Origin of the sequence: Ruminococcus sp. YE71, from assembly GCF_900119155.1 — a bacterium.
Lineage (GTDB): Bacteria > Bacillota > Clostridia > Oscillospirales > Ruminococcaceae > YE71.
The window spans coordinates 1-81,512 of record NZ_FPIR01000020.1; the positions used below are offsets into that span (position 1 = coordinate 1).

The 81,512-nt window shown below is 50.8% G+C and carries 60 protein-coding genes, 1 tRNA gene and 1 pseudogene; 36 read left to right on the top strand and 26 right to left on the bottom strand.

What is annotated here, in order from left to right:
- The 3 genes and pseudogenes from BT142_RS19245 to BT142_RS15435 form a co-directional block, all read left to right on the top strand.
- A pseudogene (locus BT142_RS19245) lies at window positions 1-2,061 on the top strand (hypothetical protein); the annotation flags it as partial.
- An 83-nt stretch (window positions 2,062-2,144) separates the two neighbouring features.
- Window positions 2,145-3,446 (top strand): hypothetical protein, encoded by a 1,302-nt coding sequence (locus BT142_RS15430; protein WP_072419080.1) that lies wholly within the window; start codon window positions 2,145-2,147, stop codon window positions 3,444-3,446.
- Window positions 3,447-3,688: 242 nt separating this feature from the next.
- Window positions 3,689-4,366 carry a TIGR00266 family protein gene (locus BT142_RS15435; RefSeq protein WP_072419081.1) on the top strand — a complete coding sequence of 226 codons (678 nt, stop codon included), beginning with the start codon at window positions 3,689-3,691 and terminating at the stop codon, window positions 4,364-4,366.
- A gap of 470 nt (window positions 4,367-4,836) precedes the next feature.
- Here BT142_RS15435 and BT142_RS15440 read toward each other — a convergent pair whose 3' ends face one another.
- Window positions 4,837-5,433, bottom strand: a complete 597-nt coding sequence (locus tag BT142_RS15440; RefSeq protein ID WP_072419082.1) for an ANTAR domain-containing response regulator — start codon at window positions 5,431-5,433, stop codon at window positions 4,837-4,839.
- 15 nt (window positions 5,434-5,448) lie between these two features.
- Window positions 5,449-6,654, bottom strand: a complete 1,206-nt coding sequence (locus BT142_RS15445; RefSeq protein ID WP_072419083.1) for a glutamine synthetase family protein — start codon at window positions 6,652-6,654, stop codon at window positions 5,449-5,451.
- A gap of 613 nt (window positions 6,655-7,267) precedes the next feature.
- On the opposite strand from BT142_RS15445, the gene BT142_RS15450 reads away from it, so the two are divergent.
- Together BT142_RS15450 and BT142_RS15455 are read left to right on the top strand one after the other, a co-directional pair.
- Window positions 7,268-8,881, top strand: coding sequence for a CTP synthase (locus BT142_RS15450; protein WP_072419084.1), 1,614 nt, complete (start codon window positions 7,268-7,270; stop codon window positions 8,879-8,881).
- On the top strand, window positions 8,868-10,055 hold the full coding sequence (locus BT142_RS15455) for an LL-diaminopimelate aminotransferase (RefSeq protein ID WP_072419085.1): 1,188 nt from the start codon (window positions 8,868-8,870) through the stop codon (window positions 10,053-10,055). Before BT142_RS15450 ends, BT142_RS15455 begins: the two co-directional genes overlap by 14 nt.
- Window positions 10,056-10,532: 477 nt before the next feature.
- On the opposite strand, the gene BT142_RS15460 is transcribed toward BT142_RS15455, so the two are convergent.
- From BT142_RS15460 to purF, 3 genes are all read right to left on the bottom strand, one after another.
- Window positions 10,533-12,014, bottom strand: coding sequence for a glutamate synthase subunit beta (locus BT142_RS15460; protein WP_072419086.1), 1,482 nt, complete (start codon window positions 12,012-12,014; stop codon window positions 10,533-10,535).
- Window positions 12,015-12,027: 13 nt separating this feature from the next.
- A complete protein-coding gene (gene gltB, locus BT142_RS15465) occupies window positions 12,028-16,548 on the bottom strand; it encodes a glutamate synthase large subunit (protein WP_092983353.1) in 4,521 nt (1,506 codons plus the stop codon).
- A 195-nt stretch (window positions 16,549-16,743) separates the two neighbouring features.
- Window positions 16,744-18,162, bottom strand: a complete 1,419-nt coding sequence (gene purF / locus BT142_RS15470) for an amidophosphoribosyltransferase (RefSeq protein WP_072419088.1) — start codon at window positions 18,160-18,162, stop codon at window positions 16,744-16,746.
- A gap of 679 nt (window positions 18,163-18,841) precedes the next feature.
- Here purF and BT142_RS15475 point away from each other — a divergent pair.
- Together BT142_RS15475 and BT142_RS15480 are read left to right on the top strand one after the other, a co-directional pair.
- Window positions 18,842-19,633, top strand: coding sequence for an alpha/beta hydrolase (locus BT142_RS15475; protein ID WP_072419089.1), 792 nt, complete (start codon window positions 18,842-18,844; stop codon window positions 19,631-19,633).
- An 85-nt stretch (window positions 19,634-19,718) separates the two neighbouring features.
- Window positions 19,719-20,747: a S66 family peptidase gene (locus BT142_RS15480; RefSeq protein WP_072419090.1), complete on the top strand. Its 1,029-nt coding sequence runs from the start codon at window positions 19,719-19,721 to the stop codon at window positions 20,745-20,747.
- A gap of 108 nt (window positions 20,748-20,855) precedes the next feature.
- Here the strand turns inward: BT142_RS15480 and BT142_RS15485 are convergent, their stop codons facing one another.
- The 4 genes from BT142_RS15485 to BT142_RS15500 all read right to left on the bottom strand — a co-directional run bounded on the left by BT142_RS15485 (window position 20,856) and on the right by BT142_RS15500 (window position 24,127).
- The gene (locus BT142_RS15485) at window positions 20,856-21,560 is read right to left on the bottom strand and encodes an MBL fold metallo-hydrolase (RefSeq protein WP_072419091.1); all 705 of its coding nucleotides are present in this window, start codon (window positions 21,558-21,560) and stop codon (window positions 20,856-20,858) included.
- Between the two features lie 20 nt (window positions 21,561-21,580).
- On the bottom strand, window positions 21,581-22,588 hold the full coding sequence (locus BT142_RS15490) for a sensor domain-containing diguanylate cyclase (protein ID WP_072419092.1): 1,008 nt from the start codon (window positions 22,586-22,588) through the stop codon (window positions 21,581-21,583).
- 131 nt (window positions 22,589-22,719) lie between these two features.
- Window positions 22,720-23,157, bottom strand: coding sequence for a GNAT family N-acetyltransferase (locus BT142_RS15495; RefSeq protein WP_072419093.1), 438 nt, complete (start codon window positions 23,155-23,157; stop codon window positions 22,720-22,722).
- Window position 23,158: 1 nt separating this feature from the next.
- A complete protein-coding gene (locus BT142_RS15500; protein WP_072419094.1) occupies window positions 23,159-24,127 on the bottom strand; it encodes a P1 family peptidase in 969 nt (322 codons plus the stop codon).
- Window positions 24,128-24,494: 367 nt separating this feature from the next.
- Here BT142_RS15500 and BT142_RS15505 point away from each other — a divergent pair, with 367 nt between their 5' ends.
- The 13 genes from BT142_RS15505 to BT142_RS15565 all read left to right on the top strand — a co-directional run bounded on the left by BT142_RS15505 (window position 24,495) and on the right by BT142_RS15565 (window position 45,747).
- On the top strand, window positions 24,495-25,883 hold the full coding sequence (locus BT142_RS15505; protein WP_072419095.1) for a condensation domain-containing protein: 1,389 nt from the start codon (window positions 24,495-24,497) through the stop codon (window positions 25,881-25,883).
- Between the two features lie 83 nt (window positions 25,884-25,966).
- A complete protein-coding gene (locus BT142_RS15510; protein WP_072419096.1) occupies window positions 25,967-26,209 on the top strand; it encodes a hypothetical protein in 243 nt (80 codons plus the stop codon).
- Window positions 26,210-26,347: 138 nt separating this feature from the next.
- Window positions 26,348-26,587, top strand: coding sequence for an acyl carrier protein (locus BT142_RS15515; protein WP_072419097.1), 240 nt, complete (start codon window positions 26,348-26,350; stop codon window positions 26,585-26,587).
- Between the two features lie 23 nt (window positions 26,588-26,610).
- Window positions 26,611-28,143, top strand: a complete 1,533-nt coding sequence (locus BT142_RS15520; protein ID WP_072419098.1) for an AMP-binding protein — start codon at window positions 26,611-26,613, stop codon at window positions 28,141-28,143.
- Between the two features lie 4 nt (window positions 28,144-28,147).
- Window positions 28,148-29,101 carry an alpha/beta fold hydrolase gene (locus tag BT142_RS15525; protein ID WP_072419099.1) on the top strand — a complete coding sequence of 318 codons (954 nt, stop codon included), beginning with the start codon at window positions 28,148-28,150 and terminating at the stop codon, window positions 29,099-29,101.
- Between the two features lie 248 nt (window positions 29,102-29,349).
- Entirely contained in the window at window positions 29,350-30,483 is a 1,134-nt protein-coding gene (locus tag BT142_RS19250; protein ID WP_175444975.1) for a tocopherol cyclase family protein, read from the top strand.
- A gap of 122 nt (window positions 30,484-30,605) precedes the next feature.
- The gene (locus BT142_RS15535; RefSeq protein WP_072419100.1) at window positions 30,606-32,027 is read left to right on the top strand and encodes a sensor domain-containing diguanylate cyclase; all 1,422 of its coding nucleotides are present in this window, start codon (window positions 30,606-30,608) and stop codon (window positions 32,025-32,027) included.
- 297 nt (window positions 32,028-32,324) lie between these two features.
- Window positions 32,325-34,007 (top strand): SulP family inorganic anion transporter, encoded by a 1,683-nt coding sequence (locus BT142_RS15540; protein WP_072419101.1) that lies wholly within the window; start codon window positions 32,325-32,327, stop codon window positions 34,005-34,007.
- Window positions 34,008-34,213: 206 nt separating this feature from the next.
- On the top strand, window positions 34,214-34,720 hold the full coding sequence (locus tag BT142_RS15545) for an RNA polymerase sigma factor (protein WP_072419102.1): 507 nt from the start codon (window positions 34,214-34,216) through the stop codon (window positions 34,718-34,720).
- Window positions 34,704-36,383, top strand: a complete 1,680-nt coding sequence (locus BT142_RS15550; RefSeq protein WP_072419103.1) for a PASTA domain-containing protein — start codon at window positions 34,704-34,706, stop codon at window positions 36,381-36,383. The genes BT142_RS15545 and BT142_RS15550 overlap by 17 nt, the downstream gene beginning before the upstream one ends.
- A 919-nt stretch (window positions 36,384-37,302) precedes the next feature.
- Entirely contained in the window at window positions 37,303-40,020 is a 2,718-nt protein-coding gene (locus BT142_RS15555; RefSeq protein ID WP_072419104.1) for a glycoside hydrolase family 9 protein, read from the top strand.
- Between the two features lie 441 nt (window positions 40,021-40,461).
- On the top strand, window positions 40,462-43,455 hold the full coding sequence (locus tag BT142_RS15560) for a glycoside hydrolase family 9 protein (protein WP_072419105.1): 2,994 nt from the start codon (window positions 40,462-40,464) through the stop codon (window positions 43,453-43,455).
- Between the two features lie 414 nt (window positions 43,456-43,869).
- Window positions 43,870-45,747 (top strand): glycosyl hydrolase, encoded by a 1,878-nt coding sequence (locus BT142_RS15565; RefSeq protein ID WP_072419106.1) that lies wholly within the window; start codon window positions 43,870-43,872, stop codon window positions 45,745-45,747.
- 134 nt (window positions 45,748-45,881) lie between these two features.
- Here the strand turns inward: BT142_RS15565 and BT142_RS15570 are convergent, their stop codons facing one another.
- Window positions 45,882-47,519: a leucine-rich repeat domain-containing protein gene (locus BT142_RS15570; RefSeq protein WP_072419107.1), complete on the bottom strand. Its 1,638-nt coding sequence runs from the start codon at window positions 47,517-47,519 to the stop codon at window positions 45,882-45,884.
- A gap of 417 nt (window positions 47,520-47,936) precedes the next feature.
- On the opposite strand from BT142_RS15570, the gene BT142_RS15575 reads away from it, so the two are divergent.
- Window positions 47,937-50,165, top strand: coding sequence for an ATP-binding protein (locus BT142_RS15575; RefSeq protein WP_072419108.1), 2,229 nt, complete (start codon window positions 47,937-47,939; stop codon window positions 50,163-50,165).
- Window positions 50,152-51,117, top strand: coding sequence for a hypothetical protein (locus BT142_RS15580; RefSeq protein ID WP_175444976.1), 966 nt, complete (start codon window positions 50,152-50,154; stop codon window positions 51,115-51,117). Before BT142_RS15575 ends, BT142_RS15580 begins: the two co-directional genes overlap by 14 nt.
- A gap of 401 nt (window positions 51,118-51,518) precedes the next feature.
- Here BT142_RS15580 and BT142_RS15585 read toward each other — a convergent pair whose 3' ends face one another.
- The 9 genes from BT142_RS15585 to BT142_RS15625 form a co-directional block, all read right to left on the bottom strand.
- Window positions 51,519-51,839, bottom strand: coding sequence for a hypothetical protein (locus BT142_RS15585; RefSeq protein ID WP_072419110.1), 321 nt, complete (start codon window positions 51,837-51,839; stop codon window positions 51,519-51,521).
- The gene (locus BT142_RS15590; RefSeq protein WP_072419111.1) at window positions 51,836-52,225 is read right to left on the bottom strand and encodes a hypothetical protein; all 390 of its coding nucleotides are present in this window, start codon (window positions 52,223-52,225) and stop codon (window positions 51,836-51,838) included. The genes BT142_RS15585 and BT142_RS15590 overlap by 4 nt, the downstream gene beginning before the upstream one ends.
- A gap of 16 nt (window positions 52,226-52,241) precedes the next feature.
- Entirely contained in the window at window positions 52,242-54,368 is a 2,127-nt protein-coding gene (cooS, locus tag BT142_RS15595; protein WP_072419112.1) for an anaerobic carbon-monoxide dehydrogenase catalytic subunit, read from the bottom strand.
- A 304-nt stretch (window positions 54,369-54,672) separates the two neighbouring features.
- Window positions 54,673-55,443, bottom strand: a complete 771-nt coding sequence (locus BT142_RS15600) for an ABC transporter ATP-binding protein (RefSeq protein WP_072419113.1) — start codon at window positions 55,441-55,443, stop codon at window positions 54,673-54,675.
- Entirely contained in the window at window positions 55,443-56,204 is a 762-nt protein-coding gene (locus BT142_RS15605; RefSeq protein ID WP_072419114.1) for an ABC transporter permease, read from the bottom strand. Before BT142_RS15605 ends, BT142_RS15600 begins: the two co-directional genes overlap by 1 nt.
- A 15-nt stretch (window positions 56,205-56,219) precedes the next feature.
- On the bottom strand, window positions 56,220-57,143 hold the full coding sequence (locus BT142_RS15610; RefSeq protein WP_072419115.1) for an ABC transporter substrate-binding protein: 924 nt from the start codon (window positions 57,141-57,143) through the stop codon (window positions 56,220-56,222).
- A gap of 568 nt (window positions 57,144-57,711) precedes the next feature.
- Window positions 57,712-58,860 (bottom strand): helix-turn-helix domain-containing protein, encoded by a 1,149-nt coding sequence (locus BT142_RS15615; protein ID WP_072419116.1) that lies wholly within the window; start codon window positions 58,858-58,860, stop codon window positions 57,712-57,714.
- Window positions 58,861-59,006: 146 nt separating this feature from the next.
- Window positions 59,007-60,629 carry an RNA polymerase sigma factor gene (locus BT142_RS15620; RefSeq protein ID WP_072419117.1) on the bottom strand — a complete coding sequence of 541 codons (1,623 nt, stop codon included), beginning with the start codon at window positions 60,627-60,629 and terminating at the stop codon, window positions 59,007-59,009.
- 304 nt (window positions 60,630-60,933) lie between these two features.
- Window positions 60,934-61,278: an ASCH domain-containing protein gene (locus tag BT142_RS15625; RefSeq protein ID WP_072419118.1), complete on the bottom strand. Its 345-nt coding sequence runs from the start codon at window positions 61,276-61,278 to the stop codon at window positions 60,934-60,936.
- Window positions 61,279-62,017: 739 nt separating this feature from the next.
- Between BT142_RS15625 and BT142_RS15630 the strand changes: the two genes are divergently transcribed.
- The 7 genes from BT142_RS15630 (at window position 62,018) to mcrC (ending at window position 69,878) form a co-directional block, all read left to right on the top strand.
- Window positions 62,018-63,031: a hypothetical protein gene (locus BT142_RS15630; protein ID WP_072419119.1), complete on the top strand. Its 1,014-nt coding sequence runs from the start codon at window positions 62,018-62,020 to the stop codon at window positions 63,029-63,031.
- A 361-nt stretch (window positions 63,032-63,392) separates the two neighbouring features.
- On the top strand, window positions 63,393-63,860 hold the full coding sequence (locus BT142_RS15635; protein ID WP_084659522.1) for a hypothetical protein: 468 nt from the start codon (window positions 63,393-63,395) through the stop codon (window positions 63,858-63,860).
- On the top strand, window positions 63,802-64,224 hold the full coding sequence (locus tag BT142_RS15640; protein WP_072419120.1) for a hypothetical protein: 423 nt from the start codon (window positions 63,802-63,804) through the stop codon (window positions 64,222-64,224). The genes BT142_RS15635 and BT142_RS15640 overlap by 59 nt, the downstream gene beginning before the upstream one ends.
- Before the next feature lie 335 nt (window positions 64,225-64,559).
- Window positions 64,560-64,742 carry a hypothetical protein gene (locus tag BT142_RS15645; protein WP_072419121.1) on the top strand — a complete coding sequence of 61 codons (183 nt, stop codon included), beginning with the start codon at window positions 64,560-64,562 and terminating at the stop codon, window positions 64,740-64,742.
- Between the two features lie 88 nt (window positions 64,743-64,830).
- A complete protein-coding gene (locus BT142_RS15650; RefSeq protein ID WP_072419122.1) occupies window positions 64,831-66,408 on the top strand; it encodes a recombinase family protein in 1,578 nt (525 codons plus the stop codon).
- 259 nt (window positions 66,409-66,667) lie between these two features.
- On the top strand, window positions 66,668-68,827 hold the full coding sequence (locus BT142_RS15655) for an AAA family ATPase (RefSeq protein ID WP_084659524.1): 2,160 nt from the start codon (window positions 66,668-66,670) through the stop codon (window positions 68,825-68,827).
- A complete protein-coding gene (mcrC, locus tag BT142_RS15660; RefSeq protein ID WP_072419123.1) occupies window positions 68,817-69,878 on the top strand; it encodes a 5-methylcytosine-specific restriction endonuclease system specificity protein McrC in 1,062 nt (353 codons plus the stop codon). Before BT142_RS15655 ends, mcrC begins: the two co-directional genes overlap by 11 nt.
- A 291-nt stretch (window positions 69,879-70,169) precedes the next feature.
- Here mcrC and BT142_RS15665 read toward each other — a convergent pair.
- The 7 genes from BT142_RS15665 to BT142_RS18855 all read right to left on the bottom strand — a co-directional run bounded on the left by BT142_RS15665 (window position 70,170) and on the right by BT142_RS18855 (window position 76,678).
- Window positions 70,170-70,253: transfer RNA gene (locus BT142_RS15665), tRNA-Leu, on the bottom strand.
- 283 nt (window positions 70,254-70,536) lie between these two features.
- Window positions 70,537-71,748, bottom strand: coding sequence for a 6-phosphofructokinase (locus tag BT142_RS15670; RefSeq protein ID WP_072419124.1), 1,212 nt, complete (start codon window positions 71,746-71,748; stop codon window positions 70,537-70,539).
- Between the two features lie 113 nt (window positions 71,749-71,861).
- Window positions 71,862-72,146, bottom strand: coding sequence for a DUF2325 domain-containing protein (locus BT142_RS15675; RefSeq protein ID WP_072419125.1), 285 nt, complete (start codon window positions 72,144-72,146; stop codon window positions 71,862-71,864).
- Window positions 72,147-72,291: 145 nt separating this feature from the next.
- Entirely contained in the window at window positions 72,292-73,098 is an 807-nt protein-coding gene (locus BT142_RS15680; RefSeq protein ID WP_139182265.1) for an AAC(3) family N-acetyltransferase, read from the bottom strand.
- Entirely contained in the window at window positions 73,020-75,134 is a 2,115-nt protein-coding gene (locus tag BT142_RS15685) for a glycoside hydrolase family 36 protein (RefSeq protein WP_072419127.1), read from the bottom strand. The genes BT142_RS15680 and BT142_RS15685 overlap by 79 nt, the downstream gene beginning before the upstream one ends.
- 224 nt (window positions 75,135-75,358) lie before the next feature.
- Window positions 75,359-76,183 carry a PP2C family protein-serine/threonine phosphatase gene (locus tag BT142_RS15690; protein WP_175545511.1) on the bottom strand — a complete coding sequence of 275 codons (825 nt, stop codon included), beginning with the start codon at window positions 76,181-76,183 and terminating at the stop codon, window positions 75,359-75,361.
- Between the two features lie 90 nt (window positions 76,184-76,273).
- Window positions 76,274-76,678 (bottom strand): hypothetical protein, encoded by a 405-nt coding sequence (locus tag BT142_RS18855; protein WP_139182266.1) that lies wholly within the window; start codon window positions 76,676-76,678, stop codon window positions 76,274-76,276.
- A gap of 83 nt (window positions 76,679-76,761) precedes the next feature.
- Here BT142_RS18855 and BT142_RS15700 point away from each other — a divergent pair, with 83 nt between their 5' ends.
- The 7 genes from BT142_RS15700 to BT142_RS18540 form a co-directional block, all read left to right on the top strand.
- The gene (locus tag BT142_RS15700; RefSeq protein WP_072419130.1) at window positions 76,762-76,974 is read left to right on the top strand and encodes a hypothetical protein; all 213 of its coding nucleotides are present in this window, start codon (window positions 76,762-76,764) and stop codon (window positions 76,972-76,974) included.
- Between the two features lie 5 nt (window positions 76,975-76,979).
- Window positions 76,980-77,243, top strand: coding sequence for a hypothetical protein (locus BT142_RS15705; protein WP_072419131.1), 264 nt, complete (start codon window positions 76,980-76,982; stop codon window positions 77,241-77,243).
- An 11-nt stretch (window positions 77,244-77,254) separates the two neighbouring features.
- The gene (locus BT142_RS15710) at window positions 77,255-78,589 is read left to right on the top strand and encodes a replication initiator protein A (protein WP_072419132.1); all 1,335 of its coding nucleotides are present in this window, start codon (window positions 77,255-77,257) and stop codon (window positions 78,587-78,589) included.
- A 3-nt stretch (window positions 78,590-78,592) separates the two neighbouring features.
- The gene (locus BT142_RS15715; protein WP_072419133.1) at window positions 78,593-79,285 is read left to right on the top strand and encodes a hypothetical protein; all 693 of its coding nucleotides are present in this window, start codon (window positions 78,593-78,595) and stop codon (window positions 79,283-79,285) included.
- A gap of 196 nt (window positions 79,286-79,481) precedes the next feature.
- The gene (locus tag BT142_RS15720) at window positions 79,482-80,264 is read left to right on the top strand and encodes a ParA family protein (protein WP_072419134.1); all 783 of its coding nucleotides are present in this window, start codon (window positions 79,482-79,484) and stop codon (window positions 80,262-80,264) included.
- Window positions 80,265-80,268: 4 nt separating this feature from the next.
- Window positions 80,269-81,204 (top strand): ParB/RepB/Spo0J family partition protein, encoded by a 936-nt coding sequence (locus BT142_RS15725; RefSeq protein ID WP_072419135.1) that lies wholly within the window; start codon window positions 80,269-80,271, stop codon window positions 81,202-81,204.
- A 63-nt stretch (window positions 81,205-81,267) separates the two neighbouring features.
- A partial coding sequence (locus BT142_RS18540) for a type II toxin-antitoxin system RelB/DinJ family antitoxin (protein ID WP_139182267.1) occupies window positions 81,268-81,512 on the top strand: 245 nt, incomplete at its 3' end.

Genomic DNA, 81,512 nt, shown 5'->3' on the forward strand with positions numbered 1-81,512 from the left:
TGGACGTTCAGCGAGTGGGACAAGTCGTTTACATCCATTAAGGCTGATACGACCGTGACCGCGGTTTATAAGCAGAAACCGCAGTATACCGTAATATTTAAGGACTACGATGGCACACAGCTCTCGAAGCAGACCATTGAAGAGGGCAAAAACGCGACCGCACCCAAGAACTACAAGGGTTCGTACACCGATGAGGATGGCTGGACATGGACATTCAGCGAGTGGGACAAGCCGTTCACAGGCATCGAAGCCGACACGACCGTGAACGCGGTCTATAAGCAGAAACCGCAGTATACCGTAATATTTAAGGACTACGATGGCACACAGCTCTCGAAGCAGACCATTGAAGAGGGCAAGGACGCGACCGCGCCCAAAAATTACAAGGGCACGTACATCGACGACGACGGTTGGACGTGGACGTTCAGCGAGTGGGACAAGTCGTTTACATCCATTAAGGCTGATACGACCGTGACCGCGGTCTACACGCAAAAACCACACTATACCGTAATTTTCAAGGATTACGATGGCACGCAGCTCTCGAAGCAGACGATCGAAGAGGGCAAGGACGCGACCGCACCCAAGAACTACAAGGGTTCGTACATCGACGAAGACGGTTGGACATGGACATTCAGCGAGTGGGACAAGCCGTTCGTTGGAATCGAATCCGACACGACCGTGACCGCAGTCTACACACAGAAACCTCAGTATACCGTCATCTTCAAGGACTACGACGGCACAAAGCTGTCAGAGCAGACGATCGAAGAGGGCAAAAACGCGACCGCGCCCAAGAACTACAAGGGTTCGTACACCGACGATGATGGCTGGACATGGACATTCAGCGAGTGGGACAAGCCGTTCACAGGCATCGAAGCTGACACGACCGTGAACGCGGTCTATAAGCAGAAACCGCAGTATACCGTAATATTTAAGGACTACGATGGCACACAGCTCTCGAAGCAGACCATTGAAGAGGGCAAGGACGCGACCGCGCCCAAAAATTACAAGGGCACGTACATCGACGACGACGGTTGGACGTGGACGTTCAGCGAGTGGGACAAGTCGTTCACCAAAATCAAGTCCGATACTACCGTGACCGCAGTTTACGTTCAGAAACCACACTATACCGTGATTTTTAAGGACTACGATGGCACAAAGCTGTCAGAGCAGACAATCGAAGACGGCGAGAGCGCCGAAGCGCCCGCTGTCGCTGATACGTTCGAGCTCGACGGTGCTAACTACATCTTCGACGGCTGGGACAAGGATTACGAAGTCATCCACGGCGACCTCACCGTTAACGCAGTCTACAGGAAAGCCTACGAAGTTAAGTTCCTCGACGCCGAGGAGAATCAGATAGGTGAGACGCAGATCGTGGCGGAGGGCGAGGATGCTGTTCCGCCGACCGACGGCTTTGCCAAGACGATCCCGACAGCCGACGGTGAGCTGGAATTCATCGGCTGGGACGGCGATTACACCAATATCACTTCCGAAACGATACTCGTCGCGATGTACGCTAAGCGCTCGCCGCTCCATCTTATCAATACGCTCGGCGACAGCGCGAAGGATATTTCGCCCGAAGAGGGTCAGCCTGTGGACTCCGATTACGAGCTGGATGTCGATACCTCGGAGTATCTCGACTACGGCTATAACTACGGCTGGTTCCACGCGACTTCGGGATTGATGGTCGAGTCGGCTGAGACCGTCACGACGGCTTACGTCAGCGAGACCGACGAAAACAACTTCTACGTGCTGACAAGGTATTCGCATCTGAATATCTCCGACGGCAACGGGTCGGCACCTGCTACCCTGATCTGTATGAACAAAAATGAATACTATCTCATCATAGAAAGCAGCGGAGAATCCGTTCCGCTTCACTTCAGCTCGTACCTGACCAATCCGCCGAAGGTGCTGGATCACCCGCTCTCGGAATATATCTTCAAGACGAGTGACGGAAAGGAACTGAAATTCAGTGATCTCGGAGCGTATCTGTCAGACCTCACCGAACCTGTACTGCTGACGGATATCTATCTGCCGATGATGGTAGTTGACCCCGAAACTCAATAGCAGTTGAGGAAGCGACCGACCAAAAAAGAAAGAGCAGGCACACGCTTGCTCTTTCTCTTGCTTTATGAAAAGGAGAACACGATATGAAAAAAACGCTATTGTGCGTACCGTTATGTCTGTTATGCCACGTTGCCGTGCTGGCGGTATGCTTCGGGCTGCTGTGTGCGGCGGCGGCTGTCCCCGACGGGAAGCTGACCGACTCGCTGCGTGAGAGCTCGGAAAAGCTCGCCGTCCATGACCCTCACGAATTCACCGTGAGCGGTCTGTACAGCAGTGCTGGCGACAACTACGCCGACGCGATACTTCTCGGGCTGGCGGCGAACATGACTTCTGAGGACATCCCCCGCTCGGTGCTTGACACAAAGTACTACGACGATGACTTCGGACCTGCGGTGGGCATCCGTGCGACCCTCGACGGCAAGCCCGCAAACGTTGACTACACGCGCTACTGGCACGGTTCGCTCGTTGCGGTGAGACCGCTGCTTGCAGTCACGGACATCAGTGGCATCCGTATCATCGGCGCGGCGGTCATACTGCTGATGCTCGCCGCCGACTGCGCGTGGCTGATATACAAGCGCCACACAGCCGCCTGCGTGATACTCGGCGTGTCGGCGGTGCTGACCCAGTTCTGGTTCGCCCTCACGACCCTCGAGTATATGCCCGTCTACATCATCATGCTCGGGGCGGTGCCGTTGTACGTGCGTTTCGCCGACAACACCCGTGCGCTGGCGGTCATCTCGGCAGGCGTCGGGACGCTCACGGCTTTCGCCGACTTCCTGACCGCCGAAACGCTGACCCTGCTCGTTCCGCTGACGGCGGCATTCTTCGTCATCGCGGAGAAAGGCGAGCGCCCCGACGGAAAGAAGAGCCTTGCGATGCTGGCGTGCTGCGCGGTGCCGTGGGGAGCGTCGTACCTGCTGACCTTCGCCGTGAAGTGGGCGGCAGCGTCGGCGGTCGTCGGGCAGGACAAATCGTCCGCGGCGTTTTCGGCGGCAGGGGAGAGGTTCGCGGGCTCGGTGGACGGATTCGATTCGCCGATAGAGCTGATGTTCTCGGCATTGGGTGCGAACCTTTCGCGGCTGACCTACACATCCGAAAAGATAAGCATCACGGGCGTGATAGTGTGGGCGGTGCTGTTTGCGTTTGTCGTCACGGTGCTGTGGCGCATCGACAGGAAGCGGCATAATCTGCCGACAGCGGCGATGACGGTCATCGCGCTGCTGCCGCTGATACGTTTCTGTGTGCTGATGAACCATTCGTACCTGCACAATTTCTTCACTTACAGAGCTCTGATGCCGAGTATAATGGCGGTCATCGGCATGGCATGGTACAGAGTAGGCGGCACAGCCAATAAGCTGAAGAAAAAGCAAAAATCCAAAAACTAACAATCCCCCCGTCCCCGACAGGTCGCTATGAACCCAAATCGCGTCAGCGATTCAAAAACACCCACCCCCAAAAAATCAAAAAAGAACATTTTTTCAAAAAAAGACTTCCAATTCTGAAATAAATGTGCTATAATGATTACAGGTCACAGTAAAAAACAGACCGACTGTGACAAAGAAAACGGACACAAACGGGCACACACGCTCCGCCCGACCTGTCCACGACCTATAAGGAGGTATACAAAATGCGTTATGAGATCACAGGAACGCCGCTCCCCGTTGCGACCTGCTACCTCGCAAACGGCGAGTCTATCAAGACTCAGCAGGGCGCTATGAGCTGGATGAGCCCGAATATGGAAATGAGCACCAACGCAGGCGGCGGCCTCGGAAAGATGTTCTCCAGAGCACTTTCGGGTGAGTCGATGTTCCAGAATGTTTATACAGCCCGCGGCGGCGAGGGCATGATCGCAATGGCTTCCGCTTTCCCGGGAGATATCAAGGCTATCAATGTTTCCGCGATGCCTATCGTGGCTCAGAAGTCCGCGTTCATGGCTTCGGAAGCAGGCGTTAATATGGAGATCTTCTTCCAGAAGAAGATAGGCGCAGGTTTCTTCGGCGGTGAGGGCTTCATTATGCAGAAGTTCACGGGTCAGGGTATCGTGTTCCTTGAATTCGACGGCTCTATCGTTGAAAAACAGCTCGCCCCCGGTGAAGTGATGCTTATCGACACGGGCTGCCTTGCAGCTATGGAAGCCACCTGCTCTATCGATATTCAGATGGTGTCTGGCGTCAAGAACGTGCTTTTCGGCGGCGAAGGCTTCTTCAATACAAGGGTAACAGGCCCAGGCAAGGTGTGGCTCCAGAGTATGCCCGTCAGCAGCCTCGCAACCGCTATCAGACCTTACATCCCCACAGGCAGCTGATAAAACCCTCACAAATAACACGGCAGGAGAATGGGTGTTCTCCTGCCGCTTTTTTCTTTCTTGGGGGTGTGAGTGCGGGGCGTGCTTGGGGGAGACCCTTTTGAAAAAGGGTCTTCCCCCAAACCCCCTCACTAAAACTTTTAATGCTTTTTGGCTTGTGGGTGGTTCTTCTTTAGGTTGGTTTGGTCGGGATGTTTGTGGTTTTTCTCTTATATTGTGTGTACCTTGCCAAAAAGACGGACAAGGGTGGTCTGCGTTTCAGTTGGCGGTTTCGGTCATGTTTGCATATGGGGTGGCGAAAAAAAGAGGCGGGAGCAAGCCCCCGCCCTACAATTGTTCGTCTTTTAAAATTGAGAGAGCCAAACGTCCCCTTCACATCCAACTACTAACATATTAAAAGTCTTTGGAATGGGGGTCGCCGGTTAATACCCGTAGAAGTTGTTTTTCCCACGGGTAAATCTGCACTCCGTTCATCGGTTGTCGCCTGTGTCGTTCATGGCGATAATCTCTTCGGCTATCACGCATTTTTTGACGCCTCTGTCCATCGCCATTTTTTCGATGCGGTGGTGGGCTTCTTCTTCGCTCAGGCCGTGGTAAGATATCAGCAGCAGTTTAGCGCGGTTAACGAGTTTTATCTCATTCATGCGGTTCTCAAGGGAAGTAGATTTCTGTTCGATAGAGCCGAGCCGTTCGCAGGTGACTTCGAGCCAGTCGAGGGACTGACGCAGCATCTGAGCCGAAAGAGGTTTCGGCAGCATATAGACCCCGTGAGAACAGACACGCTCGAAAACATCGCCGTAATAGTCATTCGGCACCAGCAGCAGTACTGCGCAGTAACCCGAAGCGCGGTCAACTGCGAGTCTTACGCCGTCCTCATCGGGCAGCGGAGCGTTTATGATGATGATATCGAAATCGCGGTCGAGAAGTCTGCGCCGTGCGGCGTTTACGCCTGTCAGTACCTCATGCTCGAAGTGCTGACGTTCTGCGATGAGTGCCTCAAGAGACTCGTTGAACCTTGGCTGCGACGAAACGACAAGTACCTTGTATTGCCGTTGTTTCAGTTTCACGTTCCTCACTCCTTATCAGCAGTAGATATCTATCATTCGTGCGGGAAGGTGCGATTTGATGAACTCGCTGCGTTTCGCAGCCTTTTTCGCTTCATCGAGCGAGGTGGGGAGGGTGTCGTAGCTCTCGGTCACCGAAGCCTCGGCAGAGAACAGGTCGATATCCGAAACGGGCGGCAGATACAGCCCGTTCTTGTAGCCGTAAAGTCCTGCGTAAATCAGCAGCGTGAACGCGAGGTAGGGGTTCGCGGAGGGGTCGGGGGAGCGCAGCTCGGCGCGGCGGTACTGACCCGAAGCGGCAGGTATGCGCACCAGCTGCGAGCGGTTCTCGCACGACCACGAAATGAACTTCGGCGCCTTGTTCCTGCCGAAGCGTTTGAAGCTTTCTTCCTTCGGGTTGAGGAACAGTGTCATGTCTTTGATATGCGCGAGTATGCCTGCGATGACCGACGGCAGGATGATGTGGTTGGTGTCGTTCTTGACGGAGATGTTGATGTGGTAGCCGTTTCCCGGAGCGTCTGCGAGCGGTTTCGGCGAAAAGTCGGCGTACAGTCCGTTGGCGTGCGCGACCGTCTTGACCACGTTCTTGAACACCATCGCGTCGTCGGCAGCCTTGAGCGCGTCTGCGTAGTGGAAGTCTATCTCGTTCTGCCCGGGGCCCTCCTCGTGGTGGGAGCTCTCGGGGATGATGCCCATCTGTTCGAGGGTCAGGCATATCTGCCTGCGGACGTTCTCACCGCGGTCATCGGGTGCGAGATCCATGTAGCCTGCGTTGTCGTAAGGAATGCCCGAGGGCAGACCGTCGTCACCCAGTTTGAACAGGTAGAACTCCAGCTCCGAACCGAAGGAGAACTCCAGCCCCTCGGCTTTCGCGTCGGCAACGGCTTTCCTGAGCAGACTTCTCGTGTCGCACTCGAACTCCGCACCGCTCGGACGCTTAATGGAACAGAGCATACGGACTACTCTGCCGTGCTCGGGTCTCCACGGGAGTACCGAGAGCGTGTTCGGGTCGGGGAAGAGCAGCAGGTCGGACTTGACTTCGTTCCCGAAGCCCCTGACCGCCGAAGCGTCAAATGCTATGCCCTGCTCAAACGCACGTTCAAGCTCGTTCGGCATGATGGAGATGTTCTTCTGCGTGCCGAATACGTCACAGAATTGCAGACGTATGAACTTGACATCCTCCTCCTGAACATACTGGATTATTTCTTCTGCCGAATAGTCCATGATAAAACCTCCGTTTTTCTTGAATATCCCCGCTTTTAACGTGCATCATCAAATCGGTACTTATCGTAGTGCCTGCGGATACTATTGGGGGAAACCCTTTTGAAAAAGGGTTCTCCCCCAAACCCCTTTCCTAAAACTTCTGATGATTTTTTGGCAAGGGGTATACATTCTATCGAAAACAGCACGAATCGGTAAGTTTGCAGTTCTGTCCAAAAAGGCGATACCCCTTGCCAAAAAAATATTAAAAGTCTTTGGAAGGGGGTCCGGGGGAGAACCTTTCTTCAGAAAGGTTGCCCCCGGTAATACCCGCAGACAGCACAATAAATGCTGATATGGCGGCGCACGTTGAAAATGGGTGGGGAATTTAAAAAAGGGCACATTTGACCCTTTGATTAAAAGTCAAATGAACGCCCTTGCTCATTCATGACTATTATACTATATATCAGGGTAGGTGTCAACGGGGTATGTATAAACATTTTGTAAAAAACTGCGTGCTTACTTGACAAAGCCGACTTTTGGGAGTATAATAATACCATGATTTTGAGACAATGGCGTCTCGGAGTATTACTCCGACGGGGTCGTTGTCTCTTTTTTTATGCTTGGAGGTATAAAAATGAGAAAGTATATTTTCGTGACGGGAGGAGTTGTATCGGGTCTTGGCAAGGGCATCACGGCCGCTTCGCTCGGCAGACTTCTGAAAGAGCGCGGCGTACACGTTGCGGCGCAGAAGCTCGACCCGTACATCAACGTCGATCCCGGCACAATGAGTCCCTATCAGCACGGCGAGGTGTTCGTAACGGAGGACGGTGCCGAGACCGACCTCGACCTCGGTCACTACGAGCGTTTTATCGATGAGGATCTGAACAAGTACTCAAACCTCACCACAGGCAAGGTATACTGGAACGTACTGAACAAGGAGCGCCGCGGCGAATACCTCGGCTCGACCGTCCAGGTCATCCCGCACATCACCAACGAGATAAAGGAATTCGTCTACAGCGTCGGCAAAAAGACCGATGCGGACGTCATCATCACCGAGATCGGCGGCACCATCGGCGACATCGAGTCGCAGCCGTTCCTTGAAGCGGTGAGACAGATCTCCCTTGAAGTCGGCAGGGAGAACAGCCTGTTCATCCATGTGACCCTCGTGCCCTTCCTCAGCGGTTCGGACGAGCACAAGTCGAAGCCGACCCAGCACTCGGTCAAGGAGTTGCAGGGCATGGGCATCAATCCCGACATCATCGTGCTCAGGTGCGACCGTCCCCTTGAAGAGCAGATATTCCACAAGATAGCGCTTTTCTGCAACGTGAAGCCCGAGTGCGTCATCGAGAACATCACCCTGCCGCACCTGTACGAAGCGCCGCTCATGCTTGAAAAATCGCACTTCTCGGACGTTGTGTGCGAACGTCTCGGCATCACGGCGCCCCCCTCAGAGTTCTCCGAGTGGAAGAGTCTTATCGAGCGCATCAAGAGCATCGAAAAGTCGGTGACCATCGGACTTGTGGGCAAGTACACCGAGCTTCACGACGCTTACCTGTCGGTAGCCGAGGCTCTGCATCATGCAGGCTATTCCTGCGGAGTGAACGTTGACATCCGCTGGATTGACTCGGAGAAGATAACTGCCGACAATGTTGCCGAGACCCTTTCGGGAGTCGGCGGCATCATCGTTCCCGGCGGCTTCGGCGTCAGGGGCATCAGCGGCATGATAGAAGCCGTGAAGTACGCAAGAGAGCATGAAATGCCCTTCTTCGGCATCTGTCTCGGTATGCAGATAGCCGTTATCGAGTATGCGAGGAACGTCTGCGGCATCGCCGACGCGGACTCGGGCGAGTTCGACGAGAAGTGTAAGAACAAGGTCATCGACCTCATGCCCGACCAGAGCGGCGTCCAGATGGGCGGCACTCTCAGGCTCGGCGCGTATCCCTGCGTCATCGGCGAGGGAACGGCTATGGAGCGCTGCTACGGCAAGCGCGAGATAAGCGAGCGCCACCGCCACCGCTACGAGGTCAACAACAGCTACCGCGACACCCTCGCAAAGGCGGGTCTGACCCTCAGCGGCATCTCTCCCGACGGCGAGCTTGTGGAGACAGTCGAGCTCACCGACCGCGATTTCTATATTGGAGTGCAGTTCCATCCCGAGTTCAAGAGCCGTCCCAACCGTCCGCATCCGCTGTTTGCGGGATTCGTTTCAGCAGTGAAAAATAAGGAGGAAAACAATGCTAAAGCCTAATATGTTCTATGCCGATCTGAAAGATTCGTACCTGTTCTACAACATCGCCCAGAAAACGAAGAAGTATCTGGAGGAGAACCCAGGCAAGCACCTCTACCGTATGGGCATCGGCGACGTTTCCCTGCCGCTCTGCGACGCGGTCATCAAGGCTCTGCATCAGGCAGCCGACGACCAGGCGAATGCGGCGAGTTTCAACGGCTATATGCCCGAATGCGGCGCACCCTTCCTGCGCTCGGCTATCAGGGACTACTACGGCGCACGCGGCATCGACCTTGCCGAGGACGAAGTGTTCGTGTCGAGCGGCGCGTCCGACGAGCTCGGCGACATCCTCGACCTGTTCGACCGCGGCAACCGCTCGCTCATCATCGAGCCTGCATATCCTGCCTACGTTGACGCGAACATCATGGGCGGACGTGAGATAGTTCACCTTGCTTCGGGCAGAGAGAACGGCTTCCTGCCGACTCCCGACGACAGCACTTCCGCCGAGCTTATCTACATCTGCTCCCCGAACAACCCGACAGGCGCAGTCTTTGACCGCGATCAGCTCAAGGCATGGGTAGATCACGCCAACAAGAACGGCTCAGTTATCCTGTTCGACGCGGCATACGAAGCGTTCATCGAGGACGACAGCCTGCCGCACTCTATTTTCGAGATCGAAGGCGCACGCACCTGCGCTATCGAGATATGCTCCCTGTCCAAGACCGCAGGCTTCACGGGTACCCGTCTCGGCTACACGGTCATCCCTCACGAGCTTGTCCGCGAGGGCATGGAGCTGAACAAGATGTGGGTACGCAACCGCACCACCAAGACCAACGGCGTCTCATACATCATCCAGCGCGGAGCTTCCGCAGTTTTCACCGAAGAGGGTCAGAAACAGATCCACGCGAATATCGCGGTCTACAAGAACAACGCAAGAGTCCTGATGAAGGCTCTCGACGAGCTTGGACTGTGGTACACGGGCGGTAAGAACGCGCCCTATATCTGGATGCAGTGCCCCGACGGAATGGGCAGCTGGGAGTTCTTCGACCTGCTGCTGCACGAAGCACAGATAGTCGGTACCCCCGGTGAGGGCTTCGGAAAGTGCGGCGAAGGCTACTTCCGCTTCTCCACCTTCGGCAGCCCCGAAGACACCGCGATAGCCGCCAGGAAGCTCGTCGAACTTCTTAAAAAGTAAGCACTCAAGTTATTTCCGCTGTCATACAAAGGAACACCGCTGCTGCCCGTCAGGACAGCGGCGGTGTTTTGTTTTTGCTTTCTACGGGGGAGAGTGCGAAGCTAAGGCGCCCCCCCATTCCAAAGACTTTTAATATGTCGTCTGTTGGATGTGGCGGGGAAGATAGGCTCTTGACATTTCGTGAGATACTGTCTGAACATCCTTTTTGGGTGTGGAAAATGAACGGCGGGGGACTTGCCCCCGCCGCTTTTTTGCTATTCTATTGCAGAGTCGAACGTCGCAAAATGATCGTAGCACCACTCATGACCGTCTTTTTGGCAAGGGGCGCACAATTGAAGAGAAGAACGCCGAACTTCCCCACCAACACTATCTATAGAAGAACAACTGCCCCTTGCCAAAAAGCATTAAAAGTTTTAGGAAAGGGGTCCGGGGGATAACCCTTTTTCAAAAGGGTTTCCCACGGTAAAAACAATCACTTCAAGAGATGTTAGTATAACCCATGAGGTATTTGTCCACGGCGGCGGCGCAGTCTCTGCCTTCGCGGATAGCGCGGACGACGAGGGACTGACCGATGTGCATATCGCCTGCGGTAAACACCTTGGGGACGTTGGTAGCGTATGCGCCGTTTTCGGTCGAGACGTTGTTTCGGGCGGTGAGTTCAACGCCGAACGCATCGGAAACGAAGTTCTGGCAGCCTGTGAAGCCTGCCGCGATGAGGCAGAGTTCGCAGGGGAGCACCTGTTCGCTGCCCTCGACCTCACGGAGAGTGCGTTTGCCGTCCTCGTTCACAAAGCCGACCTTGACCGTTCTGACGGCGCAGAGCGCACCGTTTTCGTCCTTGATGAACTCCTTGACGGTAGTCTCATAAATTCTCGGGTCGCTGCCGAAGACTGCCGCCGCCTCTTCCTGACCGTAGTCGGTCTTGCAGACGCGGGGGTATTCGGGGAAGGGGTTGTTTGCGGCTCTGATGTCGGGGAGCTTCGGCATCATTTCGAGCTGAGTCACCGAAGCGCAGCCGTGACGGACAGCCGTGCCGACGCAGTCGTTGCCCGTGTCGCCGCCGCCAATAACGATAACGTTCTTATCCTTGGCGGAGATGAAGGTTCCCTCTGCGAGACCCGTGTCGAGCAGGCTCTTGGTGGTCGAGGTCAGGAAATCCACCGCGAAGTAAATATTCTGAGCGTCGCGTCCTGGAGAGTTGATGTCTCTCGGCTGCGAAGAACCGCAGGCGAGTATCACCGCGTCGAAATCTTCGAGAAGAGTCTCGGCGGAGACGTCGCTGCCCACGTTGCAGCCAGTGCGGAACTCAACGCCTTCAAGCTCCATCAGAGCCGTCCTGCGGAGCACGATGTCCTTTTCGAGCTTCATGTTGGGGATGCCGTACATGAGCAGTCCGCCGGGGCGGTCGCTGCGCTCGAACACGGTCACGTTATGACCGCGTCTGTTGAGCGAATCGGCAGCCGCAAGTCCCGAGGGACCCGAGCCAATGACGGCTATCTTCTTTCCGCTGCGTGCGGCAGGTATCCTCGGCTTGATGTGACCCTTTGCGAAAGCGTTCTCGATTATAGCACGTTCGTTCTCGCGCACAGTGACGGGCGAGTCGTGAACGCCGCAGATGCACGCCTTTTCGCAAAGTGCGGGGCAGACGCGGGACGTGAACTCGGGGAAGTTGTTCGTTTCGAGCAGTCTTTCGAGTGCCTGATCCTTCTTGTCGCGGTAGAGCAGTTCGTTCCACTCGGGGATGAGGTTGTTGAGCGGACAGCCCGATATCATGCCGCCGAGCATCTTGCCGTTCTGGCAGAACGGAACGCCGCAGTCCATGCACCTTGCCGCCTGACAGCGGCGCTCTTCGTCGGAAAGCTCGGCATGGAACTCCTTAAAATGCTGTATTCTTTCGAGCGGTGCGGACGCTGCGGTCTCGCACCTTTCGTATTCCAAAAATCCTGTTGGTTTTCCCATTTTTCCATACTCCTCACTTTGCTGTTACGGCGCAGAACGCTTCTATTTCAGCCTGCTCACGGGTCATGCCCTTTTCCTCGAACGCGGAGATCGCCTTGTTTATCTTCGCGAAGTCATGCGGTACTATCTTCTTGAACAGGGGGATGTAGTCCTCAAAGGACTCAAGTATCTGCTTTGCTTTGAGCGAGCCTGTGGTCTCGGCGTGCTCGGTGATAAGCTCACGCAGCAGCTTGACATCGTACTTCTCGGAAACGGTCTCAAGGGACACCTGCGACTTGTTGAGTCTCATGTATAGGTCTCTCTGCTCGTCGAGGACGAATGCTATACCGCCCGACATACCTGCCGCGAAGTTTTTGCCCGTTCTGCCGAGGATAACAGCCACGCCGCCTGTCATGTACTCGCAGCCGTGGTCGCCCACGCCCTCGCAGACTGCGGACGCGCCCGAGTTTCTCACGCAGAATCTCTCGCCTGCGATACCGCCGATGAACGCCTTGCCCGAGGTAGCGCCGTAGAGCGCAACGTTTCCGACGATGATGTTGTCCGACGGGTCGAATGCCGCGTTTTTCGGTGCGGAGAGTATCAGTCTGCCGCCCGAAAGACCCTTGCCGAAGTAGTCGTTTGCATCGCCGCAGAGTTCGAGGGTCAGACCCTTCGGAATGAACGCGCCGAAGCTCTGTCCGCCGCTGCCCGTGCAGTGTACGGTGAAGGTGTTGTCGTCAAGGGAGTGGTCGCCCCACTTCTTGGTTATCTCCGAACCGAACAGTGTGCCGAATGCGCGGTCGGTGTTGCTGACGTTCACGGAAACAGCCTTCTTGGTCTTGTTTCTCAGCGCACTGCCGAGTTTTTTGAGCAGCTGCTTCTCGTCGGCGGTCTCTTCGAGCTTGAAGTCATACGCGCACTGCGGCTCGAAGTGTCTGCCGCTTTCGGGAGCGGAGTAAAGTATGTTCGTGAAGTCGATGTTCGACTCCTGCTTTTTGCTGAGCAGGTCGGTGCGTCCGATAAGCTCGTCCACCGTGCGGATACCGAGACGTGCCATATACTCTCTCAGCTCCTGCGCGATGAAGTGCATGAAGTTGATGACGTATTCGGGCTTGCCCGAGAAACGCTTTCTAAGCTCTGGGTTCTGTGTCGCGATGCCCATCGGGCAGGTGTCGAGGTCGCAGACTCTCATCATCACGCAGCCCATTGTTATCAGCGGAGCGGTGGCAAAACCGAACTCCTCGGCACCGAGCAGTGCCGCAACGAGCACGTCTCTGCCCGTCATCAGCTTGCCGTCCGTTTCGAGACGGACGCGTGAACGCAGACCGTTCATGATGAGCGTCTGATGAACTTCCGCAAGTCCCATCTCCCAGGGCAGACCTGCGCTGTAGATGGAGCTCTTCGGAGCCGCGCCCGTACCGCCGTCGAAGCCCGAGATGAGGATGACCTCAGCGCCCGCCTTCGCAACGCCTGCGGCTACGGTCCCGACGCCTGCTTCAGCCACCAGCTTCACGCTGATGCGTGCGCTCCTGTTGGCGTTCTTCAGGTCGTAGATGAGTTGTGCCAGGTCTTCGATGGAGTAGATGTCATGGTGAGGCGGCGGCGAGATAAGTCCCACGCCTGCCGTCGAGTGACGGGTCTTGGCTATCCAGGGGTAGACCTTCTTCGAGGGAAGATGTCCGCCCTCGCCGGGCTTTGCGCCCTGTGCCATCTTTATCTGTATCTCTTTTGCGGAAACGAGGTATTCGCTGGTAACGCCGAAACGTCCCGATGCTACCTGCTTTATTGCCGAGCAGCGTTCCGAGAGCAGTCTTTCGGGGCTCTCGCCGCCCTCGCCCGAGTTCGACCTGCCGCCGATGCGGTTCATAGCCTCTGCGAGACATTCGTGAGCCTCCTGCGAGATGGAACCGTAGGACATAGCGCCCGTCTTGAAGCGGTGGCAGATGCTCTCTACGCTCTCGACCTCATCTATGGAGATGGGCTCGCAGCTGTCAAAGTCGATGTCCAGCAGGCTTCTGAGGGTGAGACGCTTGTCCTCACGCTCGAAGCAGGCGGTGTACTTCTTGAAGGTCTCGTAGCTGTCGGTGCGGCAGGCCTGCTGGAGCAGGTGGATGGTCTCGGGAGTGTAGAGGTGTTCGCTCTTGCCCGAGCGCAGCTTGTGGCTGCCGATGCTGGAGATGCCGTTGTCGCTGTTGAGACCCAGCGGGTCGAAGGCGGCGTTGTGCAGCTTTTCGGTGCGGCGGCTGATGTCGGAAAGGGTGATGCCGCCTATCCTGCTGACAGTGCCGCGGAAGTATTTGCTGATGACCTCATCCGAGATGCCGACAGCCTCGAACAGCTTGCTGCCCTGATAGGACTGTATGGTCGAGATGCCCATCTTGGAAGCTATCTTAACGATGCCGTGCAGAACGGCGCTGTTGTAGTCGTCCTCGGCAGCGTAGAAATCCTTGTCCAGCATTCCGTCGTCGATAAGGCTGTGGATAGTCTCGTGTGCCAGATAGGGGTTGACGGCGCAGGCACCGTAGCCCAGCAGAGCCGCAAAGTGATGCACCTCACGGGGCTCCGCGCTCTCAAGGATGAGAGCTACAGCGGTGCGCTTCTTGGTGGAAACAAGGTGCTGCTGCAAAGCCGCCACCGCCAGCAGGGACGGGATAGCGCAGTGGAACTCGTCCACGCCGCGGTCGGAGAGGATGAGGATGTTCGCGCCGTTGCGGTAAGCGCGGTCGGCTTCGATGTAAAGGCGCTCTATCGCCTTTTCCAGCTTGGTGCCGATGTAGTATATCATCGGGATGACCGCCGAGCGCAGACCGTCGCTGTCCATGTTCTTTATTTTGAGCATATCCGTCTCGGTGAGTATCGGGTGCTCTATTTTGAGGACGTGGCAGTTCTCGGGCTTTTCTTCGAGGATATTGCCGTCCTCGCCGATGTAGACGCTGGTATCGGTGACTATCTCCTCTCGGATAGCGTCAAAGGGAGGGTTCGTTACCTGCGCGAAGTTCTGTCTGAAATAGTTGAACAGGGGAGGGCAGTTCTTGTCAAGGGGCGGCAGAGGGATGTCCGAACCCATCGAAGCGATAGGCTCTGCGCCGTTCTCCGCCATCGGGAGTATGCTGTTCTTGATGTCCTCATACGAGTAGCCGAACGCCTTCTGCATACGGAGCAGTTCGTCCTTGCTGTAGGTGCTGACGTTTTTGTTGGGGATGTGCAGGTCGTGCAGGTTCACGAGCTGCGTGTCGAGCCATTCGCCGTAGGGCTGACGGGTCGCGTACTGATTTTTCAGCTCCTCGTCCCCGATGAGTCTGCCCTGCTTTGTGTCCACGAGCAGCATCTTGCCGGGGCGCAGTCTGTCCTTGCTGACTATCTTCTCGGGCGGGATGTCGATACAGCCCGTCTCGGAGGACAGCACAAGGAACCCGTCGGAGGTCACGCAGTAGCGCGAGGGACGCAGACCGTTGCGGTCGAGCACCGCACCCATCATCTCGCCGTCCGAGAATATGATGGAAGCAGGGCCGTCCCATGGCTCCATCATGGTGGCGTAGTACTGGTAGAAGTCGTACTTCTCTTTCGAGATGCTGCGGTCGTTCTTCCAGGGCTCGGGAATGGTTATCATGACTGCAAGGGGCAGCGGCATTCCCGACATCACCATGAACTCCAGCGCGTTGTCGAGCCTTGCGGAGTCGGAGCCGTCGGCGTTTATCGCGGGGAGTATCTTGTACATATCGTCCTTGAAGGCTTCGCAGGACATGGTCTCCTCACGGGCGAGCATCTTGTCGGCGTTGCCTGTGATGGTGTTGATCTCACCGTTGTGGACTATCATTCTGTTGGGGTGAGCCTTCTGCCAGCTGGGGATGGTGTTGGTGGAGAAGCGCGAATGCACCATCGCGATAGCGGAGATGAAATCCTCGCTCTGCAAGTCGGTGTAGAAGCGCCTCAGCTCGTCCACAAGGAACATACCCTTGTAAACGACGGTGCGGCTCGACAGGGAGCAGACGTAGGTGTTCTCGGCCGACTGCTCGAAGATACGTCTTGTGACGTAAAGTCTGCGCTCGAATTCTATCCCCTTTGCGCAGTCATCGGGGCGTCTGACGAAGCACTGCATGATGCAGGGCATACTCTCGAAGGCCTTCTGACCGAGTATCTCGGGGGAGGACGGGACTTCGCGCCATCCGATGACCTCCATGCCGTTCTTGCCCGCGATTATCTCGAAGAGCTTTCTCGCCTGGTCGCGCTTGAGCACCTGCTGGGGCAGGAAGAACATACCCACCGCGAAATCGCCCTCGCCGCCGATGTCGAAACCGAGCTTTTCGCACTCGGAACGGAACAGCGCATAGGGTATCTGCGACAGCAGACCGACGCCGTCGCCGGTTTTGCCTTCGGCATCCTTTCCTGCGCGGTGTTCGAGTTTCTCAACGATAGTGAGCGCGTCGTCAACGACCTTCCGCGAACGTTCGCCCTTGATGTTGACTACCGCGCCTATACCGCAGTTATCATGTTCAAATTCGGGGCGGTAGAGTCCCTGGTTCTCAAATGCAGTCCCACATACATTTTCCTTCATTTTCATCTCACCTCAAGAAAATTAAAAAGGCGCTCATGCGGACGCAGAAAGTCCGTCATGAACGCCTTTGTTCGTTAATATTTTACCACATCAAAGCCCTGATGTCAAGGGGATTTCTGATTTTTATTGCAATACACAAAATACTATCCTGCAAAAATCAGACATTATACAGTTTTTACAAATGCGCCCCGCGGCTCATTTCTTCGACAGCTTCATCTCGTAGCGGTCTTTCACGGCATTTTTCTGAACGGCGGTGGGGTAGCTGCCGTTGAAGCACGCCTTGCAGCAGCCGAGTCCGAGGTTCAGCTCGTCCAGCCGCGATTCGGGCAGGTAGCCGAGGCTGTCCGCCCCCATCTCGGCGGCGATCTCCTCGGGGGTGTGCTTCGCCGCGATAAGGTTCTCTTCCGAGTCGATGTCCGTGCCGTAGTAGCAGGGGTGCAGGAAGGGCGGCGCTGACACGCGGAAATGTATCTCCTTCGCACCTGCCTCACGCAGGAGCGCGACTATCCTGCCGCCCGTCGTGCCGCGGACTATCGAGTCGTCCACCAGCACCACGCGCTTGTCCTTCACCGTCGCTTCGACCGCCGCGAGCTTGATGCGCACCTTGTCTGTGCGCGATTCCTGCGTCGGCGAGATAAAGGTGCGTCCGATGTACTTGTTCTTTATCATGCCGATGCCGTAGGGGATGCCCGACCTCAGCGAGAAACCGAGCGCCGCATCAAGTCCCGAGTCGGGAACGCCCACCACGATGTCCGCATCGACAGGGCATTCCTCGGCAAGTATCTTCCCCGCCTTTATCCGCGCTTCGTGTACCGAAACGCCGTCGATGACCGAGTCGGGACGGGCAAAGTAGATGTACTCGAAAATGCAGGTCTTGCGCGGTTTTGTGCCGCAGTTCACCCGCTCGGAACGCATACCCTCGGACGAGAACACTATCATCTCTCCCGGTTCAAGGTCGCGCTCGAACGCCGCTCCTATCGCCGTCAGCGCACAGCTCTCGGAAGCGACCGCATAGCCGCCGTCGGGCAGTCTGCCGTAGCACAGCGGACGGAACCCGAATGGGTCGCGGACAGCGATGAGCTTGGTGGGCGACATCACCACAAGGGAATATGCGCCCTCGATGATGTTCATCGTCCTCAGCACCGCTTCTTCGATGGACGCGGTCTGCAAACGCTGCTTCGTGATGATGTACGCGATGGTCTCGGTGTCGGATGTTGTGTGGAATATCGCCCCCGACAGCTCAAGCTCCGAACGGAGCGAGGCGGCGTTGGAAAGGTTGCCGTTGTGCGCAAGCGCCATCCTGCCTTTCTGGTGGTTGACGACTATCGGCTGGCAGTTGCGCCGCTCGTTTCCGCCCGTGGTCGAGTAGCGGACGTGCCCGACTGCCATGTTCCCGTGGGGTAGCTCACCCAGCGAACGGTGGTCGAATACCTCGCCCACAAGCCCGATGTCCTTGTGCGCAGTGATGACACCATCGTCACACACCGCGATGCCGCACCCCTCCTGACCTCTGTGCTGCAAAGCATAAAGCCCGTAGTAAACAGTCTCCGCAAGCGCCCTGTGCTCGGGCGAAAAGATCCCGAATACACCACATTCCTCATGTAAAGTGCTCATTTCCATACCTCCAACCCCATCCTTGCTGGTGCTTCATCATTATAGAGAGTGCGGGTCTTTCTTTTCGGAACCCCTTTCCTAAAACTTTTAATACTTTTTGGCAAGGGGTGTTGTTCTTCCTCGGGGAGTACTGGTCGTGAAGATAGAAGTTCTTCTGCTATGTAGTTTATCCCTTGCCAAAAAGACGTTCAATGGAGCGTAACGCATCATTTGCGGTATTCTTCAGATTGTATCTCTTGAAATGTAGAGAGCTAAATGTACTCTTTACATCCAACTGCCAACATATTAGAAGTCTTTGGAAGGGGGGCTGGGGGAGAACCTTTCTTCTAGCCGTGCGAAGCTAAGGCGGACGTGCGAAGCTAAGGCGGGTTGCCCCCGGATAAAGTCTGCACTCATGAAAAAAGCGCACCAACAGGGAGGGGAAAATAAAAAGCGTCCGCAGGGGACAGTTTGTCCCTGTGCGAACGCCGTTGTTCAGAGAATATTTTACCACGTTGAGAGGAAAATGTCAATATGCTGAGGGATATTTTTTTGAGGTTTGTCATAATAGTGATTTTTGAGGGTGAGAAATTATTGGTTTTGACTGTAAAACTGTATATTTTATAAAATCTTTATTGATTTTATCTGTCCGATAGTGTATAATCGGTTTGTACGAATCAGATACTGCGGAGGTCAGAGAATGGCTCAATTAAATGTAAAATACTACTCGGAATGTCTGAAACGGCCTGCTTCGTTCCAGATGTTCATACCGAACGACATGAGAAACGACGCGCCGTGGGAGAAGCCCCATAAGTTCTGCGCCGACCGTCCGATGAAGACGCTTTTCCTTCTGCACGGCTATGCAGGCTGTGCGTGGAACTGGGTCAGCGAGGGGCTGGCGAAGAAATACAACTTCGCGATAGTCGCGCCCGAGGGCGAGAACGGCTTCTGGCTGGACGGCATCTCCACGGGACACAGGTTCTGCACGATGCTCGGCGAGGAGCTTATCGGCTACATCCGAAAGACTTTCAGACTCGCGATGACGCCCGGGGACACGTTCATCCTCGGCTACTCGATGGGCGGATTCGGTGCGCTGCACACGGGCTTTGCCTACCCAGAAGTCTTCGGCAAAGTAGGCGCGATGTCCTCGGCGCTCATCGTTCATGAGGTCGCGGAGATGGAGGAGGGCAGAGGCAATAACGTGGCGAATTTCGAGTACTACCGCGAGTGCTTTGGCGACCCGACGAAACTGCTTGGCAGCGTGAACGACCCCGAGATGCTCGTGGACAGGCTGATAGCCGACGGCGCGAAAATGCCCGAAATATATATGTGCTGCGGAACACAGGATTTCCTCATCGGCAATAACCGCAGGTTCCATGAATTCCTCGAAAGCAGGGGAGTCCCCCACATTTACAAGGAGAGCGAAGGCGCTCACGATATGCCCTTCTGGAACGAATACACCGAAAAGATAATCGGCTGGATGTTTGAATGACAACAGCACCCTTACGCCGACAGGTCGGAGATGTCGTGATATAATTGTTACTAACATAAATCGGAATTTAACGGGGGTAAGCAAAATGGTAAAAAATATTGCTATTGTAAGTCTTTCAAGTGGTATAGCCGGCGAGCCGCTTGCTCGGTTCGAGTTGGAGATAGGACTTAAAAGACTGAATGAATACGGCTTGAATGTCAAGTTTATGCCTAATGCGCTCAAAGGTCTGGAATACATAAAGTCTCACCCTGAAAAGAGAGCAGAGGATCTTTTGCAGGCATTCCTTGATCCCGAAACGGATATGATACTTACTGCGATCGGCGGAGATGATACATACAGATTGCTTCCATATTTGTTTGATAATAATGAGCTGGCAAAGGCTGTAACAGAAAAGATCTTTCTGGGATTTTCCGATACAACTATCAATCATTTTATGTTACATAAAATGGGTATCCCTACTTTCTACGGACAGGCTTTTCTTCCCGATATATGTGAACTGAGCCGGGAAATGCTGCCATATACCCGCAAGTATTTTGAAGAACTGATATCGACAGGAACGATCAGGGAAATAACCCCTGCCGATGTCTGGTACGAGGAGAGAAAAGAGTTTTCTCCCGAACAGGCAGGCAAACCTCTGACAGCCCATTCAAACAATGGATTTGAGCTTTTGCAAGGTAGCCCTGTCTTTTCGGGAAAAATACTCGGTGGCTGTATCTGCACGATATTTGATATGTTTGACGGCGAACGTTATTCGGATATGCCTGAACTCTGCAAAAAGTATCAGCTATTCCCTGATAAGGAGAACTGGAGAGGCCGTATCCTGCTATTGGAAAGCAGTGAAGAAAAGCCCTCACCGCAAAAATATAAAAAAGCACTTGAATACTTGAAAGCAACAGGTATATTCGAGGTAATATCGGGTGTTCTGATCGGGAAACCTATGGATGAAGTATACGCAGAAGAATATAAGAAATTACTTGTTCAAGTGATCGACAACCTCGAAATACCGGTAGTATGTAATCTGAATATAGGTCATGCGATGCCTCGCTGCATTATTCCTTTTGGGAAAAAAGCAATAGTAGATTCAAATAAACAAAGCATACGTTTTATTGATTAAATGGTAAATTCTGATTTATCTTAGCGGTCAAATAAATACGATGCCCCAAAGCAGGTCAGCTGCTTTGGGGCAAAACTTCTTATATGACGTGAGGGTGCTGTTTCTTCATCAGAAAAGCGGCGCGAGGGATATGTCCGTGTCCCTGAAAGCGTTCTCTATGAACTGCTCGTCGTCGAGATGCATCAGAAATACTTTCACGCCCTTTTCTGACAGGGCTTTCAGCTGTTCCGCATTGTCCCCGAGGAACAGGTGTACCCCCGAATCCACCACTGATATCTCCGTGTAAAGCTCGGTATCGTCGCCGATGTACGGCAGGAATGGTACGAGCGTGTTGGTGTCGCCCGTGTATATCGCCTTTTTGCCGCGGATGTTCAGCAGATACCCGAAGCATCTGCCGTCGAGCGAAGGTACGTGCTTTGTGGGAATGACTTTCTCCACCCAGTCAAGGCTGTCGGCGGGAACTATACTGTAAGCCTGCTCATCGCACCCCTCGACATTGGCGAGACAGTAGCGAAGCTGTTCTCCCACCTCGTCCGAAGGCACGGCTATCGTCACGGGTATGTCCCACACGTAAAAAGCGTAGTGTACCAGCAGAGGTATGCCGCTGATGTGGTCGCTGTGGGTGTGGGTCACCAGTACGCAGATGCGGTCGGTCTTTCCGCTCTCGGTGAATCTGTCTGTCCCGAGCTTCCGCAGCTTGTTGAACGCGCTGATGGAATGGTCTATCAGCACCAGCGAGCCGCCGTCCGAAAAAAATGCGCTGTTGTGTTCATCGGTAAAAGCCGAACCCCGTCCGAAAAATCTTAGCAGCATTTTATCTCCCCCTTTTTTCGTCAGAAGACCACTCTGTTTCTGCCGCTTTCCTTTGCGGTATAGAGTTTCTCGTCTGCGGAGCTTATATTTTCTTCGATAGTCCTGTTGCTGTCGAATTCAGAAACGCCGAAGCTGAGGGTCAGCTTTATGTCGTTGCCCTCGGCGTGACATACCGACTCCATGATCTTGACGCGTATCTCTTCCGCCTTGTCGATGCAGGTCTGCTTGTCGGCGTCGGTCATTATCATGACGAATTCCTCGCCGCCCCAGCGGTAGATGCCGTCGTTCTCGCCGCAGCAGGTGCCGAGGAGCGCCGCCGTATGCTTCAGCACCTCGTCGCCTGCGTTGTGACCGTAGGTGTCGTTGATGCGTTTGAACTTGTCTATATCGCAGATGAACAGGCTGAGCTTCTTGCCCGTCTCCACGAGCTTGAGATACCGTTTGGAGAAATCGCTGTAGAAGCCCATGCGGTTCTTGAGCTGAGTGAGCTTGTCGTGGTGAGACTCATCGAGGAAGGTCTCCGACTCCAGCGCTATGCCGCAGATGACCGCCGCCAGGGACAGCCTGCGCACATCCTCGTCGCCGAACTTTCCGTCGCTGCCCAGCTTGTTTATCGCCTGATACGCGCCGATGAACTCGCCGTTCACGTCAGCGACGGGCATGACGAGTATCGACTTTGTGACGTAGCCCGTTTTCTTGTCCACCGCCGAGTTGAAGTCGGGGTCGCTGTAGGGGTCGTTGGTGATGATGACGCGCTTTTCGGCAAGCGCCTTCCCGACGAGACCCGTGTTGTCGGGTATGATTATCTTATCCGCGCCGACAGCGGCGGCAGTCCACAGGGTGTGGTTGCGCTTGTCCCACTTCCAGAAGCTCGTCCTGTCAGATTCGGAAAGCGTTTTGCCGAGACGGGTTATGTACTCGAAAACCTTTGTGTGGTCGGTATCGCTCACATCGTCGGACATATCCTTGTATATTTCCTCACTAACGGAGAATATCTCCGAAAGCATTCTTTCGTGGTCTGTAGGCATAGCGTGTTCCTCCTTAAATAGTGACAATACGTCTCAGTTTATTATACCACAATTGCTTACGGTTTTCAAGGTCAAAAAATAAATTTTTTGTGCATAACGCCCAGTGCGCCGACTGCAGAAAAATGCTGTCCTCACAGCTCCTTTTCCATGCGTATGCAGTCGAAGGTATCACCGTGTATCACGGTGCTGTCGGTCACGGTATAGCCGAGCTTTTCGTAGAATCCCACCGCAACGTCGCGGCTCTCGATGACCGCGGTCTTTGCCCCCAGTTCACCGAGCCACGCTTCGGCTTCGAGTATGACGCGCCGTCCGAGACCTTTGCCGCGGTATTCGGGCAGGACTACCACCCTGCCTATCATCGCGCTCCCTTCGCCGATGGGGAAGAAGCGGCAGGTCGCCACGGGAAAATCACTGTCGGTGAGGACTATGTATTTCGTGTCGGGGGCGTCATGCTCGTCGAACTCGCGCCGCAGGGTGATGCCATGCTGTTTCGCCATGCCCTGTATGCGCACGTAATATGCGCCTGCCTGCTGCCACGTTTCGGTGGCTCTTATTACCTGTATATCCATTTCATTCACCTCTTACCGAAGCTGCCGAGGGGATGCCGAAAGCGCTCTCGGCACTCTCCACGGCGCAGATTATCGCACGGCTGACCACCTCGGCGGCAAGGGTGCCCACCACGTCCATATCGGCTTTTACGTCGCCGACCGACAGCGCGTAAAGGCTGTCACCGTCCGCTGACGTGTGTACGGGGTCAACCGACCTTGCGAGACCGTCATGCGCCATGCCCGCTATCTTGCAGAGCTGCGTCTTGCCGAAATACGCGTTGGTGATGACAGCCCCGATCGTGGTGTTCCCGACGAACCTGTTCTCCACCGCCTGCGTCCTCAGCTTCATCAGCTCGGAAGTCCTGCGGAAGCCTGTTTTTTCTTCGTTCAGCAGGCCTGCTATCTGCCTGCCCGTCTCAAAGTCGAAAATGTCGCCGAGTGCGTTCAGCACCACAACCGCCCCCACCTGAAGCTCACCGACCTGCATGGCGAAGCTGCCGATGCCCGTCTTTGTGCAGTGATCCATACCGCAGAATTTCCCCACCGTCGCTCCGCAGCCTGCGCCGTAATTGCCGTCGCGGTAGTTCGGGGATTCGAGGGCGAGCTGTGCTGCACGCCGTCCCATGTTCCTGTCGGGGCGGATGTCCTTTCTGCCGACGGTGAGGTCGAAGATATCCGACTGCACCACCAGCGGGACTTTCGTCACTCCCACATCGTAGCCGATGTCCTGCTCTTCGAGATACTCCATCACGCCGTCCGCAGCCGCGAGCCCGAAGGCGCTGCCGCCGCCCAGCACTACAGCGTGTATTGCCTGCGCCGACATCAGCGGGTCGAGGAGCGTGGTCTCCCTCGAAGCGGGGCCGCCGCCGCGCACGTCAACTCCTGCCCTCATTCCGTCTCTGCCGACGATGACGGTGCAGCCAGTGCCTGCCTCGGCGTCTTCGAGCTGTCCTATGGCTATGCCTTGTATATCGGTTATCGGGATATTCATCGGATGCACCTCCTGTTATGGTTGTGTTTAGTATACCACATTTCGGGGAAATATTCAATAGCGGAAAGTCCTCAGATGAGCATGAGCGCGGCAGTCATCCGCCCCGAAGAACGGACGAAACACTCTTCGTGACAATGCACAAAGCGAGTGGGATTTTTGATCGCTCACCTGTATAATTTGGAAAGTGGAAAATTGAAAACGTTTTCAATTGACTGCAATATGCCCATTTATGAATGGATTTTGTGTTGTTTTCTGACATAATATGACGAAATATAGCAAAATATCTTGATTTTTTTACCAAACTATGCTAAAATATAATTTAGGTAAATTGATTTAGCGCTCAGCAACAAAATTATGGGGGAACTGTATGAAGAAATTATATTCGTTGACAGCGGCGCAGAATATGCATTATCAGTGGATAAAAGAGTACAAGACACAGCAGGTGTCGGGACTCAGCATAGTTGCGGCATTCAAGGCTGACATCGACGTGGATGTGCTGAAAAAGAGCATCGCACTGGAGATGGAAAGATACTCCTGCCTCAGGCTCCGCTTCACCGCACCCGATGAAAACGGCGAGATAAAACAGTACATCGCCGACTGTGGGGATGAGGACTTCGAGGAACGCGACCTGACGGGAATGACCATGCAGGAAGCCAACGATACCATGCAGCAGTGGGCTTACGAGACTTTCGACGGCGACGATATCCCGATGTGTGAGTTCCGCATCGTAAAGCTCCCCGAGGGCTACACGGGATTCTTCGTACATATGGATCACAGACTCAACGACTCGGTGGGCGTGGCGGTCATGGCTACCGACATCATGGGCGTTTACAAGCACCTGAAATACGGCACCGAGATGCCCGCACCCCTCGCGGATTTCGAGAAGGTGCTGGTCAGCGATCTTGAGAAGGCCGCGAATCAGAAGCGCCTTGCAAAGGCGAAGCGTTTCTGGGACGAACAGCTCGACGAACTGGGCGAGCCGCTCTATTCGGATATACAGGGTACTTCGGTGCTCGAAGAAGCACGAAGAAAGCACAACGACCCTGATCTCCGCGCAGGCGACATCGAACGCAAGGAGCTTTTCGTGGCGGTAAAGGACTACCAGCTTGAGGTAGACAGTATGCAGAGGGCTATAAACTTCTGCCTTTACAATCAGATATCACCTACGAACCTCATACTGCTCGTCATCAGGACTTATCTGTCGAAGATGAACGGCGGTCAGGAGGATATAACCATCGAGAATTTCATATCGCGCCGCTCCACGCAGGACGAGCTGACCTCGGGAGGGAGCCGCGTGCTCTGCTTCCCGTGCAGAACGGTCATCTCGGGCGATACGACATTCATCGACGCGGCAAGGATGATACAGAATCATCAGAACCGCATATATATGTACTCGGGATACGACCCCGAATTCATCCGTCAGGAGATGAAGAGGCGCTACAACACGCCCGACGACACTACATACGTCAGCGTGTACCTCACCTATCAGCCGCCGATGAATACCAGCGACCTCGACCCGAATTCGGAACAGCTCCCCATTTACGTCAAGTGGTTCGCAAACGGCGCGGCTACAAAGAAGATGTACCTCACCGTATCGCATCTGCCCGACAGAAAGCTCAATTTCTCCTATCACTACCAGACGGCACACCTCACCGAGAAGGACGCTGAGCTTATGTACTACTACATGATGCGCATACTGTTCAGAGGAATAGAAGATCCCGGAAGGACCATCTCCGAGATCATAGATATGGTCTGATCTTTTTTTAGTAACAAAAGAGCAAAACGGAAATACCGCACATTCGGTGCGATATCATATACTTTTTATTTGGAGGCAATATTATGAAGAAAACGAAGACTTGTCCGAAATGCGGCAGCCAGGATCTGACTCTGTTCAGATATGAGGGTTTCCCCAACGCTGAACACGAGAAGGATATCCACTACAACACCAGCATGATGATGGGCGTTATCAGCTTACAGCGCTACATCTGCCACAACTGCGATTACTCGGAGGGCTGGATAGTTGAAGAGGATATCAGAACAGTCCTGAAGACCAAGCCTGCGAACTTAGAGGAGATCGGCTGATCTGCACGAATGCAGGGGCTTTTCGGTAAATAAAACGACCATACAGTCGGCACCGTACAAATGTGTGACACTGATGTGCGGTGCCGATTTGTGGATATACGCAAAATTATTGCATTATATTTGGGAGGAGTAAAAATTATGGAAGCACAGTTCAAAGAGATCTTGTCAAACTACTGCTCGGTCGAGGCAGGGGACATCACCGATGAGATGAACCTCAGAAGCGACATCGGGCTCAGCTCGCTGGATCTGATGACCTTTCTCGGCGACCTTGAGGACGAGTTCGACATCGAGTTCGACTTCGGCGACAACGGTCAGAAGCTGACAGGCATCAACACCGTAGGCGACGCCATCGCACTGCTCAGAGAGTACATAGGCTGACCTTTGGGGAGGAAAAAGGAAATATGAAAAAGACGATCTTTACAATGTGGAAAAGATGCGGCGAACAGTACAAAGACCTTCCCGCAGTCCGCTGGCTGGTCAAGAAGGATGTTCACGAACTGAGCTACGGCGAGCTTGCCGCAAAGACCGCCGAGATCAGAAAGGGTCTTGCGGCGCTCAGTTTCGACCACAAGCATATCTCCATCATCGGAACGAGCTCTATCGAGTGGATCAAGGCTTATATGTCGGTCGTTTCGAGCAGCAACGCGGCTGTTCCCCTCGACCCCGCTCTGCCTGCCGAGGATCTTATCGACCTCGTGGCGCGTTCGGATTCCGAAGGCGTGTTCCTCGACAAGAAATTCGCGGCTCTTGCTGACGCTATTAAGGCAGGCTGCCCGAAGCTGAGACATCTCTGGATGCTCTCCGAGGAAAAGGAAGAGGGCGCCGAGACCATCGCTGACCTTATCGAAGCAGGCAAGGACACCCCCGAGGGCGAACCCCCTGCCGAGGACGACGTTTCGATGATCGTGTTCACATCGGGTACTACGGGCAAGAGCAAGGGCGTTATGCTGACACAGAGCAACCTCTACTGCAACGTGGAAGCCATAGTATACGACGAGCCGCCCGGAGTAGTGTTCCTGAGCGTGCTTCCCGTACATCACGCCTTCTGCCTGTCGATGGACTGGCTCAACGGTTTCTGGATGGGCGGCATAATCTGCATCAACGACTCGCTGATGCACATGGTAAGGAACATGACCATCTTCAATCCCCACGTAATGCTGATGGTGCCGCTGATGCTGGAGACCATCTACAAGCGCGTGAAGGCGCTGGGCGACGGCGTTCCTCCCGAGATACTCGCGAAGAAGGTGTTCGGTCCGAACCTCACCAGGATATTCACTGGCGGTGCGCATCTTGAACCCTACTATATCGACGAGTTCGCGAAGTTCGGCATCGAGGTATATGAGGGCTACGGCATGAGCGAGTGCGCCCCTGTTATCACTTCCAACAAGGCAGGCGCATGGAAGCCGGGTTCTATCGGCAAGCCGCTGCCGAACGTTGAGGTGAAGTTCGAGGACGGCGAGATATGCGTCCGCGGAACGAGCGTCATGAAGGGTTACTACAACATGGAGACCGAGACCGAACAGACCCTCCGGGACGGCTGGCTGCACACGGGCGACAAGGGCTACATGGACGAGGACGGCTTCCTGTTCATCAACGGCAGAGTCAAGAACCTCATCATCCTCTCCAACGGCGAGAACATCTCTCCCGAGGAGATAGAGGGCAAGCTGGCACTCAAGGAGTTTGTGGGCGAAGTCATCGTTACGGGCGAGGACAATCTGCTGACCGCACGCATCTATCCCGACCCTGACACGACTGAGGGCAAGACCGCCGAAGAGATACGCGCAGCTTTGCAGGCGATACTCGACGACTATAACAAGGATCAGCCTACCTACAAGCAGCTTTCGAGACTTGTCGTGAGGGAGAACCCCTTCTTCAAGAATTCCTCACGCAAGATAATCCGCACCGAGGTGCTGAGGGACGAACCTTTAGCATAAGCATATGTACAGGATAACAGAACTTTCCGAAACGAGATACATTCACATCTCGGGCTCGGACGGACTGCCGCTCAGTGTGCTCCGCATCGAGCCCGAAGACCCTGCACGCATCAGGGGCATAGTCCAGATAGTTCACGGCAAGAACGAGCACAAGGGACGCTACGCCGCGTTCATGCGGTATCTTGCCGCAAGGGGATACATCGCAGTCGCAAACGACCACCGCGGTCACGGCGAGAGCGTGCTGTCATCCGACGATCTGGGGTATTTCTACAAGGGCGGCGCTCACGCGCTGGTGGAAGATCTTCACGAGATAACTCTTGAAGTGAAGGACTACGCCGAAAAGAAGTGCGGGAAAAAGCTGCCCGTGACGATGCTGGGACACAGCATGGGTTCGCTGGCGGCGAGGTGCTATATCAGAAGGTTCGACGCGGATATCGACAAGCTGGTGATACTCGGCTGCCCGTCCAAGTCGAACATGGTGAGACAGGGCATAATGATGGTGAAGCTGTTGGAACTGGCAGAGGGCAAAAGAGCCCGTTCGCGGTTCGCAAAGCTGCTCATCATGGGCGTGTCCTACGAGTTCAGATTCAGAAAAGAGGGGCTGAGGAATTCGTGGACAAACACGGATTTCGATGCGGTCGTCGAACACAACAACGACCCCCTGTGCAGATATAACTTCACGCTGGCAGGCTACGAGGAGATGCTGAAACTCGCAAGGCTCACCTACACGGGCGGTTTCAGACCCGATAACCCCGATATGCCTATCCGATTCTTCTCGGGAGCGGACGACCCCTGCGCCCTCTCGCGCAAAAAAATCGTTCAGGCAATACACTTCCTGCAAAGGAACGGCTACCGCAACGTCCGCGGCAAGCTGTACGAAGGTATGCGCCACGACATCCTCCACGAGAAACAAAAGGTCCGCGTCTACCGCGACATCCTGAAATTCATCGGATCCTGACCATCCGCCGCACGACTCCAACGTCATGCGGCGGTTTTTGCTGGGGAAAACCCGCCTTAGCTTCGCACTTCCGCCTTTGCTTCGCACTTCCGCCTTAGCTTCGCACGGCCGCCTTAGCTTCGCACGTCCGCCTTTGCTTCGCACGGCTAGAAGAAAGGTTCTCCCCCAAGAAGTCCCGCACTCTTGAAATTTGAAAAAGAATATGATATAATAAATATATAAAGTATATGCATAAAGGAGGTGCGGCTATGGGTTATTTCAACAGGCACGACACGGCGCGTGATGCTTGTCAGCTTTTTGGCAGGCAGGCGAGGCAGGGATACGACTGGTGGTGGCATTCCTTCACTGCCTACAGTGTGCGAACGGGCAGAGCAAGGCCGTTTTTCATCGAGTTTTTCCTTTGTGACCCCGAGCTCGGGGGGAGCGGGCCTGTGTTCGGGCAGCTTCCCGAGAACAAGGCGAAGGGCAGGCGTCCCTCCTACCTCATGGTAAACGTGGGTGCGTGGGGAGAGGACGCTGTTCAGCTGCACCGATTCTACGGCTGGGACGGCATCCGTGTGGATATGAGCGAGGATTTCTCGGTCACGGCGGAGGGCTGTTATCTGGACGAGCACCGCACTTACGGCAGCGTGAAGGTCACGCCCGAGGAAGCGGCGGCGCATCCCGAGTATATGTGCGGTTCGGGGGAGATGTCGTGGGAGCTGACCATCGACAAGAAGATAGCGTTCAACGTGGGCTACGGTGCGGGCAGTCTTTTCCGCAGTATGCAGCTTTTCGAGATGTTCTGGCACGCCGAGGGTATGAAAACGGCTTTCAGCGGCGAGATAGTCTTCAACGGCGAGCGCTACACCGTCTCGCCCGAGAATTGTTACGGCTACGCGGACAAGAACTGGGGCAGGGATTTCACTTCGCCGTGGGTGTGGCTGTCCTCGAACGACCTTGTGAGCAGGAAAACGGGCAGACGGCTGAACGACAGCGTGTTCGACATCGGCGGCGGCTGTCCGAAGATCGGCAGGATAGCGCTGAAACGCAAGCTGCTGTCGGCATTCTGGTACGAGGGCAAATGTTTTGAGTTCAATTTCTCGAAGTTCTGGGAGCTGCCGATGACGCGATTCGACTGCCGCGAGACCGGGGACAGGATATACTGGCACGTTGTGCAGACTACCCTGTTCAACAGGCTGACCGCCGACATAGTGTGCGACAAAAAGGATATGCTGCTGATAAACTACGAAGCTCCCGACGGCAGCAAGCGGCATGACCGTCTGTGGAACGGCGGAAACGGCAGGGGAGTGGTGAAGCTCTACCGTCACGGCAGGCTGGTGGACGAGATAGTCTGCCGAAAAGTCGGGTGCGAGTACGGCGAATACGGGCAGAAAAAATAAAAAATGCACTGTTTTCGTTGACATCGGGAGTGAAATGTTGTATAATATATATAAGGGGGCCGCGGCGTCATGCGTCGGGCTGTAGAAAAATAAACAGCGTTCAAGCTGGAGAAGGGGTAAAAATGGATTTTCAGAAATTAGCCGATAGTTTTCTTTCGCCTACCTGCATCATCTCGGTCGAGAAGATAAGCGGCGGAGGATACGGCGAGATACGTATAGTTGCGGGCAACGAGGCATATCTTGCTCCTATCGAGCATCCCGCCTTTGCGGTATCGCCCGATATCCCTGCGAATACACACAACAAGTTCATCCCGAATTCCCTGTACGAAAAATACCTTCCGAAGGATCTGGGGTTTGAAGATCTCTGCTACCGTTCGGCGGTCATGAAGACGCCTGTCCACACCTACGTCCACCTGAACAAGCTCGATATGTGGTTCGACATCTTCGCGATGCCGATAAACTGCGAGATAGGGAACATCTGCTACTGCACCTACACCACGAAGCTCAGCAGTCCGTCGGACATCGGCATCAGCTCGGGAATGTCGGGCGGCACTTCCGAGGACGTGCTCAAGACCTGTATCAAGCTCCACGGCGCAAAGGACTTCAAGAAGACGATAGACGAGGTCATCACCGACATACGTATGCTCTGCCGCGCCGAGGTCTGCACCATCATGCTCATCGACAATGCCGAGGCGACCTGTTCGGTGCTGGCGACGAACGTTGCCGAGAACAGCAGGCTGAAACGCGTGACGCAGTTCAGCGACTTCTACGACATCGCCTTCTCGTGGCTGAGCATGATAGGCGAGAGCGACTGCCTCATCATCAAGAACGATAACGACATGAATTTCGTCAAGGAGGTCAACAGGAGATGGTATGACACCCTTGTTGAGGCGAATGTCAAGAGCGTGGTCATGTTCCCGCTGAGGTACACCGACGAGGTCATAGGCTTCATCTGGGCGACGAATTTCGATACCAACAACACCATGCGCATCAAGGAGATGCTGGAGCTGACGACCTTCTTCATCTCGTCGCAGATAACAAGCTACAAGATGATGGAGCGGCTCGAACATATCAGCTACACCGACCTGCTCACGGGCGTGAAAAACCGCAACGCCATGAACAGCAGGCTCAACAGCATCGCGGAGGGGAAGGAGTACCTTTCGTCGCCGCTGGGGATGATATTCACCGACATGAACGGGCTGAAATACGTCAACGACACTCACGGCCATGCCGCAGGCGACCTTATGCTGAAAAAGTTCGCGATACTGCTTCAGGAGACCGTTCCCGACGGGGACATCTACCGCACGGGCGGCGACGAGTTCCTGATACTGGTGAAGTGTGCCGACAGTGAAGAGCTCGCGTCGAAGGTCGCGGCGCTCGCGGAGCGTTCGTATGACCCCGAGGGCATATGCTTTGCCGTGGGCAGCAGCTTTATCGCGCAGGGAAGCGATATCCACGACGCCATGCACACCGCGGACGAGGCTATGTACAGGAACAAGGCACGTTTCTACGCAGAACATCCCGAACGCAAAACAAGGCTGTAAAAGCCGCAGGCATAACTCGGTCAGGCTGTTATATCATTACATATTGAGAGAGTCCGCCTTTTCGGGGCGGACTTTTTGCTGTATTCGGCTCTGTGACTTCCTACAAATAAGATGTCGGTTTTTTGTGTATCATACCGAGAATGGTCGCCGTAACGTGTGATTAAATATTCAAGTATACGAAAATATCTTTGTAACAAAAAGTACATTGAATCACAAATACAAAAGTAGTATAATCTTATTTGTCCGCCGACTTTTTTGGCTGTCGGCAAAGATTTTTTATAAACGGGGTCAGAGAATATGAAAGTTCAGCAGAACACCTCTGTAAAGGCTACGGAGGAAAAACTCAAACCGAAGCTGTTTTCGGTCATCAAAGGCTACACACCTCAGCAGTTCGTAAAAGACCTTATCGCAGGCGTTATCGTCGCGATAATCGCTCTGCCGCTGTCGATAGCGCTGGCACTCGCGTCGGGAGTCAATCCCGAGCAGGGTCTGTACACCTCCATCGTAGCAGGCTTCATCGTGTCGTTCCTCGGCGGAAGCCGCGTGCAGATAGCAGGCCCTACAGCCGCATTCGCGACCATAGTGGCAGGCATCGTCGCCTCGGAGGGCATGGACGGTCTGGTCATCTCGACGGTCATGGCAGGCATCATCATGATAATCATGGGCGTATGCAGGTTCGGAAAGCTTATAAAGTACATCCCGGGCACTATCACATCGGGCTTTACTTTCGGCATCGCGGTGACGATACTCATCGGACAGATAAAGGATTTCCTCGGTCTGACATTCAAGCACTCACCTATCGAGACGGCTGACAAGGTCATTGAGGTCTGCCGCTGCATCGGGACATTCAACCCGAACGCACTTCTTATCGGCGTCATCTCGCTGGCGATACTCATTCTCTGGCCGAAGAAGCTGGAGAAGATACCCGCTTCGCTCATCGCTGTCATCGTATGTTCGGCTATCGTGAAGCTGACGGGCATGAACGTGAACACCATCGGCGACCTTTACACCATTTCTTCCGCACCCCCGAAGTTCTCACTGCCTGCGGTGAGCTTCGCAAGGATACGTACCCTTGTTCCCTCGGCATTTACCATCGCGCTTCTGGCGGCGGTGGAGTCGCTGCTCTCCTGCGTTGTCGCTGACGGCATGATAGGCTCGAAGCACCGTTCCAATATGGAGCTTATCGCACAGGGCGCCGCAAACATCGGTTCGGCGCTGTTCGGCGGTATCCCCGCTACGGGCGCTATCGCAAGAACAGCCGCCAACGTCAAGAACGGCGGCAGAACACCTGTTTCGGGCATGGTACATTCGATAGTGGTGCTGCTGATACTCGTGCTGCTGATGCAGTTCGCAGCCATGATACCGATGCCTACCATCGCGGCGATACTCTTCATCGTGGCGTACAATATGTGCGGCTGGAGAAACATCCGCAACACCCTGAAGACCGCTCCCAAGAGCGACATCGCGGTGCTGCTGACCACTCTCGTGCTGACCGTCGTGTTCGACCTTGTGGTGGCTATCGGCGTTGGCATGGTAATGGCTTCGCTGCTCTTCATGAAGCGCATGGCTGACGTTACCGAGGCTCACACCTGGATCGACGACGACGATGAGGACACCGACCCCGACAATATTCTTCTCAAGCACATCCCCGAGCACACAAAGGTCTACGAGATCAACGGACCTATGTTCTTCGCGGCTTCCGAGAAGTTCCGCTATATGCTGCACGATAAGGACACGAACGTTCTCGTTATCCGCATGAGGAACGTTCCCGCCATCGACGAGTCGGGCGTTGCGGCGCTCAGGGATGTCGTGAGCAGCTGCGCAAAGCAGAACGTGAAGGTCGTGTTCTCACACGTAAACGAGCAACCGTTCCACGCGATGCAGAAGGCTGGTCTGACCGAAACGGTCGGCAGTGAGAATTTCTGCGATCACATCGATACAGCGCTGCTGCGTGCCGAGGAGATAGCTCTTTCGGCGTGATAATGACAGCTTGCCGTCCGGACAGTCCGGGCGGTATTTGCTTTTTATGGGAGATAGTGGTATAATGTCTTTACGGGCTGATACCGAAGTTGATTGTATATTATGACGAAAAGGCACTTTGATTTTTGTTCATTCCTACAAAGTTGCCGCTTTTCTGTCAGAAATGACCTTTACCAAACAATTAGTTAGCAGAGGAGGCGAGAGATATGGCACAAAATAATACCGACGATCTGACCCGGGTGATCGAACGGTACAGAGAGCTTATCTACGGTCTGGCGCTCGCGGAGACAAACTGCCGCGCCGACGCCGATGACGTCTATCAGGAAGTCTTTCTGCTGTACTATACGAAAGATCTGGTCTTTGAGGACGAAAAGGCGAGACGTTCATGGCTCATACGTGCCTGCATCAACATCTCGCGGACCTGCAACAAAAGCTCGTGGTACCGAAAACGCTCGGACGATGATCTTGACTCGATCCCCGACGAACGCTCCTGTCGGACGCCTGCACAGCAGGAACTGTGGGAAGCGGTGAAGTCGCTGAAGCCGAAATACCGTACCGCTGTGTATATGTACTACTTTGAGAACATACCGTCCGCAGAGATAGCCGAGACCCTCGGCATATCGGAGGACGCACTTAGAACAAGACTTTCGCGCGCGAGAAAGATCTTGAAAGAAAAAATGAGGGAGAGTGGTTATTTTGAAAAAGCTATGTGAAGAAATCCGCAGACAGAATACGCCCGATCTCTCGCTTGACAAGGAGATACTCGAAAGAGCGAAAACTTTAAGGGCAGGGAATAAGGTCATCCTGTCGGAACAGAGAAAGGAACGAAACGGAATGAACATAACAATGAACAAGTCGGAAAACGCCGCTCCGACGGCAGTAAAGAGAAGTTACGGCGGCATCGTGGCAGCGGCTGCGGCGATCGTGTTCGCGGCAGGCGGAGTATTCGCGGCGGTGAACCTCGGCAAAGAAAAGATCGTGCCTGCCGCAGGCTCGTCCTCGGGCAGTATCGAAGCACTGACGGGCGGGGAGAGCAAGGCGGAAAACGAAGCCGATACCCCGAAAAGAGAAGTGAAGGACTGGGCTAAGCCGTATCTCGAAGAAAATGCCGATACGGTGGGCTACATGAGTCTCGGAACATACGAGGATCAGAACGGCGAATACGGTGAACTCAGTTTTCCCATCGTGCAGAGCAGCACCAATGAGTACTACGAGACCAACGGCTTCGACAAGCAGCCGAACGACAGCGGCGCTGTTCAGGCGGACTGCAACGCCCCGATAGACGAAAATGGTCAGCCGCAGAATATCATCCTCTGGGCTAATGACCTTGAGTGGAGCGGCGGCGGATACGCGATAAGTCTCCTGTACGCTCAGTATGATCCCGAGGCTTCGGAGGATTCCTTCAAGTCGGGCATCATCAGATTCAAGTCGATCTATGATGACGAGTATTCGGAGTATCAGATCGTTTCGGACTTTTTCATGAATCTTGACGGTACCTGCGCAAATGATCTTGAGTTCTACGACAAGGAGCTGAGATACAACAGCTTTGACGAAGAACACAGCTTCGGGAGCTGGAGAGAAATGCAGAGGAGCTTCAGGGACAACAAGCATAATATCTTCGATGAGGACATTCCCTGCACCGAAAACGACGAGTATATCACTCTGTCGGTAGGCTATCACGATGCAATGAACGAGTACAGTGGTCATCCGTGGAGACAGAATATCATCGCAAAGAAGATCACCCCAGCCGATAAGCAGGAGCTTACCGACAGCACCGAGTCCGTAACTGAGGATACCTCGTCTGCGGAGGATACATCTTCGGCGGACAGCAAGGCGGATGAACAGGTATCGGATACAGACATGGTCAAAGTCCCGAACGTTATCGGCATGGTTCAGGAAAAGGCTGTGACCGTACTCAAGGACGCAGGCTTTGAATGCGAAGTCGAAGAGATACGTCACGACGGCGACAAGGGCAAGGTGGTCGAGCAGTCGCTTTCGGAAGGCATGAGCGCGGAGAAGGGTTCGACAGTCATCATCTATGTCTCCAACGGTGAGTCCGATCCTATCGAGATGACGCTGAAAATACCCATGCCCGAGGGTATCAAAGGCTCCTACACCATCGACGTTTACCGCGACGGTGTCGTAGCTTACACCAAGACGATCGAGAAAGGCGAGGTTGTTGCAGGCGGTACGGTTTCGCTGGAAGTAGTCGGCATCAAGACCGAGACGCTCGTGGTCTATGTCAGATCCAACGATCTCGGCGATGAGAATGAGGTCAAGTATGCGACATATGAGATAGATTATGACGCGAAGACCTTCACTCTTAACGGCGAGCTGAACACGGCAGAACTTCTGAAACTGATCCCGAATAACTGATACAAAACAGCATCGGACGTTCACACGGATGTCCGATGCTGCTGTTTTTGAGACCGAGTGTCCCTGTGAAGTCCTTTTCATACGATATTAGTGTAGAAAAGTCAAGCGTTCCGACGGGCTGAAATGGGAAGCGGGCTCTAACTATCGGCTTAATTAACAAACAGATAACGATTGTGTTTGTTAATATTCACGAAAAGGCTGTTAAATGAACAACTTTTTTCTGAAATCACTTGTAATTAAGAACCTTTTGTGTTATAATTGTAAATACAAGAGAGATAGGCATGAAAAATGTTAATATTTCTCGCATATTTCGGCGCTCCCAAGTGTGATTGGCAAAGAACTGATGACGGCTACACCGCGACCGCAGTCATAACGGTTTGACCTCCACCATAGACAAAGGTTCCCAACGGTTTTCCAAGATAGCAGTTATCGCCATTACAGGCGGTAAAGAGGGACACGGATGACCTCGGAAACGAGAGATCAAAGTGCCCATCCAATAAAGCGTGTTACATATCTTCCGATATGTAGAAATGAAAAGATCGGCAGCTTCTTCGGGGGCTGTCGGTTTTTTCTTTATTGCTGTAAACGATAATTTACCGTGCTGTCTGCGGGAATTACCGTGGAAAACCTTTCTGAAGAAAGGTTCTTCCCCAGACCCCTTTCCAAAGACTTTTAATTTTTTGGCAGGGGGGGCTTGGGGGAGAACCCTTTTTCAAAAGGGATTCCACCAATAGTCTCCGCAGTATAGCGCATTTTTACTGTTTTGGCAAACATAAATAATTTTTGGGGTAAAAATTAAATAATTTTCAAGTTGTTGACAAACCATAATTAATGTGATATAGTTGTATTATTCAGGTGTAATTATATTATACTGAAAACGATTACGTTCAACTAACTTTTTTCAGGGAGGGTAATAATTATGTTACTTAAAAAAGTTACCGCAGCAGTGTCGGCACTCGTGCTGACAGCAGGAATGGCTTCCGTTATGCCTCAGGGTTCGTCCGCAGTCATAACCGCAAGCGCTGATTCTGAGTACAACTACGCAGAAGCGCTCCAGAAGTCCATGTTCTTCTACGAGGTTCAGCAGTCGGGCGTTCTTCCCGATTGGAACAACGTTCAGTGGAGAGACAACTCCATGGTGGACGAGGACGGCAACGATACCGATTTCGTAAAGGGCGGCTGGTTCGACGCAGGCGACCACTTCAAGTTCACACTGACCAACGCTTACTCCGCTTCCATCATGGCATGGGGCTACATCGAGTATAAGGACGCCGTTGACAAGGCTGGTCTCGGCGAGCTTTACCGCAACAACCTCAAGTGGGGCCTTGACTACGTTCTGGGCTGCGACCAGGGCAACGGCAAGATGGTCGGCACCATCGGCGACTTCTCGGGCGGTTCCACCGACCACAACATCTGGTGCAGCGCTGAGGTTTATCTGCGCAAGCATAATCTCAACAGCAAGGACTGGGTTCGTCCCTATGACGTTGTAGAGAACTCGACCGTTTCGGCTCTCTCCGCAGCAGCACTCGCTCAGGGCTACCTGATCTTCAAGGATTCCGACCCTGCGACCGCTAACAATTACTTAAAGCACGCTAAGGATCTGTATGCAGGTGCAGACAGGATCAGAGATTCAGAGGAAGAAAGAGGCGGCATGGGTTCGATGTACCCGACCTCCACATGGGTAGACGACTGTATGTACGCTGCTCTGTGGCTCTACAAGGCAACGGGCGACAGCAGCTATCTGACTAAGGTTGAGACCGACTACATCCCGAAGTTCCCGACCGAGAGCCAGTCCACCACATGGAAGTACTCCTGGGGTCTCTGCTGGGACGACACCACTCAGGCAGCAGCACTGCTCTATGCTCAGATCACGGGCAAGCAGGAGTGGGTTAATCACATCGACAAGCACATCCGCTACTGGATGGGCGAGGGTTCTAACGGCGGAGATATCAAGCCTTTCGAGGGCAAGATCACCGCTGACGGACTTTCGCATCTGACTAACTGGGGCAGCCTGCGTCACGCTACCAACACTGCATGGGTAGCTAAGCTCGCAAGCGACACCCTCTTCAAGAACGACGCTGCAAAGGCTAAGAAGTACAACGACTGGGCTAAGACTCAGATGGATTACTGTCTCGGCGACAACGCTCTCGGCCTGACATATGTTCTCGGCATGGGCGAGAAGAACCCTATCGCTATCCACCACAGAACCGCTTCGGGTATCCACGACGACCACTGGAATGAGCTTGGTAAGGAAAGCAGCGATGAGGGTTGGCAGACTGAATATGCTCACACCCTTTACGGTGCCCTCATCGGCGGTCCTGACAGCACGGGCGCATATGACGTCGGCAAGATCGGCGTAGGTCAGTATGAGTACACCGAGGTAGCTATCGACTACAACGCAGGCTACACCGCTGCACTCTGCGCTATGATCGAAGACTTCGGCGGAAAGCCCCTCGCTAACTTCCCCGAGAAGGAAGAGCCCAAGTGGGCTGAGTGGGAAGTTGCCGCTGTCCTCAACGGCAAGGGCAACAGCTACACCGAGATCAAGGCTTGGGCTATGAACCACACCGCATGGCCTGCAAGAGTTGCCAAGGACATCGAGTACAGATATTACTTCGACGCTTCCGAGATCTTCGCAGCAGGTCTTACTATCGACGATATTACGGTAAAGAGCAACAGCCAGCAGTATCAGGAAGGTCAGCAGGGCTATGCTACCGTTACGGGCCCCTTCGTTTACGAGGGCGACAAGACAGGCAACACTCTGTACGCTTCGATCAAGTTCGAGGACGGCCGCGCTATCCAGCCGACAGGTCAGAGCGAGCACCGCGATGAGGTACAGTTCAGAGTTTCTATCCCTGACGCTGTAAACGGCAAGCCCACCACAGGCGCATGGGATCCTACCAATGACTGGTCCTACAAGGGCGGCATCGCGACCGCTTCCAATATCAAGTCGGATGATGCTCTCAACCAGAATATGCCTATGTACGTAAACGGCATCCAGGTATGGGGCGTTGAGCCTGACGGCACTAAGCCGACCAAGTCCGACTACACCTTCACCAGAGGCGGCGGCAACACCGATCCAGATCCTGTCGTTGACACTCCGAAGCTCTCCTTTGAGGCTCTCGAAAACGGCGTTAAGCTCGACTGGACTTCCGTAAGCGGCGCTACAAATTACGCTATATACTGCTATCAGAACAACAACTGGATCAAGCTGACCGAGAGCAAGGCAAACACCTACACCTTCAAGAACCTGAAGGAAGGCAACTACAAGGTAGCTGTCCTTGCATACGTAAACGACAAGTGGAACGTGGATTATTCCAACGCTATCGTCGTTTCGCCCAAGGCTTCTTCCGGCACCACCGTTCCGAATGTTACAGGCATCAGCTATGACCAGAAGAACCACACCGTAACTCTCAAGTGGGATGCTGTCAGCGGTGCTCAGGCTTACGGCGTTGCTTACTACTCCGCAGGCAAGTGGAGGATCTGCACTCAGAGCATCTCGCCCAAGACCCTCAGCTGGACTTCGCCCAAGCTGCCCGCAGGCAAGAGCTACAAGGTAACTGTTGCTGCTAAGGTCAACGGTTCATGGGATACCAACGGCGCTATCAAGAGTGCTCTTACCGTGACCATCAAGTGAGTACGGACAGGGTACGATCGTTATCTGTACAAAAAAACCGCCTGCTTTGACGGCGGTTCTGAAAACGTTTGAGAAAAACGTTTTCTTATCCCGAAAACGCAGCTTTTTAAATATTAATAAGCATTAATATGCTGTTAATATCACGTAATACCGCGTTAATAAGGCGTTCGTAAAGGGGAGCTCGGCTCCCCTTTGAATGCTTAAAAAGTTGTGAGGAATGCATAATTTCCCAATGGTACAATTGTTAATGTTAATGAATTTTACAAAGGGTCTTGACATTTTTTTGGGATATGTTATAATATTAATGGTTAGAAAAAAAGGATACGGTACAGGTCGAAAACGACTTCTTTTTTTCAGAGAGACCGATGCTTATAATAGCAGCAGTGTACCGATGCTGCATTATGAATCAACTGTTGTTTTACATCAGGGAGGGTTAAAACAATGCACAAATCCATGAAAAAAGTAGTCAGCGGAATCGCTGCACTGGCAATCACTGCTTCTATCACTCCGATGAGTGCTTTTGCAGGTCAGCAGCTCGGTCAGACTAACTTCAACGCAGGCGTTGGTCTTCCGTGGCACACCTGTGAGACAAACCCCGCTAAGCAGACATTCGATATCTCCGGCGGTACCTACAACGTAACTATCAAGAATAACGACGGTCCTGAGTCCAGATGGGATCTTCAGCTTCGTCACAGAGGCCTCCACATCGAGAAGGATCATAAGTACAAGATCACCTGGGAAGTAACTGCTTCCACTGCCGGTGAAATGTACACCAAGATCGGTAACTACGGCGGAACTGTTGAAGTATGGCACAACAACTGCACAGACAGCGACTTCGATCAGCACTGGACGTGCGTTCCGATCGCACAGGGCAAGAACACCTTTACTGCTGAGTTCACCGCTAAGGAGACCGTAGAGGTTGCTGAGTGGGCATTCCACTACGGCGGCAAGGGTAAGTATCAGGATGTTGACTGCTTCCCCAACAAGACCACTCTGAAGTTCGATAACCTCTCGCTCATCGATGAGACTTCCTCTGAATGGGACTGGAAGAAAGAGAACGAAATGGGCGTTGTAAGACCTGAGAGCAACGTTCGTCTTAATCAGCTCGGCTACTATCCGAACCTCAGCAAGAAGGCTTCCTATGTAACTGATGCTGCTTCGCCTCTCACATTCGAGATCCGCGATACTTCCGGCAACGTTAAGTACACCGGCAAGACCAAGGTATTCGGTAATGACCCCGATTCCGGTACAGGCACTACCACTACCGTAAAGGTCGGCGATGAGAACGTAACCAGATACAAGGATTCCGGTTCTAACGTTCACATCATCGACTTCTCTGACTTCAAGACTGAGGGTACTTACTACATCTTCGTTAAGGATACCGTTGGTGTTTCCGGCACTCAGGTTCTTCTTGATGAAGGCGTTAACGATACTACCCGCAGCGGCGATCAGCTGATCTGGACCAACCCCCAGACCGAGAAGAAGTACGTAATGAACAAGAGCCATGAGTTCGAGATCTCTAATGATATCTACAGCACTCAGCTCCTCAAGGATTCCATGAACTACTACTATCAGAACCGTTCCGGCATTCCGATAGAAGAGCAGTACATCACTTCCGGCGACAAGTCCAAACTTGCTCACTCGAAGTACGGTCACAACCCTGACACCGCTTACGTTCAGTCCAAGTGGGAAAATTCCCCCGACGAGAGTAAGCTTGACAAGGGCGAGACTATCGATGGTACAGGCGGTTGGTACGATGCAGGTGACCACGGTAAATACGTAGTTAACGGCGGTATCTCCGTATGGACTCTCCAGAACGCTTACGAGATCGACAAGAAGAACGGTAAGACTGAGAAGTGGACTAACGGCACTGTCGCTATCCCTGAGAACGGCGATAAGAATCCTGATATCCTCGACGAGGCAAGAGTTGAGCTCGAGTGGATGTTCAAGATGATCGATCAGGACGGCTTCGTATATCACAAGCTCCACGACCACAAGTGGACCGGTCTTGCTACCAAGCCCTGGGACTACTATAAGGAAACCATGGAGAACGGTGAGAAGGGCTGGGGTACTGTTCGTATCGTTAAGCCTGCAACCTACGCTGCTACCTTCAACATGATCGCTTGCGCTGCACAGGCTGCACGTCTGTGGAAGGGCATTGACGACCAGTTCGCTAACGAGTGCCTCCAGCACGCTCAGTCCAGCTGGACAGCTATCATGGCTAAGGAGTCCAAGTGGAACATCGCTAAGGGCGACTCTGACACCGATCCTTACTTCGCTCCTCTGGATCAGGCAATCGGCGGCGGTGCTTACGGCGATACCTATGTAGGCGACGATGCTTACTGGGCAGCTTGCGAGCTCTACTCTACCACCGGTAAGAGCGACTACTACACATTCCTCAAGAAGTACAAGAACCCGAACGACAATACTCAGAATGATAAGGCATTCAGCCTGACCACCAACCTCGGCGGCGGCGAGAACAACGGTTCGTTCAGCTCGTTCAACTGGGGATGCACTTCCGGTCTCGGAACCCTCTCTCTCTACCTGAGCGATAAGGTTACCACAGCTGAGAAGACTGCTATCAAGAATTCTATCACTACGGCAGCTAATACTTACCTCGAGCAGATGTCCAATGAAGGCATGGGCATTCCTTACAAGGAGGCTACCTTCGAGGACGCCGTTAACATCGGTGCAGGAATCAAGGTTACCGGTTATGAGTGGGGTTCCAACTCCTTCGTAATCAACAACGCTATGGTTCTCTCCTATGCTTATGATGCAAATAAGGATGATAAGAATCTCAGCGCTAAGTACCTCAACGGTGCTGCTGAAGCTCTTGACTACATCTACGGACGTAACGGCCTTGGATTCTCTTATGTATCCGGTTACGGCGACAAGACCATGGAGTGGCCTCACCACAGATACTGGGCCAACGGTATCGATCCTACCTTCCCGAAGGCTCCGAACGGTGTTCTTTCCGGCGGTCCTGGCGCTGGTATGCAGGATCCGTACATCGGCGGTCTCGGCTATAAGAGAGGTACTCTTGCTAACCAGAAGTGCTATGTTGACTCCGCTGAGTCCTGGTCTGTAAACGAAGTTACCATCAACTGGAATGCTCCGCTTGTATGGATGACTGACTTCATGCTCAATGAAGCTGCTTCTAAGCCCAATCCTAATCCGTATCCTGTAGCTAAGGCTACTACCTCCAAGAACGCATTCAAGCTTGAGTGGACCGCTGTTGAAGGCGCAGACAAGTACTGTGTTGCTTACTACACCGCTGGTAAGTGGAAGATCCTTGCTCAGGGCAACGTTCTTACTTACAGCAGAACCGGCGTTCCTGCTGGCACTTACAAGGTTGTTGTTGGCGCAAGAATCAACGGCAACTGGGATACTAGCAACATCAACAAGAGAGCTATCACCCTCACTATCCCGGGCTGATAAGGTCTCTGAACCGAATATCGGATCAACTTCGGCAGTTCCTTCGGGAACTGCCGATTTTTTTGCGGAAGTTTATTTTAGGGAAGACAGATCCATATTTTTTGATTTGGATTAACTCGTCATTTTGCTTAATTTTCACTAAAAATACCGAAAAAATTTAATTATTGTTCTTGCATATGTGTTGACAAACCCTTTATACAATCGTATAATATAATTAAATTTTATTTCATTCTTTTAATCGGATGAAAGAGTGAAATAAAGTGAGGCAATTTCAGGAAGTGCAAAATACGGTCGGTTTTTCTGCGTTCCTCCCAACAAAAACGTGGAAGATGTCCGCTTTTTGCATTTGCTGATTAAATTGCTTGTTTATGGTCGTTGGTTAATTTTGATTTACTTACAGGAGGACAATCTACAATGAAAATCAGTCTTAAAAGAGTTTTAGCAGCTCTTGCAGCTTCTGCTGTGTCGGCGACTTCTGTTTCGGGAATGATGCCTGTTGTGGCTGTTGAAGCAGGTTCCGCATCTGCCGATGCTTTCCCCTTCGTCATCGAGGGCGAGGACATGGAGGGCGCATCCCTCTGGACTCAGAACTACGGTCCCGCTCCGAAGGACAGCTCGGGTGACGGCTTCTTCTACCTCACGGGCAGCTCGGCATCCTTTACCGTGAACGTCCCCGAGGACGGAATGTACACCATCGTCGCAAGAGCGGCTCAGACCCTCGACAAGAACGGCAGACAGGAGTCGGTGTGCGTAAACGGCATCAAGCGTATGCTCAATATGCCCTACTCGGAGGAGTGGATGGATTTCAGCTTCGGCAGCTTCCGCCTGAACAAGGGCGTGAACACCATCGAGTTCATCAGCGAGTACGGCTACATGGCAATCGACAAGGTGACCGTCAGCGCGACCCCAAAGCATGACTACACCCTCGCCGACGGCGACCTCACCGACAAGAAGGCTACCCCCGAAGCAAAGTCTCTGATGGCTTATCTCAAGAGCGTTTACGGCAAGCACATCATCGCGGGTCAGCAGGAGATCTACGGCGGCGGTCACGGCGGCAACTATGAGTGGGAGAACGAGTTCCTCGAAAACCTCACAGGCAAGGTTCCCGCTATCAGGGGCGTTGACTTCATGAACTACAACCCCCTCTACGGCTGGGACGACGGCACCACCGAGCGCTGCATCGAGTGGGCGACCGAGAGAAACGGCATCATCACCGCTTCGTGGCATATCAACATCCCGAAGGACTTCGAGAACTACACGCTCGGCGAAAGGGTAGACTGGAAGGGCTGCACCTACAAGAACTACCAGAGCGGCGAGGGTTCGCAGAGCTTCGACACGAGAAACGTCGTTATCGAGGGCACCAAGGAATACGACTATTTCCAGCTCGCCATCAAGGATCTGGCTGAGCAGCTCACCAGATTGCAGGACGCAGGCGTGCCCGTTATCTGGAGACCTCTCCACGAGGCGCAGGGCAACGAGGGCAACTATTCCGACGGAACCGCGTGGTTTTGGTGGGGTGACAGAGGCGCCGAGACCTACAAGGAGATCTGGAAGCTCCTCTACAACACCCTCACCGAGGAGTACGGCCTGCACAACCTCATCTGGGAGTTCAACAGCTACGACTACTCCAACTCCGCCACATGGTACCCCGGCGATGATTATGTAGACATCGTTGCTTACGACAAGTACAACGTTGAGTACAACAGAGGCGACGGCAAGTCGAGCGGCCCGAACCTGCTGGCTATCCCCGCTAAATTCGACTCGCTCTACGCGCTCACCAACGGCAAGAAGATGATTGCGATGGCTGAGAACGACACCATCCCCGCTCTCGACAACCTCGTCGTTGAGGACGCAGGCTGGCTGTACTTCTGCCCGTGGTATGACGGCGGCGAGGACGGCGGCACAGCGTTCCTCGGCACGGCTTATCAGGATCACGACGAGCTGAAGAAGATCTATCAGAGCGAGTACTGCATCACTCTCGACGAGCTACCTGTTGACCTCTATAAGAACGGCGGCACGACTGTGGAAGACAACGCGTATCTCTACGGTGACGCGAACTGCGACGGTTATGTTGACATCGCCGATGCTGTCCTTGTCACGAAGTACGTTGCAGACCCTGCAAACACAACTATCTCCGCGCAGGGACTCAAGAATGCCGACTGCGTTGACAGCGGTAAGGGTGTTGACGAAAGGGACGCATACGCTATTCAGCTGGTGGTTTCGGAGATCCTTGACCCGAAGTCTCTGCCTGCTGCTAACAACAGTCTCCCTGTAATTAACGTCGCTGAATAAAGCTTTCAAATGACAAATAAAGAACTCTCCGATCATTTTCAGGTCGGAGAGTTTTTTTGATGTGATTAAAAAGAACAGGCTGCGCAGACATGATGCTGCACAGCCTGTTTATATGTACCGTTCGGAAGTGAGCTTTACTTGATCGTGATGGTCTTGACCGAGCTGTAATCGCCGTACTTTACTCCGTTCACGGTGATGTAGGGACGGTATGCCACATACCATACATCGCCCGATTTCATCTTCGCCGAGGCTGCGGTAGTGGTGTTGACGTTGGAGATGTTGTACTTGACAACGCCTGTCTTGAAATTCTTGTCCTTGCTGAGAACTATCTCATAGCCGCTTGCCGAGGTGTTCTTCGTCCACGAAGCCTTGATGGAGTTCTTCGACGGCGATGAAACGGTGATAGTTCCCGGATTGGGCTTGATAACGAATGTCTTTGTGCAGGTGCCCTTTACGTTAGCGGTCTTGCCCTTGACGGTGATGGTCGCTAAGCCGACCTTTGTGTTGTTTGCGTAGGTGACGGTGTACTGGTCAGAGGAGACAACGGTGCCGTCCTTGTAGCCCACCTTGATGGCGGGTCTGATAGCCGAACCCGTGTAGTTGTAGCTGGAAGCGGAGATGGCAGTCCTTGCGTCGCTGGTGCTAAGGTTGAGCGCCTTGATGGTGAAGGTCTTCTTGATGGAACCTGTGTATTTGCCCATGCCGCTGATGGTGACGGTGGCTGTGCCTGCATTGATGTTGCCCGAATAGCTTACGGTGAAGTCGATGTCCTGAACGAGGGTCTGACCTTCGGTGTTCTTGACGGTAACGGTCGGTTTCAGAGCCTTTCCGCAGTAAGCGTGGCTGGTGTAGCCGAGGGTTATCTTGCACTTGTACATTCTGAGGTCGATATACTTAACGCCGCATTCCGCTGCGGAATCCTGAGCAGCGTTGCTCGAACCATATATCGTGAGCTTGCTGCATCCCGAGAAGACCTTGCTGCCGATGGTCTTTACGCTGCTTGGGATAGTCACGCTTGTCAGGGCATAGCAGTTGCTGAAGGCTTCGTCCTTGATGTTTGTGACGCTTGAGGGGATGGTCAGGCTCTTCAGGCTCTTGCAGGAGGTGAAGGCGCGCCAGCCGATGGTGGTCACGGTGGAAGGGATGCTGATGTTGGTAAGGCTTGTACACCAGCTGAACATATCGTCGCTTATTGCGGTGATGCCTTCGCCGATGGTCACGGACTTGAGGCTCTCACAGTTCTCGAACAGATAGCCGCCGACGCTGGTAACGCTGTTCGGGATCTTGAACGAGGTGATGCTCTTGCAGCCGTAGAATGCGAAATCGCCGATAGACTTCACGTTACTCGAAAGGGTGATGCCTTTCAGGCTGCCGCATTTATAAAAAGCGTAGTTGCCGATCAGCTTGACGCTGCTTGGGATGGTGATGGAAGTCATGTTGGAACAGCCGTTGAAAGCGTCGTCGCCGATGTTTAAAAGACCGCTGGGGAGAGTCACCGTCGTGATCTTGGTGCAGTTCATGAACGCGCTCTTGCCGATATGAGCCACAGTCTTTCCTGCGATCTTAGCGGGCACGCTGACATTCGCTGCCGAGCCTGTGTACTTGGTGATCTCGACAGTGCCGTCGGAGCACTCTTTGTACTCAAAGCTGCCAGATGTTGCCGCGCTGACAACGATGTCGTTACCGAGGGTGAACGAGCCGTTCGGAAGTACCTCTGCCGCGCCGAAGAGAAGCGATACCGAGAGAACTCCTGCGATTATCTTTTTTCTCATGTGAAAAGCCTCCTTAATAATATATCTGTACCTACATTATAGCATATTCAACATAATATGTCAAATATATTTACTAATTTTAACATTTTGCAATAATACCTTATGATAATTAACGCCTCATTTGGACAGAACGCTGATGAACTGCCCGAATGAGGCGGAATTATCGCAGTATTTCGTTATATTTCATTATTTTTCTTGTTCAGAAGTAAAATGTTTTTTTCTGCTTTTTATACTATACATTTCTACATAGAACACAATAATAAACGATCTGCAAGCACAGAATATAGGCAAAAATCAGACATATATATTGACAAAAGATGAACTTTATGGTATAATGTAATAACAGATATCAGTCTGTCTTATGATATCATGTGAATAGAATTGTCGGATCGTATTATGACACGAAAGGAGATAATTATGTTTGATTCAGTGGCATATTCCCAAAAAAAGGTTTTGGAATTTTATAATAAAAAGTTTGGTCATGAGTACAATGAAATTAATGACGGCAACAAAAGTACAATTATCGGAAAGATAATCAATGAGTATTTCGGAAAGCTCAGCGACTGGGATTGGTCTGATTATTCCGATTCAATAAGAGTACTGAGCTGTTGCAGTTATCTTATGACTCTTGACGAACTTAATACAGAGGGGCTTGACATATCATTTTTTGATAGTATCTGTCATGGGTTAAGAATGGCAGGGGAGAGCGATGAGATCGGTTATGATTTTAAAGGAATAAGCACAATTGAAAAAAATGCAGAACTACTTCCGTTTGAATACTTAGTTAGGATCTTTAAACACGAAGAGTTTATAATTGACGGTAATGTTGATACTTATTTTCGCACAAAAGTTGTACAACGTCTGATAAAGTGCAGCTCTGTGACAGAAAAAGAAAAGATGCAATTAAAATTCAGATATTATTACTCATATCAGTTGTTAAAATTGCTTGTCCGCAAGTTCAGAAACTATTTTGCAACTAAAAACTCAGATTATAAATATAAACTGCTCGAAGAAGTTGAAAGAGAAAAAAATATCGAGATCAATAGGGATATCTTTTTATTTGCATTGCAAAATGATAATGATGATATCCTATATATCAAAAACGACAGAACGTTAAATGGTATCTTTCTGTCAATAACACCAAATACAGATATATATAATATGTCGGACTATGTGTTTGATATGAGGATATTATTAGATCTTGAAACTAATAAACCGTTTATAAAAATAGATTGTTCTCGGGGGTATAAAGAGGATGATCTATATATATATTTGAACGATAATTGGGATGAGATATCAGCCGATGATCTGTCAAAGATCGATGGTATATTGAAAAAAACATTGTTCCTTGGAATGAACGTTAAGACAGAAAATTTTGAGATCATATGTTTTCATTGCAAGGGAGTGAACGGTTTACCTGAGCGCACAGTATATTTTCAAAACGATTTTGTTATTAGTACTTCTGATGAAAATACTATCAATGTGTCTGTAAATGAAAGTGTCAGAAAAATGCCTGAGGGTTTCTTCGGGAAATCGATACGGAATATTTGTGCTGTCATTGGAAAGAACGGCAGCGGAAAAAGCACCGTATTCAAGTCGATACTTCATACCCCTATATTCGGCAACAATATCTCCGATATTGCGTTATCGGATGAAAAATATCTTATTATATATAAGATAGGTAAGAATTATTATTACAGTAAATCAGACGATATTGAAATAAAATATGACAATCAAATAAATATTAGCAAATATAGCGAGCCCTCTAATACAAATATATGTTATATATCTAATACTTTCGATCCTTTTGCACTTAAGTTTGATGATCGCACATATAAAATGACTGACGGTAATAAATTATCGGGATATATTGACCTGTCTACAGATCATATGATACAGTCAATGATAGATATATATGCCGATCAGAACTATGATACAAAAGATTCGGGTTCGGGATTGAAAGTATATCAGAACCGTGAAAAAGAAAGAATATATAATCTGAAAAAATATATTACTGAGAATGCAGACACAATAAATCTGGATGTTCTTAAACTCAAGGCACTGGATGATAATAACCTCGATATATGTCCGAGAATGTCATCGGGTGAATATGCACGGTGGTCGTTATTTGGCCGCATACTTTCGATATTTTACCGCGGTGATACGCTGAAAAGTTCACTCCCTGAAATACAAAAACGTGATAACTATATACTTATATTCGATGAAGCTGAATTATATATGCACCCTGAGTGGCAGAGAAGCCTGATAAATGATATAATCGAATTTCTCGAAGCTATAAATAAGGATGAAAGATTCTTTTCAAATATGACTCTGCTTTTCTCCTCGAATTCACCGTTTCTTATGTCGGATCTTCCTGCTGACAAGATACAGCTTTTTGAAGCCGACGATACCGAGCTCAAAAATACATTTGGCCAGAACATATACACGATACTTCAGGACCGATTCTTTATGTCCAGAGGAACACTGGGCGAATTTTCGAGGAAATGTATTGATAAAGCACTGGGAGACAGCAGTGATAAAGAATATCTCGGATATGTTTACGATATTACGGGGGACAAGCTTATCAAACATTATCTTAAACTAAAATTGCAGGAAAATAATAGTCAGGAGAATGATGATGTTTAGCGTGCCGTATAATGACAAAGCAGCAGAATGGTATTGTAAAAAACAAAGCCCGATCTGCAAGGATATAATCAAAGATGAGCTGAAAAAAACAACTAATGCTGATGAGATCAACTTCCTTAATGATGTTCAATCAAGTCTTGAGATATTACTTAAAGGGAAGCCGAAAGCGTTGCTTGATATACAAAATTATTTCAGTGAAAAATATGGTATGAACAGTGATGATCCTTACGGAGGATCTGAATATTTCTGTGATGTAACAAATAAGATATTTAATTATGCCAAGTTATCCGGTAATAAAGAGTTCGCATATGAATTAGCTAAAAAGATAGGTGTTACCATATGTCCTTACTGCAATCGTGAATTTATAAACACTATTGTTATAGAGGAGAGTGAAGAATCACGTTCAAAATGTGAAATATCACGTCCCGAATTCGATCATTTCTTTCCTAAAAGTAAATATCCGCTTCTCGCTCTTTCTTACTATAATCTTATACCGAGCGGACATATTTGTAATAGCAGTATCAAACATGATCGGGAATTGGATATCAATACACATATACATCCATATATCAAAGACAGCAATGATGTCTTTAATTTCAGATCAGAGCTGACGGGAATGAAGGATGGTTATTCACAGTATAAGATCGATATAGCTACAGAATCGGAAAAAGTCAGAAATACATTTGATTTCTTTTATCTGCGTGATATATATCAGTCTCATATCGATATCGTAGAAAGGATATATGAAATATATAATAAATATCCCGACGGAGAATTCCGGAGACTTGTCGAATATTTTAAAAAATTTGATATGCCTATCGTAGAAACCGAAGAGGATCTTCTCAATATCCTATATAGTGAGTTTATCATTAAAGACGCAGATAAAGAGATACTTGGTAAACTAAAGCAGGATATGTATCTTGAGATACTGCAATTATATGATCTTGATTAACGGTCGTACATATGGGTAAAATAAGACGGTATCCTTTCGGTTTGTGTCCGAAAAGGATACCGTTTTTGAGTTTATTCTACGCTGACAAGCACATCGTAGGTCACGCCTTACTTTTCATATGCTTACAGTTTCTTTAGCGGGATACCGATATAGCTGACGTTCTCGGCAGGATCATCTTCGGGAGGAAGATAAAACTCCGGCGAGTAATTTCCTGCTAAGGTATAGCCCTTCAAAGCCGGCAGCCATTCCGACCATATCTGTGTAATATCTTGTTAGTATTATAGCATAACAGTTCAATAATTTCAAGATATAAGAAATAAGCACATGAAAAACCAAAGATCCGCAGAAGAAGATCACCCCTGCGGATCCAAGTTTTTAGATAAGACAGATATCCTTTTTGATTATCGGTTATTTCTGTTTAATATATTGCTTTTAAGTGTGCCCGAGGGGTCCTTGATGAGCAGATATATCACCCATACGACCAGAGCAAGGGCGACAACAGATATCCCGAGGAAGGTGTCATTGAGCATATCCGAAGCCGACGGCGTGAAGAATTCCGCACCTGCTTCAAGATATTCGACTACTGCATCGACCAGCCACATCAGAGACGCGCCCCAGAACATATACAGCAGAACACCTGTTTTCAGCTCTCTTGCCTTAGAACTTGTATACCATATCACCGTTGAGATAACGGCTGCGATAACTGTGATAAGCAGCGTCATGACGATGCACCTGCCTTTCCGGTATCGGGTCTGGCGGTGAGTTTATCCGAAATTATCGTCAGGGCTGCCCACACGGCGGTGACCAGTATCGCCATAGCCGAGCCCGAAGTGGCGATCTCATGCAGCATCTCCGCAGTGTCCGCAGGGTCGCTTGCCGCAGTCAGGAAGGGGAAAAACGGTGTTATCTCGCCGTGCCATAAATGCTCGAACGCAAGAAGTCCTGAACCGCCCCAGAGCATTCCGTTCAGCCATCTGAGCTTTTCGGAAAGGGGGAGCTTATGATCGCAGTTTTCCTTGTGCTCACTGCTGTTCTCCTTTTTCTTTACTGCCTTCTGAACGACAGTAGTAACTATCGCTTCTGTCATTGGTGCTAAAAAACAAGCCATTTGATATCCCTCCGAATCATTTATCCCAGCCAAGCGCTTTTCTCTTGGCTTTCATATCAGCAACTATCTTTTCTCCCAGCTTCACGGGGTCGGTGTCAACGTTCATGGTCGAACCCAGCGTTTCGAGAGTTCCGTATTTGAGGAACTCGATGACATTCTTTGAGCCGAAGATCTGCGCTTCAACGCAGTGATAGGAGCTTATACCGTTAAGTCTGAATCCGAGGGCTGCGTCCACACCCTTTTCGTTGCCCCATTCAGGCGAGGAGAAAGCAAACGGCATCTCGAACATTTTGTGTCCCAGCGCACCTGCAACTCCTGCGAATATTCCCGAGGAACGGGTGTTGTCGATACATTCTCCGACGTGCCATACGGGCGGCAGGTCGGGTTCGAGGAATTCTCTGAGGCTGTCTCCTGCTTTTTCCTTGCCCGACACAGCGCAGTATCCGAGCTTCATAAGCGGGAACGAAGCACAGCCGTTTGAGATTATCAGAACGTTGTTTTTCAGAAGAACATCGGCGACGTCAACTATGCATTTTTCGTACAGCACCTTCGGATTGTTGCAGCCGACCATGTTGACGATGCCGAGTATCCTGCCGTCCTTTATGGCTTCGGCAAGGGGCTTCATGCTGCCGAAACGCTTGCAGATATATTCTACCGAGAAGCCCACCTCAGCTTCGACCTCGTAAGGCGGGATGTAGACGGGTATGCCCTTTCGCGCTTCAAAGCTCTCTATCGCACGGCGGACGATCTTTTCGGCAAGAGCCTTGGTCTCGCCGATGTTTGAATGGTGATGATCGTATTCATAGCGCTCTGCACCGGGAAGTCTTGCCGACTCGCTGGTGGTGACTACCGTTGTTTTGAAGCAGTGAGCGACCTCCATGATCGACGGGAAAACGTCCTGAACGTCTGCCACCCAGAGATCAAGAGCGCCTGTTCCGAGTACGAGCTCGGCGGAAACAGCGTTCGACAGGGGGATAACGCCTGCATATCTGTACATTGCCGACAGTCCCGAACAGCAGATGCCGTAAAAGCGTATTCCCTTAGCGCCCTTCGACTTTGCAAGCTCGATAAGGTCATCGCGCTTTCCTGCTTCAACTATCTGACTTACGAGCAGCGGAAGATGACCGTGTACCGCAATATTCACATAGCCCTTTTCAAGTGCTCCGATATTGACCTTTGAGGTGACTCTGTCACCGACGCCGAACAGGCTGTCCGTTGCGATGGAAGCGCCCACAACGCCCGAGAATGTAAATGCCAGACCGCATCTTAAAAACTGCTGCATCACCGATCTCCAGTCGCCGTCGGTAGCACAGCCTGACTTGTGATATGCCTCAAAGACCTCATGATATGCGCTGACGGGGAGAATGTCAAGCTCCTTCCAGATCTCCTGTCTTTCGGGGACAGCGCAGGCGGAGATGGTCTTGTACTCACCGGGGACAGTTCTCGACAGGTCTTCGAGCAGAGCGTCGGCAAGGTCTCTTGCGACGTTTTTCAGCTGACGTTTCTTCTGTTTGATGCCGAATGCCTCGGCAGTAGCGCGGATCTTCTGTTCGCCGAGTATGGGCACATCGAGTTTTCCCTCAGCCGCCCATTTGAGTGCGAGCATGACCTCTCTTGCGTGCATTCCGTGCTGGGCAGCGCCTGCCGCAGCAGAACGCAGAAGATTTCTCGCAACGATGAGGTCGGCATCGGCACCGCAGATACCCTTCGGGGATTTTGCGGTGATGCGGCAGGGCCCCATATTGCATATCTTGCAGCAGATACCTGCAAGTCCGAAATTGCACTGCGGCTTCTGCTTGTCGAAGCGGTCAAAAGCGGTATCTATTCCCAGCTGCTCCATTCTGAGCAGCATTTCCCTGACGGCAGGGTCGGGGGTCTGTTCGATAACATCCTGTTTGGACGGGAAGGTCTTTCTGTATTCCGACACAGCATTCATGTAGTCCCTGATGAATGCCTGCGGATCGTCACTTTCACCTTCGCCGTGGCTTGCCTTCAATATCACGGTAGGTATACCGTGTTCGTCAAAGCCGATTATATTTCTGTGTGAATGGATATGTGCCGGTGAATGATCGTGTTCATGGGTATGTTCATGTTCGTGTTCGTGTTTATGCTCATGAGAGTGTTCATGATCTTTATGGCTCATTTAAATCCCTCTCCTTTACTATGAGATATAATAATTATATCATAACAGCATTAAAAGGTCAATACTGCTATGATATAATTCAGTTTTTTAAGGCAATACCGCACGACCATTGTGCGTCAGATGCGCCGCACCAGCGAAGCTGGTGCCACAAATTTTTCGTCAGATTGTCTAAATTCGACGCAGGCTTGCTGACGCAAGTCAAGGAGAATTTGGGCAATATGACGGAATAATATGTGTATCAAGCTTATGCTTGATACGGCATATGACGTGCAAAGGCGCGAGCCGGTGGTTGTGCGGTGTTGCCTTAAATATAATACTCAATGTAGCTTTCCGATTTCATATTGAACAGCTCAAATATCTTATCGCGGACGTACAGAAAATCCTTGCTCGTCCTGTCGCGGTGTGAACCGAGAGGGACCGTGACGATGCTCTTTATCCTGCCGGGGTCAGCCATCATGACGACTATCCTGTCAGCGAGAAATACGGCTTCCTCGATATCGTGCGTGACGAAAATGATAGTCTTTTTTTCCTCTCTTGAAATTCTAAGGATGTCTTCCTGCAATTTCATTCTGGTGATAGCGTCAAGGGCACCGAAGGGTTCGTCCATGAAGATGATATCGGGATCAACCGCCAGTCCTCTTGCGATCGCGACTCTCTGCTGCTGACCGCCCGAAAGCTGCTTGGGATAGCGCTTCTCAAATCCCGACAGTCCCACAAGTTCGAGGTATTTCTGTGCGGTCTTTCTGCGTTCTTCCTTGCCTATCCTCTTTGATTCAAGACCCAGCTCAACGTTTTTCAGAACATTTCTCCAGGGCAGAAGTCCGTAATTCTGAAAGATGGTTATGTTGTTTATCGAAGGTGCTGTGACTTCCTTTCCGTCGATCTTAACGCTTCCGCTGCTGACCTTTTCAAAGCCTGCAAGAGCGTTCAGGAGCGTGCTTTTTCCGCAGCCCGAAGGCCCCAGCAGGCAGATGAATTCGCCCTTATCAATGTCGAGCGACACATGATCGAGAGCGGTAAATTCCTTTCCGTCCTGAACAAAGTTTTTGCAGGTGTCCTTTACTTCAATATACATCAGCCCTGACCTCCCCACGCTCTGAGAATCCTTTTTTCCGCAAGTCTGAGCAGACCGTCAAGAATTATCCCTATTATGCCGATCACAAGTATGGTCGCCAAGAGAATATCTGCACGGATATTGTTTCTTGCATCGATTATCTGATAGCCCAGTCCCGACTGCGCACCCACCATCTCGCCTGCGACAAGGAATATCCAGGCAGTTCCCAGTGCAAGATGTATGCCGTTTGCGATCTGAGGGAAAGCGGCAGGGAAGATGACCTTCCAGGTGAGTTCAGGCTGTTTTATCCCGAAATTCCTAGAGACCTTCAGATAGATAGGGTCGATATTGCCCACAGCCGAAACTGTCGAGAGCAGTACAGGGAAAAAGGTTGCGATAAAGATGATAACGATGGCAGGAACATCTCCGATACCGAACAGCAGCACGATAAACGGCATCCATGCTGTCGGTGAGATGGGTCTTAAAAGCTGTGCCATAGGGTTGACATACTGAAAGACCTTCGGAAGTCTTCCGAGGATCAGACCGAGGATGACCGCAACGATGACCGAGCTGAAATAGCCTGTGACAAAACGGTACATACTTGTTTTGATATTCTCGAACAGACTTCCGTTCCCGATCATCTCGACCAAAGCGTCAAAAGCCATTTTCGGCGACGGGAACAGTGCTTTGTCATAGCTGCTGAAACTGAATGCGATCTGCCATATCAATATCAGTATCGATACGGAAATGATAACATTTTTCAGAGAAATAAGCTTTTTCAAAATTATCACGCCTTATCAAAAATCATTTTTCACAAAATCCGCATAGGAAGGCGGATTGTCCGACAGTCCGTATTCCTTGACCTTCTCGGCAAGCTCGTTGTAGGCTTCCTCGGTGATGTCAAGATCGTTGTAGGATATCCATTGGAGAGAGGTGTCAAGTACCTCGTCCGACTGGTTGAGATACTTTTTCGCAGTCTGCTTGGCGGTTTCCTTATCGAGCGAGTTTCCTGCTGTCTTGTAGCTCGCGACAAAGGACTTCGCATCGTCATAGCGTTCGTCGATGAACTTGTCGGTAAGCACCAGACCGCAGCAGAGAGAATCCTCCCAGAGTTCCTCCGAAGTGAAAAGCACCTTGCCGACGCCGAGGTCAACACCCATCGCGCCGAAAGGCTCGGCGACGCAGTAACCGTCTATCTGACCGCTTGCAAGCGCCGACGGCATTTCGGTAGGCGCAAGCTCGGTTATATTCAGGTCGTCAACTTTAAGTCCTGCGGTCGCAAGCGCGTCGTTGAGCAGTATGTTGTGTGACGACTGTCTGTGAGGGATAGCAAAGGTCTTGCCTTTAAGGTCGGCAGCAGAGCTGATATCGTTCGAGACGATTATCACGTTTCCGTCATGGTGTCCCAGAGCGACCGCTTTAAGTCCGACACCTTCCTCCTTGGATTTCATCGCAAGCTCAATAAGCACCGAAGCGCCGTCAACTCTGTTTGAATTGAGTGCATCGAGCAGTTCTGCCCATGAACCGTACTTTACAAGCTCGACCTTCAGACCCGACTGCTTTTCAAGCTCCTCAGCCTCTTCCAGAACAGCGAGCGAATGTGTGATCGGTAAATATGCGATCTTTACCGTGTTTTCATCGCTTTTTTCGGTTTTTCCGCAGGATGAAGCCGATAATGCCAGTGTGAACGAGAGTGCCAGTGCCAATAATCTTTTTTTCATATAAATTCTTCCTTCCGTGATCAGAGAATACAATATAACATATCTAAATCATTGTTTTTAAATATATCATATCGACTTAATAGGATTTCATTATACACTAAAAATTCCTATATGTCAAGTAGGAAAAGCGGCGCTTTTATAAAATTGTATAAATTGCTTTAAATATCCAAGGAAATGCGTTTCTTTTATACAAAATATGCAAATGCTGAAAGAGGGGACAACTCGAACAGAAGATCGATGAGTGCTGTGAGTACGACCGTGTGAGCAAGTAACGCCGCAAAAGCCGCAGACGAAATCTGCGGCTCGATACATATGCGAGAATTTCAGCTTGTCGGAAGCATTAACATCATGGGTATCTGACTTCTAAGAGAAAAAACAGATTATCAAACAAAAAAACCTCGTAAACAACACGTTTACGAGGTTTGGGTCTGAACTTGTTCAGACGGTAGTGCAGGTGAAGGGACTTGAACCCATACGACCTTGCGATCACTAGCACCTGAGGGTGGTGTAACGACAGGGTGTTTATCACAAATGCGGCATACCCGACGAGGCAGGTATGCCGCAAGCATCAATATAGATTCCTAATTCTTTCCTTGACTTTTTCAAATCTCTCATTACCGTTAAGCGCCGAATAGCACTCCTTGCTCAGCATATTCTCAAGAATTATCTGCGCATGCGAACGTGAATCTGCGGTGTGCCATTTCGTATCTCCTACAGAACCCCTGACAAGCGGTGAGGTGTAGGTATACTTTTCGGGCAGAGCATAGAATTTTTCAAGATAATCGCAAGCCTTTTCGCTGTAAGCAAGAGCTTCATCAAGTCTGTCGAGCGAGATCAAGTCGGGGACTATCTGCGAAAAATACTCTATGGGAAGTGTGCGGTAAAAAAGCCCGTGGTCGTCCTCATTAAAGATCAGCGCCTCGATGTCCTCTATCACCTGCATGTACTTTATCCGTTCCTCAGCGGAAAAGTATGGCGCGCATTTTTCATCTTCACTTTCTATATCCCATTCATCGCCGTTTTTTATCATTCGCCAGATGTTCCACTGCAAAGACCCTGCTGAGGAACGAATTCGTCTGCCAAGATAATCGAGCCGCTCTTCGCCGCGCAATGCCCAGATCATATATTCCTCTTTGCAGAACATCTCGCTGGGGAGACTCTCAAATATCGCCTTGCCCTTTTCCAGGTCGTGCATATTGTCGCAGTAGTGAAAGCCAAGTCTCGCTTTAACTTCTATGCGGATATTATCGTCAGTACAGCCCTTTAGGATATGCTCTCCCAAATCAATTATTTCCTGCTTGTATTTCTCCTGATTTAACTGCCAGTCGGGGATATTTCCCGTATCATCACCCGATACGAACAGCGCATACATCAGATTATTCATCAGCTCATAGCTGTGGGGAAACTCCTTTAGTCCCGCTCGGGCGATCTCTATGCAGTCGTTCACTCTGCCGCTTTTTATTGCCGTTTCAAAGTCGTTCATATACTGCACGTGGAGAGCTTTGCGCTTCTCGCTGTCCACACCCAGCAGAGTTTCAATGCTCACACCGAAATACTCCGCAATTATCGGCAGAAGTGATATATCCGGGCTTGTCTGACCGTTCTCCCAGCGACTGACTGCCTGTGTCGATACCGAGAAAGCCTCGGCAGCCTGCTCCTGCATAAGCTCGCGCTCACGGCGCAGCTTCTTGAATACTTCGCTGAAATTTATGTTCATAAGTGTTACCTCCGTGTGTTTATTCCGACGTCGTTGATATTATTATAACACATTTTGGGCGAAGGTCAATCACTTATTTGATGATAAAAATTCAACTAAAGTGAAAATCGGCATACCCACACAAGGTAGGTATGCCGCATTCATTATTATTTATTTGCCGGAAACAGCACAGAAAATACGCTCTTTTTCTGAATGTCTGCAAGCGGCTCCAGCTGACCGCTTTCAAGCAGCTTTTCGATCACTCTGGGCAGCATGGTCATAGCGCCAAGGATATTGGTGTAAAACTCTCTGATAAGACCGTGCATATGCTTTGGGTGTTTTTTGAGATTGAATTCAATGAATTTCTTATCGACTTCGGTACACATAGCCCTTATCTCTTCGGGAACGACGATCTTATCATCACAATATGTGTACAAAATATCGGATAGTTTATCCGTATCTGTCCTTACAATCACGGGCTGGGGTCTGTCCTCAAAAACATAGCCCTTGTCAATGAGCCTTTTGTATTCATCGGGTGAGAGACTCTCCTTTCCCCGGTTGATGAATTTTGTCAGCGAGTCCCAGTCGGTATCAAGATTATCACGCCAGCGCCCCTGCCTGTCGGCATAGCAGCAGTCCACCTGAAGGCTTGCGTTTCTGGTCGGGAGGTCTCCGTCTATGCTCCCCCTTGTCATATCACCGCAGCTCCAGTATTTGTATTCCTTCGGCTTGAAGCTGCCGTCTGCAACGCCTGCATATGCCACGAAACAGCCGCCGTCGGGGCGTTCAACTGCATACCTGCTCACATCGCTACTGTTTATCCTCAGCTTTCTTATGGCTAACATCACAAGGCTGTACTTCATAAAGTTCAGATCATCACCGTCGCAGGTCATTCCCCAGCGGTCAGGTGATGTCTCGAAATTGGCAAAGATCTTCGGGATATACTTTTCTGCAAGCACGCTCGCCGCCTCATCAAATATCCTGTCACGCTCTTCGTCGCCATCTGTATCACGCAGATCGTCGATCAGCATATTGGTGCGGTACTTTGGGTTGCTTGAATTATCCAGCTTGTCGATAAACCCGAACCTGACCAGCGCCACAAGCTGATCGCATACATACACCTGCGGAACACCTATCTCACGGGATATTTCCTCCAAGGTTTTCGGCTCGTGATAGCAAGCCCATGCGATGTTCATCTTGATAGCTGAGTCAAAAATATCGGCGGTATCACCCTTGCTGCCTGTGTAACCGTTGTGCCCCATATCGGTAAAATATATCGGGTTGATCTCTAAGTTCTTTTCGATGTTCATTTCAATTCCCTCTTTCAGCTTTTCTCTTGCGTCAGACAAGTGCCATTTTACGGTACCGGCGGATATTTCAAGCCTTTTTGCGATTTCGGCAACAGTCAGCTTGTCATAATAGTGCATATAGATGACAGCCCTCTGCCGCCCCGAAAGATAGCCTATCTCGCGCCTTAAAAGCTGCTGCATTGCAAGCTCGTCCTCGCTGTTATCCTCGGGGGCGGCTATCTCCATATTGCTTATGTCCTCAAACTGTCTGCCCGTTTCGAGCTTATGTACGAACTTTGCCCATACGTTTCCGGCTATCCTGTAAACATAGCCGTCAAGGTTGGCGATATCTCCGCGCTTCAGAAAAGCGCTGTACACCTCACACATTATGTCAGATGCAAGCTCTTGTGCCTGATCTACATTCCTTGTCTTGTCAAGCGCAAAGCCGAATATCCTGTCTCGGTACTCAAATATTGTCTTGTCTGCTGTTTTCTTATCCATTCTGAAAGCCCTCCGGAAGCGTTTTCATATATATAGTGCGGAGAAATCCGAAAAGGTTGGGTGGGTTTTATTATATAATAATTTTTTTTCAAGAAAACGGCATACCCAAATAAGGCAGGTATGCCGAAATCACTTAATCTTTTCAGACCCAATATATCTCATAGCTTTCTGCCGTAGTTGACTTCGGCACATAACCGCTCTTGCCAAGCACATTCGCCTTATCAGCAGTATCTCACTGCTCATGTTGGTAATATCATCACGCTTCACCGATTCATAGGCGGGCAAAAGCAGCACCTCGTTATTTTCATAACCGTCCGATCTCTATTCCCACGACCCCATATTCCTGCTGACGTTCTCTGGAATAATATGCTTCCATATCCTTTGGCGCTGCGGTCTGAACAGTCTGCTCATTGTACCCGCATTTCAGCAGCGGCAATTTGTCATACAGCGCTTCAAACGAATCAAAAATGTGAAGCCCTACAACCTTGACTTCAAGCGTTTCATCGTTGCTGTTGTTATTGGTAAAAATGATCGTATCGCCAATTTTGATCTTTCTGCGCTTTTCATCGTACAGACGCAGCTCGATGGTCTTTGTGCCGTTTCTGATGTTTTCAAACGGGGACGGGTTCAGGTTCATTTTGTGTGTCATATCAGTTTCTCCAGTTCCTCAAGCAGCCTGCGTTTCATATCGGCAAGCTGTTCCTTGCTCGGTCTGTTGTCATCGGAATACATATTCTCCATAGGATACCACCAGACAGGACCTCTGCCATTGTTGCCATAGTTCTCAATATCTCCGCTTACAATTATTATAGCACACCGCGAACGTCAAATCAATAGATAGAGAAAAATGTCCTGCAAGATAAAAAATAAATGTCCGGCGATTTTATACCTTTTCTGAAAATCGGCACATATAAATAATGTAAAGCGATATTTCCCCGAACAAACCACAAGCGCTCGGGGCACTCTCTATTTCCATAAATCCGTCTTACAGTGCATACAAGCCGCAAAAAGCCCGCAAAACTGTCGTTTTAGCAGTAATGCGCCCTGGGAAACTGTTCTTACAAAGTGCTTACAAATGCCGCCTTGTAATGCGTGTAAAAAATGTCCTGCGGGACGAAAATTAAATGTTCAGACTTTTTATGCCTTTTCTCACAAACTGCACATATAGATAATGGAAAGCAAATTTGCCTCGAACACAGCAACGTGTTCGGGGCATTTTTTCGCAGAACTGTTCCTGCAAGGTGCTTTCATCTGCCGTGTAATGCGATTTGTAGGTCGCAGTAATGCGGATGTAATGCGGACGAAAGTGTTCCAAATGCCCGAAAACACTTGCTTTTCTGCGTTTTGTAATACTGTAATACGAAAAGAAAAATAAGGAGGTCGATCTATTGAACGAACAAAATTCACGCTACAATGACACGATTTACAACGAACCGTACATTGTCAAGGACGGCTGTCTCTACGAGCAGGTCACGATCAAAGACCAGCTCGTAGATGTCAAGTTCGCAGACTTTGTGCCGGTGCTGAAAGCAGAGATCACGCACGATGATGGCATTGAACAGCGCAAACTGTTCCTCATCGCTGCGACGTACAAAACAGGACTGGCGCTGCCGGAGCAGACTGTTTCTGCTGACGAGATGCAGTCGATGAAGTGGCTGCTGCAACGCTGGGAGCAATACGGCGCCGTCGCCCCGAAGCAAAATGTCCTCGCAAAAGTCTGCCACGCGATCATGCAGACCAAGCAGCCGGTGCGTAACGAAACGGTCTTCTCGCAGACCGGCTGGCGCAAGATCGACGGCGAGTGGGTGTTCCTGATGCCGCGCCCCGACAATGACCTCACGGTCGAACTGCAAGGCAAGCTGAGAAGTTACAACTTCACAAATCCATGCAGCACTGATGGCTTCCTTCACGACTATGAGCAGCTCACCGCGCAAGAAGTCAGCGGACATACAAAAGTGTTTGATAGCGTTCTACTGCAAAGTTGTTCACTCAACGCGGAGATCATCGTCAACGAGAATCCGACCACGCGTTTCTGTGAGAAGCTGCGGAGTCTCCTCGACAGTGGTCGATGCTATGTCGAAACTCGCGGTCTCGAAGCGCAGCCGCGACTGAAGAACTGCATCGGCTTGCAGGACAGCGATCACTACTATCTGTTCGCCGACGCAGCGCATTCAGAGGTGCGAAAGCTCTGCACCGAGCAGGGTGAGCACTTAACGATAAGCAAAAATGAGCTGCTCCGTCAGCTGCGCAGCGAGGGTCTGCTGCTGTCCCGAACTAGTCGCAACACTATTTCGATACGCGACAACTCCAACACGGTCGTGAACGTGGCGATGCTCGACAAGCGACAGATAGAACAGCGATTGTCGGGCGATTTGTACCCTCCGAGCGATGAGGTCGGGTAAACAGCCGAGCGCCGACGATAAACGCCACACAAGCGATCTGTCGGCGTTTGTGGGCGCGGTACGGCGAATGAAAAAATGAACGGAGATGAGCAAAAATGATTCAATAAACGGCAGTCGGCATAATGCACAAACCACCCGGCTCAATGGCAGTGAAATCGCTAATTAGTAGAGTTGCAGGTTAAAGCAGCGTGAACGCTGCACTCACAGCGGACGGCAAAGCCGACCGCAATTCGAGGGTTTTGTGCAGTATTTCAAGGGGTTGTGGGTTTGGAATGTGTTACCGCAGGAGGGTAATGCAACAGACTACCGACCGAATTATCAGCGAAAAAGAAAAGTCGGACAGTATTAAGGAGGGATTTCGATGGCAAACAAGGAAAAGCAGGCGGTATGGCTCTATCCCGACACCAAAGAGCTGATGACCACCCACATGGCGGCGGCGAATGCAAAATCGCAGAGCGACTTCATCGAGAAGGCTATAAAGTTCTACGCAGGCTATCTCGATTGCCGCTCGGACAACATGATGGAATATCTCGGCGCAACTGTGGCGGCTGTCATGGACGGAATCGTCAAGGGCAGCGAACAGCGCATCAGCAGGGCGTTGTTCAAGCTGGCGGTCGAGTCGGCGATGCAGTCGCATATCATCGCGGCACTCAACGATGTCGATGAGAAGACAATCGACGACCTGCGCGGATGTGCATCAACGACGTGCGCAAGACCAACGGCATCATCGATTTCAAAAGCGCCTACAGATATCAGAGGGAGGACTGAACATGGAGAAGATAAGAACCGGAATTTATGCGTCAGGCGAAGTGCTTGCGGAGTGCGATGACTACTGTGCCAAGCATGAAATAAGCCGCTCGGAACTGATAGAGCAGTCATTGAAATTGTTTCTTGCAACAAGAGTGATTGCTGACAAGTGTGATGTGCTTGTACCAGAACTCGCGGAGTGCATCGCTCACGCCAGCGATGACGGGATAACAAAAATCTCGAAAGGTTTGTTCCGATACGCAGTCGAAGTCGAGATGCTGATAGCAATCCTCGCGGACACATTCGATGTCAGCAAGAACGAGCTGAAGGAAATCCGCAGAGAAGCGGTCAACAATGTTCGCAGGACAAGAGGAAAAATCAATCTCGATGACCTCATCACTCGCAACTTAGCAGAGGGGATAACAGACGAGGACTCCTATGAATAGAGTACGCTCATACCGAAACGGTATTGAGTTTAAGTACCGTTTCAGTAGCCGAAAGATGCAACTTCAAATCGAGACTGCACCTGCTGTCGTGAAACACTATGACAGATAACTCAGGGACAGAACGCTACCGAGTTCCCAAAATGGGAATTCGGTACTATCCCGTCATCGAAAGGGGCGAACAAACCGTTCAGTCCCGATGGGGTACAGTTATCGTACCCCACAGGTGTTTCCATAACGGCAACTGCTGGTGAGATATATAAACGAAAGGACAGATAATAAATGAACAACTCAAATCACATCCGCACAACAACCGCAACCCAAAGGAGCGTGATCCAATGCCGAGAAAGGCAGAAACACCGAACATCAATTCAGCAACTTTCAGATACAACGGAGACAAAAAGTCCTTCGATATTTTCATGGAGGGTCTGATACGAAGCTATCTCGAGCAGGGTAGTGTGCCCAAATCAGCGGCAGAGGCTTCTGTCGAAAAGGTAGAACTTTCTGAAAATTCCGCGTGAAAGCTGGATATGTGATAACGTTCGTGGTATGGTGTAGTTGCGCCGGGGCGACCTGCGCATCACACCAAGTTTCAGAAAGGGGAATCACATGAAAAGAGCATGGCTATATTTCAGGCTGTCGCGTGACGAGGATCAGGAGATGAACAGCCTGCAAAACCAGAAGCAGATCATCGTTGACTATGCGGAGAAAAACGGCTACGAGATCGTCGGCGAGAGCTTCGATGACAATGTCACCGGTATGACCTTCGAGCGTGATGGCATCATCAAGATCGAGGAGGCTGTTGACAGCGGACTCATCGACACGGTACTTGTCAAGGACATGAGTAGATTGGGACGTCATAGAACTCAGACCGCGCTGTTCCTCGACTATCTCACCGAGAACAAGGTCAACATGATCTCGGTCACCGAGGGCATCGACAGCTCCAACGAAAACGACGACCTCATCATCGGCTTCAAGCAGATCGTCAACGATCTGTACTGCAAGGACATCAGCCGCAAGGTCAGCGCCGGAGTTCGTCAGAAACAGAAGGACAAAGGCTTGATCGAGACCCTGCCGATGGGTTACTACAAGGATAAAAACACCAACAAAATCTGCATCGACAGCGAAGCCGCAGAAATAATCCGCGAGGTCTATGCGCTGTATATCGAAGGCTACGGCATGACGACGATAGCAAAAACGCTGAACGAGCGCGGCGTCAAATCGCCCGAGTATTATATGCGCCGCCGTCTTGCCGACTGGAAACCCGATATCAGCAAGAAATACCTGTGGGTTCAGACGGCGGTCAAGCGTATCCTCACAAACGAACTGTACATCGGAGTGATGGTCAACCACAAGACTGTCTCCAACAAAATTCGCAAGACCAAAACTTTCATACCATCCGAAGAACAGTTCCGCCACCCAAACTTCTGTGAACCGATAATCGAGGAAAGCGTCTGGAACACCGTGCAGTTCCTGATGACGCAGAGGGCTGATACAAGACCGCGGGCATCGGGCGGCAGAAAAATACACCGCTACTGCGGTCTGATAAAATGCGCCGAATGCGGGGCGAGCCTTATCGCTCAGACCCGCAGATGGAACGGCTCGGAGTACGTCGAGTACAGCTGCAACAGCAACCACCGCTACGGCAAAAGCTACTGCACACCGCACCGGGTCCGCGAAAGTCAGCTCGACGAGCTTATCGTTGACGAAGTCCGGAGACTGCAAGAAAATATCCTTGCCGAAGCGGAAAAGTACGACAGCATCGTCCGCGAGTGGAACAAGAATAAGCCGAAATACGAGCGGCAGATTGCACAGCATGAGTCTAAGATCAACGGTCTGAACCGCGAGATCGAGGGTTTGATAATCGACCGCATGAACGACCGCGCCCACAGCGATCTCTATAACAAGATGATTGCGGACAGAGAGAAGCAGATTGCCGATCTCCGGCAGAAGATCGACGAGTGCCGCGAGTTCGACCGTGTGAGCAAGGAACGCCGAAAAAGCCTCACCAAGACCTCGGAGGTCATCGAGGAAATACTGGAGGAGGGGAATATCAGCGACGCACACCTGCGAATGCTGGTTCGGCAGGTGACCATCCACCAGAACGGGGACAAGTCCCTTGACATCAACTTCGAGATGAACGGTAACTGGAACGGCTCGGTGGCGGTGTACGTCAAGCCCGAGTAACCGCAAAAAAGCCACAGACAGAAGATGAATGCTCATAAATACATTTTGTGATTTGAAAATATGGTTGCGTAACCTTATCGGTTACGCTGCCTTTCTCTTCACAAAAATGATTAAGCTCTTGTACGGGCTGGAAGAGTGCTTGTTCATGAATCGTCTAATTTAGTAATAGTGTTGCTTTTTCATCATGACTATGCTATAATGATAAGAGAAACTATCTATTATTGACAAATGCAATTCATTTTGAGGAGGATAGAATATCGTGGATAATCAATACACATGGATACCATTTTATATGGAACTGGCGGATAAGTTGAAAAACTATTCGGATAACCGTTCGGAGCTGATTCAGATGATTACTGATGTATATGATAAAATAGGCATTCCTTTGCCCACGCTTGAAAAGGATGGAATGCATCCGGTTGATCTTGATCCTTTTACAGTGTTCGGGCTTTTCAATAAAAAAATCAAGGAAAAGACGAGAATCGCAATTTGCACTGCATTGGCAGAGCAATTACATATCACTGCTGGTATTCCTAATGATTTTAACGGGATTCCTATCCTGAATAATTTGAGTTCTACCTTTTACTGTTTTGTTGGTGAACGAGGCGAACAGGATATTGATAACCTCTGGAAGATTTTCATTGCTGCTTTGAACTATGCTGACGAACAGTCAGAATCAAATCTATCTGAATTTTGTAAGTACTACGATATTGTAAAAAAGCAGAAAGGCATACGCCGTAATTTATCAATAGGGCTTTTCTGGATCCGTCCGTATCATTATTTGAATCTGGACTCGTGCAATACTGATTTTCTCAAAAACAGCAATTCAATCCCAGACAATGTAAGAAAAATGGTTTCTGCATATAAGGGAGGATTGCCTTCAGCGGATGCATATTTGCAGTTATGTGCAGTATGCAAAGAAGCCTTTCAGACTGCCGGACTTATATATACCAGCTTTCCCTCTATGTCTTATTATGCATGGTCGCAAAGCAACAATAGCACCACATCTTATAATTATGATGCTGAATCAGATTTGAATAATGATAATAATTCTGATGCACCTGTCATCTGGAAAATAAGCCATGGTACAAACAGTACCGGTGTTCCGGAAGAATTAAGAGAAACGCTCGAAAAAAGAAAAGTAGTTACAGTGCATCGTTACACAAAAGCCCTGGCTACATCTAATATTTCACAGGGCGAAAGTTTTATGACACAGATCAAAAGCGGTGACTATTTCTATCTGTGTTATGGCGCTGAGATAGTATTATTTGGACAATTCTTGAATGATTTACCAAAGCCAAATCCCGAAATGTCAGAACAGTACAATGCTGAAAACTGGTATGAAAGAGAATATAAGTTGATAGCAGAATCAAAGGATAGGAACAAATATAACGGTGTAAAAAAATGGTGGACTTCAAATTACAACTCAACTTGTGTGAAAGTTACTGAAAATGCACTTTTTGAAGAACTGATCTTAGAGCCTTATTTTGGATTGAAACTATCTGATTTGAAAACCGGCGAATATCATGAACTATATACAAAAGAGGAATTCTTAAATGACGTATTCATCACCGAATCCGAATACGACAAGCTTCGTTCTCTCGTCCTCAGAAAGAAAAATATCATCTTGCAGGGTGCGCCCGGTGTCGGAAAGACTTTCTCTGCAAAACGTCTGGCGTATTCTGTTATTGGCGAGAAGAACGAAAGCCGTATCTGTATGGTGCAGTTCCACCAGAACTATTCCTATGAGGATTTCATCATGGGATACCGCCCGAATGACAGCGGCGGATTTGAACTGCAAAGTGGTGTGTTTTATAACTTCTGCATCAGATGCCAAGAAAACCCCAACAAACCGTATTTCTTTATCATTGACGAGATCAATCGAGGTAACCTCAGCAAGATATTCGGTGAACTGCTTATGCTGATCGAGACTGACAAGCGCGGAGAAAGGCACAAGCTAAATCTGGTCTATGGCGGAACGGCTTTCTATATCCCCGAAAATCTGCATATCATCGGCATGATGAACACCGCCGACCGCAGTCTTGCCATGATAGATTACGCTCTCCGCAGACGTTTTAGCTTCTATACGATGCAGCCTGCTTTTGAAAATGAGGACAAGAACGGCTTTGGTAATTATACATTGGATATTTCTTGTAAGATGTATCATACTGTTATCGCTAAAATCAGAGAGCTGAATAGTGTCATTCGTAAGGATACTACTCTCGGCAAAGGCTTTGAGATCGGTCACAGCTATTTTGCTCCCGAAAACATCTCTGTTATTGATGATGAGTGGGTGCGTAATGTGGTCGAATATGAGATCATTCCGCTTATTGAAGAATACTGGTTCGATAACGATAAAAAGCTCGATGAATGGACAAAGGCTCTGTATCAGGTATTAGGTGAGGAATATGACGGTTGATAAGGGCATTTTTATCCAGAACATCTACTATATGCTGTCCTATGCTTTTCAAATTTTGAAGCAGGAGGACTACCGTAATGTCGCTGGGGAAAAGTTCGACAAGATACATGACCTCTTTGCGGCGATATTGGAAAAAGGCGTTTCTCGTCAGTTGAAACAGGGCTTATATCGTGAATATGTCCCGATGCAGGAAAAACTTTCTGTTATGCGTGGAAAGCTGAACATGAACAGCACGATACAGCTGAAGGTTCAGCAAAAGCAGAAACTATCCTGCGAATTTGATGAGTTCTCCGAGGACAACCTCTATAATCAGATACTGAAAGTCACGATACACAGGCTTATCCGAGCAGAGGACGTTGCACCGGAACGGAAGCAGGCACTCAAAAAGCTGATTGTATTCTTTGGAAATGTCCAACTGATACAGACCGATCATATCGCATGGAACAGGCTCATCTATCAGCGAAATAACCGCAACTATGAGCTGCTGCTCAATATCTGCTATCTTGTGCTGAAACATCTATTGCAGACCACTGATGATGGACAGTATAAACTTATTGAGTTTTCGGATGAGCAAATGAATCTGCTTTTTCAGCGTTTTGTTTTTGAATATTTTAATCAGGAGCATAAAGAACTATCGGTTTCAGCACCAACTATGAAGTGGAGTGAGGAATCTGAAGATAAGAATTCATTGATCAGTTTTCTTCCGATAATGAAAACCGATATCGTGTTGAAAGATAAGCATAGTGATAAAACATTGATAATCGACACTAAGTATTACAAAAAGATATTTAATGAAAACTTCGGAAAACAGACTATTAATCCAGCACACCTCTATCAGATATTCGCCTATGTAAAGAACATGGATAAAGAAAATACCGGCAATGTGTCGGGGCTTCTGCTTTATGCCAAGACCGAGGACGAGATGTTTCCGGAGGGCGAGCCATTTGTGATCGGTGGGAATAGTATCGGGGCGAGGACGCTGGATCTGAATGTTTCTTTTGATAAATTGAGGATACAACTTGACAACATAGCGGAAGAATGCTTTAAATAAATAGTAGGCTAATTCAGAAAACTTTATGATGCTACTTACAGTATTGTTATATTGGTACTGACCTAAACATCTGCGGCTCGATACATATACAAACATTTTAGCTTGTCAGACGCGCAGGCTGTCTCGTGAAACGACAGCACCAACGAGCGTAAATACGCCGTAATTACGCGGCTTTGAAAAACCCTCGGCAGACGCACTACCGTCTCAAAAAAAGGCTTCATAGATAATAAGAGTGTTTGATAGACAAAGAAAAACCCTCGTAAACAACGTGTTTACGAGGGTTTCAAGTAGTGCAGGTGAAGGGACTTGAACCCATACGACCTTGCGATCACTAGCACCTGAAGCTAGCGCGTCTGCCGATTCCGCCACACCTGCATATAAGAATTTGAAATTTTCACTCGGCTCAAATCCAGTTACCGAGGCGAGATGCTTTCGCACCGATTCGCATTTTGCAAGCTGACTAAATAACCGCACTGTCGTTACGCCACCCGAAGCTAGCGCGTCTGCCGATTCCGCCACACCTGCGTTATTTTTGTTCCGTTCCGAAGAACATAACTATTATACCACAAGATTTTCGGTTTGTCAACCCCTTTTTTAGATTTTTTTTGAAAAAATTGAAAAAAATCACGGACACAGCATTCCTGCGTCCGTGAAACGATCATTTCAGCTTGAAATGCAGCGGCATACCGTTGCGCATCGCGATGTTTACCTCGCCCTGTATCAGCGGCAGGAAGTACTTTATCGCTTCGTCCGAGATGCCGTTGCCGGCGGAGTTTATCCACTCGCGGGGGAAGAACTTCTCCTTGTTTGCCAGCAGGGAAGTGTCCGCACTCTCGATGGTCACCACATACGGCTTGTCCGACAGTCTGTGGAATACCATTGTTCTGCCAGTCTCGCCGCGCATCGCCGCCTTGACTGCCTCAGCGCCGATAGCCTCGGCCTCGTCGATGTCGGTCTTGGAGCAGATGTGGCTCGAACATCTCTGCATTACGTTCAGCTCGATGGAGCGCACCTTGCAGCCGATGTTGTCGCGTACCAGCTGTTCCAGCGCCTTGCCGATGCCCGAGAGGTACTTGTGACCGAAGTTGTCCACCGCGCCGCTGCGCATATCGTCGCCGTCCTTCAGCTCAACGCCTTCGGATACCGCCACGATCAGCGCCATATGCTTCGCACGCTCAGCTCTCACGTCCTCAAGGAACTTCTCCGCCGAGAACTCACATTCGGGCAGGTAGATGAGGTGCGGTGCGATCTCGTCATTTGCGCGGAGCACACAGGTCGAAGCGGTCAGCCAGCCTGCGTGTCTGCCCATGATCTCGATAATGGTTATCGAGTCGATGGAGTAAACGCTTGAATCGCGGATGATCTCCTGTACCGTCGCGGTGACGTACTTCGCAGCCGAACCGAATCCCGGGGTGTGGTCGGTGACGGGCAGGTCGTTGTCGATGGTCTTGGGCACGCCGATGAAGCGCACTCCCGAGCCTATCTTCTTTGCGTATTCCGACAGCTTCTGCACGGTGTCCATCGAGTCGTTGCCGCCGATGTAGAAGAATGCTTCTATGCGGTGCTTGTCGAGAGTCGAGAATATCTTCTCGTAGAGCTGTACCTCGCTGTCGTCGTCCAGAGGCGGCAGCTTGAAGCGGCAGGAGCCGAGCACCGTCGAAGGTGTCTGACGGAGAAGCTCCATGTCCTCATTTGTGCGGATGACGCGCTTGAGGTCGAGCAGTTCGTCCTTGATGATACCCTCGATACCGCAGCGCGAGCCGAATACCGCGTCGATCTCGGGAGTTTTCAGAGCCTGCCTGAACACCCCGACCAGCGAGGCGTTTATCGCGCAGGTAGGTCCTCCCGACTGAGCGATCACTATGTTCATATGTTCCCAACCTTTCGTATATTTCAATGCATTATCTCTATTATATCACATTTGTACGGTCGGTGCAAGATGGCATAGTGACGGTTTTATCGGTCGGAGTGACGATTATTTTGTCATCCCGTGCAGTGGGTCTCAAGAACGTTTTTCAGCGCACTTACGCTTGCACTGTGACAGCGCACTACCTTGATGCGTTCCTTTTCGGCTTTGCGGTCAACTGTTCCGACCATCTTGTGCGAGCAGGTGCTGGTGAACACCACCATGAGGTCTGGTGTGCCGAGCTTGCTGCCGAAATCCGCAGGCATCTGAGTGAACACCTTTGCCTTGCAGTTGTAAGCCTTACAGATATCCTTGTATCGGGTCGCCATGCGGTCGTTGCCGCCTACTACTACTATACTCATTTTTGACTCCTGTTCTGTGGTCTTTGTTAATTAGCATATGCTAACTATGCTTTCAAAATATGTGGTTAGTTGCATCTAACCACATACATATCATACCATGTTCGTCCACGAATGTCAAGCAGAAAGAGCAGGATTTACAGTTTGTTTACATTCCCCACAGCCCGAAGGGGTCGCGTCGCAGCTCGTTCTCGTATATCGAGACCACGTCCCATATGCCGAAAAACATCGCCTTGCAGCTGCCTATCATCCTCTCTCTGATGAGTCCCCGCTCGTAAGCCATGCGCTGAATGGTGTACCATGCTTTGACGGGCGGATGTCCCGTCTCGATGAACCACTTGTCGGGGGGATAGACGGCGTTCACCTCGTCGCTCGGGGCGAATTTCGCGTTTATCTCCTCGGGGGTGATGTCCTCAACGTAGTGCATGGCGGTGAGCTTGTAGATGTCCACCCCCAGCATCAGCGCCTTGCCGCCGTTGTGTATGGGGTAGTCGAGACCGCCCGTGAGCGCGTCCATGCCGTGCCTGCCCCATCCCGAAGTGCTGATGGTGTCCCGTCCCGTAAAGGTGTCGGGCAGCTTTCGGAAGGTGTCCGCAACGATGCCCATAGCCGTGCGGTCGGCGTCGGGGTCGAGTACCTTTATCTTGACGGTGATGCCGAGCCGTCTGTCCTTGTCGGTGAGTTCAAGCTCGGGGCTTAGACGGAGCGCGGGCATGAAGATGCTGCCCTCCTCCGTGACCAGCTCTTTCAGCGTGTCGATGACGGTCAGAGCGCCGCCCTCCAGCTCCCCGAAGCTCGACAGCGAGCTGTGAACTTCGAGGGTCATCCCCCTCGACACGCCCAGCTCCGACAGCGCGTTTTTCAGCTGTTCCTTAGTCACCATGTCAGTTTGAACAGTCTCGCCGTATTCTGCGTTCTCAGCTGAACGCTCAGCCTGCCCGAAGCGGTGTTCCACAGGAAACGCTCCTCGTTGAAGTCGGGGTAGATGCACTCGACTCTGACCTGCACACCTTTGAGGAAATCTATCGGCAGCGAGATGCTGTCGCCGTTGGTCTCGCGCCGCCATACCGCGATGTAGGCGCAGTTCTCGCGTCGCAGACCGAGGCTCACCCAGCCGTCCCCGAAGCCAGATGTGCCCAGCGCCCAGAAGGGAACAGCTTCCCTGATGTTGGCGCGTATCTGCTTGTAGACCGCGATGCCCTGCTTGACGAGGGCGCGGTTGTCGTCGTCGATGTTCGCCAGGTGTCCCGACTGGTGGATGCGCAGCAGCATCGAGTTTATCATGTTGAACACGGTGCGTTCACGGTCGCCGCCCTGCATGGGGTAGCTCCATACCGCCGCCTGTTCGGGGGTCAGCGCAAGGGGAGCATTCGCGGCGATGGTGGCGTAGCGCCTGTAGTCGTCCTGGTCTGATGTGGACTGTATCGAGTAGTGGGACAGCATCGCATAGTCCATCCTCATGCTGCCCGAGGAGCAGTTCTCAACGATGAGGTCGGGATAGCGTGCGAACACTCCGTCCAGCCACGCCAGATAGCAGCGCTCATGCCCCAGCAGTCCGTCGCCGAAGCTGTCCGCGTCCGTTTCGGTGCCGATGCCCGGCTCGATGTTGTAGTCCATCTTGATGTAGCCCACGCCGTAGTCCTTCACCAGCCTGTCGATGACCGAATCGGCGTACTCGCGAACCTTATGATTGCGGAAGTCCAGCTGATAGCGCGAACGGTCGAACACGCGCCTGCCGTGCCGCATGAAGAACCAGCTGTCGTCCACGTCCCCGCGGTCGAGCAGGGGAGAGTGGATGCCCACCACCTCTATCTCAAGCCACACGCCGGGTATCATGCCCTTCTTTCGGATGTAGTCGGTGACCTCTTTCAGACCGTTCGGGAAGCGCTTGCGGCTCTCCTTCCACTCGCCGACCTCGTCCCACCAGAACCCGTCGGCGTACCAGCCCGCGTCGATGCAGAAGTAGTTGCAGCCGCATTCGGCAGCCGCATCCACGAGGGGGAACTCCGCTTCGGCTGTGGGATTGCCCCACAGACAGTTCATGTAGTCGTTGAAGATGACCGCGAGGGTCTTGTTGTCGCGGTTCTTGCGGCGGATAAGTCGGCGGTAGCGTGTCAGTTCACCGATCGCGTCATCGAAGCTCTCGTCCGAAAACGCCACGCCGCAGGTCACGCTCTCGAAGCTCTCGCCCGTTTTCAGCTCCTTCGACCAGTGGGATTCTATCTCGCTGGGTCCCGACGCTTGCAGGTAGAGATGCCCCTCGCGGTCGCTTATCTCCCAGTGCCAGCTGCCGTTGTGCTCTATCTGCCACACCATGTGCGTGCCTGTCTCGGTGTTGGAGACGCAGCCCATCGGGATGTACTCCTTGCTCGACCAGTTGCCCGCATTGGTGCAGGCGAACACCTTCGATGAGTGCAGCCACTCCTGCGGCTGACTTCTCGCAAGACCCAGCTCAGGCAGGGTGTAGGTCTTCCACTGGAGCTCCCTGAACCACGAGTTGTGGCAGACCCCGATGCGCAGCTTGTCGTCCTCATCGAGAACGCCGTCCTTCTGGATGCCCGTCAGGCAGAAGCTCGAAACGTATTCAAGGGTCTGTGTTTCGCTGCCCTTGTTGGTGACGGTCGTCCATGTGCGGACAGCCCTCACGCCGTTGAAGAACCTGAAATGCGATACCACCTCGACCCCCGTGCCTTCGTCGGTCTGAGTGACCTCGATGATGCGCCCCTGCTGGTCGCAGGTGTCGTTGATGCCCGCGAATCTCAGCGTGTAGCCGGGAGCCGTGATGATATACTTGTTGCCGTGGCGCTCGCCTGCGCGGTCGAGCCCCGACATCTGCACCTCCACCATGTTGAACCCAAGCGTTCCCGAGCGGCCCTCAAGGGTGCTCTCATCGAAGGGCAGCGGCGACAGATGCAGCAGCCGCGTCCTGTTCTCGTCATCTATCTCAATGACCATATTTATCCCGTTTTCGGATATCTCGATACGTCTCATATTTACCTCTATTCATTCAAATCCATAAAAGCAGTGGGGGCAAGCCCCCATCATAAAAATCTAACTTGTAAAACGTTCAGAACAAGTCTCTTGAAATGGTTACAGCCGAACGTCCCCCCTACATCCAACAACCCCAATATCAAAAGTCTTTGGAAGGGGGTCTGGGGGAGAACCTTTCTTCAGAAAGGTTTCCCCCGGGAAAAACTGCCCGTCAGCACAAAAAGCTATTTAGCCTTAATAGTCACAACAGTCACATTGTCGTAGCCGCCCTTTTCGACGGCGCGGTCGGCGAGGCGGCGGGCGGTGCGGGAGTCGTGCTCGGAGATAACCTCGGCGATGTCGGCGCTGCTGCACATATCGGAAAGTCCGTCGCTGCACATCATCAGCACGGTGCCCTGTTCGAGCTTTACGGGCTCGCAGCGCTGTACTTCGAGACCTTTTCTGTCGCTGTCCTCGCCGAGAAAGCTGACGAGCACATGGCTCTCGTAGCTGCCGTCGGCTTCCTCTTCGGTCATGTAGCCGCCGTCAACGAGCCGTTGTGCGAGGGTCTGGTCGTGGCTTATCAGCGTGAGGGCGCCGTCCCTGTACAGATAGATCCTGCTGTCGCCGATGTAGTAGGGGTAAGCGACGCCGTCCTTGACGATTATCGCCGTGAAGGTGCTGCCGCCGCAGTCGGAGTTGTGCTCGGCGAGCATATCGAGTATCGCGGCGTTCGCACGGTCGGCGTACTCGGTCATGATACTGTCGAGCATATCCGCCGAAGCCGCTTTCAGCCGCGCGTTGAACCGTTCGAGAAGCTCGGCAGCTATCGCCGAAGCGACCTCGCCGTAGTCCTCGCCACCCAGTCCGTCGAAAACGCCGTAGACGTAGGTCTCCGAACAGGGTTCGCAGTATTCCCCGACTTCGCTCTCGCCGAACTTGTGCTTTATCCTGCCGCCGATGTAGAAGCTGTCCTCGTTGTGGTCCCTGACCGCGCCCGTGTCGGTGGCGAAGCTGACTTTCAGACAGCCCCCCAGAAGATCCGAAGCGCGCCCCTCAATATCCCTCATGTATTCCCGAAAAGCTGTTCGCAGTCTCACAATAGCCGACTCCGACATAACATTCACCCCATCCTTAGCGTGTGTCCGATAAAAATTATATCACACTTCACAGCTTTTTTCAAGAGCAAAATGCAAAAATCCAACAAAATTTTCCCCTCCCGTGTGCCGATTTTGAGAAAAATGCCGATTGGTGTGTTTTTTTGGGGGGGAGCACGTCTTGGGGGAAACCCTTTTGAAAAAGGGTTCTCCCCCAAACCCCTTTCCTAAAGCTTTTGATGCTTTTTGGCAAGGGGTGTTGTTCTTCTTTAGATAGTGTTGGCGGGGGAGTTTGGAGTTCTTTTCTTCAATGGATTGCCCCTTGCCAAAAAGACGTTTGAAGGTGGGGGACGCTTCGTTTGTTGCGGCAGGGAAAAGAAAAAACCTTGCTGTTATCCAGCAAGGTTTTTCAGTCGAGGTGACGGGATTCGAACCCACGGCCTCTTCGTCCCGAAAAAAGCGTCTCAAAGATTGCACGTTTACTATTTTATCATAAAAGATAAAATAGTACAATTGAAAGACTATTAAATTTTAAGAAAGAAGGTATGAAAATGAAAGCGATTATCAAACCCGATGCTCGTTACATTGTGGGCAGCAAAATGTCTCTTGATTCGATGTGCAAGCTGCTTAAGCAAGAGTGCGGCTTTTCAAGGAAGGAAGCAGAAGCAAACATAAAAACTCTTGTTGAAGCCGGATACATGGTACATGACGATGGCGGCTATCGTATGCTTGCTACAATGCCTATTCTTGACAGTCTGAGGTGATACAGATGAAAAGATATTTTCTTGAATTCGATGTCAGGCATCCTGAACTTAGCCCCGGAATCGGCGGATGCTACGATCATCTCAAAGGTGATTACAGCAAGTCTCATGTTGGCGGCTATTGCGCTAACTCTTTAAAAACTATCAGACAATATATCCGTAAGATTCGCAGCAGCTTAACCGATCTTGAACCGTTTGGTTTTCGTGTCTATGACTACGACGCACCTGATGAAGCTGACGGTCATGTCGGACAAATATACTTTGAAGAATAGCGGGTGACACCATGAGTTACGATTTTTTCAATGTCGGCACTACCAATTGCCGTAAATTCCGTTTTTTTAAGCTATACCGTTATCTGATGACGGACAGCTCGTTTACCACTCTTAGCAGCGAATCAAAAATTGCGTATTCTCTCTTCGAGAACAGGCATCAGAGATCTATCGACAACAAGACCTATCGTGATGAAAACGGCAGGGTCTTTTTTTATTTTTCGCGGAAAGAAATAATCGAAAGCATGAACGTTTCCGAGCATAAAGCGGCAGCGATAATGAAAGAACTGTTGGATTTCGGTCTGATCGAGCGCAGCGCAAAGATCGGCGGCTTTAACGGACATAAGGGCGCACAGTACAGACTATATCTCAATGATTATGTTGACTTTATCAAAGATAAATCGCGTAAAACAAAGAATGGTCTTTATGATTCAACTAAGTCAAGGGACTTTATAATGATGCCTTTTGTGCTGTTCGATAAGGACAGCGTTTTTTATTATCTGCCGATCAACGTCAAAATAACCTATGCGATTTTGCTTAACCGCTGTCTGCTTTCGATGCAGAGCGACAGCTATCATGATGAAAATGGAAATATATACGTTAAGTTCTCCGTTAAGGAATTGCAAGATGTTTTTGGCGAAGAAAGATGTAGCAGAAGTACAGCTATCCGCTATTTTGATAAACTTATTTCAGCCGATCTCATTGAAAGAGGATTCGTAAATGGCGAAAATGTAATCTATGTCAAAAATGCTATTGATATAGGTGTCAAAACCGACACAACAGAAGGTGTCAAAACCGACACAACAGTAGGTGTCAAAACCGACACAACAGTAGGTGTCAAAATCGACACAACAGAAGGTGTCAAAACCGACACAACAGCAGGTGTCAAAACCGACACAACAGTAGGTGACAAAACTGACACAACAGCAGGTGTCAAAACCGACACAACACACATTAATGTAATTAGAAGAATAGAATTAGAAGAAACTGAGTTAAAAGATTTAGAATTAGAAAGCGAAAGCTCACAATCTGACGTTCGTTTCGACGAGCAAGGATTCATCGAATATTTAAGCGTGTTCCTTGCGGCTTATCCGCAAGAGCAAAAAAGACGAATCGACATATACCGCAAGATGGTACGGCTCATCAAATGGGTATCGAAAGATATGAACCGTTCGTTCAGTCTCGGCGGTGATACAGTTTCAGCAGAAAGATTTAATAAACTACTTGATGCAATAGACGATTTTGATTTGATTGATACAGTCGAAAAAGTAGCAGAGTATGGAAAGCCTACAAATATCAACTATCAACTGACAGCATTATACAGCACAGCACTTGAAAAAGGAGAATGAACAATGCCAATAGAACGCTCAACGGCGTGTATCCTTGCGGTACAAGAAAGGATCGAGGAAAATCCAGGGAGTTTTTCAGATTCAGAATTGGACGGAATTGTAATTATCAAGGCAGATAGCGAAATAGTATTACACGTTGATACAGTAAATGATGATAATCGAGCTGAGGTTATGACAAAAGCCAATAAGCTGTTCACAGACCCGAAAATTGAAACACTGATAGTTAAAGCCAATCAAGATAACACGCTCTTAGAATCAATCCTCAGTGGTCAGGCGATAAAAAGACTGATTCCTCGTAATCTCCCATCCGGTAAGGATTCACAGTATTCGATTAAGTCAAAAAACGATCAAGAGGTCAAGCCAATCAAGATAGAGTTACTTAATAGCACATTCAAGATCACAACTAACCAATTAAATGTCGATGATATATCACTTGATGCTATGATGCAATATTACGGCATTGAGAGCGAAAAAAGCAAGTCGCTGCTTGATGAAGCATACGACATTCTTGCCGTGTGGGAAGCTATGCAGCCTTTCTATTTTTTCCCTTTACAAGAAAAAGAAAAACAGCCGTCTGTAAAAGACAGTGCTGTTAAAAAGCTAATGGAACGAAGAACACAACTACTTGCGCAAAGAAAGAAAATTGATATGGAACTAAAAGAAATAGATCAGAAAATGAAAGGCGGCAGCTTGTAAAAACAAGCTGCCCATTTTCATACTCCGGGCAATGCCGTTCACGGACGGTATTGCCGAGGGTGTGAAAATGCTCTCGCGGCACAAAGGTGATTGCAACACCTCGCGGCAGGTAACACACGGTTCTTCGCCTGCCGCACCGTGCCGATAAAATCGTAAAAAAGAGGAACCATCGTTTTAAAGAAAGGACTGTGTTATTATGAAAAACACAAAGATCATCGCCGTAGCAAATCAGAAGTCGAGCGGAAAGACTACCACCTGTGTCAATCTCGGAGCGGCGCTCGCTCTAAAGGGAAACAAGGTACTTCTCATTGACTTCGACCCGCAAGAGAGCCTTTCAAACTTTTTCGGGTGCTACAACAGCGAGAATAACATTGCCGATCTGATGCTGAAGCTGGCTAACAAGCAGCCGGTAAAGGCAGCCGAGTACATTATCCACAACGAGCTGAACGGTATCGACCTTATCCCCTCGAACAACACCGACATGAACGCTTTTTCAAGAGTGATACTTGCAAAGCGCGGTCAGGAGACGGTGTTGAAAAGAGTGCTTTCAAGATTCGCGGTTTTCGAGGATTATGATTATATCATCGTTGACTGTAACGCAAGCGTGGATATTACTGTTGATAATGCCTTATGTGCCGCGAACAGCGTGATTATTCCGTGTTGGGCGGCTCCGTTCAACTTTGCACCGCTGACAAATACGATAAATCAGATCGAGGACATAAGGGAAGAGCTTAACCCCGACCTTGAAATCGTAGGAATACTCCTCACGTTCTGCGAGCGCACTAAAAACTGCGCTGCTGCGATTGATGCAATGAGAAAGAACTACGATGGGCTTATCTTCGACACAACTATTACGCGCACGGCAAGAGCTGATACCTCACTTAGAGAAAAGGCTGCCGTACTTAGTACCGCTAAGGATAATAAGACCGCAAGTGAATACCGTGCCGTAGCGGATGAAATAGTCAGAAGGGTGGGTTGATGATATGAATTTCGATAAGATCGCGGACAGCAATAAAAACAGAAAGTCCCATGCAAGTGATGTACAACAGCTTATAGATGCCGCTGACAGCGGCGAACAGCTCATGATACCAATGAGCAAGATCAAGGAGTACACCGACAGCAAGGGCGGCGCACAGCCGTTTACCATAGACGATGACAAGGTTGAAGCACTTGCGGCGAGCATTGAGGAAAACGGACTTATCGAGCCTATCGTGGTTCGTGAGACAGAGAACGGCGAGTATCAGATACTTGCCGGACACCATCGTTACAGAGCTTGCCGGAAATGCAGCTTTCGGGACATTGAGTGCAAGATAGTAAATGTAAGCGATTGGGAGGCATACCGCATTGTAGTTGAATCGAATGTTCATCATGGCAAGCCAAAGCCCACCGATATGATGAGGATACTTGTCGAGTACAAGGCGGCATCTGAGAGCGATCTTTGTGAGGATAAACTTACCAACAGCATGATCGCAAAGGCGTTCGATATTTCCGAGCGCCATCTGTACCGCTATCTCATCATGATGAAGCTCGATGACCGTATCAATGCTTTGATCGACGATGAAAGCGTAGCGATAGGCGCTGTCGATGATATTAAACAGCTTGACACAAATCAGCAGAAGTTATTCGCTGAGTATGTGGATGAGGTCGGCAAGGCATTCAATGCTTCAAAATGCAAAAAGCTCGTTAAGATCATTCTTTCGGGAGCATCTTCAATGGAGGAAATCGACGAAGCGTTTGAATCCGGCAAGAAAAAGAAAAAGTACAAGACAGCACTTTACAATGACATTGAGAATTTGCAGCTTAAAGCAAAGGTGAACGAGCATACCGAGGAAGAACTGAATGAGCTTGTCACAAATCTGCTTGCAAAACACTTCGGCGTGGAGCTTAATGAAAGTGAGGAAAACTCAGACGAAGAATAATCATCATAGGACTTGACAAACGCGCAAAAATGTAGTACAATAGTATTACAAGGAGGTGGCGTTATGGCAAAGGAAGCTACTTTACAAGTCAGAATGGATGCATCTTTGAAGGAACAGGTCGAACAGCTTTACAAGGATCTCGGAACTTCATTTGCTGAAGCGGTAAGAATATTTGCAAGACAAAGCATTTCTGAACAGGGTATGCCGTTTGTTGTAAGAAAAACTGAAAGCGCGGTCAATTCGGATGCGCTGAATGTTCTTATGAGTTTTTCGGGTACGGTAACGGATGAAATAGATGCTAAAAAGGA

Coding starts and splice junctions, on each gene's coding strand:
- BT142_RS15430 (WP_072419080.1), top strand. CDS start 2,145: ATGAAAAAAACGCTATTGTGCGTACCGTTATGTCTGTTATGCCACGTT.
- BT142_RS15435 (WP_072419081.1), top strand. CDS start 3,689: ATGCGTTATGAGATCACAGGAACGCCGCTCCCCGTTGCGACCTGCTAC.
- BT142_RS15445 (WP_072419083.1), bottom strand. CDS start 6,654: ATGGACTATTCGGCAGAAGAAATAATCCAGTATGTTCAGGAGGAGGAT.
- BT142_RS15450 (WP_072419084.1), top strand. CDS start 7,268: ATGAGAAAGTATATTTTCGTGACGGGAGGAGTTGTATCGGGTCTTGGC.
- BT142_RS15455 (WP_072419085.1), top strand. CDS start 8,868: ATGCTAAAGCCTAATATGTTCTATGCCGATCTGAAAGATTCGTACCTG.
- BT142_RS15460 (WP_072419086.1), bottom strand. CDS start 12,014: ATGGGAAAACCAACAGGATTTTTGGAATACGAAAGGTGCGAGACCGCA.
- gltB (WP_092983353.1), bottom strand. CDS start 16,548: ATGAAGGAAAATGTATGTGGGACTGCATTTGAGAACCAGGGACTCTAC.
- purF (WP_072419088.1), bottom strand. CDS start 18,162: ATGAGCACTTTACATGAGGAATGTGGTGTATTCGGGATCTTTTCGCCC.
- BT142_RS15475 (WP_072419089.1), top strand. CDS start 18,842: ATGGCTCAATTAAATGTAAAATACTACTCGGAATGTCTGAAACGGCCT.
- BT142_RS15480 (WP_072419090.1), top strand. CDS start 19,719: ATGGTAAAAAATATTGCTATTGTAAGTCTTTCAAGTGGTATAGCCGGC.
- BT142_RS15485 (WP_072419091.1), bottom strand. CDS start 21,560: ATGCTGCTAAGATTTTTCGGACGGGGTTCGGCTTTTACCGATGAACAC.
- BT142_RS15490 (WP_072419092.1), bottom strand. CDS start 22,588: ATGCCTACAGACCACGAAAGAATGCTTTCGGAGATATTCTCCGTTAGT.
- BT142_RS15495 (WP_072419093.1), bottom strand. CDS start 23,157: ATGGATATACAGGTAATAAGAGCCACCGAAACGTGGCAGCAGGCAGGC.
- BT142_RS15500 (WP_072419094.1), bottom strand. CDS start 24,127: ATGAATATCCCGATAACCGATATACAAGGCATAGCCATAGGACAGCTC.
- BT142_RS15505 (WP_072419095.1), top strand. CDS start 24,495: ATGAAGAAATTATATTCGTTGACAGCGGCGCAGAATATGCATTATCAG.
- BT142_RS15510 (WP_072419096.1), top strand. CDS start 25,967: ATGAAGAAAACGAAGACTTGTCCGAAATGCGGCAGCCAGGATCTGACT.
- BT142_RS15515 (WP_072419097.1), top strand. CDS start 26,348: ATGGAAGCACAGTTCAAAGAGATCTTGTCAAACTACTGCTCGGTCGAG.
- BT142_RS15520 (WP_072419098.1), top strand. CDS start 26,611: ATGAAAAAGACGATCTTTACAATGTGGAAAAGATGCGGCGAACAGTAC.
- BT142_RS15525 (WP_072419099.1), top strand. CDS start 28,148: ATGTACAGGATAACAGAACTTTCCGAAACGAGATACATTCACATCTCG.
- BT142_RS19250 (WP_175444975.1), top strand. CDS start 29,350: ATGGGTTATTTCAACAGGCACGACACGGCGCGTGATGCTTGTCAGCTT.
- BT142_RS15535 (WP_072419100.1), top strand. CDS start 30,606: ATGGATTTTCAGAAATTAGCCGATAGTTTTCTTTCGCCTACCTGCATC.
- BT142_RS15540 (WP_072419101.1), top strand. CDS start 32,325: ATGAAAGTTCAGCAGAACACCTCTGTAAAGGCTACGGAGGAAAAACTC.
- BT142_RS15545 (WP_072419102.1), top strand. CDS start 34,214: ATGGCACAAAATAATACCGACGATCTGACCCGGGTGATCGAACGGTAC.
- BT142_RS15555 (WP_072419104.1), top strand. CDS start 37,303: ATGTTACTTAAAAAAGTTACCGCAGCAGTGTCGGCACTCGTGCTGACA.
- BT142_RS15560 (WP_072419105.1), top strand. CDS start 40,462: ATGCACAAATCCATGAAAAAAGTAGTCAGCGGAATCGCTGCACTGGCA.
- BT142_RS15565 (WP_072419106.1), top strand. CDS start 43,870: ATGAAAATCAGTCTTAAAAGAGTTTTAGCAGCTCTTGCAGCTTCTGCT.
- BT142_RS15570 (WP_072419107.1), bottom strand. CDS start 47,519: ATGAGAAAAAAGATAATCGCAGGAGTTCTCTCGGTATCGCTTCTCTTC.
- BT142_RS15575 (WP_072419108.1), top strand. CDS start 47,937: ATGTTTGATTCAGTGGCATATTCCCAAAAAAAGGTTTTGGAATTTTAT.
- BT142_RS15580 (WP_175444976.1), top strand. CDS start 50,152: ATGATGATGTTTAGCGTGCCGTATAATGACAAAGCAGCAGAATGGTAT.
- BT142_RS15585 (WP_072419110.1), bottom strand. CDS start 51,839: ATGACGCTGCTTATCACAGTTATCGCAGCCGTTATCTCAACGGTGATA.
- BT142_RS15590 (WP_072419111.1), bottom strand. CDS start 52,225: ATGGCTTGTTTTTTAGCACCAATGACAGAAGCGATAGTTACTACTGTC.
- cooS (WP_072419112.1), bottom strand. CDS start 54,368: ATGAGCCATAAAGATCATGAACACTCTCATGAGCATAAACACGAACAC.
- BT142_RS15600 (WP_072419113.1), bottom strand. CDS start 55,443: ATGTATATTGAAGTAAAGGACACCTGCAAAAACTTTGTTCAGGACGGA.
- BT142_RS15610 (WP_072419115.1), bottom strand. CDS start 57,143: ATGAAAAAAAGATTATTGGCACTGGCACTCTCGTTCACACTGGCATTA.
- BT142_RS15615 (WP_072419116.1), bottom strand. CDS start 58,860: ATGAACATAAATTTCAGCGAAGTATTCAAGAAGCTGCGCCGTGAGCGC.
- BT142_RS15620 (WP_072419117.1), bottom strand. CDS start 60,629: ATGGATAAGAAAACAGCAGACAAGACAATATTTGAGTACCGAGACAGG.
- BT142_RS15625 (WP_072419118.1), bottom strand. CDS start 61,278: ATGACACACAAAATGAACCTGAACCCGTCCCCGTTTGAAAACATCAGA.
- BT142_RS15635 (WP_084659522.1), top strand. CDS start 63,393: ATGGCAAACAAGGAAAAGCAGGCGGTATGGCTCTATCCCGACACCAAA.
- BT142_RS15640 (WP_072419120.1), top strand. CDS start 63,802: ATGGAGAAGATAAGAACCGGAATTTATGCGTCAGGCGAAGTGCTTGCG.
- BT142_RS15645 (WP_072419121.1), top strand. CDS start 64,560: ATGCCGAGAAAGGCAGAAACACCGAACATCAATTCAGCAACTTTCAGA.
- BT142_RS15650 (WP_072419122.1), top strand. CDS start 64,831: ATGAAAAGAGCATGGCTATATTTCAGGCTGTCGCGTGACGAGGATCAG.
- mcrC (WP_072419123.1), top strand. CDS start 68,817: ATGACGGTTGATAAGGGCATTTTTATCCAGAACATCTACTATATGCTG.
- BT142_RS15670 (WP_072419124.1), bottom strand. CDS start 71,748: ATGAACATAGTGATCGCTCAGTCGGGAGGACCTACCTGCGCGATAAAC.
- BT142_RS15675 (WP_072419125.1), bottom strand. CDS start 72,146: ATGAGTATAGTAGTAGTAGGCGGCAACGACCGCATGGCGACCCGATAC.
- BT142_RS15685 (WP_072419127.1), bottom strand. CDS start 75,134: ATGAGACGTATCGAGATATCCGAAAACGGGATAAATATGGTCATTGAG.
- BT142_RS15690 (WP_175545511.1), bottom strand. CDS start 76,183: ATGAGGGATATTGAGGGGCGCGCTTCGGATCTTCTGGGGGGCTGTCTG.
- BT142_RS15700 (WP_072419130.1), top strand. CDS start 76,762: ATGAAAGCGATTATCAAACCCGATGCTCGTTACATTGTGGGCAGCAAA.
- BT142_RS15705 (WP_072419131.1), top strand. CDS start 76,980: ATGAAAAGATATTTTCTTGAATTCGATGTCAGGCATCCTGAACTTAGC.
- BT142_RS15710 (WP_072419132.1), top strand. CDS start 77,255: ATGAGTTACGATTTTTTCAATGTCGGCACTACCAATTGCCGTAAATTC.
- BT142_RS15715 (WP_072419133.1), top strand. CDS start 78,593: ATGCCAATAGAACGCTCAACGGCGTGTATCCTTGCGGTACAAGAAAGG.
- BT142_RS15720 (WP_072419134.1), top strand. CDS start 79,482: ATGAAAAACACAAAGATCATCGCCGTAGCAAATCAGAAGTCGAGCGGA.
- BT142_RS15725 (WP_072419135.1), top strand. CDS start 80,269: ATGAATTTCGATAAGATCGCGGACAGCAATAAAAACAGAAAGTCCCAT.